Genomic DNA, 115,343 nt, shown 5'->3' on the forward strand with positions numbered 1-115,343 from the left:
GGGATGCATCGAACAACCATGCGGTATGCTGGACCGTGCAAGCAGCCGCATTCGCATCGTATACGGGCAATGCTGCCGTGATGGCCATGTGCAGGGAGCGTTACAAACGTATTTTGCTGCCCTCGCAAATGGCGGCAGACGGCAGCTTCCCGCTCGAGCTGGCACGCACGAAGCCATACGGCTATTCGATATTTGTGCTCGACAATATGGCAACGCTTTGTCAATTGCTGTCCACGCCGGATGATGATTTATGGCGTTTCCGTCTTCCGGATGGGAGGGGTATTCGGCTCGGTCTTGATTATTTGTATCCTTATCTGGCGAATAAGCCGAGTTGGCCGCTCCCGCCCGACATCGAGCATTTCGAAAGTTGGCCGGTACGGATGTCCTTCATGCTTTATGCGGGACTTGCCTTTCAAGATGTGCGTTACTTGGATTTATGGCTAACCTTGGCTCCTGATTCAACAGTTCCGGAAATCCGCCGGAACACGGCGACCCGTCAACCTATGCTCTGGTTAATGCAGACGTAATAGATGAATTTGTAAAGAGAGGACTGTAGTTCCGTTATATTAGCGTTTTGACCATGTAGGCGTAACAAGCGGACAGGAGATCCTTTATTTCCATTTAAACGGGGTTTAATTGCTTTTCTGAAGTGATTAACGGAACCTGAGTCCGCGAACTGCACAATAATCGTTGATATAGAAAAAATAAAGGATTCTCTGTCCGCCGAAGATCTCATTTACACCATCGACCCATGCCTGATTAGTTCCAATCGCAGATTGTGGAGGAGCAAACGAGGGGACCTCATAACTCACTGTTAGGTGGGGAAGAGGTCCTTTTTTTATATGCAAAATTTAAAACTAAACGGGGGATAAAAAAACGCAATTGGGCTGGTACAAGACTAGGCGCTGCATACGGCAGGTGAAAACAAGAAGGGTGTCGAATACAAAAAAATGTTACAGAAGCTACAGCATTGGTCGGGGGGTTCAAGGTGAGTTATGGCTATAATCAAGTTCCGTACGCGCAGCATCATCATTACTTGGCTAATTTCATACATATCTGTCCTGTTAGTCCCGATTATTATTAGCGGAATTATATATGCGGCGACCTGGCATGTAGTAGCGTCGGAGGTTAACCGGGCCAATGAATCTCTTCTTAATCAGATGGAGCAAGCGATTGACAGCAATCTTCTGGATATTGAACGGCTAAGCACGGAAATGACGTTAAGCAATCGGCTTGCCGGTTTTCTTGACGTTGAAGCCCCTATCCAAGATCCTGATTATTACACGCTGACCGGAATTGCAAAGGACTTGCGCATCTATAAAATGGCTAACGACTACATAGAAGAGATCTATGTCTATTATAAAAACAGCGATACGGTCATTTCCTCGCGGGAGCATCTGGACAGTCAAAGGCTGTTCGAAATGATGCATACCGATGGGATGGACAAAAACAGATGGACAGCGATTTTCGGCAAACGGTATACGAATGAATATGTGCCGATCACTTATAGGGAAGATGGACAAGCATCGAAGGCCGTCATGTACGCCCGCTCGCTTACCCTCGATAATTCGGAGCAGGAGGGCGCCGTCTTATTGTTTATTATTAAGGATTCCAGTTTGCTCGCGAATATATCATCCAGCAACAAAGCTTCCATCGTTATACTCGATAAGGAAAACCGTTTGATCGCTTCGACCGGCAATGCATACGGCTCCGCTGATTTTACGAATGAGAAATTAAAGGGCACAAGCGGGATGTTCTATCAAGGCACAGGAAAACAAAAAATAGCCGTTTCCTATACGGTTTCCGGAAAAACGGGCTGGAAATATATATCGCTCATTCCGGCTAACCTATTTGACGAGAAAATGAAGCTCGTAAAAAATTTAATCTATATCAGCCTCATTCTCAGCCTTCTCTTAGGTGGAATTGTTACTTATTTATTCTTAAAACGGAACTACAACCCGATGAATACGCTGATTCGAAGTCTAGTCACGCGTTCGGGCATTTCCTTCGAGGCAGGCTCGAATGAGTTCGGTTATTTAAAAACGCTGCTCGATGATACTTTTGCAGAGAAAGAAAAGATTGGGGAACGATTTGAGCGGCATCGAAATTCGATTCGCTCCCATTTTCTTCAAGGGCTGTTGAAGGGGCAGCTTGATGGGCATATGCCGATGCAGGAGTCGCTTGAGGTTCATGCGATTACGCTCGCTTCTAACCGATTTGCTGCCTTGCTGTTCTCCGTCGATCATTACGGTAAATTTGAAGTGTCAGGCCTCATCGATCTTCCGAAGGCAAAGCTGGTGCACTTTCTTGTGATGAACGTGGCCGAAGAAGTGGTGGAAGGCAGTCATCAGGCCTACACGACCGAGATCGACAACCTGCAAGCCTGCATTATCAATTTCAAGGAATACCGCGATGACGACGAATTAATGGCTATAGCGGAGCGGGTTAAAGTGTTTATGCGCGATCAATTCGATGTTCATCTGACGGTTGCGGTCAGCAATGTTCATGAGCAGCTGGAAGGGATCGCTTTGGCCTATCAGGAGGCAATGACTGCGCTTGAGTACCGCCTAGTCATGGGAAGCGGAGAAATTATTCGGTACGGCGACCTGTCGGAAGCAACCCGGGAATCTAGGAGCTATTATTATCCGCTGCATATTGAGCAGCAATTGATCAATCTAATCAAAACAGGCGACTATGATAAAGCGAAGGCGATGCTCGACGAGATTGTAGAAATCAATATATCGGGCGCCGCGATATCGGTTCCGCTTGCCAAATGCCTCCTATTTGATTTAATCAGCACGATTCTCAAAACCTTGAGCGAAATCGGATCAAGCGATAAAAGAGACTTGATGGATCAGATTAATCCGGTGGATCAATTGTTCGCCTGCGAGACGATAAAGGAAATGCAGGTCCAAATCGGCGAAGTTCTAAAGCAAGTATGCGACTCCATTCAGGATGAGAAAATCAGCGAAAACAGCCGGCTCAGTCAACAGGTCATCGCTTATGTGGAGCAGCGCTACAGCTCCGATGATTTGAATATTACCGCACTGGGTGAAGCCTTCGATCTGACCCCTTCCTATCTGTCGAAGCAGTTCAAAGCACAGACGGGAGAGGCGCTTCTTGAGTTCATTAACAAAACGCGCATCGGAGGCGCCAAGCAGCTACTACGGACGACCTCCCTAACCGTAACGGAAATAGCCAGAGCGGTGGGATACTCGGACATTAATACCTTCAATCGAATATTCAAAAAATATGAAGGCATTACCCCGGGCAAATATAAGGATATGTTGTAAAATTGAAAAACGGCTTCGCCCTTTGAACAGAGGCGGCAAAGCCGTTTTTACTTGTCATTTGGCGAATTGCATGAACGGTTTACATATTAGAGATCCATTATTGCTGATTTTGAAGGTCGATTTCAAGTTTTGAAGATATCTTAACCGCTTGAATTTGCTGCACAATGAATGGGCAAGGCAACCATTAACGAGTAGGGGGATTCAAATGAAGAAACGGATTAGAGGCTTCATAGGAATGGCGGTAACGATTTGTCTCGTATCCAGCATGCTTGCGGCTTGTTCCGGCAATAAGAACGAGAAGAACGAGGCTGAACCGGCAGCTTCGCCAAAGGCTGATGATTTGAAAGCGGTTACTTATCCGATTGAAACAAATGACACGCTAACATCCTGGGAGCAGATCAATACGAATCTAATTACCTTTTATCCTAACTTGGCTGATTCGCCTTTTGGCCAAGAGCTGGAGAAGCGAACCGGCGTAAAGGTGAAATATTCGCATCCCGCGGACGGTCAGGCGAAGGAGCAATTCAACCTGCTGATCGCTTCCAATAACTTGCCGGATGTCATTGAATACGATTGGAATACGGGTTATCCGGGCGGGCCAGACAAGGCGATTGCGGACAAGGTCATTCTTCCTTTGAATGATCTGATCGACCAATACGCGCCTAATTTAAAGAAAATTTTGAAAGAGAATCCCGAGCTGGACAAAATGCTGAAAACGGACGACGGCACCTATTACGTCTTCCCGATGATTCGTCCCGAGAACGGTACCGTATTCCGCGGTCCGATGATCCGGAAGGACTGGCTGGATGAATTGAACCTGCCTGTGCCGACTACGATTGATGAATGGTACACGGCGTTGAAGGCCTTTAAGGAGCAGAAGGGAGCAACCGCCCCGTTTACATTGCAATACGGAGTGGAATTCAACATCCAAGATGCGTTCATTGGCGCGTATAAAACGGCCAACCGGTTCTACATCGATGATCAAGGCCAAGTGAAGTACGGTCCGATCGACGCGCAATTTAAGGACGCGATAGCCTTGCTGCGCAAATGGTACTCGGAAGGTTTGATCGATAAGGATTTTGCACTGAACAACGACTCCAAATCCCTTGACAGCAAAATGATGAGCAACGCGTCCGGCGCAACGGTTGGCTTGCTAAGCGGCGGCATGGGCCGATGGATGGAGACGGGCAAAAAACAAAACGAGAAATTCCAGTTGGTCGCTGCCCCTTATCCTACGCTGAACAAGGGAGAAAAAGCATTTATCGGCCATAAGGACTTCTATTATAATCCGATTGCGAGCAAGGCGATTTCGGCAGATTCCAAAAATCCCGAGCTTGCGGTGAAATGGATTGATTACGCATACAGCGAAGAGGGCGCCATGCTCTTCAACTTCGGCATTGAAGGCGTGAGCTACACGAACAACAACGGTACGCTGGCGTATACGGAAAAAATTACGAAAAATCCGCAATATACGCTGCAGCAAATGATTTCCCAGTATACGAAGCCTAACGGCCCGTATAATGGCGATGCCCGCAAAAATAACTTCAATTCGTTCAAGGAGCAGGACGAGGCTTTGGTCATTTGGTCCGATACCGATGCAGCGAACCATATTATGCCTGCATTCATTACACCGACGCTGGATGAATCCAAAGAGGTTGCGAAGCTGATTACAGCTATTGCGAGCTATAAGGAGGAAATGCTGCTGAAGTTTATTATGGGCCAAGAGCCGATCGAAAAATTCGACGCGTACGTAGAACAGATCAAGAGCATGGGCATCGAAAAAATAACAAAAATCTATCAGGACGCGTACGATCGTTACAAACAGCGTTAAATGCCAAAATCTCATGCGGAAGGCAGCTGGCGAAGCGCTTCATGCCTTCCGGCCAACAAGAATGGAGTGAAGCAGAAATGGCTGCGCCAAACATAAAAACCGCCCCTGCATACTTACCCAGGAAGAGAACGGGCATCTTGCTTGATATAAGCAAAAACAAATGGCTCTATATGATGCTCCTGCCGGTTATCCTTTATTATTTGGTCTTTCATTACGGGCCCATGTATGGAGCATTAATTGCATTTAAGGATTTCTCTCCGAGGCTTGGCATCTTAGGGAGCGACTGGGCAGGGTTTGAGCATTTCCGGACTTTTTTTACCGGCGCTTATTTTTGGCGAACGATAAAGAACACGATCATGATCAGCTTCTATGAATTGGTTTTTGGTTTCCCCGCACCGATTATTTTGGCTTTGCTGCTCAATGAAGTGAAACATACGCTTTTCAAGCGGGCTGTGCAAACCATTACCTATATGCCTCATTTTATTTCTCTAGTCGTGATATGCGGCATCATTAAAGACTTCACTTCCAGCGAAGGGGTCATTAACGACTTCATCGCGTGGATAGGGGGAGAACGCGTCACCTTCCTGCTTGAGCCGGACATGTTCCGTTCGATCTATGTGTCATCCGGCATTTGGCAAAATATAGGCTGGGGGACGATTATCTATTTGGCAGCGCTGACAGGCATCGATAACGAGCAATATGAAGCGGCGCGAATGGATGGAGCCGGAAGGTGGAAGCAGCTCATCCATGTGACGGTTCCGGGAATTTTGCCTACCATCATTATTTTATTAATTTTGGAAATCGGCCGCATGATGAATGTAGGGTTTGAGAAAATCATTTTGCTCTACAATCCGACCACCTATATTACGGCGGACGTCGTTTCCTCTTATGTCTACAGGGTGGGCCTTCAGGATTTCAACTTTAGCTTCAGCTCGGCCGTAGGCCTATTTAACTCCTTTGTCAATTTTACGTTATTGATAACGGCTAACTGGATAAGCAGAAAATGGAATGAAACGAGTTTGTGGTAGGAGGTGCACCAAGATGAATCGAGCAACGTTTGGAGAGAAGATTTTCGATATCGGAAACGTACTGTTTCTGTTAATCATGATGATGGCAACCGTATATCCGATCGTTTATGTATTATTCGCGTCTTTAAGCGATGCGGGTCAGCTTATGGCTCATAACGGGTTTCTATGGAAGCCTGCCGGTTTTTCGATCGAGGCCTATGAGAATGTGCTCCGAAATCCGATGATCGGAAAAGGTTACTCGAATACCCTTTTTATCGTAGTGGCGGGCCTAACGATTAACATTTTGCTGACCTCTTTCGGATCCTACGCCTTGTCGCGCAAAAGCCTTAAATACCGCAAGCCTATTATGATGGGCCTTGTCTTTACGATGTTCTTTAACGGCGGGCTTATCCCTCTCTATTTAACCGTCAAAGGGGTGGGGCTATCCGACTCCTTATGGGCTTTGATTATTCCGCAAGCTGTAAACACGTTCAATTTGATTTTGATGAAAACAGCCTTTGAAGCCATTCCCGACGCGCTTGAGGAATCGGCCAAAATCGATGGCGCCAATGATTTTACGATATTGTTCCGTATTATTTTGCCGCTGTCGCTGCCGGTTGTTGCGGTTATGCTGCTCTATTACGGCGTAAGCCACTGGAATTCGTGGTTCTATGCGCTGATCTTTTTGCAGGAAAGAGCGTTGTTCCCGCTTCAATTAATATTGCGTGAAATTTTGCTGCAGGGCGAAGCCAGCAGCATGGCTACTGGCGCTTCCGATATGGATGCGGCCGCTCTGTCCGCCACATTGAAGTATGCGACGATTATTGTAGCGACCGTACCTATTTTGTGCGTTTATCCATTTTTGCAAAAGTATTTCGTGAAGGGCGCTCTTATCGGGGCAATAAAGGGGTAAAGCAAGGTAATGCTGTTGAACGTTTAAAATAGAGACCGTCGAGTGGCGATCTTTGTTATTTTGTTGATATCCTATGGCTATTGCGCCACTCGGTCGGCGTCACGCCTACAAACCGCTTGAACACAGTCGCAAAATGCTGGCTTGATTGATAGCCAAGCCGATACGAAATGTCCGTTACGGAGTCTAAGGATTCCGCTAGCTGGCGGCAAGCTGCCTTCACGCGAAGCCGCTCGACGAAAGTGATCGGAGGCTCCCCGGTATATTCCTGAAAGGTGCGATAGAAATGGGATGCGCTGACGCCAGCAGAGGCAGCGAGCTCATCAACAGTAGGACGCCAATCCGGTTGTTGGCCCATTTTAGCGATGAGACGATTAAATTGATGCAGAAGATCTGGCGCGATTGAATGAGTGCCGTCATGAGGCTGGATAAAGGCTAGCAGTATATCGATAATAGCGCTTCGTACAGCGGTGCTTTGAAGCGGGCTTTCTATCGTGAGCGCTTTTTTTAACTTCTTGAACGACTGAATGGGAGGCAAGCCAATTTGTGAAACGCGCGGCAGCCGCGAGAGGGCTTGATGAAAGACGATGCTCTCTTCCGGCGCCATCCGAAGCCATCCGTGCTCGTGCGGAGCCTTAATAATCAACCACCAAAACTTGCAGGGCTCGATAACGTCGAAGCCTCCGCGGTGCTTCTCGCCGGGACGGGAATGGAACAAATCACCAGCCTGTGTTTCGTAGAGGCCGCCTTCGAGCTCCCAGCTCGCTTTGCCGCGCTCAATGAGCACGAATTCATAACAGCCTGGATGCTCATGCTCGTGGAGCGGCAGCGCTTTGCGCAGCTCGTCGCTGCCAAACAAAACGAATTCCGGTACAAGGGGAATGCGCGCATTGTTCTCTACGTCGTATGTCCACCGAGCGCTGCGGGGAGAGGAGTCTGGACCGCCGCTTAATGAAAGCAATCGTTCAGTATCGGAAATCTCTTTCGGCATGATGATAAGCTCCTCTTATGTTTCTATATGCGTTCCATGTTTCTCATCCTACTTCGTAATAACGGGAACGTCAAACGGTGCCTGCAAAGGTTAAGATGAGGGCAAGCACAAAGAAGGAGGATTTATCAATGACTTTACAAGCGGAACGCAAGTATCAAATTACGGAGCAGGACAAGGAATTATTTAATAGGAACGGGTATTGGATCAGTCCAAAGCTGATTGACGATGCGCAAATCGAACGGCTGCGCGAAGCGCATAGCCGGATCTGGTCAGGCGATTATGACGGCGACGGGCAACCGATGAATCATTTTCGGCTAAGCGATAACCCGGACGCGCTGCGCAAGCTGGATAACGGCTGGTGGATCAACGATGAGGTGCGCAAGGTCGTGACGGACCCGTTGATCGGAGAGCTGTCAGCCGATTTGCTCGGTTCGGATGAAATTCGTTTGTGGCATGATCAGATTATTTACAAACCGGGTATTGGCAATAAAATTTCCGGGGACGGCAATGTGGGTTGGCATCAGGACTATGGCTATTGGCAATGCTCGGATACGCCCGATATGATTACCGTTTGGATCGCTCTTCAGGACACCGACTTAACGAACGGCGGCATGATGACGATTTTGGGATCGCACAAGTGGGGGCTAATTCCAGACAGCGACTCATTTTTTAATCAAAATATGGAGGAGTTACAGCAGAAGTATTCGGGAGGCCGCGATTGGGTGGAGGAGCCATGCATCTTAAAAGCAGGCCAAGCAAGCTTCCATCATGGTCTTACGTTCCATGGCTCGGGGCCTAACCGGACGAATGATCCGCGGCTGTCCGTCGTTGCGCATGTGATGCAAGGCGGCACTAGCTACCGCGCCGGCGTTCAGCGCCATGACAATATTCGCTTGCTCGGGCCGCGCCCCGTACATGGGCAAGCTTTTGCGAACGACTACTTTCCGGTGTTGTTCAAAAGATAACAAAAAGGCTGCCGAAAATTTTTCGGCAGCTTTCTTGCGTATGCCAAGCCTCACTCGCTCAGTGTTCCGGAAGCAACGAACTGACAAGCAGAGTGAGCGTCTGCTTGTACACGGCATGTGCCGATTGGACATCTCCCAAATGCCCGCCAAAGTAAAGATGGATTACGCCATGAAGCGATGCCCAAGCGATACTCACTACGGCTTCCGTATCATATTGACGGGGCAGAAGTCCTTGTTCTTGCGCAGAGCTGAAGAGGATCAATAATTGCCGCATGGCGGTTACGGTGCCCTGCAAGCTTTCCTCGTCCGGTTTGAAATCCGCGAAAGCGCCTCCGAACATCAGCTTATAGTAGCCCGGGTAACGCTGCCCGAATTGCCAGTAAGTTTCGCCTATATTGTAAAAATACTGGGACGGATCGGCACTTTTTGGCGTCTTCTCGAATTCGCTGGCGAGTATTTTGCAACCCTCCAGATAGAGCTGCTGGGCAAGACCCTCTTTATTGACAAACAAGCTGTAAATGATTTTTGTCGAGCAATCCATCTTCTGAGATACTCGGCGCACCGTAACGGCTTCCGGGCCCTCTTCTTGTAAAAGCGTTGCCGCGGCATCAACAACAAGCTTGCGCAGATTCTCATGATTTTGCAAGCGGGCTTCTTGGTAGGTTTTTAATGTTCGTGCGTTTGTATGGGATGAGGAGGTATCTTGACCGCTCATACGTATCACCTTCGGTTATCGTGTTTTTGTTAGGAAACAACGTTTCTGAATGTTATATGAGGAATATTATACAGTTGAGAGGCAGTTGTCAACGAGGCGGTGATGTACGAAAAAAACGAGATTGACTTTATAACGAGCTCTGGTTACAATGTGATCATTCGGTAACAGTGTTTCCGAACTAAAACAATGTAACCAAAGGGGTGCACTAATATGACTTTTCAAGGAAAATGGGCGTTAATCACGGGAGCCTCCTCCGGTATTGGAGAGCAATTTGCAAGGCAGCTAGCCAAACAAGGCTGCCATTTGGTACTCGCGGCAAGATCGGAAAGCAAGCTGGAGAGTCTGGCGGCTGAGCTAAAAAAAACGTATCCCATTAAAACCGAGGTGATTCGAGTGGATCTCTCGAAAGAGGGAGCGCCAAGCGAGCTGTACCAGCAATGCCGGCTCAGGAAGGTGAAGATCGAGCTGCTGATCAACAACGCGGGTTTTGCTACGCATGGTTTGTTTGATCAGGTGTCAGGCGAGCGCCAACATGAAGAGGTAATGCTCAATGTAGCGGCTGTCGTCGATATGACCCACTTGTTTTTGCCGGACATGCTGCGAAGAAGCTCAGGTACAGTCATAAACGTAGCTTCAACCGCAGGATTTCAGCCACTTCCCTATATGGCGGTTTATGGGGCGACGAAAGCTTTTGTATTGTCATTCACTGAAGCGTTATATTGGGAGAACCGTGAACGCGGCGTAACCTTTTTCGCGCTTTGCCCGGGCTCGACGGATACGAGCTTCTTTAATGTGGTTGGGACTGAGGCGGCTTCTGTCGGGAAAAAAGATACGCCGGAGAGAGTGGTTGAGGTTGCTTTAAGCGCATTGAAGAATGGGAAGGTATATGTGGTTCCAGGCGTGCAAAATTATATCGGAGCGCAGCTATCGCGGTTCATTACAAGAAAGCAGGGGCTGCGGGTAGTTGGAAACATGCTTCGTCCGCGTGGAGGATCAAGCCTTTATAATATGAGCGGTAATCAATCCGATCTTGCAGGCAGGACGACGATTCGATAGAGCTAACTATTGAAAATAGAGCATCAGGATGAGCCATAACTGCCCCTTTCGAGCACAAAAGGGGCAGGAAGGCTCAAGCCATTAAAGCGCATTTGGTTCAAAGTATCCGCGAGCCAGCCCCCATCGAAGCTTTGGATTCATTGCGCATGCGTACTTTGAACTCCCTCGGCGAGCACTGATTATGGCGCTTAAAAAGCTTGTAAAACTGCGCCATGTTGGAGATGCCGACCTCGTAGCTCACATCCATAATGCTAAGCTCGCTCGTCAGCAATAATAGCTCAGAACGCTTGATCCGTTTGTAGTTGACATATTCCACGAAAGAGATGCCCATCGTTTTTTTGAAATATTTTATAAAATAATGATAGCTTAAATTAAGCAGCGCACTTGCGTCTTCTACGCAAAGCTTATCCTTCAAATGGGCGTTTATATAATCAAGAACCGGCCTTAATCGATTTAATTCCGTTTCCTCCGTGTAGTTCAGCATGTTGCGGCTATCGCTTCTAAGCAGCAGCAGCATCAATCGCTTAATCGCAGCACTTATCGCCATTTCGTAACCTTTCGCCCGCGACTGTGATTCATTAAAAATGTCCATAATAAAAGCATGTGTTTCCCGCTTTGCCGCTTCGTCTATGTCAAAAATGTAATTCAGCTTCTCCAGCGGTTCCGTCAATTCCGAAAAGCAGTACAAATACGGTATGGTGCTCTCGTCAAAATGTTTGCCCAAATCGATCTGAAACACGACATAATGCAGCGTGTCTGCAAGCGGCTTGTGAGAGCGGTGCGGCTGGGATGCCCCTAGCACCATAACGTCGCCGGGTCCGAGGACCACGTAATTGTGTTTGCTTTGTACGCCTAAGTGGCCGTCTATAATCGCTAGAAACTCAACTTCTTTATGATAGTGCCAAGGATGTTTCTCCAGCACGCTGGACTGGTGAGCTTCTATGGAGATTTCCCATATTTTTAGAAACAGCAGCGGATTTTGATAAATGACCTCTTCATTGATCGCTTCTGTATGCGTATCGATCGTCGTTTCCATAAAAGGCATGAGCATAACCTCCTATTAGGAGTATACCACTTTTGGAAATGTAGCTTCATTAAATACATCTCTATTCCTCGTTTTTTTGTACAAGTGATAGAAGGAGGACATTTTTGAATATAAAAGGGGCATGATATTGCATTTTTTTAAATGCTTGATTTTTCTATACTAGTGGTAGCGATATTACGAAGGAGAGTGCTCGAATAATGACAAAAGTAACGGTATGGAACGAGAATCGTCATGAGAAAAAGAACCCGCTTGTCGGTGAAATATATCCAAACGGCATCCATGGTGCGATTGCAGGCTTTTTGACAGAAGCAGGCTATGAGGCAGGAACGGCAACTTTGGATGAGCCGGAACACGGCTTAACAGATGAAGTATTGAACAACACGGATGTGCTGGTTTGGTGGGGGCATCTTGCGCACGGCGAAGTAACGGACGAGGTTGTCCAAAAAGTGCAGCAGCGCGTGCTGGACGGTATGGGCTTGATCGTTCTTCACTCCGGCCATTTCTCGAAAATATTCAAAGCTTTGATGGGTACAAGCTGCGATTTGAAATGGCGTGAAGCCGATGAGAAGGAACGCCTGTGGGTTGTAGCGCCAAGCCATCCGATCGCGGAAGGCATCGGCGAATTTATCGAGCTGGAAAAAGAAGAAATGTATGGCGAGCACTTTGATATCCCTGCGCCAGACGAGCTTATTTTTACAAGCTGGTTTGAAGGCGGAGAAGTGTTCCGCAGCGGCTGCACCTTTACACGCGGCAACGGCAAAGTGTTTTATTTCCGCCCCGGGCATGAAACTTACCCGACTTATCACAACAAAGACATTCAACGCGTCATTGTGAATGCCGTGAAATGGGCAAAGCCTGTCGATCGCAAACGTCCGGTATATGGCAACGCGCAGCCGTTAGAAGCAATCTCGGCGAAATAATCAAGTTAGCAGCCTATATGAATAGTGAAATAACGCTTGGGTGTCTGAGCGTTATTTTTTTATTTTACGAGACGTTACGCCAAAATATTTAAATGATAGGGTTAAAAATAACAATCAGCGGGTTGGCAAATTGGAAATATTCACCCATACTGAAGGTATCTATCTTTAAAAGGGGGTTATTATTCATGGTACCTGCTTTAGAAACGAAATGCGTAAGCTCGCTCGCTAAGGTGTTTCCAGACGAGGAGCTTTTAGACGATATACGATCCAAAGCTTCTGCCTTAAAGAACGAGGTATTCTCTTTCCAAGTCGCATACCGTGCGCAGCATACTGCAAGAGCGATAAGAGATTTGAACATTCAAATTGAAAGCGAGCTTGCTAGTCGAATATCGGTTAAATCGGTAGCGCTTGCTCCTTCCGAATTGCCCTGCTATCCCGATCAGGATGAGCATATCCTCCGTTCAACGCCAGGATTATATCCCGATCCTTTATTTCCAATGGATTCAAATCGGGGCGTGCATGCTGTTCCTCAGCAGTGGCGCTCGCTTTGGATAACGGTTGCATTAGATGGTTCCGCAGAAGCAGGCTTGTATCCTATCCGTATCTTGTTTCTAGACGAATCAGCTGGCTTATTAGCCGAAGAAGTCGTTGAACTTGAGATTATTAACGCTGAGCTGCCGAAGCAGAAGTTAATTCACACCGAATGGTTTCACACCGATTGCATAGCCGTACATTATGGCGTGGATATGTTTAGCGAAGCGCACTGGACTTTGATTGAAAAGTATGTGGACACCGCTGTTCAGCACGGCATGAATATGCTGCTGACACCGCTGTTTACGCCTCCGCTTGATACGAAGGAAGGCGGAGAGCGGCCTACGGTTCAGCTTATTGAGGTTGAGAAGCAGGGTGACCGCTACAGCTTCGGATTTGATCAATTAAAGAAATGGATCGAGATAGGCAACCGTTGCGGGATAGCGTTCTTTGAATTTTCGCATCTGTTTACGCAGTGGGGGGCGAAGCATGCTCCGAAAATAATGGCGACTGAGGACGGAAAGCTTGCGCGTATTTTTGGCTGGGAGACCGATGCGACCGGAGAGAGCTACAAATCGTTCCTGAGACAGTTTTTGCCGGAGCTTGTCCATTTCATTGAGGCGAACAAGCTGGAGCAGCGCAGCTATTTCCATATTTCCGATGAACCTTCTTTGGAGCATTTGCCATGGTATACAAGCGCCAGCGAGATCATGCGTGAGTTTCTAGGCCAATTTCCGATGATCGATGCGTTATCCGACTATGCCTTTTATGAGCAGGGACTGGTGTCCAACCCGATTCCGGCAAACGACCATATAGAGCCGTTTTTATCGAACGGGGTACAAAATTTGTGGACTTATTATTGCTGCGCGCAATACAAGCAGGTTTCCAACCGATTCTTTAGCATGCCTTCGGCACGAAACCGAATAATCGGTTTGCAAATGTACAAATACAATATAGCAGGGTTCTTGCATTGGGGGTATAATTTCTGGTACTCGCAATTTTCCGTAGCGCCTATTCAACCCTTCGAAACGACGGATGCGGGCTGCGCATTTCCATCTGGGGACGCTTACCTTGTTTATCCGGGACCCGAAGGGCCGATTGAGTCTATTCGGTTAAAAGTATTCTATGAAGCTTTGCAGGATATACGGGCGCTTGAGCTGCTTGAGAGCTTAATCGGAAGAGCGGAGACTCTTAAATTTTTGGAAGACGGGCTCGCTGAAGAGATTACATTCGATGTGTATCCAAGAGACCAGAATTGGTTGCTATCGTTCCGGGAACGCTTGAACCAGACGATCAAGCCGCTATTAGAATCCTAAATGAATCGTTTGCCTGCACCATATCCACGCCATTTGATTGGCATGTGGGTATGGTGTTTTTTATTGCGTCACTAATCGATCGGCAACTTGTTTGTTTTAAAGGGCCTTTAGCTTGCGATGCACAGGTTGTTGGGGTCGTGTTTATCTTTGATAATAAAAGAAGATCGTTACGAGCATAGGAAAGAAGGTCGAGTGAATACAACATGCAAACAAAAACGAACATGAAGAAAACGGGTATAAACGAAGGTCTTTTCCTGAAAAAGAGCCATTTCAAAAAAATGAGTGCCCAATACCAACTTATACTGTTATCGATTCCTTTCGTTCTCATTCTTATTTTATTCAATTATGTTCCGCTATGGGGCTGGATCATGGCATTTCAGAACTACTCTCCAGCAAAAGGAATAACGGGCAGTTCATTTGTCGGATTGGAAAATTTCAAATTTTTATTTGCCGATGATCAATTTTTAAGAGTGCTTCGAAATACGCTCGTGATGAGCATCATGAGCCTGGTCGCTGGTTTTCTCGGTGCGATTATTCTAGCATTGCTTCTTAATGAAGTGCGGATTTCGGTATTTAAACGGACGATTCAAACCTTGACGTACATTCCGCATTTTGTATCGATGGTCGTCATTGCGAATATCGTTCTTACCTTTTTATCGCCGGATGGAGGGTTTATCAATAACCTGCTTCAGCAAATGGGGCTGATCAAAGAGCCGGTCTATTTTATGGGAAAAGGAGAATGGTTCTGGATCATCCATACCTTGGTCGGCGTGTGGAAGGAAATCGGCTGGAGTACGATTATCTATCTCGCGGTCATCGCTGGACTAAATCAAGAGGTGTATGAAGCGGCGGATGTGGATGGCGCGAACAGGTTCAAAAAGATTTGGCATATTACGATTCCCGGCATTATGCCGACTGCGGTCATTTTATTGATTCTATCCGTCGGTTCGATTATTAATACCGGCTATGAATCGCAGTTTCTATTAGGCAACCCGCTCGTTATTGATTATTCGGAAGTGTTGGATTTATATGCGCTTAACCTATCATTTGGCTCACAGCAGTACTCTGCCGGTATCGCGCTGAGCATATTCAAAAGCATTGTCAGTATTATCCTTGTAGTCATCGTTAACTATATTGCGCGAAGAACCGGCAAATCCGGTGTGTTCTAAGGAGGAAAATGATGCGAAAATCGGTTGGAGATGTCTCCTTTAGTGTTGTGAACTATACGTTCTTAGCGGTTCTTGGCCTTGTCACCTTGTATCCTTTCTTAAACTTATTGGCGATTTCGTTTAATGATTCTCTAGATTCGCTGCGCGGTGCGGTTTATGTGTTTCCCAATCAGTTCACGCTCGATAATTATCGAGTGGTCTTCCGAACGGACACCTTGCTGAATGCTACCGTTCTTTCGGTGACCAGAACCTTGCTGGGCACGTTTCTATCGGTTCTCTGTACGGCGATGCTGGCTTACACCTTATCTCGCAGGGAGTATATTTACCGCAAAACAATAAATTCAATCCTCATCGTCAGCATGTACGTCAACGGGGGAATTATTCCTACCTATCTATTAATTAAAAATTTAGATATGACGAATACCTTTTGGGTGTATATCATTCCGGGCTTGATCAGCGTATTTAATGTGATCATTATGCGGAGCTACTTCGAGCAGCTGCCGGAAGGATTGATAGAATCGGCGAAGGTAGAAGGCGCATCGGATATCAAAATATTGATGCAGGTCATTCTTCCGATAAGCATGCCCGTGCTGTCAACGATTACCTTGTTTGTCGCAGTTGGCCATTGGAGCTCATGGTTCGATAATTATTTGTATAACAGCAAAGAGAGCTTAAGCGTGCTTCAGTACGAGCTCATGAAAATTTTGATCCAATCAACGAATCAGGTTTCGGGGAATGCGACCGGGTACGTGGACAAAAATGTGCTGGCCCAAACGACGCCGCAGTCGATCAGAGCTACGTTGACGGTGCTCGTTACGATGCCTATCATTTTAATTTATCCTTTTCTCCAGAAGTATTTTATTAAAGGCATGATGATTGGCGCAATGAAAGAATAGCGGATATCACTCAGGATAGACCTGTTAATGATATGATAAATGAGATGAGAGGGTGTTCGAATTGAAAAGAATAGTAACGGTTGGTATTGCGCTTGCTCTTTCCATGTCTTTGCTTGCAGGCTGCGCATCAGATTCAAAGTCATCCAATGATACAAACGCGGAGTCAGGCTCAGATGGCAAGCAAGAAAAGATCAAAGTAACGATAAGCACTACAGATCCAAAGTTGAAAACGGATACAGCCGTACAAAAAGCGATTTCTGAAAAAACGGGTGTCGAGCTGGAATATATGCCTGTCATTGGCGGCGCGGAGCAGGCGCAGCAAAAATATGAAATATGGCTGGCGTCCGAGGATTATCCTGAAATCGTAAATATGGGCGTTGGCAGCATATCGAAATATAGAGATGGCGGAGCGCTTCTGCCGCTTGAAGATCTGATTGAGCAGTATGGGCCCAATATTAAGAAAAAATTCGGGAAGTTTTATGAATTGCTGCGCGACCCGGATGGGCATATTTATTCGTTAAGCAACGTGAGCCTTTCCGAAGAAACGCCGGCCAATGTCCAAGGATCGTTTGTCGTGCAATACGACGTTCTAAAGGATGCCGGTTATCCGGAAATTAAAACATTGGACCAGCTGTTCGAGGTTCTGCAAGCGTATGTGTCAAAGCATCCAACGATTGATGGCAAAGAAACGATTGCTTTTTCAGGCGCCGGTGCGGACCTGACTTATAATAATCCTGCGATCAGCGCTGCCGGTTTACCGGACCATGGACGCTTCTCCATCGACAGCGAAAATAATGTCCATGTCGCATTTACGGCAGATTACACGAAGAAATACTTTGCGTTTTTGAATAAGCTGCAAAATGCAGGAATGCTCGATAAGGAGATTTTTAGCCTTAATTATGAGACCGCAAGCACGAAGATTGCGCAAGGCCGTATTTTAGCTGGCTATTTCCCGCAATGGGTGCTGGGAGGACCGGAAAAATCGCTGGCTGCAGCGGGTAATACGAGCCGGCAGTTTGCCAAATTCCCAGTCTATTTGGATGAGAGCGTACAGGACCACTCGAATACGGTAACGCCGTCGAGCTCAGGTAATAACTGGGCGATTACGAAAAATGCGAAACATCCAGAACGTATAATTCAATATATTGACTTCCTATTTACAGATGAAGGACAGAAATTGATTAGTTGGGGAATTGAAGGACAGCACTACGATGTTGTAGATGGCAAGCGCGTTCGAAAACCGGAAGTCAATGAAAAGAGCAAGGCCGATCCGGATTACTTCATCAACGAGGGTTTGGCAAGTCCTAACAGCCAGTTCAGCTTTGGTGATGGAGCGAAGCTGGACGATGGCGATTATGCGACACCTCTCACTGCAGAAATGATCGCGAGAAACTATGATGATGCGACAAAAGAAGTTTTAAATACATTCAACAAGACGATATGGGCTGACTTCTTGCCGAAGCCAGAATACATTCCTGCTTACCTCTGGCAGCTGAATGCTCCCGAGAACTCTACCGCCATTATGAAAAAAATGGAGCAAATTTGGCAGAAAGAAACGCCGAAAATTATTTTATCCAAAACAAATGAGGATTTCGAATCCGCATGGAACAGCTATATCCAGCAATTAGACAAAGCCGGGGAGAAGAAGCTTGAAGAAATGTGGTCGGAAACGTGGAAGCGATATGTTGAAGTCTACAACAAGGCGACAAGTAATTAATCATTCGTACGAGGATGGAGGGGCTATGCAATGTTATCGAATGATTGGCTGATCACAACGGGGCAATTCAAAGCAGAGGTGTCATTTTGCCAAAATGATGCTGAAATCGTGATGACGAATGGGTTAATTAAGCGAGCTTGGCGCATATCCCCTAATGCTGCAACGGTTGCGTTTGAAAATCTAATGACTGCCGAGACGTTAATTCGTGGCGTGAAGCCCGAGGCGATGATTGAAATGAACGGGCAGGTATTTGAGGTCGGCGGGCTGAAGGGACAACCGGATTATGCCTATTTGCGCAAGGAATGGCTCGATGAGATGAAATCGGATGCTAGCGCCTTTCAATTCCAAGGTTATGAGCTTGGGGCAACGGAGGAGAGATTTGCTTGGGGACGCAATCGCTTCTCGGACAAGCAAGCGGCATGGCCGCCGCCGGGGGTGTCCCTCCAATTGCATTTTGCCCCTCCGGGCGATTCGTTAGCAGGCATCCGTCTCACTGTTCACTATGAAATGTACGACGGAATTCCGCTGATTTCCAAATGGCTCACGATTGCCAATAACAGCGGAAACCGGGTGAAATTGAAAACATTCAAAAGCGAGATTTTAGCCATTGTGGAGTGGGAATCCCCTGTTGAAACACCTGAACGCTGGGAGTACCCGAATCTCCATGTTGAAAGCGACTATGCCTTTCAAGGCATGACCTCTAAGAAGTCGAATCGCACAACGAACTGGGTGGCAGATCCGGATTATACCACCCAAATTAATTACGAGTATTTAACGCCGGCGTTATTGGAGAGCCGTCCGCCGATCGGGCCGGATGTATGGATTGGGGCAGGCGAGAGCTTCGAAACCTTTCGGACGTATGAACTGATCCACGATAGCACGGACCGAGAACGAATGGGGCTTGCGCAGCGGCGGATGTATCGTACGCTTTCCCCATGGGTTACCGAAAATCCGATTATCATGCATGTGCTTAGCATGGAGCCGGATGTCATTAAGGAAGCTATTGACCAGTGCGCAGAGGTAGGCTTTGAGATGTTGATTTTATCTTTTGGCAGCGGCCTTAATATGGAAGAAGAGGATCCGGACTATATCGCAAAGATTAAGCAGCTGTCGGACTATGCGCATGGGAAAGGGATCGAAATCGGAGGTTACTCCCTGCTTGCGAGCCGGAGCGTTAGTCCGGAGGATGATATCGTAAATCCCCAAGGAGCTTATTATATCCACTCTCCATGTCTTGAGAGTCACTGGGGACAGCAATATTTCCAAAAGGTGAAATCATTCTTAAAGCAAAGCGGGATGGGCGTATTTGAGCATGACGGCTCCTATCCTGGGGATATATGCGAGTCCAACGATCACCCCGGACATCATGGGAAAGAAGATTCCCAGTGGCTGCAATGGAGAAGAATAACCGATTTTTATAAATGGTGCCGAAGCCAAGGCATTTACTTGAACGTGCCGGACTGGTATTTCCTGAGCGGCTCGAATAAAACGGGAATGGGATACCGGGAAGTGAACTGGTCACTGCCGAGAGAGCGGCAAATTGTCATTGGCAGACAAAATATTTACGATGGAACATGGGAAAAAACGCCGAGCATGGGCTGGATGTTTGTCCCGCTGACGGAATACCATGGCGGTGGCGCGGATGCGACGATGGAGCCGCTAAGCGAGCATCTGCCTGATTATGAAGCGCATTTGATCAACAACTTCAGTGCTGGCGTGCAAGCGATTTATCGCGGGTTTCGCCTATTCGATTCCGAAGCAACAAAACAAGCGGTTAAGAGCAAGGTTCAATTTTTTCAAAAATACCGTGCCATACTGGAATCCGATATTATCCATGTGCGCAGGCCAAGCGGCAGGGATATCGATTGTATTCTGCACGTCAACCATGAGCTTCCCGACAAAGGGCTGGCGGTTGTCTACAATCCACTGGACCATGCCGTGTCGCAGACGTTGAAATTGCCGCTCTATTATACGGGTTTAACCGGCACCGCAACCGTCCAAGAACAAGAGGGGCCATCCGAGGCGTATGCTCTTGATCGAAGCTGCCATATTGAATTGCACGTGGAGATCGCGCCAAGGTCGGCAACTTGGTTTTTGATTCATTAATGATTTAATTGGCAGTATAGTGGATAGCCGAATCTCTCCTATGAGATTCGGTTATTGCATTAGGTATGGAGGATCAGGGCCTATGAAGATCAGAACAAAAATATTTTTCACAACAGCGCTGGTCGTGATTTTTTTATTAGGTTCATTAACCTATTTTATGACACGTTTCTCGAGTCATATTTTGATGACAAAAATGGAGCAGGACGTGGGCTTCTCCACATCGCAGCTTTCGCAAAACATTGATTCCCTGCTTCAGTCTTATGAACAAGTGATCGACTCCCTTTATACAAATTCAGAGCTGCAGAGCAGACTATTAACCCAATACGATTCGGTCATCGAGGCGCAAGACGTTTATTTTGATTATTATTTGCCTTTTGTCAATTGGGTCCGCGGGTCCAAAAATATTTTGCGGCTAATGGTGTATACGAACAATCCGACTTTTCAATTTGCAGATGTGAAATGGATCGATGAAGAGATAAAACAGTCTGAATGGTTTAAGACAACGCAGCAGCCAGACAAAAAACTGGTCAAAACGTGGACGAACCTCGGAATTGATCCTTATTATCGCTTTCGCGTCATTCGCCTGACTCAGAGGATGAACAATCCGGTTATCAATTCCCAAGTCTATGTGACGATTGATCTGCAGGAACAGCTGCTGCAAAACCTGATTTCCAAAGAAAACCAGAAGCAGCGGTTCATTATTGGTTTGCCGAACGGGCAAGTCGTATTGGATAGCTTCTTGGACAGCAAAGCGCCGCTTTTGGTTCGGGATTATAGCTTTTATAACCAGATCGAACAGGCAAATGAAGGTAAAGTCGTCTATGTGAAAGAAAATAATGAACGGTATTTGTTGACGGTCAAGAGCCTGGATTCCCGTTCCAGCGTGCGAGGATTAAAGGCGATTGTGTTAACGCCGACCGGCGAGCTAACAGCCAAAGTGAATGAGATGAAACGAATAGCCATCATGCTGTTGGTTTCTTCGATCATTATTGCCGTCCTTATGATGTATACCATTTCCACCAAGCTGACCAAAAGACTGATGCTCTTGGCTGCCAAGATGAGAACGGATAATATTACGCAATCCTACTCGCAAATTGCGTTAACCGGCAACGACGAGATCAGCCAACTGGGGCTAATCTATAATCAAATGATTTTGCGCAACAGTTTGCTCATCAAGGAAGTCTATGAATTTGAATTCAATAAGAAGGAGCTCGAATTAAGAGCGAAAGAATCAGAGCTGTATGCGCTTCAAACGCAAATTAATCCCCATTATTTATTTAATACGCTGAATGCCATTCGAGGGAACCTGCTTAAGAAAGGCGACAAAGAAAATGCGAATATTATCAAATTGCTCGCACAGTCTTTTCGCAATCTGCTAGGCAAAAGCGGCTCTGTCGTAAGGTTGGAGGAAGAGATTGGCATCGTGGATACGTATTTGCGCATTCAATCTTACCGATTTGGCGGGAGGCTGCAATATCAGATCAACATTCCGAAGGAGCACAATACCTATCAGCTGCCGCGGCTCTCTCTCCAGACGCTGGTAGAGAATGCGATCATCCACGCGCTGGAGAAAAATGAAGACGATACGCTGATCTATATCGAATCCCAGGTCATCGATAATGAGCAATATCATATCGTGGTAAGGGATAACGGCTCTGGCATATCGCCTGCAGCACTGGAACAAATCCGGCAGCAATTAAATGATCCCAGCATGGAGCAGGAACGTAATATTGGCTTGCGGAATGTTCATCAACGATTAACCCAGATGTATGGGCCGGAATATGGATTAACCATTCAAAGTGAAGAAGGCATAGGCACGGCCGTAACCCTGATGATTCCACTAAAAGGATAGACAGCTAAGGAGGTGCGTCGATGGAACCGGTATTAATCGTTGATGATGAGCCAGGCGCCCTGGATGCAATCATGTATGCGTTAGACTGGGAGCACTACGGATTTACGATTAAAGGGGTTGCCTCCAATGGAAGACAGGCACTCGAACTGCTGAAGAAAAACCAATATTCGCTTATGATTACGGATATTCGCATGCCGGGCATTAGCGGTCTTGAGCTTTTGCAGGAAATCAGGAAGTTTACGAACATACCGGTTATTATTATGAGCGGCTATCAGGAAATGGATTACCTCAAAACCTGCTTGAAATACAGCGTGAAGGATTATTTGTTAAAGCCTGTGGAAGAAGAGGATTTGGCCAAGCTTTTAGTCGATATCAAAAATGAAATTACGCATGAGCATATGCTGAATAGGCAGCTGCATTTCGGCATTCCGGCCATAAAGGATCAATTGCTGAAAAAATGGACCCAAGGCTTATTAAGGGAAGAGGAGGTTAGAGATCAGTTTGGCATGCTCGGCATCGAAATTAAGGATAGTCAGCGTATTTGCTGCCTTATTGTCGAGTTTGACTTCATGGAGGCTACGACGTTCAACCAGACGAATTTTGAAATTCAGATGAAACGTTATGCGGCTCGCAATGTGATTGAGGAATTGATTTTGAGCCAAGGTTATGTGTATGAAATTTCGGAGGAACGGTTTGGAGTTGTTCTATTTCATGCTATGGAAGCGGAGAATGGGATCAACATCCAGAAAAAAGCGGAAGAAATTATGCTGTTTATTGAAAAATGCGTCAAAATTCCGATTACAATCGGGATCGGCACAAAAGGGAATACGTTAGACAACGCGTTCCAATCCTATTCGGCGGCTGAGAAAATGCTGGATCGAAGATTTTTTCTTGGCGGACAAACGATCCTATCGGCAGACCAGCTCCCGGACGATCACGAGAAGCTTAAGCCCTTTGAGACGCAAGGGGTTATCTCGATCATTCATGCAGTCAAAGAACAAAACGCTGCGGCGCTTCAATCCTGCATTCAGAAGCAAAAGAAACAATTCGTTGATGCCGAAACGCCAAAGCCGCTCGTACAGTCTACCGTAGTCGAAATATTGGTGCAATTGCTGCGTGTGGTCCAAGAGGTTGGCGGTCATTACGATAATTTGTTCGAGCTGGATTTAGGTGATTACAAGAGCTTTATGCAGTATAAAGAGCTGGATCTGTTGTTTAAATATGTAGAAGAGAAGTGTATGGTCGTTTTGGAGTTTTTAGCGCAACAGAAGCCTTCTCAGCCTGCGAAAATGGTACATTCCGTAAAAAAAGTGGTCGAGCTGCAATTCAGCTCGAATTTAAGCTTGAAGGCTATTGCTGAACAAATACATCTTCACCCTGTTTATCTAGGCAAGCTGTTTAAAGCCGAAGAAGGACTCTCCTTTAATGATTATTTGCTGAAAGTGCGCATGGAGAAGGCGAAGGAGCTATTGCTTTATTCCGATAAAAAGGTATATGAAATTGCTCTAGAGGTGGGGTATCAGGAATTGGATTGGTTTTATAAAAAATTCAAGGAATATACCGGCGTTAGCACGAGTGAATATCGCAACAAGGCAAAAGTGAGCTCGTAGGTTATTTTCAAGTGTGAATCAAAATAGTCCATTCATGAAGAAGAGGTGCTTAAAATGACAGCAAACCATACCATCAAACCAAGCCCGAAACAGCTTGAGTATCAATCCTGGGAGTTCGGATTGTTTGTGCATTTTGGTTTAAGAACGTTTTATGAAGGGTACGTGGATTTTGATCCAAGGGGCATGTCCCCGGCTTTATTTAACCCGCAGCAATTGGATTGCGAGCAATGGATACGTACGGCGAAGGAAGCCGGAATGAATTATGCGGTACTAACGGCCAAGCATCATGATGGATTCTCCAATTGGCCTTCGCAGTATAGCTCGTTTTCTACCAAACAATCCCCTTGGAAGGATGGGAAGGGCGATGTTGTCCGGGAATTTGTCGAGGCTTGTCGGAAATACGACGTAAAGCCAGGGCTATATTATTCTCCTTTTGACGGATCTGCGGATTTCTATAACCAGGATGCAAAGGCTTACGATGATTATTTCGTAAATCAAATTACAGAGCTGCTTGGCGAGTACGGAGAGATTGATATCCTATGGTTTGACGGATGCGGTTCGGAGGACCATCAATATGATTGGAAACGGATCATCGGAGAAATCCGCCGCCTTCAACCGAATATTTTAATTTTTAATATGGGAGATCCTAATTTCCGGTGGGTGGGGAACGAGGATGGCATTGCGCCGATTCCTTGCTGGAATGTTGTGGATTCGCTTGAGTTTTCGATCATGACCGAGGAGAAGGAGGCGTTGCCTTATCAACTATGGCTGCCTGCGGAATGTGATGTGCAGATGCGAGCGAATTGGTTTTATAGCGACAGCGATGAGCATACGGTAAAAAGCCTGGATCAGCTCATGGGCTTATACTATTATTCCGTAGGGCGCGGTACGAATTTGCTCCTGAATATCGGCCCGGACAGACAAGGCTTGCTGCCATCGATAGACGTAAGCCGCCTTAACGCAATGGGCGCTGAAATAAGAAGAAGGTTTGGCAGCCCAATCGCGACCTTGGACCAATGTGAGCATAACCAGAATGAATGGATCTATAAGCCTGCTCAACCGCATCTAATCGATCATATTGTTATCCAAGAGGATTTATCGCAGGGAGAGCATGTGCTGAATTTTCAAATCAATATCATGACAGAGAAATCGCATCGAATACTAACCGTGTACGAGGGGCAGAACATCGGCCATAAGGCTATTGTGCGCATTCCGCCGGTTAAAGTTCGGGGAGTCTCTCTAACGGTGACAAATGCGCAAGGAGAGCCTTCTATTAAGGAACTGTCATTTTATTATGTCGGGGAGCAAGGAAATGGATAAAGGGCTAAGGTTTCGTACCGACGGCACATTCAAAATCGTCCAATTTTCCGATACCGAGTATATGGACGATGTCGCTGAGCTTAATGGACGAACCGCTTACATGATGCGAACCGTTATTGAGACGGAGCAGCCCGATCTTGTTGTATTTGCAGGCGACGTCATCGGCAGCTTGCGCTGCAGCAATCCAGGGCAGTCATTCCGAAATGCGGTATCGACTGTTGAAGAGCTTCAAGTGCCATGGGCCGCTATTTTTGGCAATCACGATTCGGAAGCCGGAATTACGAGGGAACAGCTGATGGATATTCAATTAAGCCACAGCTATTGCGCTGCCGAGCGGACGGCTGAGCATGTAAGCGGCGTAGGCAATTATGTGTTGAACATACAGGGCAGTGATGAGCAAGCAGCAGCGGCTTTATATTTCATGGATAGCGGCAGCTATTCCGCTCTTCCCGCGGTACATGGATACGATTGGATTCGCAGTGATCAAATTGATTGGTATGCCGCATGCTCGAAGGCACTCAAGGATCAGAATGGCGGACAGCCTGTTCCTTCCTTAGCTTTTTTCCATATTCCGCTGCCGGAGTACCAAGAGGTATGGGATAAGGGGGACTGCCATGGAGAAAAGCGAGATGAGGTCTCCTGCCCTCGTATCAACAGCGGCCTCTTTGCCGCAATGGTAGAGATGGGCGATGTGATGGGCACCTTTGCAGGGCATGATCACGGAAATGATTATTGGGGCGAGCTTCATGGCATTCGTCTTTGCTACGGACGCTCTTCAAGCTATGTTGTATGGGATACGGATATTCCAATTGGTGCAAGAGTGATTGAATTGAAACAGGGAGCTAGAGAGTTTGATACTTGGTTGCGTTTAAGTGACGGTTCGACGCTGCAGCGCGCTATGCTGTAGCAGGTTATTGTATTTTGCGGTTGTCTTTCTATGAGGAGACAGCCGCTTTTTTTTATATGCGCGGGTGAAAATCATACTAAAAGTCGAAAACGGTTTATTGCTCTTGCGGCCTCGTACACCTAAGATGAATGAAACGAATACTCTCATGCGAAAAAGGTGCATCACCAATTACTGGGCCGCCATGCCTCGATACGGAATCGGTATCGGGGTTTGTTTGGTTTACAATCACCCGGGAAATAAGTATCCGTTTTATGAAGCTAAAGTATTGTATAGTTCGTCTCCTGGCATTAGAATTTCAGGTAGCGGTGGCTGCCGAGCAGGCGCAATAGGCGTCAATTACTAGGGAAACGAGTGAGGCTAATGATGAGCAAATCGTGGTTTAATCGGCTTTTGCTTTCCTATATGCCGATATTTATTATCGTGGTCACCTTTACCTTTTTCGTTTTTTTTCAATTGATTAGTGAACAGGGCCGCAAAGAGGCGATCAATGCGAATAGCATGTTGTCTTTGCAGGCGATGAGGTTAATAGACTCGTCTCTAAGAGCAGTCGATAATATGGTGATGAAGGAATCGATTAATAACCAATCGCTAATCCATTTTTTTAACAGCAAAGAGGGCGGCGATCCTTACATCAACATTAGCGCCGTCATGAAAATGAACGATATGATTGCTTATTATCCGATTATCGATTCGATTTATTTGGTTCGTTACGAAGATCAAGTCGTACTCAGCAATGCGACTAACGGACATATTGATACGTATCCGGACAAAGCCTTTATCGAGCAATATCGCAACACGATTTCGCAAAAATGGACGAATGTGCGCACGTTTGAACAATTTACCATTTTGAACGGCAAGAAGGTCGTTAGTCTTGTGAGAGGCGCTCCGTTCATGACGAGTGAAAAAGGAATGATTGTCGTGAATGTGGCGGTTGATTCCTTGCAGCGGTTAGTGAATGAGCTTTACGATTCAAAAGTCAGCTTCATTCGGATAAAAGACGGAGCGGGCAACGAACTGCTTAAACAGGCAGAACCGGTAAAATCCATGCACATCTATGCGAATTATAAGTCAAGCTATTCGAATTGGTCCTATATAAGCGGATTTGTGCAAGGAACATTCATTCAAACGGTATCTTTGCTGTACAATGCGTGGTTTATGATCGGGCTGGCATTGATCGTCGCAGGCCTCATTTGGATGATTTATGTGACAAGGCGCAATGCGAGGCCGGTGGAACAAATTGTTTCGCGCTTCAGCGGGTATAAGCTGGCGTTATCGGGCAGCAGAAATGAAGCGGGATCTGGACGGATTGATGAATTCGTATTTATTGAATCCGCGCTTGATAATTTGACGGAACAGGCCAAACAATATCAGCAGCAATACAAAGAGGATCTGCATTTGCGGACGCGCAATCTGTTTCACCGGCTCATTGAAGAGGGAACGGAGCTCACGCTGGAGGATTGGCGGCGCGAAGCTGAACGGCTGCAGCTTCCCGCGCCCGCTGAGAGCCATGCGCTGATCGTATTGGAAATAGATAAGTACGGTGAATTTTGCAGCCATTATTCGAGAAACGATCAAAATCTGTTAAAGTTTGCTTTGCGAAGCATTACTTACGAGCTGTCTTCACGTTCCGGCTATGAAAGCTGGGCGGAATGGACGGCTTCATCAAGGCTTAGCGTTATTTTATTCGCAAACGAAGGCGCTGCGGACGTCAAAATGTTAGTTCAGCTGTGCGACAGCATCCGGTCTTGGACCGAGCAAAACATGAAATTTACGGTAAGCATCGGAATCGGAGAGCCGGCTTTGCATCAGCATGCAATCGCAAAATCTTTTCAGCAGGCGCTTGAAGCGCTTGATTATAAAATGGTGCTTGGCGAAAACCGCCTCATTACGCGTGAGGATATGATGAGCCAAGGACAAGTAGAGGTATATTCTTATCTCGGCATCATCCGTTCGGCCGTCTATGCCTTCCGCAAATCGGAAAATAGCTGGAGGGAGCAATTGGATGATTTGTTCAGCCAGATGAAGCAAGGTTTGCTAACCAAGGATGAGATCATGAACGTCATAAATTACTTGCTGTACAGCTTGGGGCGCGAGCTTTCAGGACAGGGCAAGGAATGTCAGGCTATTTGGGAAAGCGAAGCATTGCCGATACTGACGGATAAATTAGATCATTGCCACTCATTGGAAAATATGCGCGAAGCGATCATTGGCAAAATGGTTGAGCTTGAGGATACGCTTGCGGATATGCGGTACAGCGGGCAGCATGCGGGCATCATCTTGGAGATGCGCAAAATGATTGAAGAGGAATATGTGAATCCGAACATGTCGCTTGAATATTTAAGCGAGAAATTTAATATGAACGCAAAATACGTGAGCAAGCTGTTCAAAGAGACGACAGGGGAGAAGTTCATCGATTTTTTAATTCATATCCGTTTGAACGAAGCCAAGAGGCTTCTGCTGGAGTCGCGGAAATCGGTGCAAAGCATCGCCGAAGAGGTAGGCTACACGAATGCGATCTCGTTTACTAGAATATTTAAGAAGGTCGTCGGATCATCGCCGGGTGAATACCGTTTAGAGACGCGGAAAGCAGAAAAATGGCTGACGGAGCACGGAAGTGAAAAACGTTAAGGATAAGAATATCGTTTACCCAAATGGACGGCAGCACCGGCTGTATAAGGTGCTGCCGTTTCTCGTGCAGCAATAATTGCGAAAAAGGTTAGGCCGGCAATTAATGTATCTTGTGGCATGGAGAGAACGGATTATAGAATGATCACATGAAAGCGCAACCACAAACGAGGCTGTTGAAAAGGAGGTAAGCCCTTGTCCAAACTTAATCATGAATGGCAACCCGTTTCAGTCCCCCTTGCCCCGGCAGCGAGGCGTTATGCACCTTTGCGAAAGATGGCGCGCCACTGGCAATTGTATTTCGTCATTCTGCTGCCGATCGCTTATCTCATTATTTTCAAGTATGTACCGATGGCAGGCATCATGATCGCATTCAAGGACTACAACGTCATTAAAGGCATTTTTGGAAGCGAATGGGTTGGATTGAAATACTTTAATCAGTTTTTTGACTCTCCTAACTTCTGGTTGTATATGAAAAACACGCTCGGCATTAGCCTTTATGGCTTGCTTGTCGGGTTCCCAGCGCCGATACTGCTAGCGCTAGCGCTTAATGAAGTGCGCAATGGGTTGTTTAAAAAAAGCGTGCAGCTGGTCTCTTATGCGCCTTACTTTATTTCGACGGTTATTATGGTATCTATATTAATCGTAAATTTGACGCCTAATGTCGGAATAGTCAGCAAGCTGTTCCAGATGCTCGGCGTCGAAAATACAAATTTTATGGGCATCCCGTCATTGTTTAAATCCATTTATGTTTGGTCGGATGTGTGGCAGCATACCGGCTACGGTGCCATTATCTATATTGCGGCTTTAGCGGGTGTCAATCCGGAGCTGTACGAAGCGGCGAAGGTCGATGGCGCATCTAGAATTCAAAAAATAATTAATGTCGACATTCCAAGCTTGATCCCGGTATCCGTCATTCTTCTTATTCTTAACCTAGGCAATCTAATGAAGCTGGGATTTGAGAAAATCTATTTGATGCAAAATCCGCTTAATCTTGCGACTTCCGAGGTCATTTCCACTTATGTGTACAAGGTGGGCTTGCTTGGCTCAAGCTTCAGCTTCTCGGCGGCGATTGGCGTCTTTAACTCGATTATCAATTTAACCTTGCTAATTGTCGTGAACTATATCGCTAGAAAGCTATCGAATAATAGCTTGTGGTAGCTGCCGCGCTTCATGCAAGTTTGCTAGCGCCCAGGTTCGGGTAGAGAGGAGACCTTATGGCTAAAAACGTATCCATTCGCGAGTCAAACGGAGACCGCTTATTCATGGTATTGATTTACACTTTTCTGACCTTGGTTCTATTGGTCGTGCTGCTGCCGCTGCTCTACATCTTAAGCTCATCATTCAGTTCGCCGCAGGCTGTCGTCTCCGGCAAGGTATGGCTGTTCCCGGTTCAATTCACATTGGACGGTTATAAGGCAGTATTCAACAATCCTCAGATCGGTACCGGCTTTATGAACTCGTTGTACTATACGGTTGTTGGCACGTTAATCAACGTTGTGCTGACGGTGATGCTTGCTTATCCGCTGGCAAGGAAAACGTTCTACGGACGCCATTTCTTCATGATTCTTCTCGTCATTACGATGATGTTCGAGGGGGGCCTGATCCCGTATTATTTGGTCGTGAAGGAATTGCATCTGCTGGATACCCGCTGGGCTATGATTTTACCGGGAGCGCTAGCCGTATTCCAAGTCATTATAGCGAGAACCTTTTTCCAGACGAGTATTCCGGATGAGCTGGCAGAGGCTGCCGATTTAGACGGCTGCAGCGATATTCGTTTTATATTCAGTATCGTGCTGCCGCTTTCCAAACCGATACTCGCCGTTATGATGCTGATGTATGCGGTGGGACACTGGAATGCGTATTTCGACGCCCTTATTTTCCTGCGCTCGCCGGATCTGTTCCCTTTGCAGATTGTTCTGCGCAACGTGCTTATTCTTAATACGGTGGACGCGTCGATGATCGCCAATGCCAATCAGATGCTTGCCCAGCAGGGATTAAAGGACCTGCTCAAATATTCATTAATCGTCGTTGCCAGCGGTCCGGTGCTCATTATTTATCCATTTGTTCAGAAATATTTCGTAAAGGGTGTCATGATCGGTTCGTTAAAGGGCTGAACAGCTGTCATTCTATGAAGGGGGGATGGGTTGCCTTTGGGGCCGAGGCGGTCATTCAAATAAGCCATTGCCGGTTACGGGGAGTATTACGGATATAACAAGGAGGAGTCGTTTAGATGAGAAAAGGTTGGAAAAAATCCAGTGCAATCTTGTTGTGTATCGTACTTAGCTGTGCCGTTTTCCTTGCTGCGTGCAGCAAAAATTCGGGGACGCCTAATAATGGTCAGACAGAAGGCGGACAGACGGCAACGAATCAAGCAAAAGAGGATGTCTTCACTGAGGTAGGCACATTTCCGATAGTGAACAAGCAGCTGACGCTGAAAATGTTCGCCCCGCAGCTTCCGACGATCGAGAACATGGAGACAAATGCTTTTACGAAGTTTTTGGAAGAGAAGACGAACATTAAAATCGCATGGGATCTTGTCCCTAACAATTCCATCGAAGACCGCAAGCAGTTGATGCTGGCGAGCGGCGATTATCCGGAAGTGATTTTGCACGGCAACCTGACTAGGGAAGAGCAGATGAAATACGGGAAGCAGGGCGTGTTTATTCCTCTGAATGATTTGATCGAAAAGTATGCTCCTACGATCAAGAAGGCGCTTGCTGATATTCCTTATATGAAATCATCGATAACGGCTCCAGACGGCAACATCTACGCGCTGCCGCAAATCAATGAATGCTACCACTGTGATAACGGGTTAAAGCTTTGGATCAACAAGGCTTGGCTTGATAAGCTCGGTCTTCAGCTGCCGACGACAACGGATGAATTCTACGAAGTGTTGAAGGCATTCAAGGAACAGGACCCAAATGGCAACGGGAAAAAGGATGAGCTTCCGCTTACGGGCTCGGATGAGATGTGGGCAGGGAATGTGTCCGCATTTCTAATGAACGCCTTCATTGTGGATGATTATACCGAGAAAAACGCCGGCACCTTCTTATCCGTAAAGGATGGCAAGGTTGACTTCACGGCGAATAAGGAGGAATGGAAGCAAGGGCTTGCGTACTTGAACAAATTGTACAAGGAAGGATTAATCGATCCGGCAGCCTTTACGCAAAATGCCGACGCCATCCAGCAGCTGGCTAACCGGGAAACGGATAACATTATGGGCGCTGCGACGACGGCACTTATAAGCTATGCCTATAATATGACGGATGCACAGCCAAGGCACAAAGATTATGTGACGCTGCCTCCGCTTAAAGGTCCTAATGGCGTTCAGCAGACGCTTAACTTCGCCGGCATTAGCAAATCTCAATTTGCCATTACGAACAAGGCGACAGAAGAGCAGCAGATTGCCGCGATACGTCTGGCTGACTACTTGTACACGGAAGAAGCAATCGTCCTGCAGGAGTCCGGCCCTGAAAATAAGGGCTGGCGCAAAGCGGCGGAGGGTGAACTCGACCTCGACGGGAAGCAGGCCAAATATTCCGTCATTCAACAAGAGAAAAAGCAGACGCATAACGACGGATGGGAACAGATCGGACCTTCCCTTCGCACGTATGAATACCGTTCCTCTTGGATGGCTATTCAGGACCCGCTTGCAGAAGGCGGCTACGGAACGCGCTTGAACACGGAATCGAAAAAATATGAGCCTTTCCACTCCAAGGAAATGTATCCTAACGGCGTATTCATTGCGCAGGAAGATGCCGAAATCGCAGCCCAGCTGAAAACGACGATCGTTGATTATACGAAGTCGAATATGGCGCAGTTTATTACAGGCTCCAAAGATATAAGCAAGGAATGGGATGCTTATGTGAAGGGCTTTGACGGTTTGCAGCTTGGTCAATACATCGACATTTATCAGAAAGCGTTAAGCACTCCATAACCATTAAGAAGAGAAGGCCGCTTCGCGGGCCATATGTCTGCGGAGCGGTCGTATTCGTAACCGACTTTAGGAGGTTTTGCAACGATGAGCGATCAAATGCTGGATCATCTGCAAGAAGAGACAGAAGAGCAAGTGCTGCATGAAGGCGTCCATAATTTTAGCAGCGAGCGCGAATACGTGCGCCCGAGCAATCCGACGACGCTGGAGCGTCTGGAATGGTTTAAGGATCAGAAGCTTGCGCTGATGATGCACTGGGGACCTTATTCCCAGATTGGAGTAGTCGAATCCTGGGCTCTTAGCGATGAAGACCAGGATTGGTCACGTGAAGGCATTGATTGGGAGACGGATGGGGAAGCGTTCAAGCGCCAATATTTTGATTTGAACAAGACGTTTAACCCGATTCGCTTTCAGCCCGAGGAATGGGCGGAACTCGCTGAAGAAAACGGATTTAAATATTTAATTTTTACGACGAAGCATCATGACGGCTTCTGCATGTGGGATACAAAAACGACGGAGTATCGCATCACTGGCGAGCAAACGCCTTTTCACACGCATAAATACGCCGATGTCTGCCGCCATGTATTCGACGCTTTCCGGGCGAAGGGGCTCGCTATCGCCGCTTATTTCTCCAAAGCGGACTGGCATACGCCTTACTACTGGGCGCCGGATATGGAGCGCAGCCTTACCAACACGCGGCGCGGGCCGACTTATGATCCGCAGCAGCATCCCGAGCTTTGGAATAAGTTTGTCAACTTTACGCATGAGCAGATTACGGAATTATTGACCGAGTACGGCAGAATTGACGTCCTTTGGCTCGATGCTGGCTGGGTTAGGCCGCTCCGAAGCGGACAGGATATTCGGCTTGGCGAAGTCGTGGAGAAGGCTAGGGAGCATCAGCCGTGGCTGCTATCGGCAGACCGGACGGTAGGAGGCCCATATGAAAACTACGTCACGCCAGAGCAGACGATCCCGTCCGAGGCGATGAATATTCCGTGGGAGAGCAACATTACGATGGGCACTTCCTTCTCGTTCCGATATGAAGATAACTATAAGCCGACCCGCCAAATCGTGAGGATTTTGCTAGAGGTTGTTGCCAAGGGAGGGAACTTGGCGCTAAACGTTGCTCCGCAGCCGGATGGCAGGCTGCCGGCAGGCGCAATCAAGCGCATGAAGGAGCTTGGCGCGTGGCTGCAGGTGAACGGAGAAGCGATTTATGGCACTCGCATTTGCGCGCCATACTTCACTGGCAGCCAAGCCTTCACGCAAAAAGGCGATGCGGTCTATTGCTCTTGCCTGTATCCATCTGCGGACTCGGAAGTTTCCGAGACGATTTTTATTCCGTTTAACGATTCGCTTGAATCGGTAGAGCTTATAGGTATGGAAGGAAAGCTGAGCTGGACGCGCGAAGCTGATGGGATCACGGTTCAGCTGCCTGCGGCTGCGATTTCGGAAAATGCGCCGATCGCGCATGTGTTCCGGTTGCTGAGAAAATAGTATGCCGAGCTACTAAAGCTGGTTTTGGGCGAGAAGCCAAAACCAGCTTTTTGCGAGTAGAGATGGCAAGCCGCTTGAAAAAATCGAAGTAATTTCTTGATAATATGGTAACTGGGGTTTATGGTTAGGAAAGAAAGGTTTCCGGAAATGGGGCGTGTTTTTATTGAATATCCAATCGTTTTGCGAAGGCATTAAGCTTGACCCTGCTGCTGCGCAGCAATTGTATGCGTATCGTATGGATGAAGAGGCGTATGAAGCGCATAAACAATATTTTTATGCGGACCGCGTCTCCTTCTTTGAAAGTGTAAAGCAAACGACAAGCTATCGAGAACGGTTACTCTATTTATTTGTCAGGTTCGGGGTAGATGCCTATGAGGAGTACCGAATCCGAGGTATCAGCGATGAAATCTATTATGCTACTTTCTCGGATATTGAAATTTGGAGCTCTACTTGTAAGCATGATTTTGGTGAATACGGCATCGAAGAATATAACTGGCTGCAGGAGCATGTTCAGCTTCGTTTGTTCCGGCTCGGAAGGCTGCAATTCCAGCCTATTGCCCTTGACCGTGACTTAGAAGCAGATGGCCGGAAACTAGCAAAGCATCAAATTGTGCTTAATGTCCACATTCCGTCAGGAGAGCCGTTAACGCCTCAAGGCGTGAAGAAGTCGTTTGAGCTTGCGAGAGCTTTTTTTAGAGGCGTATCTCCGGTTTACGTTTGTCACTCATGGCTGCTTTACCCGGAGCTGAGCAAGGTTTTGAGCGCGGACTCGAATATTTTGCAGTTTCAAAAACAGTTTTACATTTATGAAGTTGATGAACATGCGAGGGAAGCCGAACAAAGAATATTTAATAGGGTAAGAGCTGATCCTGCCGAATATGAAGCGCAAACAAGCTTGCAGCGCAGCGCTAAAGCTTATTTGCTTGCCGGCCATAAGCTCGGAAGCGGATATGGAATTATGCTGGATGGGGCCTCATCGATCTAAGTGATGAGGTTCTTTTTTTATGTTCTGTTCGGGTTTGTTAATGGCTGACATATGTTGAAAAGTTAACATAATCCATAAGCTGACATTGGTTTTAATGCCAAAGTCAGCTTTTTTTGTTTTTACTTTTTGTAAAAATTTAGTCGAGATAGAAATTTATCTTTTAGTTCTTTTGGATTATATCCGTTTTTTAATTAATTTTAAAAGTTTATGAGCGATTTCGGAAGGTGAGCGCTTTCAAATAACGCTGGCTTTGGAAGAAAAATCAAGTCTGCTTGTACGTTTTTCAACTCAAACCTAGGGACTCGTTGGCTTGCCGGCATGCTGTTTGTATTTCAGAAATAATAATTGGCGTTCGAAAAAAAGCGCTAAAAGTCCTATCAGAAATAAAAGGGCTTTATTCCTCTGTTGAATCGATTCGTTCAAATGTGAGGCAGGCCTTTGGAGATAGGTCTTAGGACTAGCACTCCATAAATAGAAAAATTTACAATAATATAAGTTGACCAATGCCGTTTCTGTGTTATTATTTTGAATAAATGCATACATAACTGGAATCGACTGGATAAAATCGGAGGGAAGGACACCAATTAAGATCGGGTTTACTTACACAAAGAAAAGGTGGATGCCATGAGAAAGTGGATTTGGATCATCGTTATCGTACTCGTTATTGGCGCTATAAGCAGCTTCTCTATTATCGCAATGAATCAGCCGATTACGGTTGTGCTAGGAGATGTTACTGAGCAATCCATGGCGGAAGAAATATATGTAAGCGGCAAGCTGGAAACAAAAGAGACGACTTCCCTGTATTCGGACACGAACGGGCTAATCAAAGAGCTGAAGGTGAAGGAAGGGGATAAGATCAAGAAAGGCCAAGTGTTAATTACGCTCAATATGGACAGCGTTAAGCAAGCATTGGAAGAAGAACGCGTAAACCTCGAAATCACGCAAGCGGAGCGTCTGGCTGCGAAGCAGGAGCATTTTAAGCAGTTTAGGCAGCAGCAGATCGAAAACCAAGACGCAGCAATTGAACCCCTGAAATTAGAGCAATTCGACCTTCGAATCAAAACCCATAACATTAAAATCAAAGCGATGGAAAAAAAGCTGGTTAAGGATGAAATCAAGGCTAATGCAGACGGAACGGTAACGGAGCTTGCTGTAAACAGCGGGCAATTAATTAGCGAGGGCCTGCTTATTTTGAAAACCTCTGATTTTTCAGCCTATAAGGTCGTTGCTAATATCAACGAGATCGAAGCGGGCAAAGTAAAGCTCGGCATGCCTGTATCGATCAGCGGCGAATCGTTTGCCGACGTTTATGAGGGCAAGGTATCCAAGATGGCGTCTACCGCCGTCGTAACAGATCCTGCCTACAAGGATGCTTACGTGGCCACTACCATAACGCTGCAGCATATAAGCAGCGAGCTGCGGCCCGGCTATAATGTCAACGTGGAATTGAAAATTCCCGATAAGCAAAGAATCGTTGTTCCTATGGAAGCAGTCGTTCAGAGCGAAGGAAAGGCTTACCTCTACAAGGTTGAACAGGATAAAGCGGTAAAGGTACAGATCCAGACGGGGAAAGAAAATGATGAATATTATGAGGTCGTTTCCGGCGCCGCGCCTGGGGACAAAATCATTATCAAGGACGTGGAATTGCTTGCGGACGGCAGCAAGGTGACCGTCCAATGATTACTCTCCAGGACATACGAAAGGTGTATCGCAACGGGCCGCTTGAGGTTGAGGCGCTAGGATCTGTTAATCTGACCATTGAGCGCGGCGAGTTTGTCGCCATTATGGGCTCGTCCGGCTCGGGAAAATCAACGTTGATGAATATTATCGGATGCCTGGATGTGCCTACGTCAGGCAAATACATATTGGACGGCGAAGAGGTTCAGGCGCTCGATGAGGTTCGGCTCTCCTCCGTTCGCAATCGCAAAATCGGATTTGTTTTTCAAAGCTTTAATCTGCTCGGTAGACAATCGGTGCTGCATAATGTGGAGCTTCCGATGATGTATGGGGGACTGAATCGGACCAAACGTACGGAACGGGCACTGGAGCTGCTTGAGAAGGTAGGACTCGGCGGCCGCGTGAAGCATAAGCCGACTGAGCTGTCTGGCGGGCAGCGGCAGCGGGTTGCCATTGCAAGGGCACTGACCATGAATGCGCCGATCCTGCTGGCGGATGAGCCTACGGGCAATCTCGATTCCAAATCGTCAGAGGAAGTGATGGGGCTGTTCAAAAATATCCATCAAGAAGGCACGACGATCATTCTTGTCACGCATGAGCCGGAAATTGCTGAGCATGCGGAGCGTGTCCTTTGGTTCGGAGATGGCAAGCTGCTTAGAGAAACGCGCAGAGGAAGTGCCGCTACATGAGTATGTGGGAAAGCATTATGGTGGCGCTGGACAACCTGAGAGTCAATAAAATGCGTTCGCTGCTTACGATGATCGGAATTGTCTTCGGCGTTATGGCGGTTGTAACGGTTGTATCGATCGGGCAGGCGGGGCAAGCTTCTGTCTTGAATGAATTATCCAATTATTCGGACGGATACTTCGTCGTCTTTAAAACGGCAGGCGAAGGGAATTCCAATGCCAGCATTACATTAAGAGATTTGAACGAGGCTCGAAAACTCGATGGCGTGAGATTTGTTTCAACGAGCAGCAGCTTTCAAATGTCTGAGATGCGCGGAACGGAGAAGCTGCTGCTCAATCTGCTCGGCACAACCTCGGATATGACGAAGATGCAAAAGGTTGATCTGCTGGCAGGCCGTTTCTTTAATGCCCAAGAGCAGCGCACTAAGCAGAAGGTGGTCGTCGTAGAAAAAAAATACGCCGAGAAAGTTTACGGATCATCCGAGCGAGCCTTGAATCGAAAGTTGAGGCTATCGGGAGGAATCTTTCAAATCATAGGCGTCTATAAGCCGCAAAAAAGTATTTTAGGCGATACGGGAGGTACGCAGTATAACGCGTATGCGCCGCTTGAGTCGATGCCAAACTCAAGTGCAGGACGATATATTAGTTCACTTGATGTCGTATCGGAAAAACCCGAGCAAATGGAAGAGCTGATGAAGGAAATGAAGGGATGGCTCGCGATGAGGCACAATGCCGAGCCGGAGCAATTTACGTCTCAATCGGGCAAAGATGCACAGGATATGGTGTCCAACATTTTCGGAATTCTGCAAGTCGTCATTGGCTCAATCGCCGCGATCTCGCTTCTGGTAGGCGGAATTGGAATCATGAATATTATGCTCGTATCGGTTACGGAGCGAACGCGCGAGATCGGAATACGCAAAGCGATCGGGGCTACGCCTAGCGCCATTAAGCTCCAATTTCTAATCGAGTCGGTCATCCTATCCTTTCTGGGAGGAATGACAGGCGCATTGCTAGGGCTGCTGGTTGGAGCGGGTGTTTCTTTTTTCATGGCTTTGCCAAGCGTAATATCGGCTTGGGCGATTGTGCTTGCATTCGGTTTTTCTGCAACCGTCGGTATTTTCTTTGGTTATTATCCGGCCAACAAAGCTTCTAAGCTGCAGCCAATTGAAGCGTTAAGATACGAATAATCGACTCGAACAATCGACCGTTGATAGGCCGTAGGAGGAATGCCGAATGGATCATTCGGATGAATTTGCACGATTTATTGAACCGCATATGAAGAAGGTTCATAATCATTGTCTTTATCTGGCTAGCTGCAAATGGGATGCGGATGACCTGGCGCAGGATGTATGGATGAAGGCTTACCAATATTACCGGAAGGTCGGTGCCTTTCAGCACCCGTTGACGCTGCTGAACAAGATTGCACGCAATCTTTGGATCGATCAACTGCGCAGGCGCAGCAAAACGATGGTTTCCATAGAAGCGGCTGCCGAGCTGACGTATACCGATCTGAATTACGCGGCGGTAAGAGGGCTCGTAGAATGGGTATCCGAGCATTTGGCGGAGCGAGAGGTTGCGATGCTGCTGCTGTCCGAGGTGTTTCATTATTCGTATCAAAATATCGCCGACGAACTGCAATGCTCGGTCGCATCTGTCAGAATGGCACTGCATCGATCCAAATTATCGCTGCGAATTACCCAAATTCCATACAGCGACCGGTTTAATCGCAAGATGATGCCGGACTATCGTATCGACTGCTGGACACAGGCCATCATGAATGATGAGCCGGTTAAAAATACGCAAATGGAGGCTTGAATGAATGCTTCAAATTTTTGCTCTCCACATGAAAGAGAGATTGAGCAGGACAACGTTTCATCGCTTGTTGACGGAATCATCCATAGAAAGGCAAACAAAGGTGCAGCGATTTCTAAAATATGAAGATGCTGCTCGAAGCTTAGTTGGCGATAGGCTGGCAAGAGAGGTTATTGCAAATCGTATCGGACAGTCCGTTAATGACATTCGCTTTGAAGTTGACCCTTACGGAAAACCTCATCTGGTGGATAGGAAAGAACTGATCTGCTTTAATGTTTCACATTCAGGGGATTGGATCGTATGCGCCATTGACGTATTGCCGGTCGGGATTGACGTGGAGAGGATTAAACCAATCGATATTCAAATCGCTCTGCCCTATTTTTCGAAACAGGAGCGCGCGGAGCTTATGTCTAACCCGTTGGAGCAGCGGCTTGCCCATTTTTATGAATTATGGACGATGAAGGAAAGCTTCATTAAAGCTGATGGCAGGGGGCTTTCGATCCCATTACACTCGTTTACGGTAAGAAAGAACGGATCATCCTCTCAGCTCATCATGGAAGACAAATTAAGTGACTTTCAGCTCAAACAGTATGTTATCGATGCTGCTTATAAGCTGGCCGTTTGCAGTAAGAGAGGCTATTTCCCCAAGCAAGTTATGATGGTGGAGCTCAACTCCATGCTACAAATCGGATAGTGACACTAAATGTATAATTATTGTAATTATTTTCTTTATTATGGGTTTTATCTTATTAAAAAATTATCTTGACGCTAATATTAGGATGACATATTTCATGTAAATTAGAAATATAATGTTCGTGGTTGATTATTAAAATAAGGATGGTGATGGAATAACTGTTAATTAAAAGCGGTTGATAATGGCGATTCGACCTCTAAATGATTTTTTTCAATCATTATTATCCTAATAATAAACGAATAAGAGGTGGAATAATGACAAGCAAGCTTCATTCTTGGTTTGTTCCTGCAAATATCAACTCACACGCCAATTTGCGATTATTTTGTTTCCCTTATGCAGGTGGCGGCGCAAGTATATACCGCGAATGGCAAAAGCATTTTCCGAAAAATATCGAGGTTTGCGCCGTTCAACTGCCCGGAAGAGAGAGCAGAGGGCTAGAGTCTCCGATCCATTCACTAGCTCAGATTGTAAATGCGATAGCTGAAGAGATTCAGCCTTTGCTTGCGATGCCGTTTGCTTTTTTTGGCCACAGCATGGGGGCGTTGATCGCTTTCGAAACCGCTCGCCAATTAACTAGAAAATATAAGAGAATCCCCGACCACCTATTCGTTTCAGGCCGATCCGCTCCGCATCTCACACATCGATATAGGAAGCTTCACCTGCTCCCAGATGACGAACTTAAAAATGAATTAAGACAATTAAATGGCACTCCGGATGCCGTGCTGCAAAATAATGAGTTAATGGACCTGCTGCTGCCGCGGCTTAGAGCAGATTTTGAGGTTTGTGAAACGTATACGTATTCGGTGGATATGCCCATCCACTGCCCGATTACCGCATATGGCGGGTTGGACGATCACGCTGTCAGCATGGAATCGCTTGCCGCTTGGAAGGAACATACAAGCTACCATGCTGATTTGAAGATGTTCGAAGGGGATCATTTTTTTCTGCATAACGAGCAGCAAAAGCTGGCACAAGATGTCGGCAGCATGCTTCAGACTGCCAAAGCCTTACAGAGCGTATCAGTGAGATAGGCATGATATGGAGGGGAATAAGATGTATACGGAATCAGCATATCCGTTAACAGAGGCTCAAAAAAGAATTTGGTACACAGAGAGGTTCTACCCGGGTACAAGCATCTCAAACATTGGAGGAAATATTAGCTTCAAAACGGAGCAGCCGTATGATGCTGAACTCATGAAACAGGCGCTCAACCACTATGTACGGCTTCATGACACGATGAGACTGCGCATGATCAACGATCCCGGCAGCGAGCCGGCTCAGTATGTGTCTGAATATAAGCCTTTTGAAGTGGAGATCATTGATTTTTCCAATCGGGAAAAAGAAGAGCTGGAGCAATGGGCCAGCGATCTAATGCGATTGCCTATGCCCTTTTTTGACGCGAATCTTTATTTCTTTGCCATTACCAAGACGGGCGAGTATGCAGGCAGCTTTCTCATCAAAATGAATCATATTTTGTCTGACGGCAACGGCATGGTCATTACGATAAGCGAAATTATCGATATTTATCTTGATCTCGTTAAGGGAAGGGCAATTTGCGAGGAATCTCGTCCTTCCTATCTGGCATATATTCCAAGCGATACGGAATATAAGCAATCGGATCGCTGGTTGAAGGACAAGCAATTTTGGGATAACAAATTTTCTACGCTGCCGGAATTTATATCTTTGAAGCCAGCGGACAGCTATAGCATTCGCACGGAGGCTGAGCGGGAAATCATCGTTATACCACAGGTGCTTGAACGGCAAATTCGAGCGTTTTGCCAGGCGAATAACTTGAGTATATTAACCTTGTTTTTATCTGTACTGTATACATACTGCTACCGCATCACGGGACACGAGGATTTGGTTCTGGGCACTTTCTTCGCTAATCGTACGAGTGCAAAGGAAAAAGCGCTTCCGGGAATGTTCGTCAGCACGACGCCGGTTCGGGTCCAAATGACGCCTGAGATGGATTTTCTCACCTTCGCGCGTTTCGTTCTAAAGGAACAAACTGGCGTGCTTCGGCATCAGAAATATCCGTATAACATGATCTTGAGCGATATAAAAGCTCGCAAACCCGATGTAAGCTCGTTATTTGGCCTAACGCTTGAATACATCGTAATGGGCTGGCAGGAAAAGGACGGGATCAGCTACGTAGCCGAGCAGCTCTTTTGCGGGCATGAGCTGAATGACATGTTCGTATCGGTCAAGGATCGATGGGACACCGGCGAGCTGCAAATGGTATTTGATTATCGTACAGAAATGTTCACGCATGAAGAAATCCAAAATATTAGCAGGCATTTGGTTTGTTTGCTCCGTGATGCGGTGTTAAATCCTAGTAAATCACTGTGTGAATTGGATATTTGCCCGCCTGAAGATAGACAGCTAATTTTAGAGCAATTTAACGATACCGATGCTTTATCAGCTCCGGGTTTAACAGCGATCGCGTTATTTGAGATGCAAGTCAAGCGGCTTCCGGCAAAGACGGCAGTCAAGTTCGGAGACAACACGCTCACTTATCATGAATTGAATGAACGAGTTAACCGGCTTGCTCGGCTGCTTGTCGACAAAGGCGTCAGCCGCGAGGGGCGGGTAGCCATTTTGATGGATCGCAAGCCTCTCATGCTGGAATGCATTTTGGCGATATGGAAAGCCGGCGGCGCGTATGTCCCCGTCGACCCCGACTATCCGAATCAACGAATTAGGGACATGATCTCGGATTCGGGAGCAAGCTGCGTTTTGACAGAATCGTTTTTGGTTAGCCATGAGCTGCAAAAGCAGCTTCCTGATACCGATTTTTTATTGCTGGATGAACGCTCGTCGGAGCTTTTGGCACGGGATAGCTCGAATTTGGATATAGCGATCATCCCGGAGCAGCTGGCATACGTGATCTATACGTCCGGTTCAACCGGGAAACCAAAAGGGGCGATGCTTGAGCATGCCGGCATGCTCAACCATATAGAAGCGATGGTGGAAGAGCTAAAGATGGATGTGGCCTGCATAATGGCTCAGAACGCTCCGCATTGCTTCGATATCTCCGTATGGCAGTTCGCAGCGGCGCTTACGCTCGGAGGGACTACGGTCATATATCCGAATGAGCTGATTTTGAACCCGAGAGCGTTCATTGCGGAGATCGAGCAGGATGGCGTTACGGTGCTTGAAGTTGTTGTATCCTTCCTGTCTGCTTTGCTTGAAATGGAGCTGGACGTTTCCTTGGCTGCTCTAGGCAATTTGCTCGTTACCGGTGAAGCGGCGAAGGCAGACCTCGCCCGGCTTTGGTTTGAGCGCTATCCTCATGTGAAGCTGATTAATGCCTATGGGCCTACTGAGGCTTGTGACGATATTACCCTTCATATTATGGAGCAAGCGCCGGAAGGGGATGTTATGCCAATCGGCAAGCCTGTCCGCAATCTTAAGGTCTATGTTGTTGACGGGCAAATGAACCTGCTGCCAATCGGCGTAATCGGCGAGCTATGTGTCTCAGGAATTGGCGTTGGACGCGGTTATTTGAACGATGCGGAGAGAACGGCGAAGGTGTTTCTTAACGATCCGTTTCGCAGCGGTTCTAGCGTGAGGCTGTATCGTACGGGTGATCTGGCAAGATGGCTCCCTGATGGAAGCCTGGCGTATATGGGGCGGATCGACCACCAAGTAAAAATCCGCGGCCACCGGATCGAATGCGGCGACATCGAGGCTCGCCTCCAGCAGCATGAAGCGATCAAAGAAGTGCTGGTGCTGGATCGCAGCGATTCGAATGGCAGCAAATATTTATGTGCGTATTTTACAGGAATGTGGGAGCTTGCATCTGCGGAGCTAAGAGCATTTATTTCGTCATTGCTGCCGAGTTATATGGTTCCTTCTTACTTCGTGCAGTTGGAAGCTTTCCCGCTTACAGCCAATGGCAAAATAGATCGCCGGGCATTGCCGGAGCCAGCCGCAGAGCTTGGCGGTACCGCTGCTGAATATACCGCTCCGAGGAGCGACGCCGAGCTGCAGCTTGCGAATATTTGGCAATCGGTGCTTGGCATTGAACGAATCGGCATACGCGACAATTTTTTTGAGCTTGGCGGCGATTCTTTGAAGGCTATGGTCATCATGGCTAATCTTTATAAGCAGCGCCATGTTGAGCTGCCTTTGCGCGAATTGTTTGAGGCACCGACGATTGAGGGTCTAGCGCTCAGGCTATCCCGTTATTTGCAGCAGCAAGGGGCTCGGCCACAGACGATTGTGCCTATCCAGGAACAAGAGTACTACGAGGTATCCTCTGCGCAGAAGCGCATGTTTTTGCTCCAATTGATGGAGGAAGAAAGCACAGCCTATAACTTGCCCGGCATGCTCACCATCGAGGGGCCTTTGGATGCCGACCGCGTTAGGCATTCGCTTAACATGCTCGTTCAGAGGCATGAAGCGCTGCGCACCTCCTTTGTCGTGATGGATGGGGTTCCGCTCCAGAGGGTATTGGCGCAGCTCGATTTGGAAGTGCCGATGTTAGACGCTTCCGTAGAGCAATTGCCTCTGGTTGCGCGTGAGTTCATTCGCCCCTTTGATTTATACGATGCGCCGCTGCTGCGTGTCCTATTGGTGAGGCTTGGCGAGAAGCTGCATGCTTTATTTGTGGATATGCATCACATTATTTCGGATGGCGTATCCGTTCAGCTGTTCCTGCAGCAATTTGGAGCTTATTATAGCGGAGCTCGCCTGCCGGCGCTAGAAATCCAGTATAAAGATTTCTCGGCTTGGCAAAATCGTAAGCTGCGCAGCGAAGCAACGCAGAGCGACGAGCGCTACTGGCTGCAGCAGCTGTCAGGCGAGCTGCCGGTGCTTGCAATGCCAACTGATTATCCAAGGCCATCGGTACAAAGCTTTGCCGGTGCCCGAAATTGGTTTCACGCCGATGCAGCGCTGACTGATGCGATTCGCAAGCTAGCAGCGGACACGGGAACGACTCCTTTTATGGTGATGTTCGCCGCATATCAAGCGCTGTTGTTCAAGTATACGTGGCAAGAGGATCTAATTGTAGGAACACCGATTGCGGGACGGTCGGTGGCCGAGGTTGAACAAGTATTCGGCATGTTCGTAAACACGCTTAGCATCCGTTCGTTTCCGGAGGAGAATAAAACGTTTCTGCAATTTTTACAGGAGTTGAAGGGGACGCTGTTCGAGGCATACGAGCATCAGAACTATCCGTTTGACGCTCTTGTGGAGAAGCTTGCGCTAGGGCGCGACAGCAGCCGCAACCCGCTGTTTGATGCGATGTTCGTACATATGAATAACGATATCGTCGAGATGGAAATCGGCGGACTGCAGCTAAAGGTGAACGAGCTGGATGAGGATATTGCTAAATTCGACTTGCTGCTGGAGGCTTCCGAGCAGGCTGACCATATTCGCTTTAAGCTGCAATACTGCCGTGATTTGTTTAAGCAGGAAACGATGGACAGACTGTCAGTCCACTATCTGAATTTGCTTGCCGCCGTAACCTCTGCACCTGAAACCACTCTGGGCAGCACGTCCATCATCAGCAGCGAGGAGAAGCACTTATTGCTTTATGGCCTACATTCGGCAAAAGCAGATTATCCGCAAACGGCTACTATCGTCGCATTGTTTGAGGAACAAGCTGCAAAAACGCCTGACCATATTGCGGTTGCATACGAGGGACAAGCGCTGACCTATCGCGAGCTGAATGCGCAGGCTAATAGGCTTGCGCGCACGCTGCGCGAAAGGGGAGTGTCGCGGAACAGCTTAGTGGCGATCTTAGTTGAACGGTCAGAGAAGATGATAATTGGTTTGCTCGCGATAATCAAAGCGGGCGGCGCCTATGTGCCGATTGATCCGGCATATCCTGCCGACCGGATAGCCTTTACGCTTCAGGATAGCGGAGCATTGGTGCTACTGACGGAACCCGCTCACTTAAAGAAGATAGAAGCTTATAACGGAATTGCTATTGATATGCAGGATGAAGCGTGCTACGGGGAAGAGACGAGCAACCTCCCGCTTATTAATGAGCCGGATGACCTTCTATATATTATTTATACGTCGGGTACGACGGGTCTGCCTAAAGGCGTAATGATCACGCACCGCAACGTCGTACGTTTGCTTGCGCATGATCGGCTTCAATTCGAATTTGGCGAGTCGGATGTATGGACGTTGTTCCATTCGTACTGCTTTGACTTCTCGGTATGGGAAATGTACGGTGCGCTATTGTTCGGAGGCAAAACCGTAATCGTGCCTAAGCATGTGGCGCAAAATTCGGCGGAGTTCGCCGAACTGCTTCGCAAGGAGCGGGTAACCGTTTTGAATCAGACGCCAACGGCTTTTTATGCGCTCATTCACGATGAGCTGAAGCGGGCGGACCAAGAGCTTTGTATCCGGTACGTTATCTTCGGCGGCGAGGCGTTAAGCCCCGCGATGCTGCAGCCATGGCGCGAGAAATATCCGAATACGCGGCTGATTAACATGTACGGCATTACAGAAACGACCGTGCATGTGACGTTCAAGGAAATCGGAGATGCGGAAATAGCCGCTAATATAAGCAATATCGGGAAGCCGATTGCTACGCTTGCCGCTTATATTTTGGATAAGAACAAGCAACTGGCCCCGGTCGGCGTAGTCGGTGAGCTGTACATCGGCGGCGATGGCGTAGCGCTTGGGTATTTGAACCGCGAGGAGCTGACGGCTGAGCGTTTTATAATGAACCCGCATGTGCCCGGCGAGAGAATTTACCGTTCCGGTGATCTAGCCCGGATGATGCCAAACGGGGAAATGGAATACCTTGGCCGTATCGACCATCAGGTGAAAATACGCGGTTACCGCATCGAGCTTGGCGAAATTGAATCGGCAATCTTGCAGGTGCCTAATGTTAGGGAAGCGGCAGTGGTCGTCTCAACCGATGCGCACAACCAGAAAATATTAGTCGCTTACTATATAACGGAGTACCGGATTAATGATCAAGAAATACGCAAGTATCTGTCCGAGCATTTGCCGTCCTATATGATTCCGTCGTTTTTCGTTGAGCTTGAGCGGATGCCGTTGACGAGCAATGGCAAGCTGGATCGCGGAGCGCTGCCTGCGCCGCAGAGGTCGATTGCTGCAGCCGTTCAATTGGAACCGCGCACGCCGACGGAAGCGGCGATGGTCGAGATTTGGAAGGAGCTTCTTGGAGCAGAAACCATTGGCGTTCAGGACGATTTCTTCCACAGCGGCGGTCATTCGCTCAGCGCCGCTATGCTGGCGGCACGTATTTTGGCAGCCTTTCATGTGAAGATTCCGCTGCGCATGATCTTTAAGCAGCCAACGATTGCTGAAATTTCAGCCCTCATTGATGAGGCGGTACAAATTGAAAAGCCGTCAGGAGCACACAGGCTGACCGTTCATAGCCGAGTAGAGACGGCTCCTGTTCAGGATGAATATCCGCTCTCATCCGCCCAGAAAAGGCTGTTCGTATTGGACCGGCTGGAAGGCGCTCAAGCAGGAACAGCCTATAATTTGCCTGCCGCTATACGGATTACGGGACAGCTGAATCATGTGCGGCTGGAGCAAGCTTTTGCCCAAACCGTTCGGAGGCATGAATCGCTGCGTACTTCATTCCGGCTTGAAAACGGAAATCCCGTGCAGCGTATCCATGAGGACGCCCATTTCGCCATTCATTATATCAGCGCGGATGAAGCAGACATCCCGCAAACCGTCCAGCAATTCATTCGTCCTTTCGATTTAAGCGAGCCTACACTTCTGCGAGTGTGCCTGGCGGCGCTATCCGAGGATCAGCATTTGCTGCTAGTTGATATGCACCACATTATTTCCGATGGCGTTTCGGTTGCCGTCATCATTGACGAGCTGATTCGGGGATACGCCGCGGAAGAGCTCCCGGCTCCTCGCCTGCAATATAAAGATTATGCGGTTTGGCAGCAAAGCTGGATCGATTCCGAAGACTACCGCAGCCAGGAGCAGTACTGGCTTCACGCGCTTTCCGGGGAGCTGCCTGTATTGGAATTGCCATGCGATTACACGCGCCCTCCGGTGCAAAGCTTTGAAGGGGAAAGCTTTTCCTTCGAGATTGATGCTGCCCTAACTGAAAGACTGACGCAATTGGCCGCAGCAAGCGGAACGACCATGTACATGCTGCTGCTTGCCGCCTACAAGGTGCTTTTGTTCAAATACAGCGGGTCGGAAGACGTTATCGTCGGGACGCCTGTTGCGAACCGGACGCATGCAGATGTGAACGATATGATTGGCATGTTCGTCAATACGCTCGCCATCCGCAGCTATCCAAGCGCGGAGCAGACCTTCAATCGATATTTGCAGCAAGTGAAGGATAGCGCGCTAGCGGCTTTCGAGCATCAAAATTATCCGTTCGAGGAGATGCTCGACAAGCTTGCTATACGGAGGGATTTAAGCCGGAATCCGATCTTTGATACGATGTTCAGTCTTAATAATGTGGAAACGGTGGAGCTTGCGATGGACGGCGTGACGTTCCAAACCTTGACCGTCGAAGAGAAAATATCCAAATTCGACATTTCGGTGGAAGCCCTCGAAAAGGATGGCAAAATCGCGTTTACGGTTGAATATTGCACGAGGCTGTTCAGGGAAGCAACGGCAAGACGATTTGCTGGCCATTTTTCTCAAATCCTTGAAGCAGTAGCTATGCAGCCTGATATTCAGCTTGCTCTAGTGCCTTTATTGACGGATGGGGAGAAAGAGCAAATCATTCACCTATTCAATTTTACGGCGATGCCCTCTCGTCAAGGCGCAACGGCTATATCCTTGTTCGAGGAGCAGGCGCAGCGTGTTCCAGACCGTATTGCTGTCAGCTTCGGCGAGGAAAGGCTGACCTACTCTGAGCTGAATCAGCGAGCGAACCAGCTCGCACGGCTTCTGATGGAGAAGGGCATAGGCCGTGACGACCGCGTTGCTATCTTTATGGACCGCAAGCCAAGAATGGTCGAATGTATATTGGCAATTTGGAAAGCAGGCGGGGCTTATGTGCCGGTAGATCCTGCATATCCGCTGCAGCGGATTGCAGATATGATCCTCGGCTCGCAAGCTGAAATTGTTTTAACCGAGTCGTTATTTTGCAGCGATGAGGTTAAGTCTGTTTTGCCGGGAGCTGAGTTAATTAGCCTAGATGTAATTATGGACTCGCTTGATTCGTTTCCAAGCAGCAACGTAGCGCTTGAAGTTAAACCCGAGCAGCTGGCATATGTGTTATACACCTCCGGCTCAACGGGCAAGCCCAAAGGAGCCATGCTGGAGCACGCGGGCATGCTTAACCATATTGAAGCGATGATCGAAGAGCTGAAAATGAAGGAAAGCTGCGTCATGGCGCAAAATGCACCGCATTGCTTCGATATCTCCGTGTGGCAGTTCGTTACGGCGCTCACTATTGGCGGAAAAACGGTCATCTATCCGGATGAATTAATTTCTACGCCTAAATCGTTCATCTCAGCGATTGCGAAAGACGGCGTAACGGTGCTGGAAGTTGTCGTCTCCTTTATGTCGGCACTGCTTGAGATGGATTTGGATGAAAAGCTGCCCGCGTTGGAGCATTTGATCATTACGGGTGAAGCGGTCAAAGCGCAAACAGCCAGACAATGGTTTGAGCGGTATCCGCATATTAAGCTGGTCAACGCTTATGGTCCAACTGAAGCGGCTGATGATGTTACGCTGCATATTTTGGATAGGGCGCCTGAATCAGACGTTATGCCAATCGGCAAGCCTGTACGCAATATGCGGGTATACATTACGGATCCGCATATGAATCTGCTGCCAATTGGCGTGGTGGGAGAGCTATGCGTTTCAGGTATCGGAGTTGGACGCGGTTATTTGAATGATCCAGCCAGAACGGATAAGGCATTTATGAAAGATCCATTCCATACAGAGTTCGCTGCGCGGCTGTATCGAACAGGCGACTTGGCTAGATGGCTTCCGGACGGAAGCTTGGAATATAGAGGACGGATTGACCATCAGGTGAAAATACGCGGACATAGGATTGAATGCGGTGAAATCGAGGTACAGCTGCTGGAGCATGAAGCAATCAAGCAGGTTCTCGTTATGGACCGCAGCGATTCTCGCAACCAGAAATACCTTTGCGCTTATTTTACCGCAGATCGAATTCTGGAGCCGGCTGAGCTTAAAGAGCTTATAGCGTCGGCATTGCCTGGCTACATGGTTCCGTCTTATTTTGTCCCAATGGATGTATTTCCGCTTACGCCGAACGGGAAAGTAGACCGCAAAGCGCTGCCTGCGCCTAGCGGCGACTTGCTCTTGGCTGAATATAAAGCACCGAGCAATGAGGATGAGCGGATGCTTTCCGAGATTTGGGAGGATGTGCTTGGCGTCGACCGGATCGGCGTAATGGATCATTTCTTCGAGCTTGGAGGTCATTCGCTGAAGGCGATGGTTATGCTCTCGCATGTATCTAGCAGATTCGGCACGGATATTCCGCTTCGGGAGCTGTTTGCTTCACCGACGATTGAGGGGCTTGCCCAAGCTTTGAAAGCACATGGCGCAGCAAGGAGTGCGCAAGACCGCGCCATTCCGATTGCGCGGCACATGTCCTTATATCCGTTGTCTTCTGAACAGAAGCGTCTATACATTCTTAGTCAATTCGAGGAAGGCGGCAGCACCAGCTATCATATGTCCGACGCTCTGCGGATCGAAGGCCCGCTTGACCATGCCAAATGGCTGGAGGCATTCCGCAGCATCGTTCGCAGGCATGAAATATTGCGAACCTCCTTCCATTCGGTGGATGGCGAACCGTTCCAGAAGGTTCACGGCCATATTGAGCTGGAGATGCCTGTAAGAGCAGTGGAGGAGCATGAAGTGAATGAAATCGTTCAGCAATTTGTGCGGCCCTTTCATCTAGACGAGCCGCCGCTCTTGCGTGTAGAGCTGCTGAAGCTGTCGGAATTGCAGCATATCTTGCTTATTGACATGCATCATATCGTCTCTGACGGAGAGTCCATTCGCCTCTTGGTCGATGAATTCATGAAGCTCTACAGCGGCGCTCAGCTTCCAGAGCTGAAGGTGCAGTATAAGGATTTCGCCGTTTGGCAGCAGGAGAGGCATTCTTCGGATGCGATGGAGCGTCAGGAAGATTACTGGTTAAACCAGTTTGCGGATGGCGAGCTACCTGTCTTGCAGCTTCCAACAGATTATGCAAGGCCGCCAGTCCAAAGCTTCGAGGGCGATCGATTCGTTTTTGAAGCCGGGGAAGAGCTTTTAGAAGAGCTTCGAAGCATTGCGCAGGACACGGGTACGACGATGTACATGCTATTGCTTACGGCATATTATGTCCTGTTAAGCAAATATTCCGGCCAACAGGATATCGTTATCGGCACGCCGGTTGCAGGCAGGACACATGTTGAAGTGCTAAATTTGGCAGGCATGTTCGTTAATACGTTGGCAATCCGCAGCAAACTTGCACCGGGCATGTCATTTTTGGAGCTGCTTGACCAAGTGAAAGGCGCAACCCTCGAAGCGTTCGAGAATCAGGAATATCCATTCGAGGAGCTTGTCGATAAGCTGCAGCTGCAGCGTGATTTCAGCCGCAACCCGCTGTTTGACACGATGTTCAGCCACCAAATGAGCGATACGGAAGCGCTCGTCGTGAATGAGCTGACCTTCGTTCCTTATGGAATGGATAATCCAACCTCCAAGTTCGATTTATCGCTGGATGCGGTTGAGATGTCAAACGCGCTTCACTTGGAATGGGAATACAGCACCAAGCTGTTCAAGCGGGAAACAATCGAGCGTGCCGCCTTGCATTATATGGCGATCGTGAAGGCTGCAGCTGCAGATCCGCAGCTTCGGATTGAGGAGATTGATTACTTATCAGCCGAAGAGAAACGGCAATTGCTGGCGGAATTTAATGATACGCAGCGGGATTATCAGACTCAATTAACCTTCCATGAGCTGTTTGCGCTGCAAGCAGAGCAAACGCCAGAGCATCCAGCCGTTACGGCAGGCGGGATTTCGCTTACGTATCTAGAGCTGGATACGCGAGCGAATCGAGTTGCACATGCGCTTCGCGGCAAAGGTGTGGCACCGGAGAGCATCGTTGGCGTTATGGTCGACCGATCTGTCGATATGATCGTCGCGGCGCTGGGTGTGATGAAGGCCGGGGCAGCTTACCTTCCGATCGATTCGGAATATCCGAAGGAGCGGATTGCCTATCTGCTTCAGGACAGCCAAGCGTCGGTTGTGATTACGCAGCGTGGCCAGCTGGAATCAGCCGAATTGACGGGCAATATCCTCGTCATGGAGGAAATCGAGGAAGCGGGAGGAGACGGTTCGGAACCGATCAGCTGGTCGGCTCCGCATCACTTGGCTTATATCATTTATACGTCCGGAACAACAGGCAAGCCAAAGGGCGTAATGATCGAGCATCGTCAATATATGAACGTCGCTTTGGCTTGGAAGGAAAAATATGAGCTGGAGCAGTTCCCGGTAAAGCTTCTGCAAATGGCAAGCTTCTCATTTGATGTATTCGCGGGAGATATGGCACGCGCTTTGCTGAGTGGCGGCGAGCTTATCATTTGTCCAAACGATGTGAAGCTAGACCCAGCATCTTTATATGAGCTGATGCTTAAGCATAAGATCAATATTTTTGAATCGACGCCGTCTTTGATCGCACCGCTGATGCAGCATATTTACGAGAATGGCTTAGACGTGAGCTTTCTCAAGCTGCTGATTTTGGGGGCAGACAGCTGTCCTATTGTCGAATTCCATAAGCTGCTAAGCCGTTTCGGCACTCAGATGCGCATCATTAACAGCTACGGCGTAACGGAAGCTAGTATCGATTCAAGCTACTACGAGGCGTCGATAAGCGAGCTGCCGGCAGCAGGCAATACTCCTATTGGCAAGCCGCTGCCGAACATGTCCTATTACGTGCTTGATTCTGCAATGAAGCTTCTGCCGGTAGGCGTAGCGGGCGAGCTTTATATCGGCGGCGCCGGTGTGGCGCGCGGTTATTTTGGACGAGAGGATCTGACGGCAGAGAAGTTTGTTGCAAATCCGTTCATATCTGGAGATCGGCTGTACCGGACAGGCGACCTAGCGACTTGGATGCAAGGCGGCAACCTCATGTTCCTTGGCCGCGATGACCACCAGGTGAAAGTACGCGGATACAGAATCGAACTCGGCGAGATAGAAGCTTGCTTGCTTAAGCATCCGGACATTCGCGAGGCTATCGTAATGGCTCATGAGGATGCTTATAAGCAAAAGTATTTATGCGCTTATATCGTAAGTACGAGCGAGCCAAAGCTTAATGAGATTCAGGCCCATTTAATCGGGGAGCTGCCGGTATATATGGTGCCTTCTCAAGTTGTGCTGCTTGAGCAAATGCCGCTGACTCCAAACGGGAAAATCGACCGAAAGGCGTTGCCGGAGCTAGCCGGAAGCCAGCTTAAATCGGCAGAATATGCTGCGCCGTCCACACCAGCCGAGAAGCGGCTTGCTGAGGTGATGGAGCTTGTTCTTGGAACGACGGGAATCGGCGTGAATGATGATTTTTTCCAGATTGGCGGACATTCGCTTAAAGCTATGACCCTCGTGTCGCATATTCATAAAGCATTCGGCATTGCGGTGCCCCTGCGAATGATATTCGAGGCGCCGACAATCGCGATGATGGGCAGGCACATCGATGCTGCGGAAGAGAGCTCCGCATCCAAGTTCATGGCCATCCAGCCGATTGAATGGCAGGAAACGTACGAGCTCTCGTCCGTACAGAAACGTTTGTACATCTTGAACCAAATCGAAGGTACGGGCACCAGCTACAATATGCCGGATGCGATGATCATGGAGGGCCATATCGATCCGGCAAGAGTAGAGGCTGCGCTGCGCACCCTCATTCAACGCCATGAATCGCTGCGAACATCCTTCCATATGCAAGATGGCAAAGCGATTCAGCAAGTGCATCATGCTGCCGAATTCCACGTCGAATTGTCGGAGGCGCTGCATGCACCGGATGAAGAGCTGGAACAATTAACGGCTGATTTCGTTCGCCCGTTTGATCTGGGACAAGCGCCGCTCATGCGCGCGGCTCTAGTAAAGCTGTCAGAGGATCGTTATTTATTCCTCTTTGACGTGCATCATATCGTGTCCGACGGCGTGTCGATGGGCATTATTTTGAGCGAGTTTGCAGCGTTGTACGGCGGGGAAGCGCTGCCGGAGCTGAAGCTTCATTATAAGGATTTTGCCGCTTGGCAGAACCGACAATTTACCGCAGCTTTTTTGAAGGAGCAGGAGGCCTATTGGCTGGAGTGCTTATCTGGCGAGCTGCCGGTATTGGAGCTGCCGACGGACTACCCGCGCCCAGCAAGGCAGAGCTTCGAAGGGGCGCGCGTCGCTTTTGGCTCAGGCATACCGCTTCGGGACGAGCTGAACCGGCTCGCAGCGGAAACGGGAACTACGCTGTACATGGTTTTATTCGCGGCATTTAATGTGCTTCTTGCCAAATACAGCGGACAATCCGACTTGATCGTGGGCACGGCGACCGCTGGCCGCTCGCACGCGAATCTGGAGGGCATCGTCGGCATGTTTGTCGGTACGTTGGCGCTGCGAACAGAGGTAAACGCTGGGTTTACCTTCCGAGATTTACTGGCAAGCGTGAAAGCCCGTATGGTGCAAGCGTATGAGCATCAGCATTATCCGTTCGACCAGCTGGTGGAGAAGCTTCAGGTTAAACAAGATTTGAGCCGCAATCCGGTGTTCAATACGATGTTTATTTTGCAGAACACGGATGAGCAGCCATTTCAATTGGAGAATGTAAAGCTTTCGCCGTTCGAAGCAAAAGAAACGATGACGAAGTTCGACCTGACGCTGGAGGCAACGGAAACGCAGGACGATCTGGCTTTTGTGCTCGAATACAGCTCGAAGCTGTTTAGCCCGAGCACGGCACAGCGGATGTCGAAGCATTTGATTGCGCTGATCCGCTCAGCCGTACAGCAGCCGGATGTTAAGCTCAGCGAGCTTAGGCTGCTGTCGAGGGAGGAGGAGCATCGTTTAATCCATGCTTTCAACGATACGGCGACTGTCTATGATACGGATGCGAAGCTTTTGCATGAATTAGTAGAATCGCAGGCAAGGAGGACGCCCGAGCTTCCTGCAATCATTGCGGGCCAAGCAAGCTTGACCTACAAGGAATGGAACGGCCAAGCGAATCGGCTCGCTCGGACGCTCCGTGCCAAAGGAGCAGGGCCTGATCGAACTGTAGCCATTTTGGCCAATCGTTCCATAGAGATGACCGTAGCCATACTCGCGGTTCTAAAATCGGGATCGGCGTATGTGCCGATTGACCCGGACTACCCGCAGGATCGCATTCGCTACATGCTGGAGGATAGCGGCTCCGAGCTGCTGCTGACGCAAGGCGAGCTTGCCAGCGACATTTTCTACGGGGGACAAACGATCGATTTGCTTGACTCCAGCTGCTACAGCGAGGATGACACCGATCTTAAGCAATTGAACAGCCCGGAGCATTTGGCATACGTCATTTATACTTCCGGAACGACCGGTCGTCCAAAAGGGGTAATGATCGAGCATCGCAGCATCGTGAATACGATTGCTTGGCGTGCAGAAGAGTATCGGTTTAGTGCCGGCGACCGTGTATTGCAAATCCTTTCCTATGCTTTTGACGCGTTCGCAGCCAGCTTCTTTGCTCCTATGGCGGCTGGAGGCACCTCCGTTATCGCAATGGACGAGGAAGCAAAGGACCCGCTTGCTTTGAAAGGCTGCATGACGAGCCAGCAGATTACGCATTTCAGCACCGTGCCAAGTCTATACGCGGCGCTGCTCGAGATGTTAAGCGAGAAGGAAGCCGCATCGCTTAAAGCGGTCACGCTGGGAGGAGAGCATGTCCCCGTTAGCATGATTGAGAAGAGTATAGCGCTCAATGATCAGCTCACGCTGTTTAACGAATATGGTCCAACGGAGAGCAGCGTAATCACGACGGCAGAGAAGGGGCTTCTTCCAGGCAAAAAGGTCACGATTGGCCGTCCTATCGCGAACACTCGCGTATATATCGTGGATGAGCATATGCAGCTGCAGCCGGTTGGCGTTTATGGCGAGCTTTGTATCGCCGGCGCCGGGCTCGCAAGAGGCTACTTTAATCAGCCGGAAATGACGGCCGCCAAGTTTGTTGCGGGTCCATTTGCATCGGGCGAAAGAATATACCGAACGGGAGACTTGGCGCGCTGGCTTGAGGACGGAACGATTGATTTTGCCGGAAGATTGGACAACCAAGTTAAAATCCGCGGATATCGGATCGAGCTTGGCGAGATTGAAGCCCATTTAATGAAGCTGGATATGATCAAAGAAGCAGCCGTAATCGCACGGGACGACGATAGCGGGCAGAAATATTTATGCGCGTATATCGTATCGGATGACGAGCTTGCCGTTCTAGACGTCAGGGCAAGCATGGCGCAGGAATTACCGGGGTATATGGTTCCAGCTTACTTTATTCAGCTATCACAGCTGCCGCTTACGCCAAATGGCAAGCTTGATCCGAGGGCGCTTCCCGCACCTGATCTTGAGCTGTTAGGCAGGCTGGATTATGCGGCTCCGGCGGATGAGCTGGAAGAGAAGGTGGCGGCAATCGTTCAAGACCTGCTGCAGCTAGAGCGGGTTGGCATGGCTGATCATTTCTTCATGATTGGCGGACAATCGCTCAAAGCGATGCAGCTCGTTGCCCAGCTTTACCGGGCGTTTAATGCGGAGGTGCCGCTGCGCGTTATTTTTGAGAGCGTCGCGATTAGGGATATAGCCGATTTTGTAAGGATGTCCGCTTCGTCAGCGGATCTGGCGCTTCAGCCTGTACAGCCAAGAGAAAACTACCCGCTATCGTCCGCACAAAAACGATTGTATGTGCTGGATCAATTAGAGGTGCCGGGGACTGGCTATAACATGCCGGGAGTGCTGCGCCTGAAAGGCGCCCTTAACCGCAGCAAGCTTGAAGACTCGTTCCAGCAGCTTGTGAACCGTCATGAATCGCTGCGCACATCTTTCCAAACAATCGAGTCTGAGCCGGTACAGATCGTGCACAAGGCAGCTGCGCTGCAGATGGAATGGATGGAAGGCGAGGAAGCAGAAGCGATTGCGTCCATCGAGTCTTTTGTCAGGCCGTTTGATTTAAGCGAAGCGCCGCTGCTGCGCGTTGGGCTTTTAAAGCTTTCCGATGAAGAGCATTTGCTGCTCTTTGATATGCACCATATTGTTTCGGACGGCATTTCCATGAATGTGCTCATTCAAGAGTTTACACAGCTTTATCGCGGCGAGGAGCCGGCGGAGCTGAAGATCCAATATAAAGATTTTGCGCTATGGCAGCATGGCTTGTTCGAAGCAGGGGTGATGAGCAAGCAGGAGGCCTATTGGACGGAGCGGTTCGCAGGCGAGATACCGGCGCTCGAGCTGGCAACCGACTTCCCGAGACCTGCCGTACGAAGCTTGGAGGGCGACTATTACGATTTCGAGGCGGATGGGCAGCTGCTTCGCGAGCTGAAAGAGCTAGCCTCAGATACGGGTACGACGCTATTTATGGTCCTCTTAGCTGCCTATAACGTGCTGCTAGCCAAGTATACGAACCAAAACGACATCGTCGTAGGCACGCCGATTGCCGGCAGAACGCATGGTGATACCGAAGGGTTGATCGGCATGTTCGTCAGCACGCTGCCGATGCGCAATCGGCCGGAAAGCGGCAAGACGTTCCTTCATTTCCTAAACGAAGTGAAGCAGCATGCTTATGAAGCATATGACAACCAGGATTACCCGTTTGAATCGATGGTTGAGAAGCTGCAGCCTTATCGCGATCTAAGCCGCAACCCGCTCTTTGACACCGTCTTTATTTTGCAAAATATGGATCAAGAAGTGTTGGAAATGGAGCAAATGACGATTGAGCCGTTTGCTTATGAGAACAAGATTTCGAAGTTTGATTTGACGCTTGCAGCCGTTGAGGAAGAAGACGGATTATCGCTTAGCTGGGAATATGGCACTTCATTGTTCCGCAGTGAAACGATGGAGCGGATGTCCAAACATTTCATTCAAACGCTGCGCGAAATTACGCGGAATCCGGGCATTGCGCTTACGCAGATCGATATGCTGGATAGCGCCGAGAAGGAGCAAATGTTAGTCGCATTTAATGCGGCGCCATCGATTCAAGCGCCTGCCGAGACGCTTCACGGATTATTCGAGCTTCAAGCGGGACTAGTTCCAAAGCAAATTGCGCTATCGCTTGGGTCGGAGCAAATGACCTACGAGGAGCTGAACAAACGAGCCAACCGATTGGCTCGGACGCTGAGAGAACGCGGCGTCGAGGCGGAATCGGTAGTCGGCATAATGGCTAATCGTTCATTCGAGATGATCGTCGGCATGCTTGCGGTATTGAAAGCTGGCGGCGCCTATATGCCTATCGATCCTGCCTATCCGGCAGAGCGCATTGCTTTCATGCTGGAGAACAGCGAAGCCGAGTTCGTGTTGTCGCAAGCTGAATGGATGGAGGCAGCCGCTCATGGAACGTCAGCCGTTTGGCTGGATTTGTGCGATGCTTCGCTTTACGCGATTGACGGATCGAATCTAAGCGTAGGCAATCGATCAAGCGATCTTGCTTATATCATTTATACGTCAGGAACGACAGGCAAGCCGAAGGGTGTCATGGTCGAGCATCGGAGCATTGCCGGAAATATATGGTGGCGGAAGGAAGCGTACGGCTTATCGGGATCCGATCGCGTATTGCAGCTGTTCTCCTTTGCTTTTGACGGTTTTGTTACGAGTTTTTATACGCCGATCGTTTCCGGTTCAACGGTCATTCTGCTGGAGGAGGATGAAGCGAAGGATCCTGTGGCGATCAAAAATAACATAGTCGAACATGGCGTAACCCATTTCATCAGCGTTCCGAGCTTGTACGCCGGTGTGCTGGAATGCTTAAGCGCAGAAGAGGCGGCAACGCTTCGCATGGTCACTCTGGCGGGCGAGCGGGTAACGGATAAGGTGATTGCGCTTAGCAAATCCGTTAATGACAGCATCGAGCTGATCAATGAATACGGCCCTACGGAAAGCAGCGTGGTCGCGACCATCGAACGTGATTTGCAGCCGGGATGCCAAGTTACAATTGGCCGTCCGATCTCTGGCACCAGCATTCGTATCCTTGGCGCGGACGGTCAAATGATGCCGATTGGCGCGGTTGGCGAGTTGTGTATTGCCGGAGCAGGGTTAGCGCGCGGTTACCTCCGCTTGCCGGAAATGACGGACGAGAAGTTTGTGGCGGATGCGTATCAGGCAGGTGCTCGCTTATACCGAACGGGAGACGCAGCCCGTTTTCTCCCTGACGGCAGAATTGATTACATCGGAAGAATAGATGACCAGGTTAAGGTCCGAGGCTACCGAATCGAGCTTGGGGAAATCGAGGGAGCACTGCTGCAGTTGGCCCATGTGAAGGAAACGGTAGTCGTGGCTAGGGACGACGATGGAAGCGGTAAGTATTTATGCGCATATGTCACTGCGGATGATGAATTGGAGCCAGCTGCCCTGCGAGATGAACTCTCGCAGCTGCTTCCAGATTACATGCTGCCAGCTTTCATCGTACTGCTGGATCGCCTTCCGGTGACGGCTAACGGCAAGGTAGACCGCCGAGCGTTGCCTGCTCCAGACCGTACAAGCAGCGGATTAGATCATTATCAGGCGCCTGTCGGTGACAAAGAACAGATTCTAGCCTTGATCTGGCAGGAGCTGCTTGGCGTTGAACGGGTCGGTACGAGGGATCACTTCTTCCAGTTAGGCGGAGATTCGATTAAAGCGATACAAGCTGCGGCAAGGCTAAACAAGCACGGATTGCGTTTTGAAGTGCGCGACTTGTTCCGGTATCCGACTATTGCGGAGCTGAGTCCACGTTTGAAGCTCATAGAGCGAACGATTTCACAGGCTGCAGTGGAAGGCGAGGTGCCGCTAACGCCGATTCAGCATTGGTTTTTTGAAAACAGCTTTACCGATCAGCATTACTGGAACCAAACGGAGCTGATATACAGGCAAGAAGGCTTTGACGCTGACATGCTTCACCTGGTATTCCACAAGCTGACACAGCACCACGATGCCCTGCGGTTCCGATTTGATGCTGACAGCAGCGGCAAGGTGAAGCAGCGCAACGAAGCTGCGGGCGGCGAGCATTTCTCGCTGGAGCAATTTGATCTTCGGGGGCAGACCAACGAGCAGATTCAACTAGCCTTATTGCATGCGGCAGCAAAAATTCAGAGCAGCATGAATCTGACAGATGGGCCGCTTGTCAAGCTTGGCCTGTTCGTTACGGATGACGGTGACCATTTATTGATCACGATCCATCATTTGGTGGTAGACGGCGTATCATGGCGTATCTTATTCGAGGATTTGGAGGAAGCGTACCGGCAGGCAGAGCTAGGCCAGACTATCGTACTCCCTGACAAAACGGATTCTTACCGGTATTGGGCTGAACAGCTTTCCAGCTATGCTGGCAGCGAGCAGCTGCGAAGCGAAGCTGCCTATTGGGAAAAGCTTGGGCAAACGGAAATTGTTGAGCTGCCTAAGGATAAGCATTCGTCCGATAATCGCGTGAAGCATATGCGCAGCATTGGCAGAGAGCTTAGCGAGGAGGCTACCGACAAGCTTTTGAAGGGCGCCCATGAAGCTTACCGAACGGAAATGAACGATCTGCTGATGGCAGCACTTGCTCTCGCATTGAAGGATTGGAGCAATGGCGATACGTTTGCGGTTAATTTGGAAGGGCATGGACGCGAAGCGTTTACGGAAAAGCTGGACATTACGCGCACCGTAGGCTGGTTCACGTCACAGTTCCCAGTCATTCTCGAAACGAAGCAAGCAGGCGACCTTGGTTATCTGATTAAGCTGACCAAAGAAATGCTTCGTAAAGTGCCGAACAAGGGGCTCGGTTACGGCATTTTGAAGTTTATGTCAGATATGCGCCAACGCTTTGAGCTGGAACCGGAAATTTCGTTCAATTATTTGGGGCAATTCGGCGGCGACTCCGAAAACGGAAGCAGCATGAGCATGTCTTCTTATGATTCCGGGTTGCCGTTCAGCATGGAATCAGAGCGCACGGTCTCGCTCGACGTGACGGGTCTTGTGTATGAAGGCAAGCTGAAGCTGGAGCTTCATTACAGCGAACAGGAATACGAAGCTGCAACAGCTGAAGGATTGATCGACCTGCTGTTGAATCGTTTGCTCGAAATTATCGAGCATTGCGTCCTTAGGGAAACGCAGGAGCTCACGCCTAGCGACCTAGGCGATGGCGAGCTAACGCTGGAGGACCTTGATAGCATTTTGGAATCGATTGAGTTGTAATTTGCAGTTAATGCGGTCTATCCTCTGGCAAACCAATCGGTTTGCCGGAGGACGGATGGCTGTTTCCCGAAGCAAGAGGATGGAAAAGGCGAATAAGCAAACTTCACGCGAGGTGAATAATGAGTAAAGCAAATGCGATTCAGAAGGTTTATCCCCTTAGTCCGATGCAGGAGGGGATGTTGTTTCACTCCATTATGAACAGCGAGTCCAGCGCGTATTTTACGTTAATGGAAGCAACTTTAACCGGAAGCGTGGACCCCGAGCTGTTCGAGCAGTGTTTAAACGGCATCATAATCGAATTCGACATCTTGCGTACCGTGTTTGTCCATCAAAATTTGCCGCGGCCAAGGCAGGTTGTCCTTCATGAGCGCAGCACGAAGCTGCATGACGAGGATCTCCGCCATTTGACGGAGGCTGAACAAAATAAGTATATCGAGTGTTATAACGAGGCAAACCGATTACGCGGTTTTCAACTTTCGAAGGATGTGCTGCTTCGAGTCGCTTTGTTTCAGACAGCTGAGCATACCTATCGTTTAATGTGGAGCCATCATCATATTTTGATGGATGGCTGGGGCTTTGGCGTCGTCATTCAGCGGCTGCTTCAAATGTATGCCGCAAAACGTACAGGCGGCGCGATTCCGCCGGGTATCGTCTACCCATACGGCGATTACATAAAGTGGCTGGAAAATAGAAGCAAAGAAGAATCGCTTATTTATTGGAAAAACACGCTTGCAGGCTTTGAAGGGCAAACGTCATTGCCGCATCGCCCGCTTAGCGGTCCATCAGAACCATTTGAGCAGGGCCAGCATGAGTTTGCGATTGACGCAGCTTCAACGCTGCTCCTGACTCGAATGGCTGGTGGCTGCGGAGCAACATTGAACAGCGTGTTTCAAGCCATTTGGGCTGTGCTGCTCAGCAAATACAATCGGACGAATGACGTCGTTTTTGGCTCAGTCGTGTCAGGGCGGCCTTCGGACGTACCTGGAATCGAGCAGATGGTCGGATTGTTCATCAATACGGTGCCGGTGCGCGTTCGCCGTACGGATGGTCTTACTTTCGCACAGCTGTTAACGAACATACAAGCCGATGCGGTTGAAATGGAGGCCCACAGCTATTTGCCGCTTTACGAGGTGCAAAACCAGTCTGAACTGAAGCACGCACTGCTCGATCATATTTTAATATTTGAAAATTATCCGCTCGGCAAGGATGTGGATGGCGAGCAGGCTGAGGACATCATTGGCTTTCAGACACAGGTCGACCGCGTGTTTGAACAAACCAATTACGATTTGAACGTCGTTGTAGCTCCTGCTGACGAGCTGTCTATCAAATTTAGCTATAACAAGAATAGGTTCGATTGTGCCTTCATTCAGCGAGTGGAAGGACATCTGCGCGGCATCATTAATCAAATTTTAAATAACCCCGCTATAGCGCTGAGTGACCTTGTCGTTGTAACAACAGATGAGAAGCGGAAATTGACAGCAGTGTTTAATGCGACAAAACGGCACTTTGAGGAGCCGAAGCTCGTTCATGCCTTGTTCGAGAAGCAGGTGCGTCATACGCCGGAGCATATCGCTGTGATTGGAGCCGGCGTTGAGCTGACTTACCGGGAATTGAACACGGAGGCTAACCGGCTGGCGCGGACGTTGTTAGAGCATGGCGCCGCTGGACGCATCGTGGCGGTTATGACGGAGCCTTCTCCCGATCTGGCGGTTGCGCTGCTCGCTGTGCTCAAAGCGGGTGCGGCATATTTGCCGATCGATCCCGCGCTTCCAGCGGATCGTATCCGCTACATGCTCGAGGACAGCAAAGCATGCTGCGTGCTATCTGATCCCCACTTCGCGCAGCTTGCGGAAAGCTACGGAGGCAAGGTTATTGATATTAGCGATATAAGCGGCTATGCGGAGGATGCCTCCAATCTGGCTATTCAGGTACAGCCGAATGATCTCGCCTATATCATTTACACATCAGGCACGACGGGTAAGCCTAAAGGGGTCATGATTGAGCATCGCAGCATTGCGAATACGCTGCTTTGGCGCAAAGCAGCGTACCTTTTCAGCCCTGAGGACCGAACGCTAGTCTTCTTGTCATTTGCGTTCGATGCTTTCGTCAGCACATTTTTCACACCGCTCCTTGCAGGCTCGTCCGTTTTATTAGCGAAGGCCGTGGAGGCTAAGGACCCGTCCGCGCTGAAGAGGCTGATTGCAACGAACCGAATTACGCATTTTAGCGCAGTGCCTGCGATGTTCCTAGCCATTCTGGATGTCATCGATCGCGAGGAAGCTATGTCGCTCAAAGCGGTAACTCTCGGCGGCGAGAAAGTTACGGAGGATGTCGTTAACCGTGCAAGAAGCATAAACCGAAACCTTGAGCTCATTAATGAATACGGGCCGACGGAAAACAGCGTTATCACGACTTGCTTGCGTCATGTCGAGGACGGAAGACGAATTACGATAGGCACACCGATTGCCAATACGCAGGTATGGATACTCGGTTCGGATAGGCAGCTTCAGCCAGTCGGCGCGGCTGGCGAGCTCTGCATTTCTGGCGAAGGAATTGCCCGGGGATATTTGAATCAGCCAGAGCTGATGGAGCAGCATTTTGTGCCGAATCCTTTCGCTGAAGGCGCTGGATTGCTTTACCTTACAGGCGATCTAGCCCGGTGGTCAGAGGATGGCCAGATCGAATTTGTAGAGCGGATCGATCATCAGGTGAAGATTCGCGGCTATCGAATCGAATTAGGCGAGATCGAAGCGGTGCTTCGCAAGCAGCCTGCGATTAAGGATGCTGCAGTGCTTGCTGTACAGGATGGCGCCGGATCAAAGCAGCTGTGTGCATATGTAACGGTAGAAGAAGGAGCGGAGTGGGGGGAAGCATCATTAAGAAAAGCACTCGGAACGGAGCTGCCTTCTTACATGAATCCGGCATATGTCATGAGGCTAGAGCGTTTGCCTTATACGCCAAATGGGAAGCTGGACCGCAAGGCGCTGCCGCTTCCGGAAGCGAGCTTAGGAGGCCGGGCATATACAGCACCCGAAACGCTGCTTGAGGCGCAGCTTCAGCCGATTTGGGAGCAAATTTTGCAGGTGGAGAAAATCGGCGTGACGGAAGATTTTTTTCAGCTGGGAGGGCATTCGCTCAAAGCGATGCTGTTAGCAGCGAGGGTTCAGAAGGAGCTGCAAACCGATATTCCGTTAAAAGCGCTGTTCGAGCATCCGACGATCCGCGGCATTGCCTGTTTCATAGAAGGAGAAATCGAAGCGGAAGGCTCGTTTGTCGCGATAGCGCAAGCAGAGCCAAGGGAAGTGTACCCGTTAACCTCGGCGCAGCGAAGAATGTTTGTCATCAATCAATTTGAGAACGTCGGGACGGCTTACAATATGCCCGATGCTTTGCTCATGGAGGGTCGACTTGACAAGGCGAGGCTTGCAGATGCCTTGCAAAAACTGATCGAGCGGCATGAGCCGCTGCGGACCTCGTTCGAATGGCAGGAGGATGAGCCCGTTCAGCGCATACATGACGCGGCTTCCCTTGAGCTTGAATTATTTGAAGCGACTAACGCGGAGCAGGCTGAAATAAGGATGAGCGGGTTTGTTCGTCCGTTTGACTTATTGACCGCCCCGCTAATGCGAGCTGGCCTTATCCGTTTGGAGGAGACGCGTCATCTGCTCTTGCTGGATGTGCATCATATTGTTGCCGACGGCATTACGATTGGACAATTCATACATGATCTAGCGGCCTTGTATCGCGGTGAACAGCTGCCGCAGCTAGACATTCAGTATAAGGATTATGCCGTGTGGCAGCAGGGAGATGGATATGCGGAACGTATGAAGAAGCAGGAAACTTTCTGGGTGGAACAATTCTCGGAAGAGGTGCCCGCGTTTGATTTCCCTGCCGATTTCCCACGCCCGCTTGTGCGTGATTTTGCCGGCAAGCGATATGAATTCGCAGCTGATGAGCAGTTGACGGCAGCGCTTCGCAAATTAGCGTCGGCTCAAGGCGCAACGCTGTTTATGGTGCTGTTCGCAGCTTATAACGTGCTGCTCGGCAAATATACCGGCCAGGAGGATTTTGTTGTCGGAACGCCGACAGCCGGCCGGGCTCATGATGAGCTGCGGGCTATGACAGGGTTGTTCGTAGGCACGCTTGCGCTTCGAACGAGGCCGAAGCAGGAGCTTGCTTTCGAGCAATATCTTGCCGAGGTTAAGCAGCATTGCGTTAAGGCGTTCGAGCATCAGGATTATCCCCTTGAGCAGCTGCTGCAAAAGCTGGGCATTCCGCGCAGCATGAGCCGCAATCCTCTGTTCGATACGATGTTTCTTATGCAAAATATGGACTCAGCCGATTTGCAGCTTGAAGGCTTAAGGCTGACATCCTATCCGCAATCCAATAATATTGCCAAGTTTGACTTGACCTTTGGCGCGATAGAGCAGGATGAGTCGCTTCATTTCAGCATCGAATATGCAGCGGCCTTGTATCGCCCGGAGACTGCGAAGCGGTTAGGAGATCATTACATAGAGCTGCTGCGCGGAATCGCAGCACATCCAGAGAAAAGGTTAGCTGACCTGGATGTGTTAAACGGCGGCGAAAAGGAGCGGCTGCTTAACGAATTTAACGATACAACCGCAAGTTATCCGCATACGGCTACGATCGCTTCGTTATTTGAGCAGCAGGTTTTCCGTCATGGGGAGCGAATTGCCGCATCGGATGGTGAGCGGCTGCTCACCTATCATGAGCTGAACGCCCGGGCGAACATGCTCGCAAGGCGTCTTCGCAACGAAGCGGAGGTAAGGCGCGACAGCCTTGTCGCGATCCTTATGGATCGCTCTACGGATATGATCGTGGCAATGCTCGCAGTATTAAAGTCGGGTGGCGCATATGTACCGATTGATCCGGCATACCCGGAGGAACGAATCCAGTACATACTCCGCGATAGCCAGCCGAAAGCGCTGCTGACACAAACCTCCTGTCTCCATCTGGCTAATAACGGCGTGGGGAAGGTATTTGATCTCCATGACCGTGTATTATTCACGGGTGATGACAGCGGCCTTGATTCGGTTAATGAACCGCAGGACTTAGCCTATATCATCTACACGTCAGGCACTACCGGCCAGCCGAAGGGCGTTATGATTACGCATCGGAATGTCGTAAGGCTAATAACGAACGATCGGCTAACCTTTGATTTTAATGAGCATGACGTATGGACGATGTTTCACTCTTATTGCTTTGATTTCTCGGTATGGGAAATGTATGGCGCTTTGCTGCATGGCGGGCAAGTTGTCGTCGTGCCGCGCTCTACGGCGCAAAATCCGCAGGCGTTCGCCGAGCTGCTGAGACATGAGAAGGTTACGGTGCTGAACCAGACGCCGACTGCTTTTTATGCGTTGATTCAAGAAGAATTGCGCAGGCAGGAGCAGGGTTTAGCCATTCGGTATGTGATTTTTGGCGGAGAGGCTTTGAACCCGGTCATGCTCCGTCCTTACCGCGAGCTGTACCCGGGCACAAAGCTGATCAATATGTATGGCATCACGGAAACGACAGTGCATGTTACTTATAAAGAAATAACCGATCACGAGATTTCTACTAATGTAAGCAATATCGGGGTGCCGATTCCAACGCTTACCTGCTATATTTTCGATGCCAGGCAGCGGCTGGTTCCGATTGGCGTTAACGGCGAGCTTTATGTCGGCGGGGATGGCGTGGCTAGAGGGTACTTGAACCGGGAGGAGCTCACGGAGGAACGTTTCGTGCCGAATCCTTATAAGCCTGACGAGAGGCTGTACAGGACCGGCGATCTGGTTCGCAGAATGGCAAACGGTGAGATGGAGTATCTCGGGCGGATCGACCATCAGGTGAAAATTCGCGGCCACCGGATCGAGCTAGGTGAAATCGAGACTGTGCTTCTCAAGCATAAGAAGGTAAAAGAAACGACCGTCACCGCGCGTGACCAAGAGAACGGAAGTAAAGCGCTGTGCGCCTATATCGTTGCCGAGGAGCAGCTGACCGTTACCGAGCTGCGCGAGTTTGCTAAGGAATGGCTGCCCGATTATATGATACCCGCCTACTTTGTCCAGCTGGACAAAATCCCGCTGACCTCAAATGGCAAAATAGACAGGCCGGCGCTGCCTGAGCCGGATATGAGCATCGCGCTTGGCAGCAGCTATATGGCTCCTGAGTCGATTCGGGAGCAGCTGCTTGCGGACATTTGGCGAAGCGTGCTTGGCGGTCATTTGATCGGACTGTCGGAAAATTTCTTTGCCCTTGGCGGCGACTCTATTAAAGCCATTCAAGTAGCTGCTAGGCTCGGGGCGTCCGGCCTTAAGCTGGAAATAAAAGATTTATTCCAGTATCCCACTATTCAAGAGCTTGCTCCGCGGCTAAAGGCTGCTACCCGAAGCATCGATCAAGGCCCTGTCTCGGGTGTGGCAGCGCTAACGGCTATTCAGCAGTGGTTTTTCCGGCAGCGGTTTACCGATGCCCATCATTGGAATCAATCGGTCATGCTGTACACGCCGGAACGATTTGAAGAAAAAGCGATAAGGTCCGCAATGGATGCGATCATGCGGCACCATGATGCCCTTCGCTTCGTATTCCGTCCAAATGAGGAAGGCTCTATTACGGCCTTCAATTTAGGGCAAGAAGAAAATACGTTTGCTTACGAGTACGTTGATTTAACCGACGAGACCGATGATCGCGAGGCGCTTGCACGACATGCCGAGAAGCTTCAAAGCTCTATTAATCTATCGGAGGGTCCATTGTTCCTCACCGCTCACTACCGGACTACAAACGGCGACCATTTGCTGCTGATCGCCCATCATCTGGTTATCGACGGCGTATCCTGGCGCATTTTGTTCGAGGATCTGGAGCAAGCGTACAGTCAGGCGCGGAGCGGGGAAGCAATTCGGCTCCCGCTCAAATCCGACTCCTTCCTCTATTGGTCGAAGCAGCTTCACAAGTATGCGGAAAGTCCGCTTTTGCTTAGGGAAGCAGACTACTGGAGAGAGCTGGAGGAGAGAGGCATCATTCCGCTTCCTCGCGATCAATACGCGGGACGAGGTGATTTCTCGGTGCTGCGGACGGCTTCGTTCGAGCTGGATGAGCAGCAAACGGATCATTTGCTGAAACGGGCGGGACGTGCGTATAACACGGAAATCAACGATTTGCTGATGACAGCTTTAGGCCTTGCGGTTAAGGAATGGTCGGGCATAGAGCAGGTAGGCATCAACTTAGAGTCACACGGGCGTGAGCCTATCGCCGAAGCGCTGGACATTTCGCGCACGGTGGGCTGGTTCACATCGCAATATCCGGTTGTGCTGGATATGCGCGCAGCGGGTGATTTAGCCCGCCAGATCAAGCTGACCAAGGAGCAGCTGCGAGCTGTTCCAAGCAAAGGCATCGGCTATGACCTATTGAAATATTTGACCCCTGAGCCATTGAAGCCAGCGCTGCGCTTCAATCTTGAGCCGGAAATTTGTTTTAACTATTTGGGCCAGATTGATGGCGATGTGACAAACGACATATTCAGGATGTCGGATTATGATAATGGGTCCCCTGTCAGCGCAAAAGCGGAAAACAGCTTCGCATGGAGCTTCGGCGGCATTGTTGAGGATGGCCGGCTATCGATGAAATGCCACTACAACAGCCTAGAATTTTCGGAGGAGACGATGAACCGCTTTATGGCTGGTTATCGTGCGCAGCTAAGCCGCGTAACCGTTCATTGTACCCTGCAAGAGGATACCGAGCTGACGCCAAGCGATATTAGCTCGAAGGGGATGTCGGTAGACGACTTGGAAGACATTTTTGAGCTGCTGGAAGAAAAGCTGAAATGAGAAAGCTCAAATGAGAAAACGAGCGAATATGGTTATCAGAGAGGTGCGAAATGTCCACTTTTAAGAAAGAGCAAGTAAAGGATATTTACTATTTGTCTCCGATGCAGGAAGGCATGCTGTTTCATACCTTGATGAGCCGGGATGCCTCTTATTTTGAGCAAATGACCGTCCGTATTCGCGGAGAGCTGGATATTGCCTTGTTCGAGGAGAGCATGAACCGGATCATTGCGCGTTACGATGTGTTTCGGACCACTTTTTTGTATGACAAGGTTAAGCGGCCGGTTCAAGTCGTGCTGAAGGAGCGCTCGCTAACCATTCAGATTGAGGATTTGTCGGGATTAACGAAGGAAGCTCAAGAGGCTAGCTTGGAGTCAGCAAGGCGGAAGGATCGTGAGGCTGGCTTTGACTTGTCTCATGATATCCCTATGCGAATGATCGTGTTCCGGCTTGCCGCAGGCGAATACGAAATGATTTGGAGCCATCATCATATTTTGATGGACGGCTGGTGCCTTGGAATTATTATCAATGAATGGTTCAGCGTGTACGGATGTTTAAAACGCAAGGAGATTCCTGCACTTGCGCCTACCCAGCCGTATAGCGAATATATCAAATGGCTGGAAAAACAGGACAAGGAAAAAGCGTTAGCCTACTGGCAGGAGCTGCTTGGCGGTTATGAGCAGGGAGTATCGCTTCCGAAACGGAAAAATCAGCCAGCCATTCAAACGACCCGCTATGAGCAAGCCGAAATACGCTTCAGCTTTGGCTTGGCACTCTCCCATAAGCTTCAGGAGCTGGCAAGCGGCTGTCAGATAACGTTGAACAGCTTGTTCCAAACTTTATGGGGCGTGCTGCTTCAACGGTACAACCATCTGGATGATGTTGTGTTTGGCTCCGTCGTATCCGGCCGTCCATCTGAGCTGCCCGGTATTGAAACGATGGTCGGACTGTTTATAAACACGATTCCTGTTCGCGTACGGCGTTTGGGGGATGAGACGTTTGCCGAGCTTGCTGCCATCGTACAACGGGATGCGATTGAATCAGAAAGCTATGACTACATGCCGCTGTACGATATTCAAAATAGGACGGAACTAAAAAACAATCTTATTCAGCATATTATTGTGTTTGAAAATTATCCGATTGAAGAGGAAGTATCAGGGAGCGGCTCGGAGGATACGCACGGCTTTGATGTTGGCGACATAAGCATGTACGAGCAGACGAGCTATGATCTGAATATTATGGTGCTTCCGAGCGAAGACCTGACCGTGAAGCTTAATTATAATGCTGCTGTATATGATCCGAAGCAGCTTCAGGCTATTGAAGGCCATCTCATCACTTTGGCTAAGCAAGCTGTGGCCAATAAGGACATGCCTGTTCGCAGCATGCGAATCGTTACCAACGAGGAGCAGCAGCTGCTCGAATCGTTCCAAGGCGAGACATGCGATTACCCATCGGAGTACACGATTCATCGTTTGTTTGAAGAGCAGGCTGCCCGTACGGCGGATGCGGCGGCAATCGTGTTCGGCTCCGAGCAAATCACCTACAGCGAGCTGAACGCAGCAGCGAACCGGATCGCGAGCAGCTTGAGGCAGCAGGGGGTCGGCCCTGACAAACCGGTGGGCATCATGGCGGATCGTTCGATTGCCTATGTAACGGGCGTGCTTGCCATATTAAAGGCTGGCGGCGCATTCGTGCCGATTGATCCGGATCTTCCGGCAGAGCGAGCTGCATACATGCTGGAGAATAGCGGAGCGGAGATGCTGCTGATCGCGCCCGATATGGCAAGCAAGGCAGCAACCTTTGTTCAAAGTAGAATCAAGCTGCAGCTGCTGCAGGATGAGCTGTATGCTGAATTGCCGCCGGGCAATTTGCCGCCAACATCAAGCGCGAACGATTTATTTTACATCATCTACACGTCCGGCACGACGGGTCAGCCCAAAGGCGTCATGCTGGAGCATAAAAATATGGTTAACCTGCTTTCTTATACAGGAACGAAAACAACGGTTCCTTATCATACGAAGGTGCTGCAATATACGACAATTAGCTTCGACGTCTGCTATCAGGAAATCTTTTCGACCCTTCTGGCAGGAGGCACGCTTTGTCTAATCGATAATGATACGAAGCGCAGCGTAGAGAAGCTTGCGGCTTGGATCAGCAAGCAATCGATACCGGTCTTGTTTTTGCCGGTGCCTTTTCTCAAATTTATATTTAATGACGTGGATTACGTCGCCTTGTTCCCGCCTTGCGTGAAGCATATCATAACCGCAGGCGAGCAGCTTGTCGTCTCAGACGGGCTTCGAGCCTACTTGCAAGATCGCGGGGTTATCCTCCATAACCATTACGGTCCATCGGAAACACATGTCGTTACGACGTTGTCGCTAGGGGCACGGGATGCGATAGCCGAATTGCCGACGATCGGAAGGCCGATCCAAAATACGGGCATTTATATTTTAAATAACGGCATGCAGCTTCAACCCGTTGGCATACCCGGCGAACTGTATATCGCCGGAGACAATGTGGGGCGCGGTTATATCGGAAACGCTGAGCTTACAGCGGAGAAATTTTTGCAAAGCCCCTACCGCAGCGGAGAACGTTTGTATCGAACGGGAGATCTTGCGAGCTGGCTGCCAAACGGTGACATCGAATTGCTGGGCCGCATTGACCATCAAGTAAAAATTCGCGGTCACCGCATCGAGCTTGGCGAGATTGAATCGCGGCTGCTTAATCATCCAGCTATTGCGGAAGCGGCGGCAATCGCCTATGAAGATGATCAAAAAAGCAAATATCTATGCGCGTATTTTGCAGCATCTGAAACGTTGTCGACAACGGCGCTGAGAGAGTATGTGCTTGAAGCGATGCCTGATTATATGGTGCCGTCTTTCTTCATGCAACTGGAGAAGCTGCCCATTACAGCCAACGGGAAGACCGATCGCCGATCACTGCCCATGCCGGAAGGAGGCATGAAAAGAGGCGCTGCCTATGTGGCTCCGACAACTGAGCTGCAGCGAAAGCTGGCTGCGATATGGGCGGAGGTGCTGGGAGCTGCCGATGTTGGCATACGTGAGAGCTTCTTCGCATTAGGGGGCCATTCCCTCAAAGCAATGACGCTTGTGTCCAGCATCAGCAAGCAATGCGGAGTCGACGTTCCGCTTAAATTGTTGTTCGAGCGACCAACCATTGAAGCGCTGGCGACATATCTTGCGGACGATAAAAAACCAGCAGCAGCCGATTACCCATCAGCCGTTCCGCAGGCGAAGAAGCAGGAGAAGTACCCGGTGTCGTCCGCGCAAAAAAGAATGTTTGTACTTAGCCAATTGGGCGGCGCTCATACGGGCTATAACATTCCGGGCATTTTCCTGCTTGAGGGAGAGATCGATTACGCTCGCTTCGAGGGGGCGATGCAGAAGCTGGTGGAGCGGCATGAATCGCTGCGGACTTCCTTTAGGCTAACCGATGGCGAGCCGATGCAGCACGTGCATGACAGCATCCTTTTTCATGTGAATAGGATTGATGCCTCCGAGCTGCCGGATGCGGGGCGCGAGCCGGAAATGCTGATGGAACGATTTGTCCGTCCCTTTGAGCTGAGCAACGCGCCATTATTTCGTGTAGAGCTGGCTAAGCTGGCTGCGGATCGTCATTTGCTGCTTTTTGACCTGCATCATATTATTGCAGACGGTGTTTCACTCGGCATCGTTATTCAGGAATTCATAGCCCTATACCAGGGAGAAGCGCTGCCTGAGCTGCGAATCCAATATAAGGACATTGCCGTCTGGCAAAATAGCCTCATCGGAACAGAGGTTTTCGGCAGGAAGGAAGCATATTGGCTTGAGCAATTTTCTGGCGATTTGCCCTTGCTCGATCTGCCGACCGATTACCCGCGGCCAGCCATTAGAAGCTTTGAAGGAGAGCATATATCGAAACGCCTCGAACCGGGGCTTGCCGCTTCGCTTGAAGAGTATGCAGCGAAGGAAGGTGTTACGCTCTACATGCTGCTGCTCGCTGCATACTTCGGCCTGCTGTACAAATATACCGGACAATCGGATATTATCGTCGGATCGCCGGTTGCGGGACGAACGCATGACGATATGAATCAAGTTGTCGGAATGTTCGTGAATACGTTAGCGCTGCGTGCAAAGCCGGAAGGAGCCAAGACGTTCCGTGCCTTGCTGCAAGAGGTGAAGGAAACTTCGCTGCTCGCGTTCGAGCATCAGGATTACCCGTATGAAACGCTGCTGGAGAAGCTGGATATGCCTCGTGATTTGAGCCGGAATCCGCTGTTTGATGCCGTGTTTATGGTACAGAATCTACCAGAGGCCGCAGCTGATCCGAATGGGTTAAACGTAACGTCCTGCGAATTTGAAAATAAATGGTCCAAATTTGATTTGACCCTTATGGCTGAGCCGTCAAGCCTTGGGTTAACGCTTGGCGTTGAATTCAGCACCGCCTTGTTCGGCAAAGATACGATGCAGCGGTTTCTGAGCTGTTATACGCAATTTTTAACAGCGGTCGTTCGCCAGCCTGATCTGACTCTAGCAGAAATAAACATGCTGACAGAGGAAGACAGCCGCGTGCTGCTGGAGGATTTTAACGAGACTGCGATTGAAATCCCGGCTGGCGGTACGGTGCACTCCCTATTCGAGCAGCAAGCGAGCCGTATTCCGGATGCGCTTGCCCTGAAGTTTGGTGACACTGCATTGTCCTATGCTGAGCTTAATGAGAAGGCGGACAAAATGGCAGCGAAGCTTCGCCGATCAGGCATTGGAGCGGAAGCGATTGTTGGCGTCATGATGGAGCGATCCGCCGAGCTGGTCGTGTCGATGCTCGCTATTATTAAAGCCGGCGGCGCTTATTTGCCAATCGATATCGACTATCCCACGGAACGGATTCGGTTCATGGTTAGGGACAGCGGCGCTAAGCTGCTCATAACCAGGCGGCAAGACGAAGAGAAGGCTCGGGCAGCCATTGAAGAGGAGAGCAATCTGCTCGTCAAAGAGGAGATCGATGGGCAATCTGCCGATGAACCGCTTCTGGCCATTGGCGATGAGGGAGAGCATCAACCATGTTCGCTGGACAGCTTGGCGTACGTTATTTATACGTCCGGAACAACAGGGCAACCCAAAGGAACTTTGCTGGAGCATAGAGGCCTTGTCAATTTGCAGCGTTATTTTCAAAATCAATACGGCATCGGCGAAGGGGATCGAATCGCCCAGTTTGCGAGCAGCTCGTTCGATGCCTCGGTGTGGGAAATAAGCATGGCGCTTCTAACCGGGGCAAGCCTGCATATCGTTCCGAAGGAAGCGTTAAACGATTATGCAAGCTTTGAAGCTTTTATGGGCGAGGAGAAAATTACGCTCATCACGTTGCCGCCAACGTTCGCTGTTCATTTGGACCCCTTGCGCCTGCCCTATTTACGCCGCCTGATTACCGCTGGGTCTGCAGCTTCGAGGGAGCTGGTCAGCCGCTGGTTCGACCGCGTAAGCTACGTCAATGCATATGGCCCAACGGAAACGACGATATGCGCGACCGCCTCCGAAATAGATGAGAAGCTGTTTGAATCTACTTCGTCCGTATCGATCGGCAAACCGATCGCGAATACTCAAATATATATGGTCAGCCCGGATAACCAGCTGCAGCCGATCGGCGTGCCGGGGGAATTATGCATCGGAGGCGCGGGCCTCGCAAGAGGATATCTTAACCGGCAGGAGCTGACTGAAGCGAAATTTGTTTCAAATCCTTTCCTGCAAGGAGAGAGGATGTACCGAACCGGAGATTTGGCACGATGGCTGCCTGATGGCAGCATTGAATATTTGGGCCGAATCGATCATCAGGTGAAAATACGCGGCTACCGCATTGAGCTTGGCGAAATTGAAGCGGCTATGCTTCAAATGGATCGTTTGGAGGAAGCGGTGACGCTCGCTCTTCATGACGAGCGGGGGGATGCTTATCTGTGCGCGTTTTATACGGCTCCAAGCGGACTTGAAACTACAGAGGTGCATGAGCATTTGGCAGCGAGGCTGCCGGGCTTTATGCTGCCGACGCGCCTCATCCCGGTAGCGATTATGCCGCTCACTGCCAACGGAAAAATCGATCGCGCAGCGCTGCAGGAGATTGCGTCAACCTTGTTTGAGGACGACGACTCGAAGTATGTCATGCCTCGAACGAAGACGGAAGTGAAGCTCGCCAGCCTATGGTCTGAGCTGCTCGGTGCAGAGCGTATCGGCATCCATGACGATTTCTTCAAGCTTGGCGGCCATTCACTGAAAGCGATGAGTTTAGTCTCCAAGGTTTTTCAAGCCTTCGGCGTAAAGCTGCAATTAAGCTCCCTGTTTGAGAACGCGACAATCGGTGCATTGGCATCGGTGATCGATCGCAAGGAGCGGGTTGAGGCGACAGCGATTATTCCGCTTCCGAAGAGCTCCCATTACGAAGTATCCTCGGCGCAGCGGCGGATGTACATCATGCATCAATTCGATAGCGAAGGCACGGGCTACAATATGCCTGGCGCTATGTTCATTGAGGGCGAACTGAACCCTGACCAATTACAGGACACTTTCCGCAGCATCATTCAGCGTCATGAGGCTTTCCGGACGACGTTTCACGCGATTGGGGGAGAGCCGGTGCAGATCATTCATGATGAGGCTGCATTCGAGATTTCTTACCGCCAAGCGAGCGAGGCGGAGCTTGGAGGCGTACTGAACGGTTTTGTCCAGCCTTTCGATTTGGAGCAGGCGCCTCTGCTTCGTGTCTTGCTCGTCATGGTTGAGCCCAATAGGCATCTGCTCCTGTTTGATATGCATCATATTATTTCGGACGGTGTCTCGATGGCTATCCTGGTCGGCGAGTTTGCCGAGCTTTATGCAGGACGGGAGCTGCCGCCTCTAACGCTGCAATACAAAGATTTTGCTGCTTGGCAGAATAAGCTGTTTGCTTCCTCGGCGTATGAACGCATGGAAGCATTTTGGGAGGCGCAATTTGCGGGCGGCATCCCTCAATTATCGCTCCCGACCGATTTCCAGAGGCCGGAGAAACGGGATTTTGCAGGCGATTCGATTACGTTTGGCATGCCGCCTGGATTAAAGAGCAAGCTGCTGCTTCTAACTGAAGATACGGTCTCAACCGTATTTATGGTGCTGCTTGCAGCTTATCATGTGCTCCTCTCCAAGTATTCGGGCCAGAGTGACATCGTTATCGGGGCGCCGGCTGCCGGCAGGCCGCTTGCCGAGCTTGAGCAAGTGATGGGCATGTTCGTTAATACGCTGGCGCTGCGGAATATTCACGAAGCGGATTTGACCTTTGCAGAGTTTGTGCTTCAAGTAAAAACACTCACGCTCGAAGCCTTCGAGCATCAGGACTTTCCGCTTGAGCAGCTCATAGCGAAGCTTGGCAAGCAGCGCGACTTAAGCCGCAATCCGCTGTTTGATACGGTGTTCAGCCTGCAAAATATTGCGGGCGAGGCAGCAGAGATCTCAGGCTTGCGATTTGTGCCGTATGAGCATGGCAGCTCGATTGCGAAGTACGATTTGACGCTGTCGGCGGTCGATGAAGAGGAAGGCTTTAGATTCTCTTTCGAATATGCAACTTCGTTGTTCAAGCGGGATACGGTTAATCGGCTGGCGCAGCATTTCATTAAGGTGCTGGAGACTGTGGCGAGTGATCCAAATAAACGCATCGGCGACATTGAGCTGATCGAAGCCGAACAAATGGATAATTTACTCGGAGAAGACGTACAGTTTCAATTCTGATTCGGTTGGAGGAGACTCGCAATGTTCGATAAATACGCGCAACAAATGCTGCTGACAGGCGGCCGATATGATAAAGAGCAGAAGTACTGGGCTGAGAAGCTTCGGGATGATATCGGCATGAGCGAGCTTCCGCGAATGATTGCTCGCGGAGGCTTAGCCTCTCCCGCAAAGGCAAACGGCAGCAGCCCGCATGGGATCGGCATTCATCGGCATGTTATAGACGAGGCAGCGGCAAATAGGCTGATAGCTGCCGCAAGCACGGAATACGGCTTGTTTATGCTGCTGTTATCCGGCGTCAGCTACTTGGTGCACCGCTACACTTCTGAGGCAGAAGCTCGGATTGGGGTGCCGGTATTCAAGCAGAATAAGGATCTGAAAGAGTCTATCAATCATCTGCTAGTCATACATACCGAATATAAGAGTTCGTATACTTTCCGTGATTGGGCAGGCCATGTCAGGGAAGCGGTGACTGAAGCGAATGAGCATCAAAACATTCCTTTCCATGCTTTGGCCGAGTATGCGCAAATCGAGCTGTCGGACGATGGAACGGCTGAATTGCCTATACTTGTGATGCTGGAAGGCGTTCATGACAGAAGTTATGCTTCAAAATTGTGCGCTTCCATTACCTTTGTGTTCCGCAAGGAAGCGGATCGGTTGGAGCTGGCGATTGAGTACGACTTGCAGCGATATAACGAGCAAGCTGCCTTATCGTTAGCCGCTCATCTTAATCATGTCCTTAGCGCGATTGAAACGCCAAATGAGCCTTTGTCCCAGCTGGATTTGTTGACTGCGGGGGAACGAAAGCTTCTACTCGAGACTTTTAATGCTACATCGCTTGATCTCCCCCAAGAACGAACGCTGCACGGGCTGTTTGAGGAGCAGGCTCGCAAATCGCCGGACCGTACTGCTATTCAATTCGGCATGGAGCGACTTACATACGGAGAGCTGAATGCGCGCGCGAATCAGCTTGCGCGTACGCTTCGCTCCCTTGGAGCAGGTGCGGATACCGTTGTTGCTGTCATGTCGGAGCGATCAAACGAGATGATTATAGCCATACTCGCTGTTATGAAGGCAGGGGCGGCTTACTTGCCGATCGATCCGGCCTACCCGCAGGAGAGACGGGAATATTTGATCCAAGACAGCCGCGCTAAGCTCGTCTTGGCGCAATCCCATTTGCTTGCTGAAAGCGGCTCGGTGCAGTCGCTTGATTTGGGCGATGAGGCTTCGTATGAAACGGATGGCTCCGATTTAAACGCTTTGGCTGGACCTGAGCATCTGGCTTATCTGATCTATACGTCAGGCACAACCGGACAACCGAAGGGAGTCATGGTCGAGCATCGCGGAGCTGCCAACTCGATTCAGTGGCGTGCTGCTGAGTATGGTTTGACGGAGAAGGACGTTGTGCTGCAATTGTTTTCCTTCTCGTTCGATGGTTTTGTGACAAGCTTCTTCACCCCGATCATCGCTGGCGCTTCGGTGCTGCTAGTTTCCGAAGAGGAAGCGAAGGACCCGCTTGCAATCAGAAGATACATTGCGGAAGCGCGGGTAACGCATTTCATTAGCGTTCCTAGTCTGTATGCCGTGATCATTGACGGCATGAAGCCGGAGGCTGCCCGCTCACTGCGTATTGTGACGCTGGCTGGGGAACGGATTCCAGAGGGTCTTCTTGAACGGAGCAGGAGGCTTGCGCCGCAAGCGGAGCTTGTCAATGAATATGGTCCGACAGAAACCAGCGTTGTGGCAACGATTTGCCGTCAGTTAAACGCTTATGAAGCAATCACAATTGGTCGTCCGATTGCGAACACGAGCATCTATATCGTCAATGAGCACGGCCAGCTTATGCCGATAGGCGTTCCAGGCGAGCTGTGCATAGCGGGGGTTGGCCTTGCCCGCGGTTATTGGATGCGGGCGGAGCTGACCGCGGAGAAATTTGCGGAGTGTCCGTTTTTGCCGGGGCAGCGCATGTACCGTACCGGCGATCTGGCACGCTGGCTGCCGGATGGGCGGATTGAATATATCGACCGGATCGACTATCAGGTCAAAATACGCGGCTATCGCATCGAGCTTGTCGAGATAGAAGCGGCAATGCTTAACCATCCGTCTGTCGAGGAAGCGGTTGTCATAGCCCGTGATGACGCGCATGGACAAAAAAGCTTATGCGCCTATTTAACAGCGGTGGACGAGCTTGCCCTACTAGACCTTAAAGTGACCCTCTCCTCCGAGCTTCCCTCCTATATGGTGCCAACGCATTTCGTACAGCTCGATCAAATGCCGCGGCTGCCAAATGGCAAGCTGGATCGGAAGGCACTGCCGGAGCCGGATTACACAGCGGCGATTACCCGCGACGAGGAGGAGTACGTTCCGCCTGCGAACGAAACGGAAGTACGGCTATGTGCCATGTGGCAGGAGCTGCTTGCGGTTCCAGTCATCGGTACAAGGGATCATTTTTTCAAAAGAGGAGGGCATTCCCTCAAAGCGATGACGATGATCTCGCAAATTAACCAAGCGTTTGGCGTTGAGGTTCCGCTTCGGCTTATTTTCGAATCGCCAGTTATTCAAGCAATCTCAGCTTATATTAACCTTCAAAAGGAGTCGGGGCTCGGTCATTCCTATTCGGATATTGAGGCGGTGAAAGAAAGAAGCCACTATCCGGTATCTTCGGCTCAGAAGCGGATGTTTGTCGTCAGCTCGCTTGAGGGCTCAGGGACAAGCTACAATTTGCCGGGCTTCCTTTTCATAGAAGGAGAGCTTGATGCGGCGAGGCTGAAGTCGGCTTTTCATCAGTTCGTGCAGCGCCACGAAACGCTTCGGACTCGTTTTGAAGTGGTGGACGGAGAGCCCGTTCAAATTGTTGAGGAGCAGGTCGCGTTTAACGTTCCTTATTCGGAAGCGGATGAATCCGAAACGGAGCGGCTGACGGATGCGTTCGTACGTCCGTTCGAGCTGAATGCCGCACCGTTGTTCCGAGCGGAGCTAATTAAATTGAAGGAAAATAAGCATCTGCTGCTATACGATATGCACCATATTATTTCAGACGGGGTATCGGCCGGCATTGTGGTCAAGGAGTTTGCAGCGCTTTATCAAGGCATCGATTTGGAGCCGCTGCGGGTGCAGTATAAGGATTACTCAGTATGGCAGCAGGAGCGGCTTGGTTCAGCGCAATTGCAGAGACAGGAGCAATACTGGCTGAATCGGTTTTCGGGCGAGCTGCCCGTGCTGGATCTTCCGACCGATTTCCCGCGTCCGCCGGTGCAGAGCTTCCAAGGCGGCGTGGTCACGCAGCAAGCTGACCGATCCCTGTTAGATCGGCTTCAGGCACTTGCGAAGCAGACGGATACGACGCTTTATATGGTGCTGCTTGCAGCCTATAACATCCTGCTGGCAAAATATTCGGGCAAAGAAGACATCCTTATCGGGTCACCGACCGCTGGACGCCAGCATGCGGATACGCAGCCGATGATCGGCATGTTCGTCGGGACTCTTGTCATGCGGAACAGGCCGGAAGCGGACAAATCCTTTGTTGCGTTCCTGCAAGAGGTAAAGGAATCTACGCTCGAGGCGTTCGACCATCAAGGGTATCCCTTCGAGTCATTGATCGAGAAGCTTGGGCTGATGCGGGATATTAGCCGCAATCCGTTGTTTGACACGATGTTTATTTTGCAAAATATGGATCTCGAAGCGACCGGCCTTGCAGGTCTGAGCTTCACCCCGCTGGACGCTGAGGCGCGGGTCTCGAAGTTTGATTTGTCTCTGCAAGCAAGAGAAGCAGAAGAAGGGCTGCTGCTAAGCGCGGAATACAGCTCAGCTTTGTATCGGGAGGAAACCGTCCAGCGGATGCTGGGTCACTTTATTGAAATATTGAAGGGCATAGCCGAACAGCCTAGCTGCTCGATCCGAGACGTCGAAATGATTACCGGCGGCGAGAAGCAGGTTATTTTGCGGGTTTTCAATGACACCCGCACCGCGTATCCGCGCGATGCCTCCCTTGCAGAGCTATTTCAAGAGCAAGCAAAGCTTACGCCGGGGCATACTGCCATCGCTTATCACGGACGATCGTTAAGCTACAGCATGCTTAATGGATACGTTAATCGAGTAGCGCATAAGCTTCGGCAGGACGGCATCAGGCACGGGCAAACCGTTGGTGTATATGCAGACCGATCACCCGAGCTGATCATTGGCATTTTTGGGATTTTGAAGTCAGGGGCAGCATTCGTCACGCTTGATCCATCATTACCGGAGGAACGGATTCGCTTCATGCTGGAGGATAGTGCGGCAGAGGCGTGTTTAACATTCAAAACGGAGCCGCTGCACGGCTTAAGCATCGGATGGACGGATCTCGCTCCATTTCTGTCGGAAGAGTCTGCCAAAGACGAGGATTTGAATGCAGCCATTTCGCCTGTTGATCTTGCCTACTTGATGTATACGTCTGGCTCTACGGGCAATCCGAAAGGCGTTATGGTTGAGCAGCGCAACGTGGTTCGCTTGGTAAAAGGGACAGAGTACGCTTCATTTGATCCAGACGGAAGGCTGTTGCTAACAGGCTCCGTCGGCTTTGACGCGATTACGTTTGAGATTTTTGGCGCGCTGCTAAACGGAATGACGCTGCATATCGTGGACAAGGACGTCCTGCTTCACACGGAGCAATTGGCAGCTTATATTCGCGAGCATCAAATTACGTTGATGTGGCTGACAGCTCCGCTATTCAATCTGCTTTCGGAAGAGAAGGCGGATATGTTCGCAGGCGTCCGGCAATTAATTGTCGGGGGAGATGTGCTCTCGCCTCGGCATATTAACCGCGTGCGGCGCAGCACGCCAGGCCTTGCCATAATAAATGGGTACGGACCAACGGAAAATACGACGTTTTCGACGACTTTCGCCATCGATTCCGACTATGAGGACTCCATTCCGATCGGCCGGCCGATTAGCAATTCGAGTGCTTATATTGTGAATGAAGCGGGTCATTTGCAGCCGATAGGCGTACCGGGCGAGCTTGTCGTAAGCGGAGATGGCGTCGGCCGCGGATATGCGAATTTGCCTGAAATGTCAGGGGAAAAGTTTGTTCCCAACCCTTATGAACGTGGCGAGCGGATGTATAAAACCGGGGATCTGGCCCGCTGGCGAGCGGATGGCTTGATTGAGTATTTGGGCCGGATTGACCAGCAGGTGAAGATTCGCGGGTACCGGATCGAGCTCTCGGAGATCGATGCAGCTTTGTTGAAGCAGCCGGGATTGAAGGAAGCATGCGTCGTTGCCTGCGAAGATGCTAATGGTCAGAAGGCATTATGCGCCTATTATGTCAGCGAAGCTGAGCTTAGTGCTTCGGAGCTTCGTGCAGCGCTGGCGGAACAGCTTCCCGCGTATATGATTCCGGTATGCTTCATCAGGGTGGAGCGTTTCCCGTTAACCGCCAACGGAAAAATCAATCGCCGCGCATTGCCGCAGCCGGATTTTGCCGCAGCCGCAGCTCTAAGCGCCGGCTATGTGTCACCCCGCAATGAGACGGAATCACAGCTGGCTGCATTATGGGAAGAAGTGCTTGGCAGTTCGCCGGTTGGCGTGAAGGATGATTTCTTCGCACTCGGCGGTCATTCCTTGAAGGCAATGACGCTGATTGCGCGGATGAAACGGCATTTTGGCGTTGACGTTCCGCTGCGGAAGCTATTTGAAGCGGCGACAGTGGAAGCGGTGGCCATCTACATTGATCATGCGGACAAAGCAGCGCAGTCTGCTATAAGCAAGGCGCCTGGACAGCCGCATTATCCGCTTACGCCGGCTCAGGAACGATTGTTTGTGCTAAGCCGGTTCGAAGGAGCAGGCATCAGCTACAATCTTCCGCGGGTGATGACGATTGAAGGCCCGCTTGAATGGGAGCATGTACAGCAGGTTTTCCGCAAGCTCGTCTCCCGTCACGAAGCGTTTCGCACTGCGTTCAGCTTAGCAGACGGCGAACCTGTCCAGCGTATTCTTTTGGACGATGATATCGCATTCCGTGTGATTAGGCGTGAGGCGAAGGAAGAAGAGTTATTACCTTATATTGATCGATTTATTCGAACGTTTGATTTGGAGAAAGCACCGCTGCTTCGGGTAGAGCTGATTCAGCTCGCGGCAGAGAAACATGTGCTGCTCTGCGATATGCACCATATTATTGCCGACGGCGTGTCAATGAGCCTATTTATGAAGGAATTTGCCGAGCTCTATGACGGAGCGGAGCTGCCGCCGCTGCGCGTTAGCTACAAGGATTATGCCGTATGGCTGGGCAGCGAAGACGGGAAGTCCGCCTTGAAGCGGCAGGAGCAATATTGGCTGGAGGCTTTTGCCGAGGAAGTGCCGCTTCTGGCATTGCCTACGGATTATCCGCGTCCCGCAGTGCAAAGCTTCAAAGGAGCAAATCATGCCGTTCGAGCCGGAAGCGCGCTGAAGGATGGACTGAATGAAACGGCAGCGCGCACGGGAACGACCTTATACATGGTGCTGCTTGCCGCATATAATGTGCTTCTCCACAAATACAGCGGCCAGACCGACATCGTCGTAGGCACGCCGGTGGCGGGACGCCCGCATGCGGACGTAGAGCCGGTTATCGGGATGTTTGTAAATACACTAGCATTGCGCAGCTATCCCGAATCTACCAAAAGCTTCGGACAGCTGCTAGAGGAGATCAAGCAAGCAACGCTTGCGGCGCTCGACAATCAACATTATCCGTTTAACACACTGGTAGAGAAGCTGGATCTGCCGCGTGATTTAAGCCGGAATCCGCTCTTTGATACGATGTTCAGCCTGCAAAATATTAATATGGACACACGCGAGCTGACGGGGCTGAGCATTGAGCCGTACCCTTTTGAAGGCGGAGCAGCCAAGTTTGATCTATCGCTGGAGGCAACGGAATCGGAGGATGAAATAATCATCGGCTTCGAGTATGGAACAGCCCTCTTCAAGCGTGAGACGATCGAGCGGATGGGTGATCATTTTATTCATATTTTGCAAGTGATCGCCGGCAACCCTGAGGTGCTGCTCGGTGAGCTTGATATGATGACCGCTCAGGAAAAAGCGCAATTGACGGAGCTGTTTAATGGTACGGAAACTGCATTCCCAGGTGAAACGACGTTATATGAATGGTTTGAGGCACAAGCGGACAAAACGCCCGACGCTGTCGCTGTGGAGGATGGCAGCCGAACGCTTACGTACCGCGAGCTGAATATGCAAGCTAACCGACTTGCGCATAAGCTGCGCAGAAGCGGTGTATGCCCTGACCGTATCGTACCGCTGATGCTGGAACGCGCTGCCGAGATGATCATCGGCATTCTCGCTATTCAGAAAGCGGGCGGAGCTTATCTGCCGATAGATCCGGATTTCCCGGAGGATAGAATCCAGTACATGCTGGAGGATTCCGGGGCTGATTGGCTGCTGACGCAGACGAGGTTTGCTGCTAAAGCACGCTCATTAACCGCTGGCGAGGTGATTGATCTTAATGACCAAGCCGCATTTGAGGACGGTGAAGAAAGTAATTTAATGCCGGTTGCGCTGCCGCAGCATCTTGCATATGTGATTTATACCTCTGGCTCCACGGGCAAGCCAAAAGGGGTCATGATCGAGCACCGTGCGGCGGTTAATCGGATTCACTGGATGCAAAAGGCGTATCCGCTAAACGAAAACGACGTTATTTTGCAGAAAACACCTTATACCTTCGACGTCTCCGTCTGGGAAATGTTCTGGTGGAGCTTGGCGGGGGCAAAAGTTTGCTTCCTGAAGCCGGGAGGGGAGAAGGACCCTGAGGAAATCGTTCAGGCGATTGAGCGAAGCCGGGTGACGACGCTGCATTTTGTACCGTCGATGCTTAGTCTATTTCTGGAATATGCAGCAAGCGGCGCACATGCGGCGCAGCTGCCCAGCCTGCGTTATGTATTTGCCAGCGGCGAGGCGCTGCAGCCGGGTCATGTGAGGCGATTTCAAGAGGAGCTTTACGGCAGGCATGGCACCAAGCTAATTAATTTGTATGGCCCGACGGAGGCAGCCATCGATGTCTCGCACTTTGATTGCTCCACAACTGATGTGACGGCGGCCGTACCAATAGGCAAACCCATTGACAACATACAATTGTATGTAGTGAACGAGGATTTTCATCTGCAGCCGATTGGCATTCCGGGGGAGCTGTGCATCGCAGGAATCGGCTTGGCACGGGGGTATGTGAACAAGCCGGAGCTGACCGAAGAGAAGTTTGTCGGCAATCCGTTCACACCAGGCACAACAATGTACCGTACCGGCGACTTGGCGCGCTGGCTGCCGGATGGAAATATTGAATATTTGGGCAGGCTGGATTTTCAGGTCAAAATTCGCGGTTACCGCATTGAGCTTGGCGAGATCGAGACGATGATGCTTGCACATGAGGCTATACGCGAGACCGTCGTTGTCGCCTTGCAGGATAAGGAGAAGCAAAGCTTCCTGTGCGCGTACTTTACTGCCGATCGCGAGCTGAACGTAAGCGGTCTTCGCGAGCATCTAGGCAGCGGGCTCCCGGCCTATATGATTCCTGCTCAGTTCGTGCAGCTGGAATGCTTGCCGCTTTCCTCCAATGGCAAAATAAACCGGAAAGCTTTGCCAGAGCCGGAAGGGCTGCTGGACATCGGAGTAGCGTATGTCGAACCTCGCACGCCAATGGAGGACCTGCTTGCCGGCTTATGGCAGGAGGCGCTTGGCATTGAACGCATTGGCGTACGGGACAGCTTCTTCACTCTCGGCGGACACTCGCTCAAAGCGATGGCATTGCTCGCCAAGATACACAAAGCATCCGGCGTTGAGGTTCCGCTTCGCTATTTATTCGAATCGCCTACGATCGAAGCGATTGCGCGTTATATTGACGGGAATGGCTTGCAAACCTTTAGCCCGATCAAAGCTGCGGCTAAGCAGGAGCTATATGCCGTGTCGTCGGCGCAGAAGCGGATGTATATTCTTGACTTGATGGAAGGGAAAGGGACAAGCCTAGCCTACAATATGCCGGCTGTCGTTGGGTTGGAAGGAAGGATGGATGCGGCGAGATTCGAACAGGCGCTGCAAAAGCTCGTTGCCCGACATGAGCTGCTGCGCACCTCCTTTCATCAAGTGAACGGCCAGCCGCTACAACGTGTTCACGATATGGTTGATCTGCAGCTGGAACGCTATCAGGCAAGCTCAGAGGAAGAGGCAAGCCAGCAGATTGCGGAATGGTTCCGTCCATTTGACCTGGCGAAGGCTCCACTGCTGCGGGCGGCATTGTTCCAAATTTCCAAACATAAGCATGTGTTTGCCTACGATAAGCACCATATCGTCTCGGACGGCGAATCCGGCGCGATCTTCTTGCAGGAGCTTATCCGTTTGTATGAAGGAGAAGAGCTTCCCGCGCCTGTGCTGCATTACAAGGACTTCGCGATATGGCAAAACGAATGGCTGGAAAGCGAAGCTTTTGCCAAACAGGAGCAATTCTGGCTGCACGCCTTTAAGGGTGGAGGGGCGCCGGTGCTTGAGCTTCCGACTGACTTCGCCCGACCATTGGTAAAGAGCTTCTCCGGCGCTATCGTTGCTTTCGAGGCCGATTACGAATTGACGGCAAGACTGGAAACGCTGGCGCAAAATGCGGGTGCAACGCTGTACATGGTACTGCTTGCAGCTTACAAAGTACTGCTGTCCCGTTATTCGGGACAGCCGGATATCGTCGTCGGCGCTCCGATTGCAGGACGCTCGCACGCCGACACGGCAGGCATGCTTGGCCTGTTCGTCAATTCATTGGCTATTCGCAGCTCGCTCCATGGGCAGCAGACCTTCCGGGAGCTCCTGTCAGACGTGTTGCAAAATACGCTGAATGCTTTCGAGCATCAGGATTATCCGTTTGAAATGCTGGTTGAGAAGCTGCAGCTGCCGCGTGACCTAAGCCGCAATCCGCTGTTCGACACCGTGGTCGTTTGGCAAAACGGCGAGTCTGAACGCTCAGAACGCAGCGAAATAGCTGAATCGCCGCTTGGGCAAAACGAGCTGCGTATCGTGCCGTTCGGGCAAGAGCATCACATTTCCAAATTTGATCTATCCTTGATAGTGGCGCCGGGCGAAGGGACATTGCGATTAAGCTTTGAATATGGCACGGATCTGTTCCGGGAAGAAACCATTCATCGAATGGCAGGCCATTTCCTGCGTATTCTTGAAACGGCGGCGTATTCGCCAGATTCAACGATTGGGCAGATGGATCTGATGACTTCCGAGGAAAAGCAATTTTTGTCGGACTGGAATGCGACTGAACGGGAATACGCAGGCTCGAGCCTGCTGCATGGGCTGTTCGAGGAGCAGGCAAGAAGGCTTCCGTCTCAAGCTGCCGTCGTACAAGGGGAGTTTTCCTTGTCCTACTCGCAGCTGAATGCGAGGGCGAACCGGCTAGCCCGCACCATCCGTGGCCGCGGCATAAAAAACGGCGATATCATCGCGGTTGTTGCCGACCGAACGATTGAAATGGTTACAGGTTTAATTGCCATCATGAAGGCTGGCGCTGCATACCTGCCGATTGACCCCGATTATCCTGCTGATCGTATCGGTTATTTGCTTGAGGACAGCCGAACGCCGCTCTTGCTCGCAAGAGCAAGCGTCATAAAGGATACGAAATTCGAATTTAGCGGAAGTATGCTGGATCTTGAAGCAGAGGATAACTACGATGCGGATGAATCGAACCCGGAATGGACCGTTTTGCCGCAGCATTTGGCTTATGTCATCTACACCTCGGGGACGACGGGCAAACCAAAGGGAGTGATGATCGAGCATCAAAGCATTGCGAATACGGTGAAGTGGAGGCGTGACGAGTTCGGATTCGGACAGGAAGACAGAGCGCTTCAAATGATGTCATTTTCCTTCGACGCGTCAGTCATCAGCTTGTTCACGCCGCTCTCATCAGGTGCCGTCAGCTATCTTGTTTCATTGGATGAAGCGAAGGACCCGGTAGCTTTGAAGAAGTATGTATCCACCTATAAAATTACGCATCTAAACGGCGTCCCAAGCTTATTCGGTGCAATCATCCATTTGCTTGAGCCGGATGAGGCAGCGTCGCTTCGTCAAATTTTGCTTGGCGGCGAGCCTGTCAGCAGCGGCTTGGTGGAGCAAGCGAAACGGAAAAATGCGAAGGCAGAGCTCGTGAACGAATACGGGCCTACCGAAAGCAGCGTCATGTCCACCTTCATGCGCGGACTTGATCCAGGCAGCAGCATAACGATTGGCAAGCCGATTGCCAATACAAAAATTTATATCGTAAATGATCGGATGCAGCAGCAGCCTATTGGCGTCAGAGGAGAATTATGCATCGCAGGCGCCGGCCTCGCGCGCGGTTATTGGAATCAACCGGGGCTTACGGAAGAGAAATTTGTCCCATGTCCGTTCGAGCCGGGCGAGCGCATGTACCGAACGGGGGATGCGGCACGCTGGCTGCCTAATGGCATGATCGAGTTTGCCGGACGCATCGATCAGCAGGTAAAAGTACGCGGCTACCGCATTGAGCTGGCGGAGATTGATGCCGTGCTGCTCAAGCAGCCCGCTGTACGCGAAGCTTCGGTTCAAGCGTTTAATGACGCAAGCGGGCAAAAGTATTTATGTGCTTATCTAGTCACAGAAAACGAAGAAACGGTGCACGAAGCCAAAGCTGCCGCAATTAGAGAACTTCCAGCTTATATGGTGCCTTCCCATTTCGTTTTGCTGGAGCAGCTTCCGCTCACGCCAAACGGCAAGCTCGATTTGAAGGCATTGCCGCTGCCGGACGTTAATGCTTCGAGGGAGCCGTATACGGCGCCAAGGAATGAAGAAGAGCAGAAGCTGGCGCAAATCTGGGAGGAGCTGCTCGGAGTCGTACAAGCTGGCATACATGATAACTTCTTTGAGGTTGGCGGGAATTCCCTAAAGGCGGCTATGCTGACGGCAAATGTGTATGAACGATTGCGCATCGAGCTTCCGTTTATCGCCGTCTTCCAGCACCCGACGATAGCGGAGCTATCGGGCTTTATAGCCCGCATACGCATCGAGCGAAGCGGTGGACAGCCGATTACGCCGCTTAACAGCCCAGCAGATCGCCATTTATTTTGCTTCCCGCCGATAGCCGGCTACGGCTTCGTCTATCAGGAGCTTGGCGGATTGCTGGAGGAGGCTGGAATTGCCGTTTACGGCTTCGATTTCATTCATGAGGATGACCGAATCGAGCAGTACGTCAAATACATTCGAGGCGTACAGCCGGAAGGTCCGTATCTGTTACTTGGCTACTCGGCCGGAGGAAACCTAGCGTTTAACGTAGCCCAGAAGCTCGAAGCCGAAGGAAGCGTCGTATCTGATCTGATTATGCTCGATGCCGAACCTAAAAAGAAGGCGATCAAGCAGTCTTCACGGCAAACGGAAGAAGAGGTCGGGAAAATGATCGAGCAGGAAGCCGGAGGCTCGCAATACGGCGCTTATCTGCAAAACGATATGATCCGCGATACGATTTACAGTCATATCGTGGCTTATATGTCCTTTTTGAACAAGCTTGACAATAAGGGCAAGCTCGCCGCCGATATCCATTTCATCGAGTCCGAAGGCAAGGAGCAGAGCCTGCTTCAGCGCCAGCTTAACTGGAGCAAGCATACGCGAGGCAGGCATCTCAAATATAAGGGAGCCGGAACGCATGAGGATATGTTAGAGCCAGCACATATAAAGGCTAACGCGGAATTGATCAGACAGCTGCTCTGCTGATCGGGAAAGGAGCTGCACCTTGCTTAAGCTATTCAAATACATGAAGCCTTACAGCTTCTGGATTGTTCTATGCATTGCGGCATCGCTTACGGTTGCGTCTATCGATATATGGCTGGGGCTATTTATCGAAAGGCTTGTTGAGGACAAGAAAGGAAGCTTAACGAGCAGCTTTGGCTCGACTCTCGCTTTGCTGGCGGCGCTAACGGCAGTGGGCGCTGCCGCCAGCTATGCGATCAAGTACGCACTGACGCGGTTCAGCTCATACGCCTTGCGCGATATACGGGCTGAGCTTGTCAGCCACTTGGAGCGCTCGACGGTTTCTTCGCTGGAGAGCAGGCATTCGGGGGACTTGGTATCGCGGCTTACGAATGACACAGCGGTGATCCAACAATTTTTTATGCTGCATTTTGCCAATTTGTTCTATATGCCGGTCGTCTTTGTCGGTGCGCTGACGGTGCTGCTCCTAACAAGTTGGAAGCTCGTTTTGTTTAGTCTCTTGTTTGTTCCCGTTGCTATATTAATTACGAGTGTGCTTATCTTTCCCATGAACAAAATGTCGGAGCAGCTGCAGCATCACTTGGGTTCAGCCAATGCCATTGCCCAAGATACAATCGGCGGCATCCCGATGCTGAAGGCGTTCAATATGTTCAAGGCGATGTCGGTCAAATATAAAGACGCAATGGAGCTTGTACTGGCGAAAAGCTTGCAGGTCGAGAAAAGACGGGCGCTCATCGCGCCAATCAGCCTGCTGTTAATGTCTAGCCCGATTATATTTAGCGTCTCGTACGGCGGTTATTTGATCGGGGAGGGGGAATTATCCGCAGGCAGCATGGTTCTTTTTCTCTACATGCTTAATTTCCTGATGCAGCCGCTCTCGATGGCTCCGGTGTTATCCGCTCAAATCCAAGAGGTGAAGGGAGCCTCGAACCGTTTGTTCGAGCTGCTGGAGCTGCCGCTTGAGCCAGCTAACCGGGACAAGCATTCCATTGAAGAGACTGCCTTGCCGATTGCGTTTGACAGCCTATCGTTTGCTTATGAAGGCAAGCCGGTGGTGCTTGCAGACATTACGTTTAAGGCGAATAAGAAGCAAGTCGTAGCGTTAGTGGGTCCTAGCGGCAGCGGGAAAAGCACGATTTTAAAGCTGATATGCGGTTTTTATGGCATGGAGGAGGACGTGGACGCGAATAAAAGCGGCGTGCGGTTAACCGGAGGGATTCGAATTATGGGCCATCCGCTTCAATCTTGGAATCCTGTTGACCTGCGCGATCAGCTTGCGCTCGTTTCCCAAGACCCTTACCTATTCCCGGTCAGCGTCGCGGAAAATATCGGCTACGGCAGGCCGGGAGCAAGCCGTGAGGCCATTATCGAAGCGGCCAAAGAATCGGGGGCTCATGCATTTATCGATTTGCTTCCGGAAGGTTATGAGACGGTGCTGGGGGAGCGCGGAGCGAGGCTCTCCGGCGGAGAGCGGCAGCGGCTTGCCATTGCGCGCGCAATGCTGAAGGATGCGCCCATACTGCTGCTTGATGAGGCGACCTCTGCGCTGGATACGCAGTCGGAGTCCATCGTGCAAGAGGCGCTGGAGCGCATCATGAACGATAGAACGGTGCTGGTAGTCGCGCATCGCTTGTCGACGATCATCGAAGCGGATCTCGTTCTGGTGCTTGACCAGGGCCGAATCGTTGAACAGGGGACTCATGCTTCCCTGCTGGAACAAAGAGGACTTTATATGAAGCTGTATTACAAGCAATTCGCCGCTCTCGAAAGCCATGAAGCGAAGTCAATAGCGTATGGGGAGGGAGTGCGGGGATGATTGGAAAAAAGCTGCTGTTGAAAAATAGCATGGCAGAGCTCAGCCGAATGATCGAATTGCTTGGTTCCGGCCGAAGGCTGTATTTTGCCGGTTTAATTGGCGACAGCATGGTTAACGGCAGCATTACGATCATGATGGCATTCGTTTTTAAAAATTTGCTCGACTTCTCGGTGCAGGGCGATCGGCAGCTCTTCTACAATTCGATCATTTTCGTAAGCGCCGCTTTTCTGGCTATTGCGCTATTGTCTCCCGTGTTCTCCTTTCTTTATATGAAGGTTGTTAAGCGGACGATGGTGAACACGCGGAGACGGCTCTATGATCATCTCGGGGAGCTACCTCCCAGCTACTTTGAGACAAGGCATTCGGGAGATCTCATCTCCCGCTCGACCAGCGATGTCCAGACGATGGAAAATATTTATGTCGAGCATCTGAAATCGATTTTGACGGATGCGTTTACGCTGCTCGGCTCGATTATTTCCATGTACATACTCGATTGGCGATTTGCGCTCGCCTTAACGGCATTTGGAGCAGCAGGCATCGCCGTTAACCTGGCCTTTGCAAGTCCGCTCCGCGGTACGGGCAACCGGCTGCAGGAGCGTCTCGGCAAATTGACGGAACGATTAACCGACATACTGGCTGGCCTCCACATGATGAAGATGTTTAGGCTGCAGGATATCATGACCGGCAAATACAAGGAAGCGAATGAGCGCGTAACGGCTTCTTCCATGGAGCAGGGCCACCGTAATGGCTTGCTTGAAGCCGTTAACTTCTTAATCAATTTCATAAGCTTCGGCGGCATTTTGGTGGTTGGCATATATATGTTCGCCAAAGGTATCCTGGCGCTCGGCACGATGGCTGCTATCGTACAGCTGGAGATGGGCGTTACGATGATTTTCCTGCAGCTGGGCAGCGTCATTTCGATGATGCAAAGCTCGCTTGCAGGAGCGGCACGCGTGTTTGAGGTCATCGACCATGCGCCGGAGCATGATCGCTTTGCGGCTCGCTCTGAGGAATTATCGCTAAGCACGGAGCCGATGCTCGAGTTTAAGGGTGTAAGCTTCAGCTATGAGCCGGGAGTCCGGGTGCTGTCCGGGTTTCAATTGACAGTCCGGCAAGGGCAAGTCGCGGCGATCGTAGGGGCGAGCGGCAGCGGAAAAAGCACCTTATTCAAGCTGCTGCTCGGCTTTTATCCCCTTGATCACGGCGCGATCGGCCTTGGGGGCAAGCCTTTCTCAGCGTATACCTTAGCCGAAATACGAGGAATGATCGCCTATGTGCCTCAGGACGCTTACTTGTTCGAGGGCACGATTGAACAAAATATTATGCTCGGCAGGCCGGAAGCTTCACGTGAACAAATGATTGCCGCCGCACAGGCAGCTTATGCCCATGAGTTTATCGAAGCGCAGCAGGAAAGTTATGCAACGATGGTTGGCGAGCGGGGAGCCAAGCTATCCGGCGGTCAGCGCCAGCGAATTGCCATTGCAAGGGCATTGCTGAGGGATTCGCCGATTCTGCTGCTGGACGAAGCGACCTCGGCTCTCGATAACGAGTCCGAATATTGGGTGCAGCAGGCTTTAGAGAAGCTTATGAAAAACCGCACAGTGCTTGTCATTGCACACCGATTGTCCACGATACAAGAGGCGAGCGTCATCTATGTGATGGAGCAGGGGGAGGTGTTCGAGAAAGGAACCCATGAGGAGCTCATCAACCAACGCGGCTTGTACGCGGGTCTGTATAAGCATCAATACGACAAAGAAACGGAGTACGCAGCAGTGTGAGCAAGCGGTGGGATAGGGAAGGGAGCCAGAACAAGGTATGCTCTGGCTCCCAACGCCTTAATAACGTTTCAAAGCTGCTTCCGGATAGTCTGCTGATTGGTTTTCGTTCAGCAAAGGCGAGTCTATGCCTTGCAAATATTTTTGGAAAAAGGCGACCGTATAAGCATTGATTACTTTATGTGCCCGCCTTGGAGAAAGCGGCATCTTCTCCATAATGGGAAGAGCCGGTGACCAAAAATAGTAATCGCTGAAGCTCATGTGACGCGTACGCTGCAAAGTCAATTCATAGGCACCGGGCGAAAGGGCCTCCTTCATACGCATAGGGAGCTCAATGGACATACGATCGAATTGCTTGCGAGTCATGCTCAATTCTTGCAGTTGCGATTCGGTAGGCGCGACTGGATCGGTCTCCATGACGAAGGGTTTGGTGTCCATCAGCATAAACGGCTTGCCGGTACCTTCGGCTTTGTGCGTATTGCCAAACATGGTGCCGTCCATATTGATTGCCGCCTTGAATCTGGGGTCCGTGTACAACACTTGAGCAGCGTTTGCGCCTCCGAAGGAATGGCCGAACATCCCGACATGGTCCAAATCGATTTTGCCGCTGAAGAGATTATTAGAGTCTTTGCCGTTCAGCTCCTCCAGCTTATCAAGCACGAAGGTAGAATCCTTGACCCATATGTCAGAAATAAGGTTATCCCATGCGTCAATATCGGTCATGCCCGGCAGGCTCGCAATCGTAACGAATTTCCCGTCAGGCAAAACGGTAGCAAGGGCGTTATATGTATGCTCGATGCTGGCTACGATAAATCCTTGACTGGCCAGCTCTTCAAATTGGAACGTATTGGAGAATCTTGCTCCGGGAAGTCCATGTGAGAACAGGATGAGCGGGTATGATGGCTGTTTACTTGCTAAGGCAACATTCGGATAGGCATTGGTCTTGACGAGCTCTAGGTATTGGAACAGAAACTTAGGGATTTGAAGCTTGGTTTTCACTTCTGTTGCTATGACGGGAACATTTTTGACATAGGGGGCTTTGCCTGAAAGCGGCTTCGCAGGATCGGCGGGATACCAAATCTGGACCAGCACTTCCCGATGGTCGTTAGGATCTTCCGTGTAGGTTTCTTGCCGATTCGGATCAACCATCGCATATTCTACAGTTCCGACAGCGTAAGGACCGGTTGGAGGATCAAAGCCGAATACCGGAAGCAGCGTAGGTAGTGCGGCTGCGACAATGACAAGTACGGCAAGCAGGGCGGTCATGATAGCCCGCTTTACTGGCCGAGGCTTCGTGCTTCCAAATGATGGGCCAGCTTGCCTTCTTTGCCGCAGCATGCGGAAGATGCCGTAAAGGGTCAAACCGTATGCAGGAATCATTTGCCAGCGGTACCCGTTTATCGACAGGTGAAGAGCAGCCGATAAGAGCGCAAGTAATGTCAAAGCGATAATCGCTCCGCGTGACATGCTTTTGCCGAATCGTGTTCGAATGATCAGAAAGATGCTAATAAGCAAGACCAGAACTTCAAAGATTTTCACTTCAAACCTCCTTAATAGGGACATACCTTTTTCAGTCTTCTTGCGTTTGTTGCAGAAGCCCAACCATATTGTATACTCGCGCTGATAGAGTTACAAGTTTTTGTTTTAATGAAATAAATTAACATTTTATTAACAAATTGATACGGCGAGTTATTCATGATTAATTAATCAAATGATGATATTATGTTAAATATTGTATGGTATTTTATTGAAAACATATTAGGAGAGTGGGAATAATGAACGTTTTTGAAACGATGGAATCGAATGTACGGTCTTATTGCAGGTCTTTCCCTGATGTATTCGTAAAAGCAAAGGGCTCTAGAATATACGCGGAAACTGGAAAGTCGTTCCTGGATTTTTTTGCAGGCGCCGGAGCTTTGAATTACGGTCACAATAACGACTTCATTAAGGCGAAAATCGTAGCCTATTTGGAATCGGACGGCATGTCGCACGGCCTTGATATGCATACATCGGCGAAGGAAGTCTTTCTGAGCCGGTTTTCGGAGCTTATTTTGCAGCCTAGAAATTTGTCCTATAAAGTTCAATTTTGCGGACCGACAGGCACGAATGCGGTTGAAGCGGCTTTGAAGCTTGCACGCAGGGTCAAAGGGAGAACCGGCATTTTCTCGTTTATGGGAGCCTTTCACGGCATGTCGCTTGGAAGCTTAGCCGCAACCAGCAATTTGTATCATCGCGGCGCAGCAGGCACGGATTTGGATCGCGTCCATTTTATGCCGTTTCCGCAAGGCTTTATGAATTCCTTCGATACGATTCAATATTTGGAAGAGGTTCTTACGGATGGGCACTCGGGCATCGAAAAGCCTGCCGCGATTATTTTTGAAACGCTGCAGGCGGAAGGCGGAATTAATGAAGCGCCGATCGAATGGATGAAAAAGCTGCGGGAGCTTTGCGACCGTCATGGCATCCTGCTCATTTGCGATGAAGTCCAGGTCGGCTGCGGCCGTACAGGCCCGTTTTTCTCGTTTGAGAGAGCAGATATCGTTCCGGATATCGTTGTCTTATCGAAATCAATCAGCGGTTATGGCCTCCCGATGTCCATCGTTCTTATGAAGCCGGAGCTGGATATTTGGAATCCGGGCGAGCATACGGGCACATTCCGCGGCAACCAGCTTGCTTTTGTTGGAGCGACTGCTGCATTAGAATATAGTGCGTCTATTAGCCTCGAAGCAGATGTGTACCGCAAAGGGGAGAATGTCCGTCAGTTTTTGAACGAGGTTATTGCACCAATCCATCATTCCATCGTGATCCGGGGCATGGGTTTGATATGGGGAATAGACGTTTCAGCGAGCAAGCATGACAGTCTGTCGAAGGAAATTGCGTCGCGCTGCTACGAGCTGGGTCTCATCCTTGAACGGGTAGGACGTGACGACAAGGTCATCAAGCTCATGCCACCGCTAACGATCTCTATGGAAGAGCTGGAAGAGGGCTGTGCAATCGTGAAGCAAGCGGTACAGGAATGCTATGAAAAGTACAAAGCTTCTGAATATCTTTTGGCATAACGGCGGTTAAATTAATCGGTTGCGAAGATGTGGAATGAACGATGCCTGAATGATGGACTCTTAATTGAGCGCCCTCATGGGGCATCGTTTATTTGTGTGCTAAGGAGGAGCGGTTTTTCAACATATTCCAACTATGGTAATCTTATAGGTGGGGGGTGAAACGGTTGAATCTACATTACAAAGAGTACGGCGATGTGAACGCTCCGCTTATTGTTTTTATACATGGAGGAGGCGTTAGCGGGTGGATGTGGGATAAACAAGTAAACTATTTTTCCAGCTACCATTGTTTAGTTCCGGATCTGCCCGGGCATGGCAAAAGCGGCAGCGGGCATTTGTTTGCGATAGGCCTCAGCGCTGAGAAAATCATTGAATTACTGGAGCAAAAAGGAAAAGATAAACCGATAATTGCGGTTGGTTTCTCGTTAGGCGCCCAGGTTTTAATTTCAATACTTAGTAAAAAGCCTCATTTAATAGACTACGCTATTATTAATAGTGCATTAGTTAGACCCATTTCCTTATCGAATATGATGATTCCGTTATTGTCGATTACATACCCCCTCGTAAAAAATAAAACATTCTCAAAAATTCAAGCAAAGTCTATGTATGTAGATGAAAGCCATTTTGACACCTATTATCAAGAAAGCTGCCTGTTAAATAAAGAGAGCTTCATGAGAATCATGGCTGAAAATATGTCATTTGAAATACCGAACGGTTTTAAACAAGCGGGAACAAAAATATTAGTCACCGTTGGCGAAAAAGAAAAAAGCGTCATGAAAAAATCATTGCAGGATATCGTTAAAAGCCATTCGAATGGCAAAGGCATCATCATTCCTAATATAGGGCATGGCGTTTCGATGGCGAGACCTGATTATTTTAACAAGCTGCTTGAAACATGGCTCGAAAATGGCAGTCTTCCTGATGATGTTATGGAAGTAAGCGGGGAGTAAGCGGCACATTTAAAAGGCAAGATAATGAATGGCAAAGGAACTTGACACGTCACTTTTTGGTGTCCTATAATCAAAAGGACAATAAAAGGTGTCCTATTAGCTTGTTTTGTAGTTTAATCAATGACAGAACAGGAAATAATAATGAGAAGGTGGGGGTGATTTTGAACGATAACGGTCAAGTTAGGGATGTTTATGACGCTGTTGCCGATCCGACAAGGCGAAAATTACTTCAAATGCTGGCGGATGTTGAAGAATTACCCCTGCATGAGATAACGGTTCATTTTCAAATGGGTCGTACGGCAGTTTCCAAGCATTTGGCTATTCTTAAAGATGCAGGTCTCGTAACGACTCGAAAGGTTGGTAGAGAAACGAGGTACCGGTTGAATGCCGCTCCGTTGAAAGAAATTCAAAATTGGGTATCCTTTTACGAAGGATTTTGGAAAGATAGAATTCATAAATTAAATCTATTATTGGAGGAAAACGAATGAAATCGGATGTATCATTAGATTATCAATTTACAAGCTCGATCGAGCAGGTATGGAACGCTTTAACGGATTCGGATACTCTAGCGAAATGGATTTGGGATAATGATTTTAAACCAGTCGTTGGACATAAATTTCAATTCCGGACAGAGCCTTCCGAGTGGTGGAACGGAATTGTAGATTGTGAGGTGCTTGTAGTGGATGAGCCTCATACATTATCTTACACTTGGGCAAGCGCCGGAGAAAGCACGACTATTACATGGAATTTGAAAAAAGATTCAGATGGAACTGTCCATCTGCATTTCGATCAAACCGGATTTAGCGAAGAAACAAAAGCCCGCCAGGGAGCCATTGAGGGAGCTAAACATGCTTGGATCAAAATGGGCGGCCAGCTCGAAAAAGTGTTGGCGGAGCTGTAAAAAATAGTAGTCGTAATGATTTTATACAAATAAACCATTCTTCAACAATAGGGCGCAATTCCGTAGCACGAATTGTGCTCTTTCTTTATGATAAGGGCGCTTCTCTGAAAACGGAAAGCGTCATTTTTAATAGAATCGAGGATGGAATGGAGAGGATACCGCGATGAAAGTAAATCAATTGATTGCGAACAATATTAACAAATTAGATGCAGTACTGCCAGTAGATAAATCGTTAGGAATAGCTGGCTTGTCTGGCTCCGGTAAAACAACGTTTAGTCAAACCATCGGCGAAGAATCCAAGAAGCGTCTCGTTTCCTTATTGCCAAAGGCTGAATATCAGTATTTATTTCCTAATATTATGGAAACCAACTTCAGTGCCATCCATATGGAAGAAATGCCGCTTGTCCTTTTTCTAGGCAGATCATCCATTTCTTCCAATCCGCGTTCAACAATTGGCACGCATACTGGCGTGTTCACGGAGATTCGTGTTGCGCTTGCCGAAAAATACAATCTTTCTCCGGAAGTTTTTTCATTTAATAATGAATTAGGCTGGTGTCCCGATTGTAAAGGTCGCGGAACGACTAAAAATGTCGAATGCAAAAAGTGTAACGGGAAGCGCTATAATGAAGAGGTTGAGCAATATAAAATTGAATTATTTGATCGAGCACACCATATTTCCGACATCAACGACTTAAGCATTGAAACTATTTTTTCATTAGCAGAAGTTTTAAAGATTAGTGAAGGCAAACAAAATATTCTAAAAAATATAATCCATATGAATATTGGTTACTTAACATTAAATCGCATTATGGGCACATTGTCAGGCGGAGAATTAACGCGGCTTTACTTGGCGGAATTTATGGCAACAAGTGAAAATACGGTTATTATCATCGATGAAATCTCCGTCGGCCTTGATCACCAAACGCTGTTGAAAATTTTAGAGCAGATCAAGCAATTAGGGTATAAGAATCAAATTTGGCTCATTGACCATTCGGACACGGTGCTGGGCACAACGGACGAGCAATTGTTCTTTGGGCCAGGCAGCGGCAAATACGGCGGGAAAATCGTTGAGGAATCACCACGCCCTAAGCCAATCCTTTGGGAACGAAATCAGGAAACTCCAACAGAATATTACGCATTTCATGACCTTTACTGCCGCAATATTCAAATGGCTGAAATTCAGATTCCAAAAAATAGACTTGTAACGTTTACGGGCGAGTCTGGATGCGGCAAATCTACGCTTGTCAATGAGTGCATGTCCAAAGATTTTTTGAAGCGATATCCCAAAGATAAGCTGGTAATGGTTGGGCAAGACCGAAACCAATCGATTACCAGCCGCTCAACCGTTGCGACTTTTCTTGATATCAAAAAGAAGCTCACAAAATATAGTGAGGATATCGATGATATTTTTCAGCGCTCGATTGAAGATATTATTGAAGAACTGCCAAATGAAGACATCGCTCATAAACGCCTCAGCTTATTGATCAAGCTTGGTCTTGGCTATTTGACGCTGGAAAGGAAAACACAGTCCTTATCAACAGGTGAATTTCAATGCGTCCATTTAGTTTCCGAGCTGTTTGCGGGCTCAAGAAACCCACAAACGCTTTTTATTTTTGACGAGCCTTCCAAAGGTTTATCACAAAATATTTTAAATCAATTCATTGATAGCGTTAGGGTCATTCTAGAGGATGAATCCGTATCCATGATCTTGATTGAACATAATGCTTACATGCTGGAAAACTCTGATTATATCGTTGATTTTGGCAAAAGACAGCTTGCGCCTGTGGAGCATCTTGATGTAGTCAGCCATGAAGATTATTATCAAAAAAACGACATTGCAGATCGTGCGGCTCCCTTGCAAATTTCTTCAACACTCAATCAACAAAATGGAATCAACTACTTAAAAGAGAATCATATTGCCTATTATAAAAATGCGGAAAACGTCTATAAGGGCGGCATTTTAAAAAGCTTATCATCAATGGCCCGTCTGATTTATGGTGAGTACGAATCGGAAACCATTGCACCGGTCATCGCCATTGATCTGGAACGGCATCTGTATAGTCAATATAGTTTTCTCTATGAAATCGGTGGCTTGATCAACCATATCGTGGCGGCGCATCCGACCAATAAAGATACGAATAGCTTCGATTTCTATAATCAAGAAAACCATTGTCCATGCTGCTCGGGCCGCCGGGTAATTGAAAAATTTGATTTTGATATCGTTGTTCAGGACAAAACCGTGCCATTCTGGGATGGCTTATTGCATCCTGATGCGATGGATATTTTAAAGTTTTATCAATTTTCAAAAATAAAGTTCATCTTTGATGAGATTAAGAATGAGCTCGGTCAGGATATAAGCAAAAGTTATAACGAGATGACAGAAGCAGAGAAGCATACCTTTTTATACGGGTATTGGGAAAAGTCATTCTACGATAAAGCAGCCAAAGCCTCGAGAACTTGGGAAGGCTTCAATTACATCATTGGGAATTATATGGTCATTTCGAAATCGATTATTAAAGAGCATATCAAACAATCCAAAGTAATGATTACCTGCCCAATCTGTCAAGGAACCGTACTAAACCATCGTAAAAAGCTTAAATTTGGCGACACGGATATTCGTGAGATTATTGGGCAGTCTGTTGATCAAGCCATGAACAATGCCGGAAATTTACTGGTGCTAGAAAAAATGAAAGCCATTGTCGGCGGCGATATGGTTTTGGCGGAAGATGTCTCTCTATTGCCAAGGGAAACGCAAGCCGCACTGAAAATGCTCGAACTAGAGCTGGCGAGCTTTGCGAACTATGAAATGGTTTTACAAAACGTACAGCCATTCTGGGGCAGTATTAGCAGCAGTATCGAAGCCATCAGCATTAACAATCGGATCACCGTCTGTGATTTTGCCAATATCACCGAAACGAGAGAAACGATCATTGATAAGTATTTCACCAATGGTAAGTACAAAAAGCTGACCTATGTCTATGAAGCTTTTGGCTACAAAAAAATTGTTACTTTAATCAATAAGATCAAAGCAAGTCATCCCTGTCCGTTCTGTAAAGGGAAGAAAGTCATTTCGGAGGACGGGCTCCATGATGGGGTGTATAAATTATCGGTGCCATGCGTTAGCTGCTATGCAAGCGGCATCAATGATGAAGGGCGCAAGGAAATCGTCGATGGCATAGACGTGCAAAGATGGCTAACTGGCAAAGTAAGCGATGTTGTTGCTTATAGCTTTATGCTTGAGGCTGTTGCCGATATTCCAATTTTCAATCGTCTTCGCGAGTTGAATAAACGAGATATGATGGCGGTTTACCAATTCCTCGAGCAAAATAATTAATTTAGAATGACTAATACAAGCCATATTTGAATACAAAGCTAGCTATCAGTCAGTGAAGAAAACTCATTTGCAATAATGAATTGCAGATGAGTTTTTTTACTATTCTGAGATGCTTATCTCAAGATTGTGTGTTTTGTTGTTTTTAATTGTTTTTATGTTGACATTGTAAAGGCGGCTAAGTAAGATGAATAATGAAAATAATGATTCCGTCAGGAGGAGGGATACGCTATATCCTTTGCTATCATACTTGTTTTATGCTCGGGGCTTACACACGCCATTTGGAATTTATTTACGAAGACGAGCAGAAATAAAAGTGTTTTTCTGTGGTTAATTCATATTACAGCTTTTGTTTTGCTTCTTCCTTATTTCATTGTTGATGTCACGAGCAGCTCCATTTCGTTAAGCGGTTATTTATTCATGCTTCTGACAATGGGATTTCAAATGGGCTACTTTTTTCTGCTGCCGATCGTTTACCGCAAAGGCGAGATGTCGCAAATGTACCCGATTATGCGCGGCACGGGAGCTCTGCTTGTCCCGCTCTTCAGCGTATGGATCTATAACGAATCGTTATCGGCTCTCGGATGGATCGGCGTAGGCTGCATCGTGCTAGGATTGTTTGCTATAAGCGGATTTTTGAAGAAGCAGCATGGGTCAGCGATAAGTTTGCGAAATATTTTTCCCGCACTCATGGTCGGTTTATGTATTACGGGTTACGTCATGACAGATAAAATGGTGCTTCAATCATTGTCTCCGCTGTCTATCATTGAGCTTAGCAACATCGCCTATGTCATCGTGTTAAGTCCTGCCGTGCTTCGCTCCAAGCAGATTAAACAGGAATGGCAGGTTAATAAACAAGCCATTTTATGGGGGACGATCCTATCGCCCGGTTCCTACTTGCTGTTTCTCTATGCGATGAATCTTGCGCCGTTGTCACATCTGGCTCCCATTCGCGAGATTGGCACGGTGTTCGGCACGATGCTCGGCATTTTTCTGCTGAAGGAGTCGAATGGCTTGAAACGGATTTTGTTGTCAGCGGTCATTACGATGGGCGTCATTATGATTGGAATGTGGGGTAGCCCTTAAAGCTTGCATAAGAGGAGAGATGGATAATGGGGAAAATAGAAAGAGTGTTTATTATTGGCTGGGACGGCGCGGGAAACTTTGTTCGTGCTGCCCATACGCCGAATTTGGATCGATTAATAAGCAGCGGGACTTTCGCTTTCAATGCGCAAACCGTATCGCCAACGATTAGCGCACAGTGCTGGGGAGCGCTTCTTCACGGTGTAGGTCCGGATAAACATGGTTTAACGAATGAAAGAGCAAGTGAATTTACGTATCCTGACGATTCCATGTATCCTTCTATCTTCAGAATCGTCCACAATGGCATTCCTGATGCCAAAATGGCAGCGTTTAGCGTTTGGAATCCGATTAATCATGGCATTATTGAATCGTCTATCGGGGTGCATAAGGTATCCATGAACGACCGCGAGCTTCCGCTGGCGGCAGCGGCTTACATTCGGGAAAATCTTGATTTGAAGCTGATGTTTATCGGCTTGGATCTGCCCGATGCAGCGGGGCACCAATACGGCTACAACACCCCCGAGCAGCTGCAGGCAATCGAAGAGACGGACGCACATACGGGAATCATTTTGCAAGCTATTGAAGAATCGGGTATTTTTGAAGATAGCTTGATCATCGTTGTCTCCGATCATGGGGGAGGAGGGGAGCATCCTCAGCAGCATGGCAGTGATCATCCGTCTGACAAAACGATATTTTGGGGCTGCGCCGGTCCGGGAATACAGCAGGGCGCCTCTCTTCAAGGAGACTTCTTCATTACAGACACTGCGGAAGTCGTTATCCGCGCACTTGGACTTGATACGCCGGATAATTGGGAAGCAAAGCTGCCGGAAGGCCTATTTCAAGTGTGATCCCTCTAAGGAGGAGCAAAAAAGAGCAATAAGGATGCGCGATTTCAAATAGTGGCAACGGAAACAGGATGTATGTTTTTAAAATGCATCCTTTTTGCTGTCTGCATTTATTTATGATCAACGGGAGCTGCGTTTTCTGGACGTTTTCTGGCGTGAAGCTGCTGCAGCACGTGAATTTAGCTTCGCTTTTTTATTTTTTGATCTTACTCTGCTGCTAGGTACGCCTGATAAGAAAGCTTTTGTACCGAATAATGAGCCTACCATTTTAAAGGCTGGGCGAATCTGCTGAAAGATGCCGAAAAACTGTTGGACTTTTCCCATCATGGACATGATTCCGTCGAAGCCGCCAACCCGGGCAAGCATGGATCTGTCGCCTCCAGATGCAGGAAAGGACGGAGAATCTTCAGATGGGTTAAAATCATTTAACGGCTCGCTTTCGGCAGGCAGAATTGCATTGGTCCGGATTCTTTTTATTCTTTTCACTTCGTATCACTATCCTTTGCTCAATAATAATGAAGCCAATGACAACCTATTAGTTGTTGAAAGAATGACTCGCTAATCCCCATATGCCATTCTATTTTGGAGTACACTGTAAATTATGCATGGAATGTCTGCTATGATTGGATATTTGTTACCAAGACTAATAATCTATGTGATTCGCCTATGTATATCTAAGATGATGATAACCTTCCTCGAACGCAAAAGACCCATAAAATGGGTCTCTTGTTCAGTTTATATTTTACATGTGATATGGAAGATCAGCCGTTGATTAACAGCAACCGCCATAATCGCCGACATGTTGTTTATCGTTGTTTTTTTCATCCTTTTTGTCTTCTCTTTTTTCATCGTTTCTCTCATTCCGGCTGCCTACTCCGCAACTGCAAGCGATAATGACCAACAAAATAAAAAGAACTAAAATGGTACTTGTTTGATTAAACATGGTTCCATTCACCTCCTATTGATTTGAGCTCTCTATAAGTTATGCCAGACTATCAAGCTATGTTTGTATGTTTGTTACGGGAACATTTTTACAAGGTTATTAGTCTCGAAGCACTTAGCAGCGTTGAAACGAAATGCTTGCAACATAACTTGGCGCGTTTGCGTTATTTAGGCAAAAAGGAGTATGAACATTAATTTTAGAGGTGATGATGTGCTTTTAAAGTGGTTGTTGGGCCTGTAATGGCAGCATCATTAAGAGAAGCCGCATGGAATGAGTTGTCCAGTGGAGTGAAGGAATCTTTGATTAACGATTGGAGGCTGGCCGAGGTGAAGGAGGCAAAATGGAATGAAGTTCTTCTAGTGCTTGGCCCGATTGGCATTTATATAGACTCTTCAAATAACCAAGCGGTGGGGTACGATGAAAGAGAGTGATTAACCATTATGATTTATTTTATCCCCTTTTGTGGTGGATTTAACTTCAAAGGTCACTCTGCTTTTCGAAAAAGCAGCGCAATTTTATATGACAGACAAAGTAGGAATAGAGAACCGATCCAAGCGCTGCTTGGATCGGTGCAAAAATGGCTGATCATTTATAGCGTAACAGGCTGCTTTTGTTCCATCGAACGATAACCCGCAAGCGCAACACTCGTTGAACGCATACCGTCTTCGCCTGTGATCGGGACGGGTTGGCCGTGTAGGATAGCCTTAACGAACGCTTGAATCAAATGGAAATCCATATTGTCTCCCCAATAATTCCATTGTCCTTTGCCGTTTTGTTGGGCGTACAGCTCGTTAATTTGGGCAAGGCCGTCAATGGATATGACACCGCTCGTACCTATAATTTGCATCGTGACATCCCCCCATGTCGGGAATGGCGGCGTTCTTGACCAGCTCGTATCGATTACCCCAAAAACGCCATTTGCAAATTTCACATGCAGCATGCCGGTGTCGTCTACATCCAGATTATCCTTGAATAAGGTGGCCGCATAGGCGTATACCTCTGTTGGCTCTGAACCGGTAAACCAATTCATCAGATCCATCACATGTACGGTATGATCCAGCAGGGCGCCGCCCCCGGAGAGCTTCGGATCTACGAACCAGCCGCCTGGCGCAGTACCGCGGTTCGTTCCTTTAATGGCGACGATGCTGCCGATTTCTCCCCGTTCAATCGCTTTCTTTGCTTGTGCGACCGCAGCTAAATAACGGCAAGGAAAGGCGGTCATCAGCTGTACCTGATTGTCGCGGCATGCCTTGATCATCGCCAACATTTCATCGTTCTGAATGCCTAGCGGTTTTTCGCATAGCACGTGCTTGCCTCTTCTGGCAGCTTCGATCGTAATCTCGGCATGAAACACATTTTCCGAGCAAATGACGACAGCATCTACTTCTTGGTCCAGCAGCTGGCGATAATCGTTGAAATAAGGCAGTTTATGCTCGGCAACGAGAGCGCTCACCCTGCTCTCTACCGGATCGGCAATGCCAACCAGCTCGACTTCGGCAAGCCTCCGCAATGCCTCAAAGTACGAATAGGCATGGCCATGCGCAAAGCTGATCATACCCACTTTAAGCTTCTTCATCTTGTATTCCTCCCTCACGATTAGAGTTGAACGGGTTTGCCGGTACGCGCGCTCTCAAGCGCGGCATAGGCTATTTCAAGCGCTTTATAGGCATCCTTCGCCGTTACGATTGCTTCTGATCCGTCCCGAATGCAGCGGATAAAATGCTCGATCTCAAGCTCATAAGGGCTCTTGAATGCAGGGCTCTCTGGGATGGCTACGGTTGGGGCTGACGTTCCATTAGCGTGCTTGTGGATTTGAAGCGAGCTGCTCTTTAAGCTGTTCGCCATGACAACGCCGGCATTACCGGCAATTTCCGCCTTCGTATGAAAGGGTCCGGGAAAGCCCCAATTCGCTTCGACGTTTGCAATGGCGCCACTTTCGAATTGCAGCGTTACTAGCGCGTATTCCAGCTGCTCATTTTGCGATAACATGGCGTATACCGTTTTGACTTCTCCTAGCGTCCATCTCAGGAAATCCAGATCGTGGATCATCAAATCGACGATTACGCCGCCGCTTCTTGCACGGTCTTTGTACCAAGGCTTGGCATCGCCCGGATGGGAGCCAGCTCGGCTGGCATGGGCAACGCAAGCTCGGCCAATTGCTCCGCTGTCCAGCGATTGCTTCAAGCTCACATATTCCGGGAAAAATCGGACCACATGTCCGATGAACAAGCGGACACCGTTATTCTCGCAGCATTTCATCATCTCGTCTGCATCTTCGAGCGAGAGGGCCATCGGCTTCTCGCAAATGACATGTTTTCTTGCCTTTGCAGCTAAGAGAGTATATTCTTTGTGTAAATAACTAGGCAGCGTAATGCTGATTACATCGAATTCAGCATTTGCCAGCATCTGCTCGAAGGAATAAAAGGCAGGAGCGCCTGTTTGCTCGGACAGCTTGTCGGCTTGATCCATCTGCAGGTCGCATACACCGGTTAATTCAACGCCTACCAGCTTTGTGTAAGCGTCTGCATGGACATGTCCTAGACCGCCGCATCCTAATACAACAACTTTCATGATCCATCTCCTTGTATCGTTGATAGGTTATCTGCTCTAAATGATACACAGCAGGTGGAAGGATCGTATATGCGAATTTTCATTCAATTTGTATCCATATTCAATCTATTAATTTGGCGGAGGAGACTATATGGACAGCTTTCAAGAGCCCATTCACTATCAGAATCCACAGCTTTGCATTAAGGTTTGGAAGTTTACCCATTCGGGAAATGAACATTTTGGCTACCAGCCTTGGCATTATCATAAGGAAATAGAGTTCATCCTCGTGCTCGAAGGCGTTCATGAAATGCATACGCCAACGGCAGCCTACAAGCTGCATCCGGGGGACGTGATGGTAATCGGCTCCTCCCAGCTCCATAAATCACGGGTGCACCCCGGGAAACATGTAACCTATATCGTGCTCCACGTCGATCTGGAGCCGTATTTTGATCCGGCGATGATGCATTATACGCGGCATTTCATGGAGATTATGAACCCGCTGGACGATCTGAACTACCTATTCAGCAAGTATCCCCATGTGCAGGAAGAGGTAGGCGCTATTTTGCTTCATATCCATGAGGAAGTGATGCACAAAAAGAAAGGCTACGAGATCGCCGTCAGTATGCATATTAAACATCTTCTTCTAGTGCTGCTGCGCAATGACGATCTGCTGCTGCTGTCCGCGCATGAGTATGTGGATGCGGATTTCTTGCGCCCCGTTATGGCCTATGTCGAGAACAATCTTGGCGAGAAAATTGAAATGGCGGAGGTTAGCCGGTTAGCAGGGATGAGCTATGTATACTTTTCAAAATATTTCAAGAAAAAAATGGGGCTTTCATTTACGGAGTTTGTTAACCGCAAGCGGATATTAAAAGCTAAACGAATGCTAGTGACCGACAACAAAAGCATTACGAGCATCGCAGCGGCGGTAGGAATGGAAAATATGGCTCATTTCTATGAGTTGTTCAAACGGTTTAACCATTGCACGCCAAAGCAATTTAAAGAGAATATGAAAGTAAAAGAACGGAAATAAACCTTGATGGCTGCAAGGTTTATTTTTTTTGCGGCAACGTCCGAATGGAAGTGCCTCCGAAAATGTTTCGAAATTGCAGTCAATTCAAAGGAAGGAATAAGACTAAATAGCTAGTTTTATTCCGAATGGTTAGGACTTTACAATTGAATGGGATTCGTTATAATAAAATCAACGAAAGCGGTTTCGTAAATAGACTTATACATGGAGAAGACGAATAAGAATCGATGAATATTTTTTTCAAGCCAAATGTAAGCGTTTTATTTCTACTCAAGCCGCTGTCGTGATGATCGTGTCAAGAAGGGAGAGGATAATCGAATAAGTGCTGCCCCTACATTCAAATTTTAAGGAGGGTATTTCATTGAAATTTTCGCTGCGTTTATGTTTAGTTGTTTTTGTCCTATTCAGTATGCTTCCTTCAGTCGGCTTTTCGTTCTCGGGCGAGGTGCCGCTCGGCTCTGGCAGCTATTCAACCGTACTGCCGCCTGGCGCAGCGGACGTGCAATCGCAAATATACAAGACGGCTAACGTGACGGGAAAAATGCCCACGAACGACTGGTGGAGCAGCTTGGCATGGACACCATACTCAAACGGACAGTATCCACACCCGCTTGCGATGAAGCATCAAAGCGACGGCATGCGGATATTTAATCCGAGCGACCGCATTACAGCAAATACAGCCTGTATTTGTGGATGGATGAATGATATTCATGACTTCACCATAGGAAATAGCGGCTCGGCTACGTTTCCCGATGCCAAAGTGGACAACTTCAGCGACTGGTTCGTAAGCGCGCTTTATCAAAACGGCGGCAGCTCGATCAAAGCCAGCTACGGACACGGTTCACCATATGTGTACTTTACCTACACGGGCGGCAATCCGGTGCTTAAGTTTTATACGCCTCCGACCGTATGGTCAGGCAATGCAAACTCTGCGGTGCTTGGCGTTACCATCGAAGGCGCGCATTATGCTTTGTTCGGCCCAACAGGAAGCACGTGGTCGGGCATTGGAACAAACAACCTTACCAACAATCTGAACGGTAAAAATTATTTTTCGATAGCGGCACTCCCCGATCATTCACCTGCAACGCTCACGAAGTTCCAGCAGTACGCCTACTCTCACGTAACCGACACAAAAATGAATTATGCCTATAACTCTTCTAACAGCAACGTCACAACCACCTATACATACACGACCACTGCAAAAGAAGGCTCGCAGACAGGCACGATCTTTGCGCTCTATCCGCATCAATGGAAAAACACGTCCCAATCTCTTTTATCCTACACGTATAACTCTGTCCGCGGCGCGATGAAGACAGCTGAGGGAACCTCATTTACAACGACGATGAAGTTTACGGGCGTACTTCCGGCGCTCCCTGACAAAGGCACCTATAACAAAACGACGCTTGGCGGATTTATAAACGAGGAAGAGGCACTGACCTATACAGGCGGAAACGATACGTACTGGCTAGGGAAGCGGCTTGGAAAGCTCGCGACCTTGGCGCCGATCGCAGACCAGGTCGGCGATGCGACGGCTTCGGCTCAATTCCGCAATGAAATCAAATCCCGCCTGCAGAACTATTTGAAGGCTAGCGACAGCAGCGGCAACTTAAAGAGCAGCAACTTATTTTATTACAACAGCAACTGGGGATCGCTGATTGGTTATCCGGCGAGCTTCGGCAGCGATTCCGAACTGAATGACCATCATTTCCACTACGGCTATTATATTAAAGCGGCCGCTGAAATCGCGCGCACCGACAAGACATGGGCGGCAAGCTGGGGTCCGATGGTTGAATTGTTAATCCGCGATATGGCAAGCTGGGACCGCAACGATCCGATGTTCCCGTATTTGCGCAACTTTGACCCGTATGCAGGCCATTCCTGGGCGGCGGGCCACGCGAAATTTGATGACGGCAACAACAATGAATCCTCCTCCGAGGCAATGAACGCTTGGACCGGGTTAATTCTATGGGGAGAAGCTACAGGCAATACGACAATCCGTGATCTTGGCATTTATCTGTACACGACCGAAATGAACGCGATTAACGATTATTGGTTTGATGTGCAGGATAATACGCATCCGGCCGGCTACACGCCATCTGTCGTTACGATGGTCTGGGGCGGAAAAGGAGCGAATGGCACTTGGTTTACCGCGAATCCAGAGCAGGTGCACGGCATTAACTGGCTGCCGATTACGGCAGGCTCGTTGTACTTAACCCATTACCCGAATTATGCGAATAAAAACTATGCCGCTCTGGTCAGTGAGAACGGGGGCACCAATTGGGATGCTTGGCGGGATTTAGTATGGATGTACCGAGCTATTTCGAATCCGGCGGATGCCAAAAATCAATTCAACGCTGGCATAGGCTCCATGGCAACCGGTGCTGCGGAGAGCGAGGGCGGTCCAGAGACGGGCAACTCCAAAGCGAATGCGTACCATTGGATTTATAATCTGGATGCGATGGGGAACGCCGATCCTTCCGTGACGGCAAACTCGCCTACCGCTGCTGTATTTAACAAAAACGGCGTCAAAACCTATGTCGCCTACAACTTCACGAACGCGGCGAAAACAGTAACCTTCTCCGATGGAACTACGGTTTCAGTGCCTGCAAACAGCTTTAACACCGGCAACGGCGGCGGTGGCGGCGGTGGCGATACTAGCGCACCTAGCACGCCGGTTAATTTAATCTCTACAGGCAAAACAGCCTCAAGCGTCTCGCTCTCTTGGAGTGCATCAACCGATAACGTTGGCGTGACGGGTTATGTTATCCAATATGCGGGAGGGACGCTGAACGCGCCCGGCACTTCGGCAACCGTTAGCGGACTCAGCGCGAATACGGCATACGCCTTTACCGTCAAGGCGGTTGATGCCGCGGGCAATCAGTCCGGCGCGAGCAGCGCGGTAACGGTTACGACGGACGCAGCAGGCGGAGGAGGCGTGACGACGCCGGACTACACGGCTGGCGTTGCGAAACTGAACGTTTCGCAAGCGAAGATTGCCTTCACGCCAACAACCAACGCGTTATATGTGGATGTGCATTATTTGGTTAACGGGGCTAATCAGCAAAACGTGCGGATGATAAAAAACGGTCCGGCTTGGGAGCATACGGTTGACAGTCTCACTGCTGGCCAAGCGGTAAGCTATTGGTTCACTTATGAAAAATCAGGACCGCAGTATGATTCACCAACTTACACCTACACACATTAAAAGCTGAAAAATTTTGAGTAAAATGCTGTAATCGCGCCCTCATGCTTTACTGAAATAACTGGAAAATCTCCTGCTAATCATTCGAAGAGAAGGGGGAAACGTGCATTTAGCTGGAAAATCTCCCGTTAAAAGAGGCGATTCCCCTCCAAATCGGACAAAATGAAAGGATTAACGGGAGAAAATCCATCTAACTTCTATTTTTACCCCGAATTGCTACAAATAACGGGAGCTTTTCCCGTTAATGATGAACAAGCTGCAGCTTCTCCTTCGGAGAGGCTGCTTTTTTTTATGATCGTAAGCGAAGCTGTTTATTTGGGGCGTGCCTGTACAATTAGCTGGAAAAAGGCGAATAAACGTAATAAATTTATATCTTCTTATAAAAATGAAGCTTGAAATCATAAATATTTTAACCTTTCTGCGGAATGAGATATTTTCAAATGCGGACTCTAAGCCCTATGATCGTGATGTAAATATGAAACGCTTACATTCGAGGGAGACACGGAAAGGAGTAATCGATTGAGTCAGGTAACATTAACAACTAGCAAGGATTATCAAACGCGCAAATCAAGAAGAGGCTTTTTTCATGAGCTGTGGAAAAACGGTTGGTACTATATGATGGCTCTGCCCGGCATATTGTTTTTTTTAACGTTCAGCTATATGCCGCTGCCAGGGTTAATCATTGCATTTAAAGATTACAACTTTCTCGAAGGCATGTTCGGCAGCAGCTGGGTCGGGCTCGATAACTTCAAGTTTTTCTTCAACGGGGAGTACGCATGGCGAACAACGTTCAACACGCTGTTTATCAATGCAAACTACATTGTTTTCGGGACGTTTTTTGCCGTTGCCTTTGCCTTGCTATTAAATGAACTAAGAAACGGCTTGCTTAAGCGGCTGTACCAAAGCCTTATGTTTTTGCCCTTTTTCTTCTCCGCAATTGTAGTGGGGAACTTCGTTTACTTAGTCTTCAGCACCAAATACGGCATCGCAAATCAGCTGCTTGAGGCGCTGAACCGGACATCAGTCGATTGGTATTCGAGCGCGCAGTACTGGGTTTCGATATTAGTCGGCGTATTTATTTGGAAAAATACCGGTTATGCCGTGGTCATGTATTTGGCTACGATCGTTGGCATCGACCATGAGCTGTACGAGGCAGCGGCTCTTGACGGCGCAGGGAGATGGCATAAAATCCGCTATATTACGCTGCCGTTATTAGTGCCGACCATTATTATTCTTACGCTGCTGTCGGTGGGCAAAATGTTTTATGGCGATTTTCAAACGATTTACTCCATCGTCGGCGATAACGGGCTGCTCTTTGCAACCACGGATGTAATCGATACCTATGTGTTCAGAGCGGTTAAATCGGTAGGCGATATCAGCATGCCGGCTGCTGTGGGGCTTTATCAATCGGTATGCGGATTTATTACGGTTGCCGTCTGCAACTGGGCGGTAAAAAAATATAACGATGACAGTTCATTGTTTTAGATAGGGGTGGAGTAGTGAACAACCAAAGCGGAAGAGTAGCGCAAATGCTATTCCATATCATCATTTTCGCGTTTTGTATTTTTACGACGATTCCATTTATTCTCACCATCATAGTATCGGTCACGAATGAGAATTCGATAGTCAAGCACGGCTATCGCTTCTTCCCGGAAGCGTTCTCGCTGGATGCGTACCGGCTGATCTTCTCCAGCAGCGAGATCTACAATGCCTATACGATTTCCATCGTTGTAACGGTTTTAGGCACAGCGCTCAGCCTATTGATTACAGCACTGCTCGCTTACGCCATAGCGGTTCAAAAGGTGAAATATAGAAATGCGATCGCGCTGCTCGTCTTTATCCCGATGATTTTTAACGCGGGGCTTGTGCCATGGTATATCTTCATTACGAAGTACTTGCATTTGAAGGACTCGATACTTGCTTTGATCCTGCCGATGCTGGTGAGCCCGTTTAACGTATTTTTGGTGCGAAACTATTTTAAATCATTGCCGCCGGCGCTTATCGAATCGGCAGAGATGGAGGGTGCGAGCCCGCCTTATATTTTCGCAAAAATCATCCTTCCTCTGTCAGCGCCTATTACGGCTACCATCGCTCTATTCTACGCTTTGGCGTATTGGAATGACTGGAATCTAGCGTTATGGCTAATTGATAGCCGTGAATTATATCCGCTCCAATTCATGCTGTTCAAAATTCAGTCGATGATTAACTACATGAGCTCCGGCGGCAATTTTGGCGTAGGCAGCAGTACGATGCCCTCGGATTCCGCCCAAATGGCGATGGTGCTCGTTACGATCGGGCCAATTGTCCTTGTATATCCTTTTGTGCAGAAATATTTCATTAAAGGGATTATGATCGGAGCAGTGAAGGGTTAGGTTGTTTCCTAGCAATAGGTTCAGCATAAAGAGAAAAAACGAAAACAAATTGGGAGGTAGTCTTTTGAAAAAAGTACAGATTAGAGCAACGGGTGTCGTCTTGGTTCTCATTTTATTGTTCAGCATGCTTGCTGCATGCTCCAAAGAGGAGGGCGGCAATAAACAAACGAACGCGCCAAAAGGGGATACGGCAGAAGCTACGAATAAAGGGGAAGGCCAAGCGCCTGAAGCTTCAGCAGAAGCGCCAAAAGCAGGAGGCACCGTAAAAATCGTGCTGCCGGGCGATCAGCCGAAGGATATGGCGGGCGTTCAAAAGGCGATGGAGGCGAAGCTGCAAGCCGATGGGCTTAACATTAAGCTAGAGTTCACGTATTTCCCTTGGGACCAATATTCAAACAAGCTTAATCTGATCGCAGCATCCGGCGAGGACTATGATATGGCTTGGACGCATGTCAGCTGGTTGTCGCAAATTACGGCCAAAAATGTCATCATTCCGCTTAATGATCTACTGGATGAGCAGGGTCATCAACTGAAAGAGAGCGTACCTGCCGCCAGCTTCATGAGCGCTTCCATCGATAACAAAATCTATGGCATACCTACGCTTGTTCCGACTGCAGAGAACAATAACTTCTTCGTTATCCGCGGTGATTTAAGAGAGAAATACAACTTGGCCCCAATCAAAAGCTTGGCTGATTTTGAGGCTTATCTGGATACGATTAAAAAGAATGAACCCGATATGGTGCCGATTGCCAATGATAACAACCGTGGGCTCTTCCGTGAATTCGGCGACGTCTACCTGCCTATTGGCGATAACGGCGCAGGCCCGGCGTACATTGACCCGGCAGATCCGAATCTAGAGGTCAAAAGCTTTTATGAGTCTGATATTTTCAGAAAAATAGTAGAAACGAAGCGGAAATGGTACTTGAATGGATGGATGCCGAAGGATGCGCAGGAAATTAAAGATTCCGAATCCGCTCTGAACAACGGCAAAATCGGCGCGACATGGTCGAATGTTCTTAAAACCTCAGAGCGTATAGACACGTTTAAGAAAACGCTTCCGGACGGAAAGCTGGAGGACGTATTTCTAAATCCGGAAAAACCGAAATATGTTTTTGACGCTGCTGCGAATCTATTGTCTATTTTCTCAACCAGCAAAAACAGCGAAGGCGCTATGGCCTTCATTAACTGGTTCAGAAGCAACCAAGAAAACTATGATTTATTTTCCTACGGCGTCAAGGACGTGAACTATAAGCTGGATGGCGCTGCGGTTTCGGTTGACGGCATTGCGGAGAATTCGACTTACAATCAAGTGTACTGGGCATGGGATGATATCAGGCTGAAGCATTTCAGCAAAAATGTGGATCCAAGCTACATCGAGAACTTGAAGGTATGGGATAACGATTCTATCGTTGCGCCAACGCTTGGCTTCCGCTTTAACGCCGATCCGGTAAAATCGGAAATCGCTCAAATCGACGCGGTGGGGCAAGAGTATGTAGGTGCCGCTTACTCTGGATTCATCGAGTATGATAAGTTTTACCCTGAATTCCAGAGAAAGCTGAAGTCTGCGGGAATTGATAAAGTAATCGCCGAGGTGCAGAAGCAGCTTAACGATTTTATAGCAAACAAAGCGAAATAATCATGCAATCCATAGCTGTGACCTATTGATATAAAGGGGGGGAAACTCGTGAAGCGAAGAGGTAGGAAGCTGCTTTATCTCTTTTTAAGCTTGGTCATTATTGCGAGTAGTTTTGTTTCAATCAGTCCGCAGTCAAACCGCGTATCGGCAGCTGCGAATCCAGCGAATCTGGCATTAGGGAAAACGGTAACGGCC

57 protein-coding genes (2 of these 57 running past the window's edge) are annotated in these 115,343 nt (G+C 49.0%); 49 read left to right on the plus strand and 8 right to left on the minus strand.

Annotation, left to right across the window (positions count from 1 at the left end; translation table 11 throughout):
* The 5 genes from A7975_RS20265 to A7975_RS20285 all read left to right on the plus strand — a co-directional run.
* Nucleotides 1-527: the 3' portion of an alginate lyase family protein gene (locus tag A7975_RS20265; protein ID WP_141680374.1), read on the plus strand. 583 nt of this gene lie to the left of the window's left edge; only the last 527 of its 1,110 coding nucleotides appear in the window; its start codon lies off the left edge, out of view; the stop codon is at nt 525-527.
* Nucleotides 528-995: 468 nt separating this feature from the next.
* Complete coding sequence (locus A7975_RS20270) at nt 996-3,293, plus strand: helix-turn-helix domain-containing protein (RefSeq protein ID WP_065386283.1); 2,298 nt, start codon at nt 996-998, stop codon at nt 3,291-3,293.
* Nucleotides 3,294-3,498: 205 nt separating this feature from the next.
* Nucleotides 3,499-5,124, plus strand: coding sequence for an extracellular solute-binding protein (locus tag A7975_RS20275; RefSeq protein WP_065386284.1), 1,626 nt, complete (start codon nt 3,499-3,501; stop codon nt 5,122-5,124).
* Between the two features lie 77 nt (nt 5,125-5,201).
* Complete coding sequence (locus A7975_RS20280) at nt 5,202-6,152, plus strand: ABC transporter permease (protein ID WP_053375056.1); 951 nt, start codon at nt 5,202-5,204, stop codon at nt 6,150-6,152.
* Nucleotides 6,153-6,165: 13 nt separating this feature from the next.
* Nucleotides 6,166-7,044, plus strand: coding sequence for a carbohydrate ABC transporter permease (locus A7975_RS20285; RefSeq protein ID WP_053375057.1), 879 nt, complete (start codon nt 6,166-6,168; stop codon nt 7,042-7,044).
* A 55-nt stretch (nt 7,045-7,099) separates the two neighbouring features.
* Here the strand turns inward: A7975_RS20285 and A7975_RS20290 are convergent, their stop codons facing one another.
* Nucleotides 7,100-8,032, minus strand: coding sequence for an AraC family transcriptional regulator (locus A7975_RS20290; protein WP_065386285.1), 933 nt, complete (start codon nt 8,030-8,032; stop codon nt 7,100-7,102).
* 128 nt (nt 8,033-8,160) lie between these two features.
* Between A7975_RS20290 and A7975_RS20295 the strand changes: the two genes are divergently transcribed.
* Nucleotides 8,161-8,997: a phytanoyl-CoA dioxygenase family protein gene (locus tag A7975_RS20295; RefSeq protein WP_065386286.1), complete on the plus strand. Its 837-nt coding sequence runs from the start codon at nt 8,161-8,163 to the stop codon at nt 8,995-8,997.
* Nucleotides 8,998-9,055: 58 nt separating this feature from the next.
* On the opposite strand, the gene A7975_RS20300 is transcribed toward A7975_RS20295, so the two are convergent.
* Nucleotides 9,056-9,712 carry a TetR/AcrR family transcriptional regulator gene (locus tag A7975_RS20300; protein ID WP_065386287.1) on the minus strand — a complete coding sequence of 219 codons (657 nt, stop codon included), beginning with the start codon at nt 9,710-9,712 and terminating at the stop codon, nt 9,056-9,058.
* A gap of 210 nt (nt 9,713-9,922) precedes the next feature.
* Between A7975_RS20300 and A7975_RS20305 the strand changes: the two genes are divergently transcribed.
* Nucleotides 9,923-10,768 carry an SDR family NAD(P)-dependent oxidoreductase gene (locus tag A7975_RS20305; RefSeq protein WP_065386288.1) on the plus strand — a complete coding sequence of 282 codons (846 nt, stop codon included), beginning with the start codon at nt 9,923-9,925 and terminating at the stop codon, nt 10,766-10,768.
* Between the two features lie 97 nt (nt 10,769-10,865).
* Here A7975_RS20305 and A7975_RS20310 read toward each other — a convergent pair whose 3' ends face one another.
* On the minus strand, nt 10,866-11,804 hold the full coding sequence (locus A7975_RS20310; protein ID WP_065386417.1) for a helix-turn-helix domain-containing protein: 939 nt from the start codon (nt 11,802-11,804) through the stop codon (nt 10,866-10,868).
* A gap of 206 nt (nt 11,805-12,010) precedes the next feature.
* Between A7975_RS20310 and A7975_RS20315 the strand changes: the two genes are divergently transcribed.
* The 28 genes from A7975_RS20315 (at nt 12,011) to A7975_RS20450 (ending at nt 93,252) form a co-directional block, all read left to right on the plus strand.
* Nucleotides 12,011-12,733: a ThuA domain-containing protein gene (locus A7975_RS20315; protein ID WP_065386289.1), complete on the plus strand. Its 723-nt coding sequence runs from the start codon at nt 12,011-12,013 to the stop codon at nt 12,731-12,733.
* Between the two features lie 185 nt (nt 12,734-12,918).
* Nucleotides 12,919-14,580, plus strand: coding sequence for a DUF4091 domain-containing protein (locus A7975_RS20320; RefSeq protein WP_065386290.1), 1,662 nt, complete (start codon nt 12,919-12,921; stop codon nt 14,578-14,580).
* A gap of 203 nt (nt 14,581-14,783) precedes the next feature.
* Nucleotides 14,784-15,749 carry an ABC transporter permease gene (locus A7975_RS20325; protein WP_255314395.1) on the plus strand — a complete coding sequence of 322 codons (966 nt, stop codon included), beginning with the start codon at nt 14,784-14,786 and terminating at the stop codon, nt 15,747-15,749.
* Between the two features lie 8 nt (nt 15,750-15,757).
* Nucleotides 15,758-16,645 (plus strand): carbohydrate ABC transporter permease, encoded by an 888-nt coding sequence (locus A7975_RS20330; RefSeq protein WP_065386291.1) that lies wholly within the window; start codon nt 15,758-15,760, stop codon nt 16,643-16,645.
* 61 nt (nt 16,646-16,706) lie between these two features.
* Nucleotides 16,707-18,362 (plus strand): extracellular solute-binding protein, encoded by a 1,656-nt coding sequence (locus tag A7975_RS20335; protein WP_065386292.1) that lies wholly within the window; start codon nt 16,707-16,709, stop codon nt 18,360-18,362.
* 30 nt (nt 18,363-18,392) lie between these two features.
* Nucleotides 18,393-20,468, plus strand: a complete 2,076-nt coding sequence (locus A7975_RS20340; protein WP_065386293.1) for a hypothetical protein — start codon at nt 18,393-18,395, stop codon at nt 20,466-20,468.
* An 82-nt stretch (nt 20,469-20,550) separates the two neighbouring features.
* Nucleotides 20,551-22,320 (plus strand): cache domain-containing sensor histidine kinase, encoded by a 1,770-nt coding sequence (locus tag A7975_RS20345; RefSeq protein WP_065386294.1) that lies wholly within the window; start codon nt 20,551-20,553, stop codon nt 22,318-22,320.
* A 20-nt stretch (nt 22,321-22,340) separates the two neighbouring features.
* Nucleotides 22,341-23,930, plus strand: a complete 1,590-nt coding sequence (locus A7975_RS20350) for a response regulator (RefSeq protein WP_065386295.1) — start codon at nt 22,341-22,343, stop codon at nt 23,928-23,930.
* A gap of 54 nt (nt 23,931-23,984) precedes the next feature.
* Nucleotides 23,985-25,250 (plus strand): alpha-L-fucosidase, encoded by a 1,266-nt coding sequence (locus tag A7975_RS20355; RefSeq protein WP_065386296.1) that lies wholly within the window; start codon nt 23,985-23,987, stop codon nt 25,248-25,250.
* On the plus strand, nt 25,243-26,157 hold the full coding sequence (locus A7975_RS20360; protein WP_065386297.1) for a metallophosphoesterase family protein: 915 nt from the start codon (nt 25,243-25,245) through the stop codon (nt 26,155-26,157). The genes A7975_RS20355 and A7975_RS20360 overlap by 8 nt, the downstream gene beginning before the upstream one ends.
* A gap of 360 nt (nt 26,158-26,517) precedes the next feature.
* Nucleotides 26,518-28,785: a helix-turn-helix domain-containing protein gene (locus A7975_RS20365; protein ID WP_255314397.1), complete on the plus strand. Its 2,268-nt coding sequence runs from the start codon at nt 26,518-26,520 to the stop codon at nt 28,783-28,785.
* Nucleotides 28,786-29,058: 273 nt separating this feature from the next.
* The gene (locus tag A7975_RS20370; RefSeq protein ID WP_082198352.1) at nt 29,059-29,943 is read left to right on the plus strand and encodes an ABC transporter permease; all 885 of its coding nucleotides are present in this window, start codon (nt 29,059-29,061) and stop codon (nt 29,941-29,943) included.
* A gap of 56 nt (nt 29,944-29,999) precedes the next feature.
* Nucleotides 30,000-30,899, plus strand: a complete 900-nt coding sequence (locus A7975_RS20375) for a carbohydrate ABC transporter permease (RefSeq protein WP_053375072.1) — start codon at nt 30,000-30,002, stop codon at nt 30,897-30,899.
* A 116-nt stretch (nt 30,900-31,015) separates the two neighbouring features.
* Entirely contained in the window at nt 31,016-32,722 is a 1,707-nt protein-coding gene (locus A7975_RS20380; protein ID WP_053375073.1) for an ABC transporter substrate-binding protein, read from the plus strand.
* 84 nt (nt 32,723-32,806) lie between these two features.
* Complete coding sequence (locus A7975_RS20385; RefSeq protein WP_141680363.1) at nt 32,807-34,216, plus strand: alpha-L-fucosidase; 1,410 nt, start codon at nt 32,807-32,809, stop codon at nt 34,214-34,216.
* A 163-nt stretch (nt 34,217-34,379) separates the two neighbouring features.
* Entirely contained in the window at nt 34,380-35,201 is an 822-nt protein-coding gene (locus A7975_RS20390) for an acyltransferase domain-containing protein (RefSeq protein ID WP_065386300.1), read from the plus strand.
* Between the two features lie 624 nt (nt 35,202-35,825).
* Entirely contained in the window at nt 35,826-36,881 is a 1,056-nt protein-coding gene (locus tag A7975_RS20395; RefSeq protein ID WP_065386301.1) for an efflux RND transporter periplasmic adaptor subunit, read from the plus strand.
* Nucleotides 36,878-37,567 carry an ABC transporter ATP-binding protein gene (locus tag A7975_RS20400; protein ID WP_065386302.1) on the plus strand — a complete coding sequence of 230 codons (690 nt, stop codon included), beginning with the start codon at nt 36,878-36,880 and terminating at the stop codon, nt 37,565-37,567. The genes A7975_RS20395 and A7975_RS20400 overlap by 4 nt, the downstream gene beginning before the upstream one ends.
* Nucleotides 37,564-38,751, plus strand: a complete 1,188-nt coding sequence (locus tag A7975_RS20405) for an ABC transporter permease (RefSeq protein WP_065386303.1) — start codon at nt 37,564-37,566, stop codon at nt 38,749-38,751. Before A7975_RS20400 ends, A7975_RS20405 begins: the two co-directional genes overlap by 4 nt.
* A gap of 46 nt (nt 38,752-38,797) precedes the next feature.
* Nucleotides 38,798-39,379, plus strand: coding sequence for an RNA polymerase sigma factor (locus A7975_RS20410; protein WP_053375079.1), 582 nt, complete (start codon nt 38,798-38,800; stop codon nt 39,377-39,379).
* Nucleotides 39,380-39,383: 4 nt separating this feature from the next.
* Nucleotides 39,384-40,070, plus strand: a complete 687-nt coding sequence (locus tag A7975_RS20415) for a 4'-phosphopantetheinyl transferase family protein (RefSeq protein ID WP_065386304.1) — start codon at nt 39,384-39,386, stop codon at nt 40,068-40,070.
* Between the two features lie 254 nt (nt 40,071-40,324).
* Complete coding sequence (locus A7975_RS20420; protein WP_065386305.1) at nt 40,325-41,101, plus strand: thioesterase II family protein; 777 nt, start codon at nt 40,325-40,327, stop codon at nt 41,099-41,101.
* Nucleotides 41,102-41,123: 22 nt separating this feature from the next.
* Nucleotides 41,124-61,379, plus strand: a complete 20,256-nt coding sequence (locus A7975_RS20425) for a non-ribosomal peptide synthetase (RefSeq protein WP_065386306.1) — start codon at nt 41,124-41,126, stop codon at nt 61,377-61,379.
* 119 nt (nt 61,380-61,498) lie between these two features.
* The gene (locus A7975_RS20430; protein ID WP_065386307.1) at nt 61,499-69,205 is read left to right on the plus strand and encodes a non-ribosomal peptide synthetase; all 7,707 of its coding nucleotides are present in this window, start codon (nt 61,499-61,501) and stop codon (nt 69,203-69,205) included.
* Between the two features lie 50 nt (nt 69,206-69,255).
* Entirely contained in the window at nt 69,256-76,944 is a 7,689-nt protein-coding gene (locus tag A7975_RS20435) for a non-ribosomal peptide synthetase (RefSeq protein WP_065386308.1), read from the plus strand.
* Between the two features lie 21 nt (nt 76,945-76,965).
* Nucleotides 76,966-89,661 carry a non-ribosomal peptide synthetase gene (locus A7975_RS20440; protein ID WP_065386309.1) on the plus strand — a complete coding sequence of 4,232 codons (12,696 nt, stop codon included), beginning with the start codon at nt 76,966-76,968 and terminating at the stop codon, nt 89,659-89,661.
* Nucleotides 89,662-89,680: 19 nt separating this feature from the next.
* Nucleotides 89,681-91,474, plus strand: a complete 1,794-nt coding sequence (locus tag A7975_RS20445; protein ID WP_082198323.1) for an ABC transporter ATP-binding protein — start codon at nt 89,681-89,683, stop codon at nt 91,472-91,474.
* Nucleotides 91,471-93,252, plus strand: a complete 1,782-nt coding sequence (locus A7975_RS20450; RefSeq protein ID WP_065386310.1) for an ABC transporter ATP-binding protein — start codon at nt 91,471-91,473, stop codon at nt 93,250-93,252. Before A7975_RS20445 ends, A7975_RS20450 begins: the two co-directional genes overlap by 4 nt.
* A 57-nt stretch (nt 93,253-93,309) precedes the next feature.
* Here the strand turns inward: A7975_RS20450 and A7975_RS20455 are convergent, their stop codons facing one another.
* Nucleotides 93,310-94,788, minus strand: coding sequence for an alpha/beta hydrolase family protein (locus A7975_RS20455; protein ID WP_065386311.1), 1,479 nt, complete (start codon nt 94,786-94,788; stop codon nt 93,310-93,312).
* 236 nt (nt 94,789-95,024) lie between these two features.
* On the opposite strand from A7975_RS20455, the gene ectB reads away from it, so the two are divergent.
* From ectB to A7975_RS20490, 7 genes are all read left to right on the plus strand, one after another.
* Nucleotides 95,025-96,308, plus strand: coding sequence for a diaminobutyrate--2-oxoglutarate transaminase (ectB, locus tag A7975_RS20460; protein WP_065386312.1), 1,284 nt, complete (start codon nt 95,025-95,027; stop codon nt 96,306-96,308).
* Nucleotides 96,309-96,472: 164 nt separating this feature from the next.
* Nucleotides 96,473-97,255 carry an alpha/beta fold hydrolase gene (locus A7975_RS20465; protein WP_065386313.1) on the plus strand — a complete coding sequence of 261 codons (783 nt, stop codon included), beginning with the start codon at nt 96,473-96,475 and terminating at the stop codon, nt 97,253-97,255.
* A 161-nt stretch (nt 97,256-97,416) separates the two neighbouring features.
* Nucleotides 97,417-97,743 carry an ArsR/SmtB family transcription factor gene (locus tag A7975_RS20470; protein ID WP_053375090.1) on the plus strand — a complete coding sequence of 109 codons (327 nt, stop codon included), beginning with the start codon at nt 97,417-97,419 and terminating at the stop codon, nt 97,741-97,743.
* Nucleotides 97,740-98,156: an SRPBCC family protein gene (locus A7975_RS20475; RefSeq protein ID WP_053375091.1), complete on the plus strand. Its 417-nt coding sequence runs from the start codon at nt 97,740-97,742 to the stop codon at nt 98,154-98,156. Before A7975_RS20470 ends, A7975_RS20475 begins: the two co-directional genes overlap by 4 nt.
* Nucleotides 98,157-98,319: 163 nt before the next feature.
* A complete protein-coding gene (locus A7975_RS20480; RefSeq protein ID WP_065386314.1) occupies nt 98,320-101,490 on the plus strand; it encodes an ATP-binding cassette domain-containing protein in 3,171 nt (1,056 codons plus the stop codon).
* 417 nt (nt 101,491-101,907) lie between these two features.
* A complete protein-coding gene (locus A7975_RS20485) occupies nt 101,908-102,573 on the plus strand; it encodes a DMT family transporter (RefSeq protein ID WP_231637484.1) in 666 nt (221 codons plus the stop codon).
* A gap of 26 nt (nt 102,574-102,599) precedes the next feature.
* Nucleotides 102,600-103,418, plus strand: coding sequence for an alkaline phosphatase family protein (locus A7975_RS20490; RefSeq protein ID WP_065386316.1), 819 nt, complete (start codon nt 102,600-102,602; stop codon nt 103,416-103,418).
* A 117-nt stretch (nt 103,419-103,535) separates the two neighbouring features.
* Here the strand turns inward: A7975_RS20490 and A7975_RS20495 are convergent, their stop codons facing one another.
* Both A7975_RS20495 and A7975_RS34265 read right to left on the minus strand, forming a co-directional pair.
* Complete coding sequence (locus tag A7975_RS20495) at nt 103,536-103,901, minus strand: hypothetical protein (RefSeq protein ID WP_053375095.1); 366 nt, start codon at nt 103,899-103,901, stop codon at nt 103,536-103,538.
* Nucleotides 103,902-104,187: 286 nt separating this feature from the next.
* A complete protein-coding gene (locus A7975_RS34265; RefSeq protein WP_176707771.1) occupies nt 104,188-104,358 on the minus strand; it encodes a hypothetical protein in 171 nt (56 codons plus the stop codon).
* A gap of 239 nt (nt 104,359-104,597) precedes the next feature.
* On the opposite strand from A7975_RS34265, the gene A7975_RS20500 reads away from it, so the two are divergent.
* Complete coding sequence (locus A7975_RS20500; RefSeq protein WP_065386317.1) at nt 104,598-104,789, plus strand: hypothetical protein; 192 nt, start codon at nt 104,598-104,600, stop codon at nt 104,787-104,789.
* 158 nt (nt 104,790-104,947) lie between these two features.
* On the opposite strand, the gene A7975_RS20505 is transcribed toward A7975_RS20500, so the two are convergent.
* Together A7975_RS20505 and A7975_RS20510 are read right to left on the minus strand one after the other, a co-directional pair.
* Entirely contained in the window at nt 104,948-105,934 is a 987-nt protein-coding gene (locus tag A7975_RS20505) for a Gfo/Idh/MocA family protein (protein WP_065386318.1), read from the minus strand.
* Nucleotides 105,935-105,954: 20 nt separating this feature from the next.
* Nucleotides 105,955-106,929 (minus strand): Gfo/Idh/MocA family protein, encoded by a 975-nt coding sequence (locus tag A7975_RS20510; protein WP_065386319.1) that lies wholly within the window; start codon nt 106,927-106,929, stop codon nt 105,955-105,957.
* A 130-nt stretch (nt 106,930-107,059) separates the two neighbouring features.
* On the opposite strand from A7975_RS20510, the gene A7975_RS20515 reads away from it, so the two are divergent.
* The 6 genes from A7975_RS20515 to A7975_RS20545 form a co-directional block, all read left to right on the plus strand.
* Nucleotides 107,060-107,941: a helix-turn-helix domain-containing protein gene (locus A7975_RS20515; protein WP_065386320.1), complete on the plus strand. Its 882-nt coding sequence runs from the start codon at nt 107,060-107,062 to the stop codon at nt 107,939-107,941.
* Nucleotides 107,942-108,347: 406 nt separating this feature from the next.
* Nucleotides 108,348-111,143 carry a glycosyl hydrolase gene (locus A7975_RS20520; RefSeq protein WP_065386421.1) on the plus strand — a complete coding sequence of 932 codons (2,796 nt, stop codon included), beginning with the start codon at nt 108,348-108,350 and terminating at the stop codon, nt 111,141-111,143.
* A 516-nt stretch (nt 111,144-111,659) separates the two neighbouring features.
* Complete coding sequence (locus tag A7975_RS20530; RefSeq protein WP_255314399.1) at nt 111,660-112,625, plus strand: ABC transporter permease; 966 nt, start codon at nt 111,660-111,662, stop codon at nt 112,623-112,625.
* 14 nt (nt 112,626-112,639) lie between these two features.
* Nucleotides 112,640-113,512 (plus strand): carbohydrate ABC transporter permease, encoded by an 873-nt coding sequence (locus A7975_RS20535; RefSeq protein WP_141680364.1) that lies wholly within the window; start codon nt 112,640-112,642, stop codon nt 113,510-113,512.
* 64 nt (nt 113,513-113,576) lie between these two features.
* Nucleotides 113,577-115,148, plus strand: coding sequence for an ABC transporter substrate-binding protein (locus A7975_RS20540; RefSeq protein ID WP_065386322.1), 1,572 nt, complete (start codon nt 113,577-113,579; stop codon nt 115,146-115,148).
* A 48-nt stretch (nt 115,149-115,196) separates the two neighbouring features.
* Nucleotides 115,197-115,343, plus strand: partial view of a glycoside hydrolase family 2 gene (locus A7975_RS20545; RefSeq protein ID WP_065386323.1) — the 5' portion only. The gene runs 7,428 nt beyond the window's last position; 147 of the gene's 7,575 nt are visible here — the first part of the coding sequence; it begins with the start codon at nt 115,197-115,199; its stop codon lies off the right edge, out of view.

This window comes from Bacillus sp. FJAT-26390, assembly GCF_001682865.1.
GTDB lineage: Bacteria > Bacillota > Bacilli > Paenibacillales > Paenibacillaceae > Pristimantibacillus.

Excerpts from the sequence above, each read along its gene's own strand:
- A7975_RS20270 (WP_065386283.1), top strand. The coding sequence starts at position 996 with ATGGCTATAATCAAGTTCCGTACGCGCAGCATCATCATTACTTGGCTA.
- A7975_RS20275 (WP_065386284.1), top strand. The coding sequence starts at position 3,499 with ATGAAGAAACGGATTAGAGGCTTCATAGGAATGGCGGTAACGATTTGT.
- A7975_RS20280 (WP_053375056.1), top strand. The coding sequence starts at position 5,202 with ATGGCTGCGCCAAACATAAAAACCGCCCCTGCATACTTACCCAGGAAG.
- A7975_RS20285 (WP_053375057.1), top strand. The coding sequence starts at position 6,166 with ATGAATCGAGCAACGTTTGGAGAGAAGATTTTCGATATCGGAAACGTA.
- A7975_RS20290 (WP_065386285.1), bottom strand. The coding sequence starts at position 8,032 with ATGCCGAAAGAGATTTCCGATACTGAACGATTGCTTTCATTAAGCGGC.
- A7975_RS20295 (WP_065386286.1), top strand. The coding sequence starts at position 8,161 with ATGACTTTACAAGCGGAACGCAAGTATCAAATTACGGAGCAGGACAAG.
- A7975_RS20300 (WP_065386287.1), bottom strand. The coding sequence starts at position 9,712 with ATGAGCGGTCAAGATACCTCCTCATCCCATACAAACGCACGAACATTA.
- A7975_RS20305 (WP_065386288.1), top strand. The coding sequence starts at position 9,923 with ATGACTTTTCAAGGAAAATGGGCGTTAATCACGGGAGCCTCCTCCGGT.
- A7975_RS20310 (WP_065386417.1), bottom strand. The coding sequence starts at position 11,804 with ATGGAAACGACGATCGATACGCATACAGAAGCGATCAATGAAGAGGTC.
- A7975_RS20315 (WP_065386289.1), top strand. The coding sequence starts at position 12,011 with ATGACAAAAGTAACGGTATGGAACGAGAATCGTCATGAGAAAAAGAAC.
- A7975_RS20320 (WP_065386290.1), top strand. The coding sequence starts at position 12,919 with ATGGTACCTGCTTTAGAAACGAAATGCGTAAGCTCGCTCGCTAAGGTG.
- A7975_RS20325 (WP_255314395.1), top strand. The coding sequence starts at position 14,784 with ATGCAAACAAAAACGAACATGAAGAAAACGGGTATAAACGAAGGTCTT.
- A7975_RS20330 (WP_065386291.1), top strand. The coding sequence starts at position 15,758 with ATGATGCGAAAATCGGTTGGAGATGTCTCCTTTAGTGTTGTGAACTAT.
- A7975_RS20340 (WP_065386293.1), top strand. The coding sequence starts at position 18,393 with ATGTTATCGAATGATTGGCTGATCACAACGGGGCAATTCAAAGCAGAG.
- A7975_RS20345 (WP_065386294.1), top strand. The coding sequence starts at position 20,551 with ATGAAGATCAGAACAAAAATATTTTTCACAACAGCGCTGGTCGTGATT.
- A7975_RS20350 (WP_065386295.1), top strand. The coding sequence starts at position 22,341 with ATGGAACCGGTATTAATCGTTGATGATGAGCCAGGCGCCCTGGATGCA.
- A7975_RS20355 (WP_065386296.1), top strand. The coding sequence starts at position 23,985 with ATGACAGCAAACCATACCATCAAACCAAGCCCGAAACAGCTTGAGTAT.
- A7975_RS20360 (WP_065386297.1), top strand. The coding sequence starts at position 25,243 with ATGGATAAAGGGCTAAGGTTTCGTACCGACGGCACATTCAAAATCGTC.
- A7975_RS20365 (WP_255314397.1), top strand. The coding sequence starts at position 26,518 with ATGATGAGCAAATCGTGGTTTAATCGGCTTTTGCTTTCCTATATGCCG.
- A7975_RS20370 (WP_082198352.1), top strand. The coding sequence starts at position 29,059 with ATGGCGCGCCACTGGCAATTGTATTTCGTCATTCTGCTGCCGATCGCT.
- A7975_RS20375 (WP_053375072.1), top strand. The coding sequence starts at position 30,000 with ATGGCTAAAAACGTATCCATTCGCGAGTCAAACGGAGACCGCTTATTC.
- A7975_RS20380 (WP_053375073.1), top strand. The coding sequence starts at position 31,016 with ATGAGAAAAGGTTGGAAAAAATCCAGTGCAATCTTGTTGTGTATCGTA.
- A7975_RS20385 (WP_141680363.1), top strand. The coding sequence starts at position 32,807 with ATGAGCGATCAAATGCTGGATCATCTGCAAGAAGAGACAGAAGAGCAA.
- A7975_RS20395 (WP_065386301.1), top strand. The coding sequence starts at position 35,826 with ATGAGAAAGTGGATTTGGATCATCGTTATCGTACTCGTTATTGGCGCT.
- A7975_RS20400 (WP_065386302.1), top strand. The coding sequence starts at position 36,878 with ATGATTACTCTCCAGGACATACGAAAGGTGTATCGCAACGGGCCGCTT.
- A7975_RS20405 (WP_065386303.1), top strand. The coding sequence starts at position 37,564 with ATGAGTATGTGGGAAAGCATTATGGTGGCGCTGGACAACCTGAGAGTC.
- A7975_RS20410 (WP_053375079.1), top strand. The coding sequence starts at position 38,798 with ATGGATCATTCGGATGAATTTGCACGATTTATTGAACCGCATATGAAG.
- A7975_RS20415 (WP_065386304.1), top strand. The coding sequence starts at position 39,384 with ATGCTTCAAATTTTTGCTCTCCACATGAAAGAGAGATTGAGCAGGACA.
- A7975_RS20420 (WP_065386305.1), top strand. The coding sequence starts at position 40,325 with ATGACAAGCAAGCTTCATTCTTGGTTTGTTCCTGCAAATATCAACTCA.
- A7975_RS20425 (WP_065386306.1), top strand. The coding sequence starts at position 41,124 with ATGTATACGGAATCAGCATATCCGTTAACAGAGGCTCAAAAAAGAATT.
- A7975_RS20430 (WP_065386307.1), top strand. The coding sequence starts at position 61,499 with ATGAGTAAAGCAAATGCGATTCAGAAGGTTTATCCCCTTAGTCCGATG.
- A7975_RS20435 (WP_065386308.1), top strand. The coding sequence starts at position 69,256 with ATGTCCACTTTTAAGAAAGAGCAAGTAAAGGATATTTACTATTTGTCT.
- A7975_RS20440 (WP_065386309.1), top strand. The coding sequence starts at position 76,966 with ATGTTCGATAAATACGCGCAACAAATGCTGCTGACAGGCGGCCGATAT.
- A7975_RS20450 (WP_065386310.1), top strand. The coding sequence starts at position 91,471 with ATGATTGGAAAAAAGCTGCTGTTGAAAAATAGCATGGCAGAGCTCAGC.
- ectB (WP_065386312.1), top strand. The coding sequence starts at position 95,025 with ATGAACGTTTTTGAAACGATGGAATCGAATGTACGGTCTTATTGCAGG.
- A7975_RS20475 (WP_053375091.1), top strand. The coding sequence starts at position 97,740 with ATGAAATCGGATGTATCATTAGATTATCAATTTACAAGCTCGATCGAG.
- A7975_RS20480 (WP_065386314.1), top strand. The coding sequence starts at position 98,320 with ATGAAAGTAAATCAATTGATTGCGAACAATATTAACAAATTAGATGCA.
- A7975_RS20485 (WP_231637484.1), top strand. The coding sequence starts at position 101,908 with ATGCTTCTGACAATGGGATTTCAAATGGGCTACTTTTTTCTGCTGCCG.
- A7975_RS20490 (WP_065386316.1), top strand. The coding sequence starts at position 102,600 with ATGGGGAAAATAGAAAGAGTGTTTATTATTGGCTGGGACGGCGCGGGA.
- A7975_RS34265 (WP_176707771.1), bottom strand. The coding sequence starts at position 104,358 with ATGTTTAATCAAACAAGTACCATTTTAGTTCTTTTTATTTTGTTGGTC.
- A7975_RS20500 (WP_065386317.1), top strand. The coding sequence starts at position 104,598 with ATGGCAGCATCATTAAGAGAAGCCGCATGGAATGAGTTGTCCAGTGGA.
- A7975_RS20505 (WP_065386318.1), bottom strand. The coding sequence starts at position 105,934 with ATGAAGAAGCTTAAAGTGGGTATGATCAGCTTTGCGCATGGCCATGCC.
- A7975_RS20510 (WP_065386319.1), bottom strand. The coding sequence starts at position 106,929 with ATGAAAGTTGTTGTATTAGGATGCGGCGGTCTAGGACATGTCCATGCA.
- A7975_RS20515 (WP_065386320.1), top strand. The coding sequence starts at position 107,060 with ATGGACAGCTTTCAAGAGCCCATTCACTATCAGAATCCACAGCTTTGC.
- A7975_RS20520 (WP_065386421.1), top strand. The coding sequence starts at position 108,348 with ATGCTTCCTTCAGTCGGCTTTTCGTTCTCGGGCGAGGTGCCGCTCGGC.